Genomic DNA, 111549 nt, shown 5'->3' with positions numbered 1-111549 from the left:
TGGTGACCCGCAAGGGCGGTGAGGTGCTGCTCGTGCACCGGCCGAAGTACGACGACTGGTCGTTCCCCAAGGGCAAGCTCGACCCGGGCGAGCACGTGGTCGCCGCTGCGGTGCGCGAGGTCGCGGAGGAGACCGGGCTCGACGTCCGGCTCGGGCCCGCCCTGGCGCCCCAGCGCTACCGCCTGTCGGGCGGTCGCTGGAAGCACGTCGACTACTGGGTCGCGCGGGTCGTCGGCAGCGACGACGTCAGCCGCTACCGGCCCAACGACGAGATCGATCGGGTCGAGTGGGTGGAGTGGAAGGCCGCGATGCGCCGCCTCACCTACCCCCACGACCGCGAGACCCTCCTCGAGGCCGAGCCGCTGCGGCGCAAGACGCGCGCACTCGTCGTGCTGCGCCACGGCAAGGCGCGTGCCCGGGGCGGCTGGAAGAAGGACGACCGGCAGCGCCCGCTCGTCCAGCTCGGGGAGGCGCAGGCCCAGCGGCTCGTGCCGCTGCTCGCCGCCTTCGACGTGACCGCCGCCCACACCTCCTCCAGCCTGCGCTGCGTGCAGACGGTGACGCCCTACGTCGACACGACCGGGTGGCCGGTGAAGACGTACGACGACCTGACCGAGGAGGACGCGTCCGCCGAGGGGATCCTCGACCTGGTCGACGCGCTGATGGACTCCGGCTCCAGCTCGGTCCTGTGCACGCACCGCCCCGTGCTGCCGACCGTCCTCGACGCCCTCCGGGTGCCCGACGTGAAGCTGGAGCCGGGTGCGATGCTGGTGGTGCACCACCGCAAGGGCCGGGTCGTGGCGACCGAGGTCCTGCACCCCTGAGCGGGGACGGTTCCTAGACCTCCTCCATCGCCGCCGTCAAGGCCTCTCGGGCGAGTTCACGTGATTGCCGTCTCACCTACGGGTGCCCGACGTCATCCGGCCTGATCGAGTTCATCGTGCGTTCACCGACGGCGCCGTGCTCGTTCTCCTGACGTGCCTACCTTCACTCGTGTCAGCACTCATCAGACTTCCCAGGAGCACTCGAAGTGAACCGCACTTCTTTCCGCAAGGCGCTCGCCCCCAGCGTGGCCGTCCTCGCCCTCTCGATCTCCCTCACCGCGTGTGGCGCGGGCAACGAGTCGGACTCCGGCTCCGACTCGAGCAGCGGCTCGAGCGACACCTCGGGCGGCCTGTCCGGTGACCTCAACGGCGCCGGCGCCTCCTCGCAGGAGAAGGCCCAGGGCGCCTGGGCCACCGGCTTCCAGGGCATGAACGACGGCAACGTGACCGTCAACTACGACCCGGTCGGCTCCGGCGACGGGCGCACGAACTTCATCAGCGGCGGCGTCAGCTTCGCTGGCTCCGACTCCTACCTCAACGACGACGAGGGCGAGCTCAGCGCCGCCAAGGAGCGGTGCGGCGGCAGCGACCCGATCGAGGTCCCGGCCTACGTCTCCCCGATCGCCGTGGCGTTCAACCTCGAGGGTGTCGACTCCCTCAACCTGGACGCCGACACGATCGCCCAGATCTTCGACAACAAGATCACGAAGTGGAACGACCCGGCGATCGCCGACCAGAACCCCGACGCCGACCTCCCGGACACGGCCATCACCCCCGTGCACCGCTCGGACGACTCGGGCACCACGAAGAACTTCACCGACTACCTCGGCAAGGCCAGCTCGTCGTGGTCCTACGAGGCCGAGGACGCCTTCCCGGTCAAGGGTGGCGAGGCCGCTGAGGGCACCTCCGGTGTCATCTCGGCCGTCTCCGGCGGCACCGGCACCATCGGCTACGCCGACGAGAGCCAGGTCGGCGACCTGTCCGTCGTCTCGGTCAAGGTCGGCGAGGAGTACGTCGCCCCGTCCGCCGAGGGCGCCGCGATCGTCGTGGAGACCTCCCCGGCCGCCGAGGGTCGCGCCGACGTCGACATGGCCGTCGACATCGACCGCACCTCGACCGAGGCGGGCGCCTACCCGGTCGTCCTGCTGAGCTACCTCATCGCCTGCCAGACCTACGAGGACCAGGCCGAGGCCGACCTGGTGAAGGGCTACCTGTCCTACATCGTGTCCGACGAGGGCCAGCAGGCCGCGTCCGACGAGGCCGGCTCCGCGCCGCTGTCCTCCTCGGTCGCCGAGCGTGCGCAGTCCATCGTGGACGCGATCACCGCGGGCTGATTCCATGGGTCGGAGCGCGCTCCGACCACCCAACGCCGAGTGCGGCGGGTCGGGCAACCGGCCCGCCGCACCGACGCATGAAACGACTGAGTGAGGTAGCGAGTGGCAACCACCGTTGTTGCTGAGGACACCGGCCAGGCCAAGGCCCGGGTCGGCGACAGGGTCTTCTCCGGCTTCGCGCTGGCCGCCGGGATCGCCATCCTGGTCGCGCTGGCAGGGGTCTTCATCTTCCTGGCCATCGAGGGCATCCCCGGCCTGGCCAAGCCCGCCGAGTTCTACGGCGACGCCACCAACTTCGCCGGCTACGTCGCGCCGCTGCTGTTCGGCACGGTGCTCGCTGCCGTCATCGCGCTCATCGTCGCCGTGCCCCTCGCCTGGGGCATCGCGCTGGTGGTCAGCCACTACGCGCCCAAGCGGGTCGCCACCCCGATCGCCTACGTGATCGACCTGCTGGCCGCCGTCCCGTCGGTCGTGTTCGGCCTGTGGGGCATCAGCGTGCTGGCACCGCAGCTCAAGCCGGTCTACGTCTGGCTCGACGAGAACATGGGCTGGCTGCCGTTCTTCGCCGGACCCGCCTCGGGCACCGGTCGTACGATCCTCACCGCCGGCCTCGTGCTGGCGATCATGATCATCCCGATCATCACCGCGATCTCGCGCGAGGTGTTCTCCCAGACGCCGCGCCTGCACGAGGAGGCGGCGCTCGCCCTTGGCGCGACCCGGTGGGAGATGGTGAAGATGGCCGTCTTCCCCTACGCGCGCTCCGGCATGGTGTCCGCCGTGATGCTCGGCCTGGGCCGCGCGCTCGGCGAGACGATGGCCGTCGCCATGGTGCTCTCCGCCGGCGGCGGCATCTCGTTCAACCTGATCTCGAGCAGCAACCCCGCGTCGATCGCGTCCAACATCGCCTCCAACTACAAGGAGGGCACCCCGGGCAAGATCCAGGTGCTGATCGCGACCGGCCTCGTGCTGTTCCTGGTGACCTTCCTGGTCAACTTCGCGGCCCGATGGATCGTCACCCGCAACGAGAGGAAGCTGGCTCGATGAACCACCCCACGAACTTCTCGGTCTCCCCCGCTTCGCTCCACCGCCCGACAACTTCGAGGGGACCCCGGTCATGAGCACCACGACTGCTCCCGTCCGGCCGCGCTCCGAGCCGGTCTCCTTCACCGCCGCGAGGCTGCCGCGGTTCGCGCCCTACCTGGTCGCCGTCGTGTCGGTCGCCGCCGCCGCCCTCCCCGTCCTCCTCCTCGGCTGGGGCGTCGTCGCCTGGGCGCTCCTCACCGGCCTCGTCTACCTGGTCGCGCTGCCCCTCTGGTCGCGCGTCGTGGAGGGACGCCGCGGTGCGGCCGACCGGGCCGTCACCGGACTCGTCTGGGCGGCCTGCCTGGTCGCGATCGTGCCGCTGGTCTCGCTCCTGTGGACCGTGGTCGACCGGGGGCTGCCGGCGATCAACTCGACCTTCCTGACCTTCTCGATGTACCGCACCAGCCTCGACCAGGAGGTGGGCATCTACCACGCGCTGATCGGCACGCTGCTGATCACGCTGTTCGCGGCCCTCATCTCGGTGCCGATCGGCATCATGGCGGCGATCTACCTGATCGAGTACGGCAAGGGCAAGCGCCTCGCGCGCTGGATCACCTTCCTCGTCGACGTCATGACCGGCATCCCCTCGATCGTCGCCGGCCTGTTCGCCTTCGCGCTCTTCATCCTCCTGTTCGGCCCGTCGACCCGTGTGGGCATCGGCGGCTCGGTGGCGCTGGCACTGCTGATGATCCCCATCGTGGTCCGCTCGACCGAGGAGATGCTGCGGCTCGTGCCCGGCGAGCTGCGGGAGGCGGCGTACGCCCTGGGCGTGCCGAAGTGGCGCACGATCGTCAAGGTGGTGCTGCCGACCGCCCTGGGTGGCATCGTCACCGGCGTGACACTGTCGATCGCCCGCGTGGTCGGCGAGACCGCGCCGCTGCTGCTGATCGCCGGCCTGACGACCCGCACCAACTTCAACGTGTTCGACGGCCGCATGACCACGCTCCCGGTGCTCATCTACACGCAGAACGCGAACCCCGGCATCGCCGAGACGCCCGGCGGCACGCCGCCCGGCATCGAGATCGCGTGGGGCGGTGCACTCGTGCTGATCGTGATCGTGATGGTGCTCAACCTCGCCGCACGCATCATCGGCAGGATCTTCGCCCCCAAGACCGGCCACTGAGCCCGCCCGAACTCCGGAAAGACAAGAGAGACTCACTCCCATGGCCAAGAGCATCACCGTCGACGACCTCGACATCTACTACGGCGACTTCCTCGCCGTGCAGGGCGTCAGCATGACCATCAAGGCGCGCTCGGTCACCGCCTTCATCGGCCCGTCGGGCTGTGGCAAGTCGACGTTCCTCCGCTCCCTCAACCGGATGCACGAGGTCATCCCCGGTGCCCGCGTGGAGGGCAAGGTGATGGTCGACGGCCAGTCGCTCTACGACTCCGCGGTCGACCCGGTCGCCGTACGCCGCCAGATCGGCATGGTCTTCCAGCGCCCGAACCCGTTCCCGACGATGTCGATCTACGACAACATTTTGGCCGGCAACCGGCTCAACTCGAAGAAGATGAAGAAGGCGGAGGCCGACGAGATCGTCGAGCGCTCGCTCAAGGGCGCCAACCTCTGGAACGAGGTCAAGGACCGCCTCGGCAAGCCCGGCATGGGCCTCTCCGGCGGCCAGCAGCAGCGCCTGTGCATCGCGCGCGCGATCGCGGTCCAGCCCGAGGTCCTGCTGATGGACGAGCCGTGCTCCGCGCTCGACCCGATCTCGACGTCGGCCATCGAGGACCTCATCCACGAGCTGAAGTCCGAGTACACGATCGTCATCGTCACCCACAACATGCAGCAGGCGGCCCGCGTCTCCGACGAGACCGGCTTCTTCAACCTCAAGGCCGCCGGCCAGCCCGGCCACCTGGTGGAGTTCAACTCGACCCAGAAGATGTTCGCCAACCCGGACAACGAGGCCACTGAGGCCTACATCTCCGGCCGCTTCGGCTGAGCAGCACCCCTTCGTCGTCGGCCGGGCAGCATGGGGTTGCCCGGCCGTTCGTCGTCCTGCGCCGCCGCCGCTCCGACGGGTCCGTCATCCGAACCCGAAGCCATCGGGTCGCCTCTGGATGACGGATCGCCCGGTGCCCGGATCCGTCATCCGTTCTCGTATCGATGACGTCGGGAAAGGATGACGGATCGGCCGGTGCCCGGATCCGTCATCCGTTCTCGCATCGATGGCGTCGGGAAAGGATGACGGATCGGCCTCGACCAGCGGGCCACGAAGTGTCCACAGGGCCGTGCCCGGGCTGGTCATCCACACCGACGAACCGGGCCGCGTGCGACGTGGTCGACCCGAGGTCAGTCTGCTCGGATGAGCGCTCGACCTAAGCCCCGCACCGCGTCCGCCCGCGACGCACGTCGCCGCCGCGCGACGGACATCGGCGAGGGGCAGGCGAGTGCGGTGTCCCGCCGGCAGCTGTACGCCGCCGGGTTGACCAGGGCGGAGGTACGGGCCAACGTGCGGGCCGGGCGCTGGCAGACGGTCGGTCGCCACGTCATCGTCCTCCACACCGGACCGATTGACGCGCTGACCGCGCTGTGGGCCGCTCAGCTGTCCGGTGGCCCGCGCGCCAGGCTCGACGGGGCGTCGTCGCTCATCGCGGCCGGACTCGAGGGCTTCGACGTCGACCGGCACCGAGTCTCGGTCCCTCGCGGCGCCAGGGTGTTCCGGGACAGGCTGGTCGACGTCCGACAGACGCGCCGCTGGCGGGAGGACGACCTGTACGCCGGTCCAGGGCCGGCGCGGACTCGCACCGAGGTCGCCGCCGTTCGCGGGGCGCTCTGGGCGCGGAGCGATCGCCAGGCGGCGCTGCTGCTGACGATGGTGGTCCAGCAGGGCATCGTGCCGGCCGAGCGGGTCGGCCGGGCGCTCCTCCAGGTCAGGAAGGCCCCTCGGCTGGGTCTCGTGCGGGACGTGGTGACCGATCTCGTCGGCGGGGTGCGCAGCCTTGCTGAGCTCGACTTCGCAGGTCAGTGCCGGGCGCGGGGTCTGCCCGAGCCCTCTCGACAGGCGGTGCGGCGGGGTCCGCGCGGTCGCTACTACCTCGACGTGCTGTGGGAGCGATGGCGCGTCGTCGTCGAGGTCGACGGCATCCAGCACGCCTGGGCCGAGGAGATCGTCGGGGACGCCCTTCGCCACAACGACGTCACACTCGAGCACCTCACCGTGCTCAGGCTCCCCGTGCTCGGCCTGCGCGTCGCAGCCGACGAGTTCTTCGTCCAGATCGAGCGCGCCCTGACCGACGCGGGCTGGGCGCGGCGCGAGCCCGCCGCCGCCTGACCGGGGCCTGCGAGGGGCACCTCGCCGTCGTACTCGCCCGTCCGTCATGCAGACCGGTGGTCATCGGTGTCGCTTCGGATGACGGATCCGGCGTGGCCCGATCTGCCATGCAGACCTGTCGTCATCGGTGCCGCTTCGGATGACGGATCCGGCGTGGCCCGATCCGTCATCCAGACCGGTCGTCATCGGTATCGCTTCGGATGACAGATCCGGCGAAGCGGAGGTCAGGGGAGGAAGAGGCGGGCGACCGTGTAGCAGAGGGCGGCGGCCGCGGCGGCGGCCGGGAAGGTGAGCACCCAGGCGGTGAGGATCGACTTCGCGACGCCCCAGCGGACGGCGGAGAGGCGCTTGGTGGCGCCGACGCCCATGACCGCGGAGGTGATGGTGTGGGTGGTCGAGATCGGCGCCTCGAAGACGTAGGACGTCGTGTAGAGGACCGAGGCCGCGACCGACTCGGCGGCGAAGCCGCGGGCCGGGTCGAGGTGGATGATGCGGCGGCCGAGGGTGCGCATGATGCGCCAGCCGCCCGACCAGGTGCCGAGGGAGATCGCGGTCGCGGCGGCCAGGATCACCCAGAGCGGGAGGCCGTCGGACTCGGCGACGTAGCCCCCGGTGAGCAGGGCGAGGAAGATGACGCCCATCGTCTTCTGGGCGTCCTGCAGACCGTGACCGAGCGCCATCGCGGCGGCCGAGACGGTCTGGGCGACCTTGAAGCCGCGGTGGGCCTTGCTGGGGTTGGCCCGGCGGAAGATCCACATGATCGCGAGCATCAGCGCGAAGCCGAGGGTGAAGGCGACCACGGGCGAGAGGAACATCGGGATGACGACCTTCTCGATCACGAGCGCCCAGTTGGCCGTGGCTCCGGCCGCGACGGCGGCGCCGACGAGGCCGCCGATCAACGCGTGGGAGGACGACGAGGGCAGGCCGTAGTACCAGGTGATCAGGTTCCACGTGATGGCACCGAGGAGGCCGCACATCACGATCACCAGGCCGTGGCTGCCGGGACCCGGGTCGATCGTGTCGGAGACCGTGTGGGCGACCTTCTGGCCGAGGAACGCCCCGACGAAGTTCATGACCGCCGCCATCGCGAGCGCGACGCGCGGCTTGAGCGCGCCGGTCGAGACGGAGGTGGCGATCGCGTTGGCCGCGTCGTGGAAGCCGTTGGTGTAGTCGAACACGAGGGCGACGACGACGACGGCGATGATGATGCCGAGCTCCATGGAGTCAGGACTCCTTGACGGCGATCTGCTCCACGATGTTGGCGACCTTCTCGAACGCGTCGATCGCCCCCTCGAGCGACTCGACGATGTCCTTGAGCTTCATGACCTCGAGGGCCTTGTGGTCCCCGCTGAAGAGGTTGGCGAGGATCCGGCGGTAGGACTTGTCGCCGGTGTTCTCGAGCCGGTTGATCTCGATCCAGTACTCGTCCAGGGCGCCCATCGACTCGAGCTTCGGCATGGCGGCGGCGGTGAGCTCGGCGCAGCGCTGCAGCACCTCGACCTGCTCGGTCGTCTCGGAGGGGAGCCACGTGACCTCGTAGAGGAGGATCATGTCGACGGCCTCGTCCATCATGTCCATCACGTCGTCGAGCGCCGAGGCGAGGGAGTAGATGTCCTCGCGGTCGAACGGGGTCACGAAGGTGCTGTTGACCCGGCGGATGATCGAGTGGGTCGTCTCGTCGGCGGCGTGCTCGGCCTCGCGCATGCGCTGGGCGATGTCGGCGCGCGGGGCGCCGTCGGCCAGCATCTCGCTGAGAAGCTGGGCGCCGACGACCAGGTGGGCAGCGGCTTCGCTGAAGAGGTCGTAGAACGAGCTGTCGACAGGGCGGAACCTGAAACGCACGGTGAACTCCGAACGGGGGGCGGGTGAACCGGGAAATAGAGTAGGGGGTCGCTCGCCCGGACGTGCAAGTCGCGGCTCGCAGGTGCTCCGGGACCCCTCGGAACGGGTTCACCGCTCGGCGTGTCGCCCGGCGTGTCGCACGGAACACGCGCCGCACGCACGCCTGGGACGCGCCTCAGGTGCGCGGAGGAGCGGTCAGCGGCGCCGGCCGCGCTGGCGCGCGATCAGCTCGTCGTGCAGGTTGCACTCGCCGCTGTGCAGCGTCCACTCCCCGTCGGCGCCGAGGTCCCACCCGGTCGTCGCGTCGTCGAGCGCGAGGTCGAGCAGCTCGCCGACCTGGGCCACCACCCGCGGGTCGCGCAGACGTACGAGCACCTCCACGCGACGGTCGAGGTTGCGGTGCATCATGTCGGCCGAGCCGATCCACGCGGCCGGGTCGCCGTCGTTCTCGAACCAGAAGACGCGGCTGTGCTCGAGGAAGCGACCCAGGATCGAGCGGACGCGGACGGTCTCGGAGAGGCCGGGTACGCCGGGTCGCAACGCGCAGATGCCGCGGATGACCAGCTCGACGCGCACGCCGGCCTGCGAGGCGAGGTAGAGCGCGTCGATCACCGCCTCGTCGACCACCGAGTTCGCCTTGATCCGGATGCCCGCCGTGCGGCCGGCCTGGTGGTGGGCGATCTCCTGGTGGATCTGCGCGACCAGGCCCTCGCGCACGCTGTGCGGGGCGACGAGCAGGTGGTCGTAGGTGCGATTGCGGCTGATCCCGGAGAGGTTGTTGAACAGGAGGGCGACGTCCTCGCCGATCTCCTGGTTCGCCGTCAGGAGGCCGAGGTCCTCGTAGACGCGCGCGGTCTTGGGGTTGTAGTTGCCGGTGCCGAGGTGGACGTAGCGGCGGATCCCCTCGGGCTCGTCGCGCACGACCATCGAGAGCTTGCAGTGGGTCTTCAGCCCGACGAGGCCGTAGACGACGTGGCAGCCGGCCTGCTCGAGCTTGCGCGCCCAGCGGATGTTGGCCTGCTCGTCGAAGCGGGCCTTGATCTCGACGACCACCAGCACCTGCTTGCCGGCCTCGGCGGCGTCGATCAGCGCCTCGATGATCGGGCTGTCCCCGGACGTGCGGTAGAGCGTCTGCTTGATCGCGAGAACGTGCGGGTCGGCCGCCGCCTGCTCCAGGAAGCGCTGCACCGACGTCGCGAACGAGTCGTAGGGGTGGTGCAGCAGCACGTCGTGGCGCGAGACGGAGTCGAAGACGTCGACGGGCGAGGACGACTCGACCTCGGCGAGGCTCGGGTGCGTCGAGGGCAGGAAGGCGGCGTACTTCAGGTCGTCGCGGGGCAGGTCGGCGATGGAGTGGAGGCCGGTGAGGTCGAGCGGGCCGGGGAGCGGCACCACCTCGTCCATGCCCACGCCCAGCTCGGAGACCAGCAGCTCGAGGACCTTGGGGTCGATCGACTGCTCGACCTCGAGGCGCACCGGCGGCCCGAAGCGACGCCGCTGGAGCTCCTTCTCGAGGGCCTTGAGCAGGTTCTCCGCGTCGTCCTCCTCGACCTCGAGGTCCTCGTTGCGGGTGACCCGGAAGGTGTGCGCGCCCAGCACGTCCATGCCGGGGAAGAGCTTCTTGAGGTGCTCGCCGATGACGTCCTCGATCGGCACGAAGCGCTGGTTGCCCAGCCCGACGAAGCGGCCGAACGTCGGCGGCACCTTCACGCGCGCGAAGTGCTCGGTGCCGGTCCCCGGGTGTCGTACGACGACCGCGAGGTTGAGCGACAGCCCGGAGATGTAGGGGAAGGGGTGGGCGGGGTCGACGGCGAGGGGGGTGAGGACCGGGAAGATCCGGTCCTTGAAGAGCTTCTTGCAGACCTTCTGCTCCTCACGGTCGAGCTCGTCCCACCTGACGATCTCGATGCCCTGGCTGCCGAGCTCGGGGAGCAGGTCGGTGAACGCCTTCGCGTGCCGCTCCATCAACGAGCGGCTGTCGGACCACAGCTGCTCGATCTGCTCGCGCGGCATGAGCCCGCTCGCTGCGCGGACGGCGACCCCGGCCGCGATGCGGCGCTTGAGGCCGGCCACCCGGACCATGAAGAACTCGTCGAGGTTGCTGGCGAAGATGGCGAGGAACCGCGCCCGCTCGAGCAGCGGCAGGTCGGGGTCCTCGGCCAGCTCGAGCACGCGCTGGTTGAAGCGGACCCAGGAGACCTCACGGTCGATGAAGCGGTCCTCGAACTTCTCCACGGCCTCGATCGCGGCGGCGTCGGGCGTGTAGGGCGGCTCGACGTCGAACGTCTCGCTCGGGTGCCCGGGGAAGGGCTGGTCGCCCGGTCCCTCCTCGACGGACGGGGAGGCGGCGCTGACGAGGGTGGTGGCCGGGTCGGACATGCCGTCAGTGTCGCACCGTCAGGTGAACGTCAGATGACGTCGGACGTCAGTAGACGAGCGCCTGCACGCCGTCGCCGAGCACCTGCTCGGCGAACACCGCCGCACCGGCGATCGTCACGCCGTCGCGGAGGTCGCCCTCGGTGATCCCGCGCCGCGCCGCGCACTGCGAGCAGACGGTGATCGTGCCGGAGGTCAGGACGGCCGCCATCAGCTGGTCGAGCGGCGTCGCGAGGTCGAGCGCGAACGACTCCGCACGTCCGGGCACCCCGAACCAGGCCGCCTCGCCGGTGAGCCAGAGCGACACCTCGGCGCCTGCCGCGGCCGCTGCCGCGGCCACCGTGAAGGCCTGGTTGCAGCGCTCGGCGTCGTCCGAGCCGCAGGTGACCTTGACGACCAGTGAACGAGCCATGGGCTCACCCTAGAATGGCGGGCATGCCCTTCGAGCTGCCGGACAACCTGCACCCCAACTGCGGCCCCGTCGCCTGGCTCCTCGGCACGTGGCGCGGCAACGGCCACGGCGACTACCCGACGATCGAGAAGTTCCAGTTCGGCCAGGAGCTGATCTTCACCCACGACGGCCGCCCGTTCTTCCACTACATGTCGCGCGCGTGGATCGTCGACGAGGAGGGCGAGTTCGTCCGCGACGCGGCGATGGAGTCGGGCTTCCTGCGCTGCCCCGAGCCCGGCAAGGTCGAGTTCCTCCTCGCGCACAACACCGGCTTCGCGGAGGTCTGGTACGGCGCTGCCGACGGCGGCAAGGTCGAGATGCACACCGCCGGCGTCTCCTTCACCGAGACCGCCAAGGAGGTCACGGCCGGGTCGCGGATGTACGGCAACGTGGACGGCGACCTGCTCTACGCCTACGACATGGCGGGTCAGGGCCAGGAGCTCCAGCCGCACACCTGGGCCCGCCTCCAACGGGCGTGACCCCGTGAGCGACGACCTCGCGTCCCGGCTGCGCGAGCAGGGCCTCCGGCTCACCCCGCAGCGCCAGCTGATCCTGCGCGCCGTGGAGGAGCTGCGGCACGCGACCCCCGACGAGGTGCTGTGCCACGTCCGTGAGCAGGTCAGCTCGGTCAACGCCTCCACCGTCTACCGCACGCTGGAGGTGCTCGAGGAGCTCGGGCTGGTGCGCCACACGCACCTCAGCGACCGCGCTCCGACGTACCACTCCACCCTCGAGCACGAGCACGTCCACGTGGTCTGCCGCCGCTGCCAGAAGGTGCGGTCCTACGGCCCCGAGCTCGTCGCGCCCCTGGTCGCGGCGCTGGCGGCCGACGGCTTCACCATGGACGTCGGCCACCTCGCTGTCTTCGGCGAGTGCACGGACTGCGCCCCGGACCCGCAGACGGACGCGACCTAGACTCGAGGGCATGGCAAGCCCCCTGATGTCCCTGCCGGGCGCCGTCGCCGGAGACGGCATCGACGCGCCCGTGGCCGCGCACTACGGCTCCTTCAACACCGAGCAGCGCAGCCTCGCCCGGGGCGAGGGGTTCGTCGACCTCTCCCACCGCGACGTCCTCCGCATCTCCGGTCCCGACCGGCTCTCGTGGCTGCACAACCTCACCACCCAGTACTTCGAGGGTCTCGCGCCCGGCACCTGGACGCAGGCCCTGGTGCTGAGCCCCCAGGGCCACGTCGAGCACGCCTTCGCCGGCGTCGACGACGGCGAGGCCTTCACCGCCCACACCGAGCCCGGCGCCGGCCCCGCCCTGGTCGAGTGGCTCGAGCGGATGAAGTTCATGACGCGCGTCGAGATCGAGCTCGTCGACGACCTCGCCGTGATGTGGCGTCCGGGCGACGGACCGGGTCGCTACGACCTGGTTCCGCGCGACAGGCTCGAGGCGTACGCCGACGCCGCCGGCCCGGCTGCCGGGCTGTGGGCCTTCGAGGCCCTCCGGATCGAGCGCGGCGAGCCGCGCCTCGGCCTCGACACCGACCACCGCACCATCCCCAACGAGGTCGGCTGGATCGGCGCGGCCGTGCACCTCGACAAGGGCTGCTACCGCGGCCAGGAGACCGTCGCGCGCGTCCACACGCTCGGCCGGCCGCCGCGCCGGCTGGTGCTGCTGCACCTCGACGGCTCGGAGAACCGTCTGCCCCCGGCCGGATCGCCCGTGTCCCACGACGGCCGCGACATCGGTTTCGTCGGCTCCAGCGCCCGCCACCACGAGCTCGGCCCGATCGCCCTCGCGGTGGTCAAGCGCAACGTGCCCGTCGACGCCGCCCTCACGGTCGACGAGATGCCGGCCGCCCAGGAGGTCGTCGTCGACCCCGAGGTGGGCCTCCACGTGCGCCCGCTGCGCTGATCAGGGCTGGGCGTACTGCACGTGCGTGTCGGCGGGAGCATGCGCGAAGCCGAGGCGTGAGTAGACCGCGACAGCCGGGGCGTTGTCGGCCTCGACGTAGAGCAGGACCTCCTCGACGCCGAGCCCGGCGAGGTGGTGGAGCCCGGCCAGGGTGAGCACCTTGCCGAGCCCGCGGCCCTGCGCGGCCGGCGCGACACCGACCACGTAGACCTCGCCGAGCCGGCCGTCGTGCGGCTTGGTCCAGTGGAAGCCGAGCATCCCGCTCGCGTCCTCGGCGACGAGCAGGCCGGCGGGGTCGAACCACGGCTCGGCCATCCGCCGAGCCAGGTTGGCCAGGTCCATCGACCCCTGCTCGGGGTGGTGGGCGAAGGCGGCCGCGTTGACCGCGACCACGTCCGCGGCGTCGCTGTCGCGGTAGGACCGCACGGTCACGCCGTCCGGCACGTCCAGGGGCGGCAGCGGGGTCGAGGCCGGCCGGCGCATCACCCACAGGTCGCGCACGCGCTCCCAGCCGTGGCTCGCGGCGAGCGCGGCGGCGGCGGGGTGGTTGCCGTGCGACCACGCCGTCAGCCCGGTGCCGTACGACGACGAGGCGCGCGCGAGCAGGGCTGACCCGAGGCCCCGGCCCCGGGCCGTCGGGCGCACGACGAGCGACAGGTCGCCGTCGTGGAGGAGCGCGAAGGCGTCGTCCTCCACCAGCGCGTCGGCCGTGCCGTCGGCGAGGGCCATGCGTGCCGCCTCGTCGAGCGGGTCGGCCCCGTCGGCGGCGGCCGCCTCGTCAGCGATCTCGATGACCCGGTCCACGCGACGACCCTAGCGACCCCCGTCCCATCGATTCCGCAGAAATGGCCCGCGCGGGCCGTTGCTCGGGGAGCATGGATGTGCTTGAAGAGGACGACAAGGGGACTCGGGATGCTGGCACGACTGCGCGCGACCGCCGCTGCGGCGCTGCTCGCCGGCCTCTTCGTGCTCGCAGCGCTGTTGCTCGGCGCCCTCGTGGCCGTCGTCGCGTGGGTGGCGCGCACGGGCAGCCCGCTCGGCGTGGTCGTCGGTGTCGTCGTCACGGTCGTCGTCGTCCCACTGGTCCTCGCGCTCGTGCGGATCCTGCGGTCGACCCCGGTGGCGCCCGACGGGATGCCCGTCCCGCTGATGGCCGAGCCCGAGCTCTGGGCGCTCGTGAGCAAGACGGCGGAGGGCGTCGGCACCCGCGCGCCCGACGAGATCCGCCTCGTCGTCGACGCCGTGGTGGGGGTGACCGAGGACTCCCGGTCGCTCGGCCTGGGGGCGGGCACCCGCACCCTCCACATCGGCGTACCCCTGCTCCAGACGCTCACGCGCGCCGAGCTCGTGTGGGTGCTGGGTCACGAGCTGGGTCACCACAGCCAGCGGCACGTCGCCCTGTCCGGGCTCAGCCGCCGCGGGCTGCTGGCCCTGGTCGAGGTGACCGACGGCCTCGGTCCGCGGCACGTGCTCGGCTGGCTGTTCCGCGCGCACCTCGCGGTCTACTCGCGCGTGGTCCGCGCGCTCTGGCGTGGCCAGGAGCTCGACGCCGACCGCTGGGCCGCGGAGCTCAGCGGACGACTGGCCGGCGTGTCCGCGCTCCGGGCCACCGCGGTCACCGCGGCGACCTGGGCCACCTTCGACCGCGACTACGGCTCCATCGGGACCGCAGCGGGGATGGTGCCGCGCGGGTTGTTCCCCGGCTACGCGTCCTTCCTGTCCGACCCGGAGGTCGAGCAGGTCGACGCCGGGCGCATCGTCGCCGACGAGCGGCCGTCCCCGCTCGACACGCACCCGCCGACCGCCACGCGGATCGCCCGCATCGAGCAGTTCACGGCCGACGTCGACACACCGGCGGGCGACGACCCGGCCCTGCTGCTGCTCGTCGACCCGTCCGCCGCGATCGGCCGGGTCGAGGCGCACCACGCCCGCGCCGGCGGGCTCGCACCGGTCACGTGGGAGAAGGCCGTGCTGTTCGGCAACCGGCGTCGCGACGAGGAGCGGGCGGTGGCGCTCCGGGCCGCGGCCGACGCGATCACGACGGGTGCCGTCGACCTCAGCGTCGTGCTCCGCCTCGTCGGCTCCGAGCGAGCACCCGAGCTCGCGGCAGCGCTGGGGGGCGAGGGCGAGGCCACCGAGGCCACGCTCGTCGAGGCCCTGGGCGCACTCGTGCGCACGGCCCTGGTCAGCGCGGGCCACACCACCCATGCGCTGCGCTGGAACCGCACGGACGTGATCGTCGACGAGACCGGCACCGAGGTCGACGTGGCCGAGCTGGTCCAGGGCGTGGTCGGCGTCCCGAGGCAGGCCGAGTGGCTGCTCAAGGTGCTGCGCGCCGAGGGCATCTCCGGCACCTGGAACCCCGTCGTCAGCAGCGTGGTCATCGGCCCGACCGGCCCGCAGGTGCTGTCCGTCCTCGTCGTGCGCCAGAAGCTGCGCTGGAGCCCCCGGGTCGTCCACGTCACCGAGGCGGGTCTCGTCGTGCGCCGGATCGGCCTGCGCGAGCTCGTCGCGATCCCCCCGCTCGGCCGCCGCACGGACCCGCAGCAGGTGCTGGCCCGTTCGGTGCGGACCAGCGGGCTCGCGCTCCTGAGCGACCCCGAGGCGACGGTCGTCCCCTGGGACGCGGTCGAGCACGTCGAGCACGTCGACGGCGACCCGGCACGGCTGGTGGTCCGCCGCGAGGGGCGGGCGACGTCGTACCGCGTCGAGGCGGTGGCCGGCGACGTGGTCGAGGCGCTCACGGCCCGGGACCGGGGCCAGGACTCCGGAGAGGTCCCCGACCAGGCGTCCGGCGAGTCCCGCGACCGGGAGTCGGAGCAGCAGGAGGTCGCCGACGACCGCGCAGGCCGGGAGCCCTCGCAGGTCGTGCACCGCGACGCCCGGACGCAGGCGGGCTGAGGATCAGGCCGAGGTGGAGTGCTCGGAGACGTCCTCGGAGTCCTTGTCGCGGCTGGGCACGACGAACCGGTAGCCGACGTTGCGGACCGTGCCGATGTGGTGCTCGTGCTCGGTCCCGAGCTTGGCGCGCAGGCGCCGCACGTGGACGTCGACGGTGCGGGTGCCGCCGAAGTAGTCGTAGCCCCAGACCTCCTGGAGCAGCTGCTCGCGGCTGAAGACGCGGCCCGGGTGCTGGGCGAGGTACTTCAGGAGCTCGAACTCCTTGTAGGTGAGGTCGAGCGCGCGGCCGCCGATGCGGGCGGTGTAGGTGGCGTCGTCGACGACGACCTCGCCGCGGTGGATCACGTGGGCGGACGGGTCCTCCGCGCTCGCGGCGCTGCTGCGCCCGATGGCGAGCCGGATCCGGGCGTCGAGCTCAGCGGGGCCGCAGGTGTGGAGCACCACGTCGTCCATGCCCCAGTCGTGCGCGACGACGGCGAGACCGCCCTCGGTGACCACGAGCAGGACGGGCGCGTCGGCGCCGGTCGTGCGGATCAGCCGGCACAGGTCGCGGGCGGCCGCGAGGTCCTGGCGGCCGTCGACCAGCACGAGGTCGGCCTCCGGAGCGTCGAGCAGCGCGCTTCCCTGCGCGGGCAGGATCTTCACGGTGTGCGCGAGGAGCGCGAGGCCGGGCAGCACCTCGGCGGACGGCTGGAGGGCGCCCGTGAGCAGCAAGAGCGAGCTCATGGCGAGGCCTCCTGTCTGCCGGTGGGGTGGTGCCCGGGGATGGTGAAGGATATCCCGCATGAGCACGCCTGCTGACCGGGATCACGGTGTTGGGACGATCACAGTCCGCTACTGGGCCGGCGCGCGGGCTGCCGCCGGTGTCCCGGACGACTCCTTCGAGGCGTCCGGCGGGCTCACCCTCGCCGCCCTGGTCGAGCAGGTGCTGGACCGCCATCCCGGCGACCGGATGGCCCGCACCGTGGCCGCCTGCTCGGTGCTCCTCGGCGACCAGCCCGTCGGGTCGCGCGACCCGGCAGCGGTCGTCGTACCTCCCGGGGCGGTGGTGGAGCTGCTCCCTCCCTTCGCTGGGGGCTGAGCACGACTCGTGGGGCCGATGAGGTTTGATCTCCTCACGTCAGGGGATCCCTGACCTGCCGGCTCATCGCGGGCCGGCATTCGTCACCACGGGGAGTCAGTACATGAGTTCATCCACCAGAGGCGCCGTCGCGCGCCTCGTCGCCGGCGGGGTCGCCGCCTCGGTGGCCGTCGCCGGGATGTCGGTCGGCCTGGTCGCACCCGCCCACGCCGCCGTCGTGGTCAGTGGCAGCGTGATCGACCCGAACGGCAACTACGCCACCGGCTACGTCACCGCCTACACCCTCGACGGCACGTACGTCACCAGCGACTCCTTCACCAACGGGGCCTTCGACCTGCCGCTGGCCGACGGGTCCTACAAGCTCGAGTTCGACTCCAGCGCCTACGCCGGCGAGTGGTACCGCGACAAGGCCACCGAGGAGACCGCCGACGTCGTCACGGTCGCCGGTGCCGGCCAGGTCCTCGCGCCCTGGACGGTGGACCGCAGCCCCAGCGTGACCGGTGTGGTCCGCACGGCCGACGGGCGCGGCGTCCCCGCCACCGTCGAGGTGTACGACGCCGCCACGGGGACCTCGCTCGGACAGGAGACGGCCGACCGCTCGGGTGCCTTCCGCGTCTCGGAGGACGTGCCGGTCAAGCTGTTCTTCAGGGGCTACGACAGCCGCACGCGCAAGAGCCTCGCCTCGGAGTGGTTCAACGACAAGATCTCGATCGACGCCGCCGACGTCGTCACCCCGACCGCAGCGGGCGCCGACCTCGGCGTCGTCACGCTGGCTCCGGGCGGCAGCATCTCCGGCCGCGTCACGACCGAGTTCGGCGCGCCGATCCACCGGGTCGAGGCGTGCACCAGCACCGGGGGTTGCGACTGGACCGACGGCAACGGCGTCTACCTCATCGAGGGCGCCCGGACCGGCACGCAGACGGTGACCTTCCGCGACCCGATCGGCGAGTTCATCGGTGAGTACTGGAACAACGCGTCGACCTTCAGCACCGCCACGCCCGTCGTGGTCGCGCCGGGACAGGCCGTCACCGGCATCGACGCCGCGCTGGCCGCTGCCCCGGTCGTCGCACCGACCGGCGTCGACGTGAGCGGCACGGTCCGCGACGAGCTCGGCGCCGTCGGCGTCGGCTACCCGGTCCGTCTCTACACCGCGACCGCGGACTTCCGCGACTCCGAGCTCGTGGCCTCGACCTACAGCAACCGGGCCGGTCAGTACTTCTTCACCGAGCTCGACCGGATCGGTGGCGCGACCCAGTTCAAGATCGAGGTAGACGGCACCGACGGCGACGGCGGTCCGGAGCAGCCGCGTGAGGAGGGCGACTTCTCGCGCCGCACCACGTGGTCGGGCAACAAGCTCGACTTCGCCACCGCGACGACCGTCACTGCGACGTCGGGCACCGTCGACTTCACGCTGCCGGTCGCCGGCGGCGTGAGCGGCAGCGTGACCAGCGACGCGGGTGGCGTGCCGGACGACACGTTCGTGACCTTCACCGACAGCGACAACCGGGCCGTCCGTTCGGCAGGTCCGGAGATCGACGGCAGCTACGACGAGCGCAACCTGTGGGCGGGTCAGTACACCGTCGCCTTCGGCGCCTACCTGCACGTCACCGAGTGGTGGAAGAACGCACTGCCGGAGGACGCGACGGCGATCACCGTGAAGCCGGGCCAGGTGGTCACCGGCATCTCCGCCTCGCTGTCGAAGGACGTCAAGGCGGTCGACCGACCCGAGATCCTCGGCGACGCCTGGGTCGGCAAGACGCTGCGGGTCGATGCCGGCCGCTGGAACACCCAGGCCGCGTCGCGCTTCACCTTCGAGTGGCTCGTGGGCGGCAAGGTCGTCGCCACCGGCACCTCGCTGAAGGTCACCAAGAAGCACCTCGGCAAGAAGATCACCGCGCGGGTGACCAACGACGCCGGCTTCGCACAGGGCCAGGCGCTCACCAGGGCGAGCGCGAAGGTGGGCCTCCAGCCCAGGCTGAAGGCGAAGGTCTCGGCCCGCTCGGCCGCGCTCACCCTCAAGGTGAAGTCGCTGAAGGCCAAGAAGGTCAAGGCCTCGGTCGTGGTCTACGACGTCGTCGGCACCAGGAAGAACGGTGACGACAAGCTCAAGAAGATCGGCAAGGCCACGATCAAGAACGGCACGGGCACCGTCCGCTTCTCCAAGCCGCTCGGCAAGGGCAAGCACACGCTCGTGTTCTCGCTGAAGGGCAAGGGCAAGGTCGGCTCCGGCGACCTGACGCAGAAGGTCAAGGTCAAGCGCTGACCTGACCGCAGCACCGCGAGGCCCCGGGACGAGCTCCCGGGGCCTCGTCGCGTCCCGTGGGGCCTGCGGCGCGGAACATCCGCTGACCGGTCGTCGTTGGGACCCACGTGAGCACCGGAGCCTGGATCGCCGTCGTCGCCGTCGTGCTCGCCGCGGGCTTCGGGCTGTGGCGTGCTGCGACCGACGGCCGCTTCCGCGGCACCCACGTCGTACGACGTCCCGGTGCCGACGACGGCCACGAGCAGGCGGACCCCACCCCCGCGCCGGCCGCCGACCTCGTCGCAGCCGTGGGCGCGACGCTGGGGGAGCGGGCGACGCTGCTGCAGTTCTCCAGCGCGTTCTGCGCTCCGTGCCGGGCGACCCGACGGGTGCTCGACGAGGTGACCGGTCTCGTCGACGGGGTCGCTCACGTCGAGGTCGACGCCGAGCACCACCTCGAGGCGACGCGCGCCTTCGGCATCCTGCGCACCCCGACCACCCTGGTGCTCGACGCGGGTGGTGCCGAGGTCACCCGGGCCACCGGTGCGCCCACCCGTGACCAGGTCCTGACCGCCCTGGCGCAGGTCTGATCTCACGATATGGATGGCAGGCTCACATCGTGAGACGAACCATGACGGCGATGTGGCGACCGCCTACTGTCGTCCCCATGTCCTCGACCATGCTCACGAAGCGACGCGCAGTCGACCACTGCCGCGTGCGCTCCGCGCTGTGTCGAATGTCGTAGCGGTCCCCCGCTGACCTGAGCAACAAAGTCCATCAATCAACTGGACTATGCTCGCGGGAAGGACCCGGCGCCGGGCGACGTCCCGGCGCGCCCGGCCACGTGCCGCGCCGACCGACCTCAGGAGAGACATGTCCACCACCACCAGCCACACCGCGTCCGGTGCCGTCAGCCCGCCGGCGGGTCGCATCGACCCGCGCGGCCCGCAGCTCGCCGCAGCGCTGACCGCCGTCGTGCTGGTCGCCGTGCTGCTCCTGCCGGCGCCGGCCAGCACCGCGGTGCTCGCCGTGCAGGCCGTCCTGTTCGCCATCGGTGCGGTGCGCGGCGTCCAGCACACGCCGCACGCCTGGCTCTTCCGGACCCTCGTCCGGCCGCGCCTCGCGCCGCCGACCGAGTGGGAGGACCCGCAGCCCCCGCGCTTCGCGCAGGGCGTCGGCCTCGCCTTCGCGCTCGTCGGGCTGGTCGCCCTCCTCGCCGGAGCCACCGTCGTGGGCCAGGTGGCCGTCGGGCTCGCGCTCGTCGCCGCCCTCCTCAACGCCGTCTTCGCCTTCTGCCTGGGATGCGAGGTCTACCTGCTTCTCCGACGCGTCACCGCCTGACGTCCCCACCTGACGTCCACACCTGTTCACCACCAGCAAGGAGCACACCAACCATGAGCCGCGAGACCTCTCTCGTCACCGCCCAGTGGGTCGAGGACAACCTCGACACCGACGGCATCGTCCTCGTCGAGGTCGACGAGGACACCACTGCCTACGACAAGGGCCACATCAAGGGCGCCATCAAGCTCGACTGGACGACCGACCTCCAGGACCAGGTCCGCCGCGACTTCGTCAACAAGGAGCAGTTCGAGGCGCTCCTCTCCGAGCGCGGCGTGTCCAACGACGACACCGTCGTCCTCTACGGCGGCAACAACAACTGGTTCGCCGCCTACGCCTACTGGTACTTCAAGCTCTACGGCCACCAGGACGTCAAGCTGCTCGACGGCGGCCGCAAGAAGTGGGAGCTCGACTCCCGCGAGCTCGTCTCCGAGCTGCCCACGCGTGCCGCGACGTCGTACACCGCCACCGAGCAGGACTCCTCGATCCGCGCGTTCCGCGACGAGGTCGTCGCCGCGATCGGCACCCAGAACCTGGTCGACGTGCGCAGCCCCGACGAGTACGCCGGTCGCCTCCTCGCCCCGGCCCACCTCCCGCAGGAGCAGGCCCAGCGCGCCGGCCACATCCCGACCGCCGCGAGCGTGCCGTGGAGCAAGGCCGCGAACGACGACGGCACCTTCAAGTCCGACGACGAGCTCAAGGCCATCTACACCGATGCCGGCGTCGACTGGAGCAAGGACACCATCGCCTACTGCCGCATCGGCGAGCGCTCCTCGCACACCTGGTTCGTGCTCAAGGAGCTCCTCGGCCAGGACAACGTGAAGAACTACGACGGCTCGTGGACCGAGTACGGCTCGCTCGTCGGCGTCCCGGTCGCCCTCGGCGACGAGGCTGGCGAGGCCTGATGTGCGGCGCGACTGAGGGCGGGCTCTCGCTCGACGGCGTCAACGTCGCCAAGGAGGCCGTGATCCAGGGCCAGGTCCTCCGGGGCCAGGAGCCGGTGCCGAACGCCTACGTCCGGCTGCTCGACCGCTCCGGCGAGTTCACCGCCGAGGTCCCGACCTCGGCGACCGGGCACTTCCGGTTCTTCGCCGGCGACGGTGAGTGGACGCTGCGCACGCTCGCGCCGAAGGCCGAGCCGGTCGACACGCGCGTCGTGGCCACCACCGGCTCCGTCGCCGAGGTGCAGGTGCTCGTCTCGGCCTGACGACCGGCCCGAGTCTCACAGGACCGTCAAGCAAACGCCTCCCGCGCCTCGTGCGCGGGAGGCGTTTGCCGCATTTTCCCCACGAATCCTCCCAAGGCGGGGCAGTGCCGTCGCGGTGGCTCGTACCGTTGGGTAGCGGCCGACGAGCGTGCCGAGGAGCGTAGGAGGTGTGCCGTGTCCGTGACGACGCGTGCGCTCCCCACGGACGACCTCTGGCGCCTGACGGTCGAGCACTCCCCGGTCGGGATGGCGATCGTGTCGCCCGACGGGCACTTCCAGTTCGCCAACGTCGCCCTGTGCGACATGCTCGGCTACGACCCCGACGTCATGGCCACCCTCAGCTTCCACGACATCACCCACTCCGACGACCTCGCGAGCGACCTGCGGCTCGTCGACCAGTGCCTGTCGGGCGAGATCGGCTCCTACCGGATCACCAAGCGCTACGTCTGCGCGGACGGCACGACCCTGATCGGCGACCTCTCGGTGGCGCTGCTCCGCGACCCCGACGGCACCCCGATCCACTTCATCTCCCAGATCGCCGACCTCACCGAGCGGCACGCCTTCGTCGAGCGCCTCGACGCCGCCGAGGAGGCGATCGAGTCCGAGCGCCGCAAGGCCGAGGCCGTCTTCGACTCGGTCGCGGTCGGCCTGCTCCTCCTCGACGCCGACGGCGCCTACCAGGGCTACAACCACCGGCACAGCGAGTTCATGGCGTTGGCCTTCCCCGACGGCCACCTCGGCCGGGTCGGCCAGCTCGGCTTCCTCTACGACGAGGAGCAGGCCCGCCTGCTGACGTCGGAGGAGATGCCGACCGTCCGAGCCGTCGCCGGGGAGGAGTTCGACGACCTCCTCCTCTGGGTCGGCGAGGACCCGCAGACGCGCCGTGCCGTCTCCGTCTCGGCCCGCTCCGTGCGCGACCGCTTCGGCGCCCACGCGGGTGCCGCGCTGGCCTACCAGGACGTCACCGACAAGATCCGGGCCGAGAAGGTCAAGGACGACTTCGTCTCGACCGTGTCCCACGAGCTCCGGACGCCGCTGACGTCGGCGCTGGCCTACCTCGAGCTGCTCGAGGAGTCCGACGACGTCTCCGAGGACGGCCGGCAGCAGGTCGTGGCGGTCCGCCGCAACGTCCTGCGGCTCTCCCACCTCGTCGCCGATCTGCTCCTCGCCACCCGGGCGACAGCCGGGTCGACGCTGGTCGATTTCTACCGGCTCGACCTCGCGACCACGATCACCGAGGCGGTCGAGTCGGCCGCGCCCGACGCCGAGCGCGCCGGCGTACGCCTCACGCTGGTGCAGCCCGAGTCGGTGCCCGTCGTGGCCGACGGCATGCGGATGCGCCACGTCGTCGACAACCTGCTCGCCAACGCCGTCCTCTACACCCCGCGCGACGGCGAGGTGACGGTGAGCGTCGCTGCGGAGGCCGACAAGGTCGTGGTGTCGGTCGCCGACACCGGCGACGGCATCGCCCCGGACGACCTGCCGCACGTCTTCGACCGCTTCTTCCGGGGCGCGAACGCGCTCCGCGACCAGGCTCCCGGCGCAGGTCTGGGTCTCGCCATCGTGCGGACCATCGTGGAGGCCCACGGGGGTGCGGTGAACCTCGAGAGCGCTCCCGCCGCGGGCACCACCGTCTCCGTCGTCCTGCCGCGCTGACCTGCGGTTCCTCCGCCTCGCCGACCGGCGTGGCGGGGCTCGAGCGCGCCCGCACACCGGGCTGGTCCACACGTGCGAGGACCCCCGCGGGGGGTGGCGGGGGGTCCGGGCGGCAACCGGGTGGGGACCGGTGCGTGTTCTCGCGAAGGGGGGTTCACGAGGTGGTGTGACCGCTGTCGACACAGGGAATTGACAACGGGACTTGCCCAAGTTTGCCAAACCGGAGAAGACTTCGCATCAGTTTTGACACTATTTATCGTGCAGGAACTCGGGAGCTTGCCAACCCATCCGGCACATCACCCCTTGGAGAACCCCATGAAGAGCAAGCCCGCCCGCCTCGTCCTCGCCTCGATCGCCCTCGTCAGCCTGGCCGGCCTCGCGGCTCCCGCCTCGGCCGCCCCGGTCGGCCCCACGACGCTGAAGACGGGCTGGTGCTGCTGACCGGCCCCTGCCCGGCCAGCGCTCCTGCACGTCCCAGCACGACCAGCACGACCCGATCCACCTGAGACACCCGCACGTCAGCGTCAGCACCCACCCACGAGACAACCCCTGGAGATTCCCATGAACAGCAAGCCCGCCCGCCTCGTCCTCGCCTCGATCGCCCTCGTCAGCCTGGCCGGCCTCGCGGCTCCCGCCTCGGCCGCACCGGTGGGCCCCACGACGCTCAAGACCGGCTGGTGCTGCTGACCCTCCGGTCCTCCCGCTGAGGGCTCACGTCGACCTCAGCTGCGGGCGAACGTGGTGGACGCCACGCGCGCCCGCAGCCCGGTCGACGCCGCGGCGCGCCGGTAGGCGTCGGACGCCGCTTCGGCCTGTCCGATGCCCTCGAGGAGCGCGGCCAGGTCGAACCACAGCTGTGCGGCGCCCTTGTCGGCGCCGATGCCCGAGAGGGTGAGCACCGCCTGGCGGAAGCACGAGCCCGCCTCGTCGGTGGCCCCCTCGGACACGTGCGTGCTGCCCAGCAGGGCCCACGCCTCTGCCTCGGCGAGGGGCAGGTGCCCGTTGGCGACGTCGTGCACCTGGGCGACCAGGTCGCGGCTCGCCGGCACGTCACCGGAGAGGAAGGCGGCACGCGCGAGACCGAGCAGCACCTGGGCCCGGTCGGAGGACGTGGACGGGCTCCACTCCATCTCGGCAGCGGCCTGCTCGAGGTTGCGCCGCGCGTCGTCGAGCGCGGGCGGGTCGAGCTCGAGCTGCAGGCGGCCGACCTCTCCACGGAGGAGGGCGAGGTTGCGGGCGTCCTGGCCCTCGCCGAGCAGCGCGAGGGCGCGCTCGGCGAGCGGGACCGCGGTTGCCACGTCACCGCGCCGGGCCTGCATCGCACTGGCGTTCCAGTAGGCGGAGGCGCGCGCCTTGGGCGTGCCGAGCGTCTCCGCGCGGGAGATGGCCTTGCGGCACATCCGCACCGCGTGGCCGGTGTCGCCGCGCTCGAAGTGGGCGGCGGCCAGGGTGACCGCGAGCTGCACGGCCTCGTCGGAGGAGTCCAGCCCGGCGTCCTCGACGTAGGCCATCACGCGCTCGCCGCACTCGATGGCCCGGCTCAGGTCGCCGGACTCGCGGTAGATGCGGCTGATCGCGATGCCGGCCTTGATCCGGGTGAGGCCGTCGGTCGTGTCGCCGTCGATCAGCTCCTCGAGCTCCAGGATGGCGTCGTCGACCTGGTCGAGCGCCTCGTGGGCGCGGGCGTGGAGCAGCCGTGCGCGGTCGCGCATGTCCTCGACCTTGGAGGTCGTCATCTGCGTGAGCGCTGCCTGCAGGTGGGTCGCCGCGTCCTCGGGCTGGCCCGACTCAAGCGAGAGCTCGGCGTAGTCGAGCGCCAGCCGGATCTCGTCGACCACGCGGCGGTCGGCGACGCCGAGGAGCGACTCGGCGGTGACGCCGAGGCGTTCGGCGAGCTCCTCCAGCGCCGGTGCGGTGGGGCGGCGGTGCCCGGTCTCGATGCGGGAGAGGTAGGCGATCGACATGACGTCGGCGGCCACCTCGCCCTGCGTCAGGCCACGGGCCTGGCGGGCGGAACGCAGACGACGGCCCAGTGCGACGCGGTCGGTCTGGGCGAGCATCTCGGCATGACGCGAGTCCATTCGGACATTCTGGGTCACATTTGCCAAGGACGTGTCATTTTCTGGCAAGTGAACCGCCACCGGTCGTCCACGGGCGGGCAACACGAAGGGCCCCGACCGCGTGCGGTGGGGCCCATCGGGGACGTTCTGCGCCGTGCCGGTCTGGACCGGCCCTGCGTCATGCGAGGCGTCAGCGGCGGCTCAGCTGCCGCTGTTGATCATGCCGGCGCCGACGGTGACGCCGGTCGCCTCGTCGATCAGGATGAACGAGCCGGTGGTGCGGTTCTTCGAGTACGGGTCGCACAGCAGCGGCACGGTGGTGCGCAGCTGGACGCGGCCGATCTCGTTGAGCCCGAGCTCGCCGGCCTCCTGGTCGCGGTGCAGCGAGTTCACGTCGAGGCGGTACTGGATGTCCTTGACCATCGCGCGCCCGGTCCGGGTGGTGTGCTTGATGGCGAGCTTCTGGCGTGGGCGCAGCGGCTCGTTGGTCATCCAGCAGACCATCGCGTCGATGTCCTGGCTGGGCTTCGGCGCGTTCTTGACGCGGGCGATCATGTCGCCGCGCGAGACGTCCACGTCGTCCTCGAGCCGGACCGTGACCGACATCGGCGGGAAGGCCTCGTCGACCTCGCGGTCGAACAGGTCGATGCCCGAGATCTTCGACGTCATGCCGGAGGGCAGCACGATGACCTCGTCGCCCTTCTTCAGCACGCCGCCCGCGACCTGGCCGGCGTAGCCGCGGTAGTCGTGGTGCTCGTCGGACTTGGGGCGTACGACGTACTGCACCGGGAAGCGGGTGTCGACGAGGTCGCGGTCGGAGGCCACGTGCACGTGCTCGAGGTGGTGCATGAGCGTCGGGCCGTGGTACCAGGGCGTGTTCTCCGAGCGGTCGACAACGTTGTCGCCGTTGAGCGCGGAGATCGGGATGACCTCGAGGTCGGGGATGTTGAGCTTGGTCGCGAACTGGGTGAACTCGCTGTGGATCCGCTCGTAGGTCTCCTGCGACCACTCGACCAGGTCCATCTTGTTGATGCAGAGGACCAGGTGCGGCACGCGCAGCAGCGAGAGCAGCACCGCGTGGCGGCGCGACTGCTCGGTGAGGCCGTGGCGGGCGTCGACCAGCACGAGGCCGAGGTCGGCGGTCGAGGCGCCGGTGACCATGTTGCGGGTGTACTGCACGTGGCCCGGGGTGTCGGCGATGATGAACTTGCGGTTGGGCGTCGCGAAGTAGCGGTAGGCGACGTCGATCGTGATGCCCTGCTCGCGCTCGGAGCGCAGGCCGTCGGTCAGCAGCGACAGGTCGACGTAGCCGTGGCCCTTGTCCGTGGAGGTCTTCTCCACGGCCTCGAGCTGGTCGGCGAAGATCGACTTGCTGTCGAAGAGCAGGCGGCCGATCAGGGTCGACTTGCCGTCGTCGACCGAACCCGCCGTCGCGAAGCGGAGCAGGTCCATCTGGCCATCGGTGGCGCCCATCAGAAGTAGCCTTCCTTCTTGCGGTCTTCCATGGCCGCCTCGCTGAACCGGTCGTCACCGCGGGTCGCGCCGCGCTCGGTGACCCGGGCAGCCGCGACCTCCTCGATGATCTCGTCGATCGTGCTGGCGGTGGACTCCACGCAGCCGGTCAGGGTGATGTCGCCGCAGGTGCGGAAGCGCACCGTGCGCTCCTCGGCGACCTCGCCCGCGCGCAGCGGGTTGAGCGGCGTCTCGGTCATCAGCATGCCGTCGCGCTCGAAGACGCGGCGCTGGTGGCTGAAGTAGATGTTGGGGATCTCGATGCCCTCGCGGCCGATGTAGTCCCAGATGTCGAGCTCGGTCCAGTTCGAGATCGGGAAGATCCGCATGTGCTCGCCGGCGTGCAGGCGGCCGTTGTAGAGGCTCCACAGCTCGGGGCGCTGCATCTTCGGGTCCCACTGGCCGAACTCGTCGCGGTGGGAGTAGACGCGCTCCTTGGCGCGGGCCTTCTCCTCGTCGCGGCGGCCACCACCGAAGGCGGCGGTGAAGCCGTTCTCCTCGATGGCGTGGAGCAGGGTGCCGGTCTGCATGCGGTTGCGGCTGGTCTTGCCGTCGTCGACCACGACCCCGTTGGCGATCGCGTCGTCGATCGAGGCCACGACCAGGCGCACGCCGAGGCGGTTGACCCAGTTGTCGCGGGTCTCCATGACCTCGGGGAAGTCCAGGCCCGTGTCCACCTGCAGGATCGGGAACGGGATCTTCGCCGGGTAGAACGCCTTCTCGGCGAGGCGGAGCATGACGATGGAGTCCTTGCCACCCGAGAACATCAGGACCGGCTTCTCGAACTCGGCGGCGACCTCACGGAAGATGTGGATCGACTCCGCCTCGAGCTGGTCCAGCTGGCTCAGCTGGTAGTCGACGTGGGTGTTGGTCATGATGCAGAGGTGGCCTCTCTCGGGGACAGCAGCGTTCATCGTAGCCACGACACACGGCTCGGTGAATTCGCGTGGCCGGGCGTGGTCGGCCAGACTCGGCCAGATGAGCCGTGCCCGCCGTGCCTCGTCCCGTCCCCACGCTGCCACGCGCCTGATCGCGGGGTTGCTCGCCGTGGGCATCGTCACGGCCGGCTGCTCGTCAGACGGGGACCCGCAGCCGCCGTCGTACACCGAGAGCGACGCGGTGGACGCACGCGTGCTGCCGCAGCTCGCCGCCAACGGCGAGGACACCGAGGCCGCCGACGACGCGGCCTGGGTCGTCGACGCCACGATCGCCGACGTCGATGAAGGCACGACCGTCACCCTCTACGGCAGGACCGGCGACGGCTGGGACGAGGTGGACGAGCAGGAGACCGACGCGGACGGGCAGGTCGCGCTGACCTCGACGACCGCCGGCGACCTGCACGTCGTCGTGGGTTCGGGCGACGACGCCATCGGCGCGGAGGTCTCGACGAGCGACGCACCCGCCGCGACGTTCACCGACGACTTCGACGAGAACTCGCTCGACCAGCCCGACGCCACCTGGCACACGCGGGCACAGGGCCACATCGGCGTACGGACGTGCTCGCGCGCCGGCGCCCAGGCCGCCCAGGTCGCCGACGGCGTCCTCCAGCTCAGCGTCATCGAGGACCCGGACATGAAGGGCGAGTGCCAGCTGCCCGGGCGCCGCAAGAAGTTCCCCTACCGGCTCAACGGGCACGTCGGCACCGAGGGGACGCTGTCGTTCACCTACGGCTACGCCGCCGCGCGGATCAAGACGCAGTCGGCGCGTGGCCAGCACGCGGCCTTCTGGATGCAGGCGGTCGGCGGCCAGCTCTCCGGCGGCCCGCAGAAGGGTGGCGCGGAGATCGACGTCATGGAGTACTTCGGTGACGACCACCCGCTCGGCGGCCTGACGCAGTTCACCTACTTCCTCGACGAGGCCGGCAAGAAGCAGACCGTGGGCGGCTGGGTGCCCGACGTCGAGCAGTACGGCGACGACTGGGCGTCGACGTACCACGTCTACTCGGTCGAGTGGACGCCCGAGGAGTACGTCTTCCGCATCGACGGGCAGGTCACCCAGCGCCTCGAGGGCCCCACGTCCGGCCGCCCGGAGTTCCTGATCCTGAGCCTGCTCTCGTCCGACTACGAGCTGCCGCGCTTCAACGGCGAGCTGCCCGAGCACATGGAGGTCGACTGGGCGCGGGTGTGGGAGACCGGCGCGCCCTAGCTGTGATGCCCAAGCAGGTTGTCCAACCTGGTGATGGGTGCCTGCTTCCCAATTGCTGAGTGGGGCCGGTGGTGGTTGTACTCGTGGACCCATCCTCGCAGTGCGGCCAGGCGGGCTGACTCGGAGTTGTAGAACTTCTTGAACGCCCAACCCTCGACCAGGGTGCGATGGAACCGCTCGATCTTGCCGTTGGTCTGGGGCCGATAGGGCCGAGTCCGCTTCGGGGTGATGCCGAGCTCGGCGCACGTGTCGCGCCACAGGTAGGACCGGTAGGCGCCACCGTTGTCGGACAGCACCCGCTGCACGGTCACGCCACGCTCGGCGAACCAGGCGACCGCGTTGCGCAGCACAGCTGCGGCGGTCTCCTTGGTCTCATCGTCGTGTGCCTCGACGTAGGCCACGCGGGAGTGATCGTCGATCACGGTGTGCAGGTAGCAGGTCCCCATCAGCGGCTGACCCCACTTGCTGCGAGGGCCACCGGTCTTGGCGGCGGTGACGTGCCGGTTCCGTTTGCCCTGCTGACGCCCCAGATAACGCCACCCGCCGCCGTCAGGCACCCTGCCGAGCTTCTTCACGTCGACGTGGATCAAGTCGCCGGGACGCTCGTGCTCGTACCGCCGGATCGGCTCTCCGGTCGCGCGGTCGATGTGGGTGAGGCGGTTGAGCCGGCACCGGCGAAGGACGGCGTACACGGTCGAGGACTGCATCCCGAGTCGATCGGCGATCTCGACGGGCCCGAGCCGCTGCTTCCAGCGCAGGTGCACGATCTTGCGGACAACCGGTGCTGGCGTGCGGTTGGGCAGGTGGTGCGGACGCGAGGACCGGTCAAACATCCCTGCTGGGCCCTCGGCTTCGTAGCGATCAGCCCACTTCTTCGCGGTCTTCCACGACACGTCGAATCGCTCAGCAGCGCGCGGAATCCCCCAGCCCTGATCGACGATGAGCCTGGCCAGCTTGAGCCGGGCACGCGGGGTCAGAGCGGCGTTGGCATGGGTAGCGTGGGCCATGAAGGCCTCCTTCGGTGGCGGAGCGGTTCCTAGATAGCTCCACTCCACACCGGGAGGCCTTCACCCATCTACACCTCAGATCGCGATGTCACACGATCTCGACCAACGTGCCTGGGCATCACACCTAGCCGGCGGAGTCCAGGACGAGGGTGATCGGGCCGTCGTTCACGCTCTCCACCCGCATGTCGGCACCGAACCGGCCTCGCTCCACGCGGGCGCCCAGGCGCACGAGCTCGGCGCACACCGCGTCGTAGAGCGGCTCGCTCACCGGTCCCGGAGCGGCTGCCTGCCACGTGGGCCGGCGGCCCTTGCGCGCGTCGCCGTAGAGGGTGAACTGGCTGACCACGAGCACCGGCGCCCCGACGTCGCTTGCGCTCTGCTCCTCGCGCAGCAGGCGGAGGTCCCAGATCTTGCGCGCGGTCCAGGCGACCTCGGTGGGTCCGTCGTCGTGCGTGACGCCGAGGTAGACGAGCAGGCCCGGCCCGTCGAGCTCGCCGACGACCTCGCCGTCGACCCGGACGCTGGCGGAGAGGACCCGCTGGATGACAGCACGCATGGTGCAAGGATGCCGCCATGTCTGACGTGTTGCTGATCACGGTCGCCCCCACCGGGGCCGAGACCGCCAAGGCCGACTGCCCGCAGCTCCCCACCACCCCGGAGGAGATCGCCCGCACGGCCGCCGAGTGCGAGGCGGCCGGGGCAGCGATGATCCACCTGCACGTGCGCGACACCACGCACGCGCCCACGCTCGACCAGGGGCTGCTGCGGGAGTGGGTCGCCGCCGTGCGGTCGTCGTCCTCGCTGGTCGTCCAGCTGTCCACAGGGGGCTCGGTCCACGACCCGCTCGACGAGCGGCTGAGGGTGCTCGACGCCGAGCCCGACTCGTGCAGCCTCACCATGGGCACCACGAACTTCGGCGACGACGTCTTCCTCAACCCGTGGCCCTTCGTGAAGGACCTCTACCAGCTCGCCCTCGCCCGCGGCGTCGCCCCGGAGTTCGAGCTCTTCGACCTCGGCCAGGTGCACGCGCTCGGTCGGCTGGTCCGGGAGCACGGCGTCCCCGCCGGCGGCAAGGTCCACGTCGACTTCGTGATGGGCGTCCCCGGCGGCATGCCGGGCACCGCTCCCGCCCTCGTCGCGGGCGTCGCGGCCCTCCCGCCCGAGGTCACCTCCTGGTCCGCCACGGGCATCGGCCGCTCGACCCTCGCCGTCGCCATGGCCTCGCTGTCGATGGGCGGGCACCTCCGCGTCGGGATGGAGGACGTGCTCACCATCAGCCGCGGCGTACCCGTCGAGTCCAACGCCCAGCTCGTCTCCCGCGCCGTCGACCTCGGCCGGATCGCGCAGCGGACGCCGATGACGCCCGCCCAGTGCCGGGAGCTGCTCGGCCTCGCGTGAGGCTGTCGAACCTCGGGCGGTGAGTGAGCCACATTCTCAAGACGAGGAACGTGGCTCACGCACCGCTCGACGGGCCCCTAGGAGTCGTCGACCTTCTTCATGCCGACGAGGCCGGGGCGGTACGACGGATCCTCGAGCTGGGCGATCGTGGGTTGGCCGAACATCGGCAGGCCTTGCGACTTGCGGATGAAGCCCCAGACGACGGGGAGGACGAGCAGGACGACGAGGCCCACGCCGGCGATCAGCATCGGGTGGGTCTCGTCCTCGCCGGCGCCGAGCGGGGCCCAGCCGGCCTTGTCGAGCAGCGCGACGCCGCTCATCGTCAGCACGACGACGATGCCGCGCCGGATGAACGACTGCGGGACGCGCGGGGCGATGGCCGAGCCGATCAGGGTGCCGGGCACGGAGCCGAGGACGAGCGGGACGAGGATCGCCCAGTCGAGGCCGTGGAGGGCGATGTTGGAGATCGCGGCGGCCAGCACGAGCGGGACGGCCTGGACGAGGTCGGTGCCGACGAGGCGGACGGCGGAGAGGCCGGGGTAGAGCATCAGCAGCGCGATCATGATGACCGAGCCCGAGCCGACGCTGGTGATGCCGACGAGCAGGCCGCCGAGGGCGCCGACCAGGAGGGTCGGGATCGGCCGGATGGCGGGGTTGTCGTCGGGGTGGTCGCCGCCGCGGACGCGGAGCAGGTTGAGGTAGAGGCGCAGGGCGTACGTCGCCGCCGCGAGCAGGAGCGCGAAGCCGATGCAGAGCTTGAGCGTGTCGTCGATGTCCTCGGGCGAGACCACCCACGAGACCAGGTGGGGCCCGAGCAGCGCCATCGGGATCGAGCCGATCATCAGCCACTTCGCCAGCTGCATGTTGGGCGAGCCCTCGCGCTTGTGCACGATCGCGCCGCCGGACTTGTAGATCGCCGCGGCGGTCAGGTCGGCAGTGACGACCGTCGCGGCCTCACCGACGCCGAGGAAGATGAGCGCGGGCGTCATCAGGGCGCCGCCGCCCATGCCGGTCAGGCCGACCACGATGCCGACGAAGAAGCCGGCGGCGAGGATCGAGAAGAACGTGACGGTGATCCAGTCCATCAGGACTCCTGAGCGGTGAGACGGGGGACAATGTCGCTCAACATGGCAGTGATTGTGCCCGTTGCCTTCTCGGAGGCCGCCCTGCCCCGCCGGTAGGGGTCGGCGATGTCGTGCGCCGGAGTGGTGGGCACGCGGCGGGCGCCGGCCGCCGCGACCAGCTCGGGCCCGGTCAGGTCGGGGAGCTGCGTGATCGTCTCGGTGAACTGGCCGAGGGTGAAGAGCTTGCGGTGGTGCTGGGGGAAGTCGTCGAGGACGAACTGCCGGTGCACGGCCGTCGCGGTGAGGACCAGGTCGGCCTCGCGGAGCAGGCCGGCCCCGAGGTGCTGGCTGCGGAACTCGCGGCTGTCGATGCCCGCCGGGAGGGTGGCGACCATGTCGGGGTTCATCGGCTCGCCGTCCCGGGCATGGGTGCCGGCACTGCCGAAGTAGATGCGTGCGTCACCGGCGAGGTCGCGCGCGAGCAGCTCCATCGTGGGCGAGCGGCAGATGTTGGCGGTGCAGACGAAGAGCACCGCGAGAGCGTCAGGCATGCTCGTCGGTCTGCTGGGCGGTCAGGTGGAGGTAGCCGGCCTCGTCGAGGGCGACCAGCACGTCGTCGAGGGCGTCCTCGATGGTCCGCCCGGTGGTGTCGACCCGCACGGAGGCGTCGTCGGGCTCCTCGTAGGGCGAGGAGATCCCGGTGAACTCGGGGATCTCGGCGGCGCGGGCCTTGGCGTAGAGGCCCTTGCGGTCGCGGCGCTCGCACTCCTCGAGCGGCGTCGCCACGTGGACCAGGAAGAACGCGCCGCCGGCCTGCTCGACCATCTCGCGCACCTGCGCGCGCGTCTCGGCGAACGGCGCGATCGGCGAGCACACGGCCACCCCGCCGTGGCGGGAGATCTCGGCGGCGACCCAGCCGATCCGGCGGATGTTGGTCTCCCGGTCGGCCTTGGAGAAGGTCAGGCCGGCCGACAGGTTGCGGCGTACGACGTCGCCGTCGAGGCTGGTGACCGAGCGGCCGCCCTGCTCCAGCAGGAGGTCCATCAGGGCCCGGGCCAGGGTGGACTTGCCGCTGCCGGAGAGTCCGGTGAAGAACAGCACGAGGCCCTGGTCGGCGGGCGCCGGCTGGTCCTCCGCCACGATCTCGGCGATCGCCGGGGGGAAGGCGTCGCTGGTCGACGACGGCGCCCCCGCGCCGGTGACGAGCCCGGTGTCGGCGAGTGCGTGGACCGGGTCGCCGGCGGCGTAGGTCTCGAGCACCTGCGCGCCCAGGGCGTGGTCGGCGTCGACGTCGCCGTGCGACGGGAGGGGTACGGCGACCACGTCGGCGCCGTCGAGCAGCGCGGCCGCGGCGAGGGTGGCGCGCACCAGCGCCACCGGGGAGAGCTCGGAGGTGCCGGTGCCCACCAGCGCGACGAGCACCACCCGACCGAGTCCGCGCAGCTCGTCGAGGTCGGCCTCGGTGAGCGCGTCGACGACCGGGACGAAGGTGGCACCTGCGTGCTGCTCCCGGGCCTGCGCCGGCGTGAGGTGCAGGCGGCGGAAGGGGCCGTACTGCGCATGCGTCAGCGGCTCCAACGTGCCGTCGGCCGCGACCCGCGCCAGCGGGAGGCCCTCGGGGTCGACGAGCTCGGCCTCGGCGGCGCCGTCGGGGAGGTCGAGGGTGACCACGCTCCCCGGTGCGTTGAAGCGGTCGAGGGGGGCGTAGGCACCGGAGACCAGGAGCTCCAGGTCGTCGAGCTCGGTCGGCGTGGGGCAGTGCTGGATCACCCGCGCATCCTCTCACTGTGCCGATGGGAAGGACGCGGCGCTGAGGGGAAGGACGTGGCCGATAGCCTGCCGCCCATGTCTGCTGGTCCGTCCGTCGCTGGTCTGCCCGTCCCTGGTCTCCCCGTCGTGGCGGAGATCGTCCGCTCCGGCTTCGTGGAGGGGCATCACTACGGCTCGATCGTCGCCCTGGCCCCCGACGGCTCGGTCGACTGGTCCGTGGGCGAGGTCGCCGCGCCGGTGCTGCCGCGCTCGAGCAACAAGCCGATCCAGGCGCTGGCGATGGTGGAGCTCGGCCTCGACCTGCCGGACGACCTGCTGGCGCTGGCCTGCGCCTCGCACTCCGGCGAGCCGTTCCACGTCGACGGCGTACGCCGGACGCTGGCGTCGGCCGGTCTCGACGAGTCCGCCCTCCGGACGCCGCCCGACTACCCGCTCGACGACACCGCGCGCGAGGCCGTGATCCGGGCCGGCGGGCAGAAGTCGCCGATCCTGATGAACTGCTCGGGCAAGCACGCCGCGATGCTCGCCACCTGCGTGGCCCGGGGCTGGGACACCGAGACCTACCTCGAGGTCGACCACCCGCTCCAGGTGGCCATCGTCGAGACCTTCGAGCGCCTGACCGGGGAGCCCGCCACGGTGGCGATCGACGGCTGCGGGGCGCCGCTCCTGTCGGCCTCCCTGACCGGGCTGGCCCGCGCGTTCTCCGCGCTCGCCACGGCCACCGGGGGTCCCGAGCAGCGGATCGCCGAGGCGATCCGCCGTCACCCGGAGTTCGTCAGCGGGACCACGCGCGACGAGCTCACCCTGCACCGGGCGGTCCCGGGCCTGATCGGGAAGGCCGGTGCCGAGTCGGTCTACGCCGTCGCGCTCCCGGACGGCCGCGCGTGGGCGCTCAAGACCGACGACGGCGCGCCCCGGGTGCGTCCCGTTCTGATGGCAGAGGCCCTGCGCCGCTCGGGCGTCCTGGCCGAGGACGGCGTCGACGCGGACGCCGTCGAGGGCACAGGACGACTCGAGCTGCTCGGTGGCGGGAAGCCCGTCGGCGAGATCCGTGCTGCCTTCTAGCTAGCGCCTTCCGGCCAGTTCCTGCTGGCTTCGTGACGACCGTCACCGTCCCATTGTTTGCAAATTGCTAACTCGTGTTAGCACACTGGAGGCATGGTCAAGGAGAAGATCGGCGAGCTCGGCGACTACCTCAAGGAGCAGCGGCTCGCTGCCCAGCTGTCGCTGCGCCAGCTCGCCGACCAGGTCGGGGTCAGCAACCCCTACCTGAGCCAGATCGAGCGTGGGCTCCGCAAGCCGTCGGCCGAGGTGCTCCAGCAGCTCGCCCGCGCCCTGCGGGTCTCCGCCGAGCAGCTCTACGTGCGCGCCGGCATCGTCCACCCGGACACCGCCGAGGCGGGAGGTGTCGAGCTCGCGATCCTCGCGGACGCCGCTCTCACCGAGCGGCAGAAGCACTCGCTGCTCGACGTCTACGCGTCCTTCCTTGCCCTCAACGAGCGCGACGCCCGACCCGCCGACCCTGCATGACCAGCACATCCGACCAGCAGCACCCAACCAAGGAGAACGACATGGCCACCGCCAAGTTCGACATCAAGACCGCTGACCTGAAGAACCAGGCACTCAAGCCCGTCCTCGCCGGTGTCGGCGTGACCGACCTCGCTGTCGGCGCCGTCCGTGAGGCCGTCGCCGACGTGCAGAAGCGCGTCGCGGCCGTGCAGAAGCGTGCCACGCGCACCGCTGCCGACCCGAAGGCCGTCGTCAACGCCCGGGTCGACGCCCTCGCCAAGGACGCCCAGGCGCGTCGCGCCGCCGTCGAGGCCCGCGTCGCCGAGCTCCAGACCTACCCCGGCAAGGTCTCCTCGCTGGTCGACGACAACGTCGCGGCCGCGAACGCTGCCTACGCCGACCTCGTCAAGCGCGGCGAGTCCCTCGTGGGCCGGATCCGTCGCCAGGAGTCGACCGCCGCCGCCCGGGAGTCCGCGAAGACCACGGTCACCAAGGCCAAGACCACCGCGACCCAGGCCAAGAAGGCCGCGGACGCCACCGCCACGGCCGCTGACCGGACCTCCGCCACGAAGGTCGCCCCGAAGCCCCGGCCGACCGCCAAGAAGGCGACCCAGAAGGCCGCCGGCAAGAAGGCCGCCGCCACGACCGCGCGCAAGAGCGCCGCGAAGAAGACCGCGACCGCCCAGAGCAGCGCCAAGGCCACCGCCACCGCCGCGAAGAAGACGGCGACCAACGCCGCCCAGGCCGTCGTCGACGCAGCCGTGAAGGTCGGCGACTGAAGAGCCGCCGAGGCTGACCCGGGTCAGCTCTCGTTGTTCTGAGGAGGAGGGCCTCCGTCCGGTGGACGGGGGCCCTTCGCATCTTCGCCTAGTCTGTCCCTGTGGAACCGTGGATCTTCCAGAGCTGGCTGATGCTCGCCGTGCTCGTCGTCGCACTCGCGATCAAGGGCTTCGCATTCGTCAACGCGATGACCTTCTCCGCGGAGGCCTACGAAGCGGCCGGCAAGCTCACCAAGCAGGCGTGGTGCGTGATCACCGGCCTCGGCTTCGCCGCCCAGCTCGTGCTGATCGGCTCGCCGATCGGGATCATCAACCTGGTCTTCCTCATCGCCGCCCTGGTCTACCTCGCCGACGTGCGGCCCGCGCTGCGCGAGGTCACCTCGCCGCGACGCTGAACCGCTGCCCCCGCACCAACGCCAGCGCGAGCTCGACGTCGCTCTCGCTAGGCTCCGGTTCGCCCAGCTCCACGAGCAGGCCGGTGACCAAGTCACGCTCACGTGCGAGGACGGGCGCCACGACGGATCGAATGGCGAGGTCCCATCGGCTCGCCTCGACGATGGTCAACCAGATGCCGTCGAAGGCGCGTTCCGCGCGATTTCGAGTCGCGAGCGCGCGTGCCACCTGAACGACTCGACACTCGTCGTCGGTGTCGATCGCCCGGAGCTGACGGCGGGCAGCTGCCCCGCGCTCGCGGATCCACCGCTTCCCGTACCGCTCAGCGATCGCCAGACGCATGCGACCGACCGACGGGAACCATGCGGCCACGGCCTGCGGGGTCGTGTTGGCGGCGCGAGCCATGGTGCGCAGCGTCAGCCCGGACCAGCCGCCCGCGTGCAGCACCGGGATCGCCAGATCGGTCGCCCGCTCCGATCGCGCTGGCCTCCCGGGGGCGAACATCGGGCCGAATCGCATGCCGAAGGGGTCACCGTGCTGGTCCGCGTCATCGAGGTCGTCGCCCACCACGACAGCACACCAGCTCGAGGCACCCTCTCGCCGATCTCCTCCACAGGGACACCGAATCGCGAACTTGATTGACATCAATCAAGTTCGCGATCGCGTCCGGTGAGATCGGCTCGGGTCGAGGCTGACCTGCCCGGTGGGACCGAGGCGTCAGCCCAGGTAGCGGTCGAGCGCGGCGATCGCGTCCTCGGGCTCGAACCCGGTGGCGCGGATCTTCTCCAGCGACATCGCCGAGCTGAGCGGGCGCGGGGCGAACAGGTTGCCCTGCGCCAGCACGCCCTCGGCGTAGGCCGCCGTGGTCGTGCCGGTGACGTCGTCGGCACTGCGGCCGGAGCGCTCGAAGACCGCCTGGGCGATCTCCTGCCACGACATGGCCGGGCCGCCGTTGGAGAGGTTGTAGGTGCCATAGGGGGCGCCGGTCGAGATCAGGTGGCTGATCCCGCGGACGAGCTCCTCGGTGAAGGTCAGCCGGCCGACCTGGTCGTCGACGACGCTGGGCGAGACGCCCTTCTCGGCGAGCGCCTGCATGGTGCGCACGAAGTTCTTGCCGTCGCCGATCACCCAGCTGGTGCGGATCAGGTAGTGGCGCGGGGCGAGCCCGACGGCGACGTCGCCGGCGGCCTTGGACTGGGCGTAGACCCCGAGCGGGGAGAGGGGCTCGTCCTCGGTGTGGCCGGGGTCGAGCGCGGCGGTGCCGTCGAAGACGTACTCCGACGAGACGTGCACGAGCGTGAACCCGTGCACGCGCGCGAGCCGCGCCAGCGTCGCGGGAGCGGAGGCGTTGGCGGCCCAGGCCGCCACCCGGCCCTCGGTGGTCTCCGCGGCGTCGACGGCGGTGTAGGCCGCTGCGTTGAGCACGAGGGCGTAGTCGTGCCACGGCCACGCGTCGACGGCGGCTGCGTCGGTCAGGTCGAGCGAGGTGACGCCGTCGCCTGCGAAGAGGTCGACGCGGTCGGCGTCGGGGTGCTCGGCGTGGAGCGCGCGGCCGAGCTGGCCGAGGGCGCCCACGACGAGCGTCTTCTTCGGCTTCATCGGCACGACGTCGGCCAGGCGCGGGTTGCGGTGGTCCTTCTCGGAGATCTCCGCCTCGTCGAGCGGGATCGGCCACGGGATCGCGGCGGTCTCGTCACCGAGGTGCAGCGCGGGGTAGGCCACGCCGGGACGCCAGTGGTCGTTGACGAGGTAGGTGTAGGCGGTGCCGTCCTCGAGCGCCTGGTAGGAGTTGCCCACGCCGCGCGGCACGAAGACGGCCACCGACGGGTCGACCTCGATCGAGAAGGTCGTGCCGAATGACTCGCCCTCGCGCATGTCGACCCACGCGCCGAAGATCCGGCCGGTCGCCAGCGAGACGAACTTGTCCCACGGCTCGGTGTGGATGCCGCGGGTCGCGCCCCTCGAGGCGTTGAACGAGATGTTGTTCTGCACGGGGCCGAAGTCGGGCAGGCCCAGGGCGACCATCTTCTCCCGCTGCCAGTTCTCCTTGAACCAGCCGCGGGCGTCCCCGTGCAGGGGCATCCGGACGACGAGCAGGCCCGGGATCGGGGTCTTCTCGACGGCGAGCTCGGCCATCACTGGCCCTTCTGCGCGTACTTCGCCTCGGTCGCGTCCTTGTGGGGGCGCCACCAGTCCTCGTGCTCCTGGTACCACGCGATGGTGTTGGCCAGGCCGGACTCGAAGTCCTGGAACTGCGGCTGCCAGCCGAGCTCCTGGCGCAGCTTGCCGGACTCGATGGCGTAGCGCAGGTCGTGGCCGGCGCGGTCGGTGACGTGGTCGAACTCGTCGGCGCCCTTGCCCATCAGCGTGAGGATCAGGCGGACGACCTCGAGGTTGTTCTTCTCGCCGTCGGCGCCGATCAGGTAGGTCTCGCCGATCTCGCCCTTGGTGAGGATCGTGAGCACGGCCGAGGAGTGGTCGTCGGCGTGGATCCAGTCGCGGACGTTCTCGCCGGAGCCGTAGAGCTTGGGGCGGATGCCGTCGATGACGTTGGTGATCTGGCGCGGGATGAACTTCTCGATGTGCTGCCAGGGTCCGTAGTTGTTCGAGCAGTTCGACACGGTCGCCCGCACGCCGAAGCTGCGGACCCACGCGCGCACGAGGTGGTCGGAGCCGGCCTTCGAGGCGGAGTAGGGCGAGGACGGGTTGTAGGGGGTGTCCTCGGTGAAGCGCTTCGGGTCGTCGAGCTCGAGGTCGCCGTAGACCTCGTCGGTCGACACGTGGTGGAGGCGCTTGTCGTGCTTCCGCACCGCCTCGAGGATCGTGTAGGTGCCGAGGATGTTCGTCCTGATGAACGGGCTCGGGTCGTTGAGCGAGTTGTCGTTGTGCGACTCCGCCGCGTAGTGGACGACCGCGTCGTGGGCCGCGACCAGCGGGTCGACGGTGTCCTCGTCGGCGATGTCGCCGACGACGAGCTGCACCCGGTCCTCGGGCAGCCCCGCGAGCGACTCCTTCGAGGCGGCGTAGGTCAGCTTGTCGAGGACGGTGACGTTGAGATCGGTGTGCTCGACGAGGTGGTGCACGAAGTTCGATCCGATGAACCCCGCGCCCCCGGTCACGAGAAGGCGTTCCATGGCCCGGAGTCTAGGGTGCGACCGCGCCCGCCGCCGATCCGGTGAGCGTGAAGCTCGGCTGCGTCACCAATCCAGGGGAGTCGTACGTCGCGAGCCCGGCGCCGCTGCGCGTCCAGCCCTCCGGCAGTGCGTCGACGTCGTACCCGTCGGGCCACTGGACGGTGACCTTCAGCGCCTCGGGGGTGACCATGCCCTGCGGCGTCGCGTCGAGCCGGTAGGTCAGCGTGCCGTCACCGGGGGCGTCGGCGGCGGCAGGGACGACGTAGTCCAGGACGGCCTCGCGGGTCGCCCGCGGCGGCAGCACCAGCCGGAACAGCTTGTAGGGGCGGCCGTAGTAGTCGAACGTGTCGGTGCCCTGCGCCCTGCCGGCGGCGGTGGCGCCGGTGATCCGGGCTCCGTCGGGCAGGAACACGCCGACGGTCATGCCGTTCCAGCGGGTGCGCGGGCTGCCGCGGCGGGGGTCGCCGTAGATCTGGTTCTCGCCGTAGGGCGGGGAGTCGTTGAAGACCGAGACGGTCATCCGCACCTTCGCCGAGCCGTCCTCGCCCAGCGTCACCCGGCTGTCGACCGTGCGCTTCTGCCAGTAGTCCGACTTGGAGCGGTTGGTGTTCTGGTTGAAGACCGCGATGTAGTCGTTGTCGGTGTCGGAGAGCTCGCCGGACAGGCCGATGTCGGCGATCGCCGACTGCACGCCGGGGTCGCGCATCCAGAGCGCGAAGTGGCGGCCCTGCGCCGAGTCGCGCAGGGACTCGATCTTCGCCACGCCGTTGCCGGGCTCGAAGAGGCGCTCGGCGAAGACCGGGACGATCGCCCGGTTGAGGTCGTGGCGGGCGTCGTTGTCGGGGAAGGCGTCGTAGTCGCCGACCATCTTCTGGGTGAAGTTGTCCGCGTTGAGCTCGCCGTAGGTCGGGGCCTCGACCGGCCCGGTGATGCGCAGCATCTCGGCGAGCGCGACCACGTCGACGGCGATCACGCCGTCGGCCTCCTGGCCGGTGCGCCGCGCCCAGCCGCGCAGCAGCTCCTCGCCGGAGACCGACCAGTCGGGGGCGTAGGTCGCGGTGGAGATGCGCAGCTTGCCGTTGTGGAACGGGTTGCCCTCGACCTTCTCCCACCGTCCGACCTTGTAGAGGCGGGGGTCGGAGGTGTCGCGCGCCTCGCCGAGCGTGAGCCTGCCGCCCGAGACCTCCATCGGCGCGATGGTGAGCGGCGCTCCGCCCGAGAAGCGCTCCTCGGCCGGGTTGAGGAGCGTGAGCAGGTAGGTCCGGTCCTCGTCGACGCCCATCAGCGCCGGCAGCGCGTCGACCAGCGACGCGGCACGGCGGGCGCCCGACGCCAGCGGGGCGACGACGTCGCTGGCCTCGTCGCGTGCGTCGGCCAGCTGGGTGCCGATGCCGATCGCGGAGTCGCTCACCTGCGAGAGCTCGAGCTGGGCGTCGTCGAGCCTGGTGCTGGCGTCGCCGACCGCCTGCACGAGGCTGTCGAGGGCGTCGACGTCGACGGAGCGGTCGCCGAAGAGCGTGGCGTCCTTGCCGTGGATCGTCGGCCAGGCCCCGATCGCGATCTCGGCGGTGGCGGTCAGCTCGTCGAGCGCGTTGCCCAGGTGGCGTACGTCGGACACGGGCCCACCCAGGACCGGCACGAGGCTCCAGACGTCACCGCCGATGCCCTGCATCGCGCCCTGCACCTCGTCGGCGTGGCGGCGGGCGCTCTCGACGCTCGTGGTCGCGGCGCCGATGTCGCCGGCGCTGAGCGAGGCCTGCGCTGCCTCGAGGTCGGCCTTCGCGGCCTCGGCGTTGCCCGGCGCCTTGAGGAACGGGATGGCCAGCAGGCCCAGGACGACGACGAGGAGGAAGAGCGCACCGATGACGGTGGCCGGCCGGATCACCCGTCGCTTCGACGTGCGACGGGAGGACGGCATGCCCACATGGTGCCAAACAGTCGCCAGCGGCGTACGCCATAGTGTGCATCCATGCGCGGAATCATCCTGGCCGGTGGCACCGGCTCCCGACTGCACCCGATCACGCAGGGCATCAGCAAGCAGCTGGTCCCGGTCTACGACAAGCCGATGATCTACTACCCGCTCTCGACGCTGATGCTCGCGGGGATCCGCGACGTCCTGATCATCACCACGCCCCACGAGGCCGAGGGCTTCCACCGGCTGCTCGGCGACGGCTCGCAGTTCGGCATCAACCTGACCTTCGCGGTGCAGCCCAGCCCCGACGGCCTCGCACAGGCCTTCGTCATCGGCGCCGACCACATCGGCTCCGAGCGCTCGGCGCTGGTGCTCGGCGACAACATCTTCTACGGCTCGGGCCTCGGCTCGCAGCTGCTGCGGTTCAAGGACCTCGACGGTGCCGCCGTCTTCGGCTACCACGTCGCCGACCCGCGGGCCTACGGCGTCGTCGAGTTCGACGACCAGGGCCGCGCGCTGTCGCTGGAGGAGAAGCCGGAGCACCCGAAGAGCGACTTCGCGGTCCCGGGGCTCTACTTCTACGACAACGACGTGGTGCAGTACGCCGCCGAGCTGGAGCCGTCGGCGCGTGGCGAGCTGGAGATCACCGACCTCAACCGCCGCTACCTCGAGGAGGGCCGCCTCCACGTCGAGGTGCTGCCGCGCGGCACCGCCTGGCTCGACACCGGCACGTTCGACTCGCTCAACGACGCCTCCAACTTCGTGCGCACCATCGAGGGCCGGCAGGGCTTCAAGGTCGGCGCCCCCGAAGAGGTGTCGTGGCGCAACGGCTGGATGAGCGACGACGAGCTCGTGGCGCGCGCCGAGCCGCTGCGCAAGAGCGGCTACGGGGAGTACCTCCTCGGCCTGCTGAAGCACGGCTGACGCCGCCTCGGCACGCGATCTTCCCCAACCTGCGCCCGGCACGTTTCGACCCGGCGCGGGCGGGGGAGGTAGGGGTCACAGGACGACGCTCGCCACAGGAGGTCCCGGGTGCCCCAGTCAAGTGACCTGGAGTTCGTGCAGGGAGGCGCCGCCGAGCGCGCGGTCGCCGACGATCCCTTCTGGTCGACCGTGCTGCGCCGGCACGGCGACATCGACGTCGTCGTGCTCCCCCAGGAGCCGGCCGTCGAGCAGGTGGTGCCGGCCGACGAGCCCGAGGTCGACCCCGACCAGGCCCGGGCCGCGCTGCGCGGCCAGGCGGCTGCGTTCTGGAGTGAGCTCGGTCTCGACGCCGAGCCGACGCACGTCGACGACGTGTGGTTCGCCGGGGTCGCGCCCGGCACCCTGCGCTGGCAGGGCACCGCGACCTTCGAGCAGGTCGACCCGCTCCTGGCCTCCGCCGCCCTCGAGCGTGCGGAGCGCATCCTCGCCGCCGACGACGGCTGGCACACGCTCGTCCCCACCGACGGCCTGCCGCGGGTGATCGCCGGCCGGGCCGCGCAGCCCGGGCGCGAGGAGGTCCACGTCGTCCTCGCCTCGTCGACGCGCCTCGTGGTGCGGATGCGCTCGGCCCTGGTCCACGTCGGCGCCGTAGCGGCCGCCGCCTCCCTGGGGGGTGACGTCCGATGACGGAGCAGCTGGTCTGGGACCTGCAGGTCCTCCAGAAGGGCACGACCGGGTGGGAGTCGCAGGAGCGGCTGATGGACGCGACCGCCAAGGACTTCGGCGCCGCGTCGTCGGCGTCGCTGCCGCCGAGCGTGCAGGGCGCCGCGACGACGTTCCTGACCACGTGGGCAGGCCTCGCCGGTGAGAGCACCGCGATCGCGCAGGGCTTCGTCGGCGCGCTGAAGGCCACCGGCAACGACTACTCCACGACGGACGACGCCACCGATCGCCAGTTCAGCGACCTCGACGGACGGCTGGGGCCTGCGCGATGACGACCATCGAGGTCCCGGCGTCGGTGCCGGCACAGATCAAGAAGCCCGAGGGCGACCCGGGCGGCGTGGACGCCCTCGCCACCACGCTCTACACGGCGGCCGGACGCTACGAGGAGTTCGCCGACCGCTCGAAGGAGCTGCAGACCCTCGGCAGCTGGACCGGCAGCGCCTACGACGCCTACAAGGTGGCGTCCGGGAAGGCGTCCGGCGAGCACGCCGCCATGGGCACGACCGTGCGGCGCGTCGGGCGCGGCGTCACCTCGTTCGCCGACACCCTGCGCGACCTGCTCCGCGAGCACGAGGACCTCGTCGAGCGCAAGCGCACCCTGGACGACCGGCGCAACGCCCTCATCGCCGAGATCAACGCGGCCGCGGGCGCCACCGAGGCCGACATCGCGGCGTTCCGCCAGCGGGCCGCCGAGCTGCGCAGCGGGTACGCCGAGCTCGTCCGCGCCGACGACGACCTGCAGCGCCGCGTGCGCGACAACGAGACCCTGCTGCGCCAGGTCTTCCAGGCCGCCGACACGCTGGCCGAGTCGACCTCGGCCGACGGTGGCATCCCGCCGCTCGCCGAGGCGGCGATCAACCGTCCGGGCGCGCCCGGGAGCGGTGCCACGCCGGAGCAGACCAAGGCGTGGTGGGACGGCCTCACCGAGGCCGAGCGGGAGGCCGTGATCGCGGCCTACTCCGACCGCATCGGCCAGGGCAACGGCCTGCCGGCCGACGCCCGCGACCAGGCCAACCGGGTGCTGCTCGACGACGACCTCGCCCGCCTCGCCTCCAAGCAGGCCGACGGCACGATCTCAGAGGCCGAGCAGAAGGTGCTCGCCAACGCCGTGCAGGCGCGCGACTCCCTCGGCAACGCCGATGCCTACACCGATCCGCTCGACCCGAGCATCCGCCCGGGCGGCCAGCTCTGGCTCTACGACCCGGGGGCCTACGACGGCGACGGCCGCGTCGCGATCGCGGTGGGCGACCTCGACACCGCGCAGGACGTCGCCGTGTTCACCCCGGGCATCAACACGGACATGTCGGGCACCACCGGCTACACCGACAAGATGATGAACCTCTACGAGTCGACCCGCTACAACGGTGACGGCTCCAGCGTCGCCGCGATGTACTGGCTCGGCTACGACGCGCCGCACGGGCCGACCGACCTGGCCACCTTCACCGAGGGTCGCGCCGAGGACGGCGGGCGCCAGCTCTCCGAGGCGATCGACGGGCTGCGGGCCTCGCGCCCGGACGACCCCGCCCACCTCACGGCGATCGGCCACAGCTACGGCTCGACCACGACGGCGTACGCCACGCACAACAACGGCTCCGTCGACGACGTGGTGCTCATCGGCAGCCCGGGTGCGGGCCCGGCCGACACGGCCTCCGAGCTGGGACAGGGCAACGTCTACGTCGGTCGCGACAGCCGTGACTTCGTGGCGGTGCTCGGCGACGAGGGATGGATCGGGAAGTTCGGCCTCGGGCTCGGCACCGACCCGTCGTCGAAGGACTTCGAGGCGACCCGGTTCGCCGCCGAGGACGTCGACCGCAGCTGGATCCGCAACACCGGCGACGCCCACAGCTCCTACCTCGACAACGACTCCGAGTCGCTCTACAACATCGGCCGGGTCGTCGACGGCCACGGCGGCGACGTCAACGTCGTCGACCAGAGCTACGACCCGTGGTGGGGTCCGCCGCAGGACCCCGAGTGGGATCGCGAGCCGACGGCTGACCAGCCCGGGCGCTCGGACACGACCGCACGCCGGTGATGATGGAGGGCATGACCCGTCTCCCGCTGCGGCTGCTGCTCGTGCTCACCCTCGGGCTCGCCCTCGCGGCGTGCGGGGGCGGGCCGTCCTCCGAGGAGTCGGCCGACGCCCTGGCGTCGATGAAGAGCTCGGTCGACGACGAGCTGCGTGCGATGGCCGGCGTGCTCGACGCGTCCGGCCTGTCCGTCGAGCAGGCGACCGGGCGCGTCGACGACAAGGGCATGTCGACTCGTCGGGCCCAGGACTACCTCGCCCGGGCCGTGCTCGTCGGCTCCGGCGACGAGGCCGGCCAGGTCGAGCAGGCCGCCACCGCCCTCGAGGACGCCGGCTGGACCCGCAAGGCCGCCGGGCTCGACGCCGGCGAGGCCAACCCGTGGGTGCAGCTCGAGCGCGACGACTTCCGCACGACGATCGGCTGGACCAAGGTCGGTCCCCGCGAGCTCGCCCTCAGGCTCGACCAGGCCGGCGACGTCGAGGTCCCCGACGACACCCCGGTCGTCGACCGGGACAACTCCGAGGACATCCCGCTCGACTGACGCCGCCTACGAGAGGTCGGCGGTGACCATCCGTGCCACGAGCTCCTCGAAGCGGACCGTGGGCGCCCAGCCGAGCTCCTCACGGGCGCGGCTCGTGTCGCCGACGAGCTCGGTGGGGTCGGCGGGGCGGAAGAAGGCCTCGTCCTGGCGGACGAGCCCCTCCCAGTCGGTGATGCCGGCAGCGGCGAAGGCGGCGGCGACGAAGTCGCGCACGGAGTGGGCGCGGCCGGTCGCGACGACGTAGTCGGACGGCTGGTCGGCCCGCGCGGCCCGGACCATCGCGTCGACGTAGTCGGGCGCCCATCCCCAGTCGCGCCGTGCCTCGAGGTTGCCGAGCACGAGCTCGTCGGCCTCACCCCTCGCGATGGCAGCCACCGTCGAGGTGATCTTGCGGGTCACGAAGCGCTGGTGGCGCCGCGGCGACTCGTGGTTGTAGAGGATCGCGCTGGAGACGTGGAGGTCGCGCTGCCGGAAGACCCGCGCCGACAGGTGGGCGAACGCCTTGGCGGCGCCGTAGGGGTTCACCGGGGCGACCGGGGTGTCCTCGTCCTGGGGAGACTCGGCCGGTTCGCCGAAGATCTCGGCGCTGGAGGCCTGCACGAGGCGTACGTCGCCGAGCCGGTGCGCGGTCTCCATCAGCCCGACGGCGGCGTGGCCGTTGACCAGCGCCGTGGCGTCCGGCTCGTCCCACGACTGGGCGACCGAGCTGATCGCGGCGAGGTTGTAGATCTCGGTCGGCGCGAGGTCGAGCACGAGGCGCCGGGTCGACTCCACGTCGGTGAGGTCGCCGCGGTGCAGCACGACCGCCTCGGGGCAGTGGTCCGGGTGGCCGTCGGAGGTGAGGACGAGCGCGTGGACGTCGTACCCCTCGGCGACGAGGCGCTCCGCGAGGTAGGTGCCGTCCTGGCCGCCGATGCCGGTGATGAAGGCCCGGGCGGTCACCAGCCGGCCTTGAAGGCGGCGATGTCGCTGTCGACCATCATCGCGACGAGCTCGGCGAACGACACGGTGGGCGTCCAGCCGAGCTTGTCCTTCGCCTTGGAGGCGTCGCCGATGAGCAGCTCGACCTCGGCCGGGCGCATGAACCGCGGGTCCTGCTTGACCAGGTGCGCCCAGTCGTCGACGCCGATGTGCTGGAAGGCGAGGTCGAGGTAGTCGCGGATCGACCAGGTCTCGCCGGTGGCGATGACGTAGTCGTCGGCCTCGTCCTGCTGGAGCATCCGCCACATCGCCTCGACGTAGTCGCCGGCGAAGCCCCAGTCGCGACGCGCGTCGAGGTTGCCGAGGGTGATGTCGTCCTGCAGCCCGAGGTGGATCCGGGCGACGGCCTGGCTGATCTTGCGGGTCACGAACTCCGGCCCGCGGCGCGGGGACTCGTGGTTGAAGAGGATCCCCGACGAGGCGTGCATGCCGTAGGACTCGCGGTAGTTGATCGTCATGTAGTGGCCGTAGACCTTGCTCACGCCGTAGGGCGAGCGCGGCCAGAGCAGGGTGCTCTCCGACTGGGGCACCTCCTGCACCTTGCCGAACATCTCCGAGCTCGAGGCCTGGTAGAAGTGGATCCGCGACGGGTCGTCGCCGGCGTGGAGGCGGACGGCCTCCAGCATGTTGAGCACGCCCATCCCGGTGACGTCGCTGGTGACGAAGGCGTTCTCCCAGGAGTAGGCGACGAAGGAGATCGCGCCGAGGTTGTAGACCTCGGTCGGGTCGGCGTCGCGCATCGCGCGCATCAGGCTCGAGAGGTCGGTCAGGTCGCCGTTGTGGAGCTTGACGTCGGGGACCAGGCTCTCGACGAGCTCGCGCCGCGGGTTGTTCTGGCCGCGGATCAGCCCGTGGACGTCGTACCCCTTCCCGAGCAGCAGCTCGGCGAGGTAGAGGCCGTCCTGGCCGGTGATTCCGGTGATGAGTGCGCTGGGCATGTGGGCAGTCTGTCAGGCATCTAGGGTGACGGCATGAAGATCCTCGTCAGTGGCGGTGCCGGCTACATCGGCTCGCACACCGTCATCCAGCTCATCGCCGCCGGCCACGACGTGGTGATCGTCGACAACTTCGCCAACTCCCACCCGACGGTGCTGGGCAGGCTGGAGGCGCTCACCGGGACGCGCATCGTGGCGCACTCCTTCGACCTCACCGACCACGACAAGACCGAGCACCTCTTCGCCACCGAGGACTTCGACGGGGTCATCCACTTCGCCGGCCACAAGGCCGTCGGCGAGAGCGTGGAGAAGCCGCTCGACTACTACGAGAACAACCTCGGCTCGACCTTCTCCCTCGTTCGCGCGATGCAGCGCTACGACGTCGACAAGCTGGTCTTCTCGTCCAGTGCCACGGTCTACGGCGAGGACCAGGCCGCCGCGACCGAGGACCGCCGGACCTACGCCACCAACCCCTACGGCTGGACCAAGGTGATGCAGGAGCAGATCCTGCGCGACGTCGCCGTGGCCGCGCCGCAGATGCGCTTCGCGCTGTTGCGCTACTTCAACCCGGTCGGCGCGCACCCCTCCGGCACGATCGGCGAGGACCCGTCCGGCATCCCGAACAACCTGGTGCCCTTCATCGCCCAGGTCGCGGTCGGCAAGCGCGACCGGCTGATGGTCTTCGGTGACGACTACGACACCGTCGACGGCACCGGCGTGCGCGACTACATCCACGTCGAGGACCTCGCCGCCGGGCACATCGCCGCCCTCGAGGCGCTGTCGACGTCGGACGTCGCCGTGCACACCTGGAACCTCGGCTCCGGGAAGGGCACCTCGGTGCTCGAGATGCTCCGGGCCTTCGAGAAGGTCGTGGGTCGCGAGCTCCCCTACGAGGTCGTCGCCCGCCGCCCCGGCGACATCGCGACGTCCTACGCCGACCCGTCCAAGGCCAACGCCGAGCTCGGCTGGAGCACGAAGAAGACGATCGACGACATGTGCGAGGACGTCTGGCGCTGGCAGTCCCAGAACCCCCAGGGCTTCTCGGGCTGATGCGCCGCCTCGTCGCGGTCGTCCTCGGGGTCGTGCTCCCGCTGGCGGCGGGCGCCGTCCCCGGCGCTGCTCGGGCGGACCACGGGCCGCCCGAGCGACGGCATGCCGGTGCCCCGGCGTCCACGAGGGTGTCCGAGTCCGTCCCGGTCGGTGCCCGGCCGCTCGAGGGGAAGGTGATCGTGATCGACCCCGGCCACCAGCTCGGCAACCAGCACTTCCCCGAGCAGATCAACCGGCAGGTGCCGGCCGGCGGCTTCACGAAGCCGTGCAACACGATGGGCACGGCGACCGACGGCGGCTACCCGGAGGCCACCTTCACCTGGCAGGTCTCCCGCGTCCTCGCCGAGCGGCTGCGCAAGCAGGGCGCCACCGTCAGGCTCACCCGCCACAGCAACCGCCAGGACCGCTGGGGCCCGTGCGTCGACGTCCGCGGGCGGGCCGGCAACGCCATCGGCGCCGACCTGAAGCTGTCGATCCACGGTGACGGCTCCTACGCCGCAGGCGCCCGCGGGTTCCACGTCATCGCCCCGGCCGACCGCGCGCCGTGGACCGACGACATCTTCGCGACCTCGCAGCGCCTCGCCCGGGCGGTGAAGGCAGGCCTGCTGGGGCGTGACTTCGTCGTCGCCACTTACGTCGCCGGCGGCGACGGCCTCGACGTCCGCTCGGACCTCGGCACCCTCAACCTCAGCGACGTACCCACCGTGATGGTCGAGCTCGGCAACATGCGCAATCCCGCCGAGGCCCGCGTGATGACGTCGGCGCGGGGACGCGAGCGTTACGCCCGCGGCCTCGTCGCCGGGGTGCGGGAGTTCCTCGACTGAGCACCATGCAGGCAGTTCGGCTCGGAAGCTATTCGGTCGAACGTGGCAGGTGAGGCGGTAACCGCGAACTGCCTTCGTGGTGCCTGTGGATGACGCCTGCAGGCGGGCTTCGTCGCTGAAAGCCTGTGGGCATGGACCCTGTCGAGGCGCTGCGCGAGCTCGGCGGCGTCGCGACCTTCGGTGAGCTGATCGCCTGCACCACGCGCTCGGAGCTCGACCGGGCAGTCCACCAGAGCCGCATCCTCAAGCCGCGGCACAACAGGTACTGCCTCTCCACCGCTGATGCGACGAGGCGAGCGGTCGCCGCGACGGGCGGCACCGCGTCACACCTGAGCGCTGCCCAGGAGTTCGGCTGGAAGCTCAAGCACGATCCGGTGAAGCCGTGCATCACCTTGCCTCGCAGCGCCCGCAAGCCGTCCGGCAGCTACGAGCTCCACTGGGCAGACCTCTCCGACCGGGAGCGGCGCCGGAACGTCACGTCCAGGACGCGCACCGTCATCGACTGCGCGAGGTCGTACGACTTCGACGTCGCGCTGTCGGTCGCTGATTCGGCACTCCGGGAGGGCATCCTCGACCAGGACGACCTGCTCGTCGCCGCTGCCAGGAGCCCACGCACCGGCAGGGCACGTGCCCAGCGAGTCGCGCAGCACGCCTCGCGGCTGCGCGCCAACCCGTTCGAGTCGTGCCTCTACGCGATCGCGATCACCGTCCTCGGACTGTCGGTGAAGCCGCAGGGTCACGTGCCCGGGTTGGGGTTCGTCGACCTGCTCGACCGTGTGCTCGGCATCGTGATCGAGGCCGAGTCGCTCGAGCACCACTGGACCAGGGCTGGTCTCCAACGTGACGTCGATCGATACACGACGGCTGCCCGACTCGGGCTGGTCGTGGTCCGCTTCACGTGGGCCGACGTGATGCACCACCCGGACGACGTTGCGACCGCCCTGGCGGACGTCGTCGAGTGGCGCACCATGCAGGCAGTTGGACGGCACGGCCTCGCGGCGTGAGCGTGATGGCGAAGCTGGGCTCACCAACTGCCTTCCTGGTGCTCGGTCAGCGGACCTCGAGCATCTCCAGGCCGCGGAGGACCACTCGGAGGTGGGAGACCTCGTGGATGCGCAGGAGGTGGGTGCCGCCGAGGGCGGCGAACATGGCGTAGAAGCCCTCGGCCTTGCGGAACTCGTCACCGAAGATCTCGTAGGTGTGGGGGACCACGTTGCAGACGGGCACGCCGAGGGGGCGGAGGCGGAACGTCTGGGTGAGGACCCGCGTCTGGTGGCGCGAGCGCGTCATCGGGTCCATCAGGTTGCCGTAGACGAAGCCCATGCCGGGGTCCACGACGACCTTGTCGACGCCGAGCTCGCGGGCTCGGGCCAGGCGCGGGGTGAAGTGGTCGACGAGGACCGGCATCGGGTCGGCGTCGGGCGGGACGTCGGCGACCTCGCGGACGTTGGCGGTCTCGCCGAAGCACATGACGACGGCGGCGTCGTACTCCGCGGCGAGGGTGAGCATCTCCTCCTCGTGCTGGCGCCCGGTCATGTTGAGGACCCGCGCGCCGGCGTCGAGGCAGGCGCGGACGACGGCCGGCTCGTAGGTCTCGACCGAGACGACCGCGTCCTGGACGAGGCCCTTCACGGCGGGCACGAGCATGGCGATCTGGTCCTCGGGCGAGACCCGGAGGGTGCCGGAGTTGCTCGACTCCGCGCCGAGGTCGATGATCTGCGCCCCCTGGGCCGCCTGGATCCGGCCCATCCGGACGGCGTCGTCCGGGCTGGTCGCGACGCTCTCCTTGTAGCTCGAGTCGCGGGAGAGGTTGACGCAGCCCATCAGCGTCACCGCGCCGTCACCGATCGTGACCGACCCGTGCGGTCCGTCGATGACCACCGGGGCGACGGGGCTGGCCCAGTCGTCGCCGTGGGCGTTCTGGAGCGCGGCCAGGTCCGCAAGGGTGATCACGCTGGTCAGGGTAGGCGGCAGGATGAAGCCCGTGACCGGACACCTCGAGATCCAGCGCCTGGCCGACCTGTCCGACGACGAGCTCGTCGCGGCCTACGCCCCGCGCAGCGGGCCCTGGCTGCGGGTGAACTTCGTCAGCACCGTGGACGGTGCGGCCACCGGCTCCGACGGGCTCAGCAAGAGCATCAACGACGACGCGGACGGCCGGGTCTTCGACGCCCTGCGGTCGCGTGCGGACTGCCTCGTGGTCGCGGCCGGCACGCTCCGTGACGAGGGGTACGACGTCCCGCGGCTGCCGCTCGTCGTCGTGACCCGCTCGGGTGACGTCCCGCCCAAGCTCCGGGACGCGCCGCCCGGTCGCATCCTGATGGCGACGGTGGCGACGGCCGACGGGTTGGCCGAGGCAAGGCACGTCCTCGGCGAGGGCAACGTCATGGTCCTGGGCGAGGAGGAGATCGACCTGGCCGCCCTCAAGGCGCAGCTCGCCGACCGCGGCTGGGACGAGCAGCTGTGCGAGGGCGGGCCTTCGCTGTTCGCGGACCTGCTGGCGGCCGGGGTCGTCGACGAGCTGTGCTGGACGGTCGTGCCGCGGCTGCTCGGGGGCGACGGTCCGCGGATCGCCACCGGTGCCGATGTCGACGTCGCCCTGCGCCCCGTCCTGCTGCTCGAGCAGGACGGGACGCTCCTGGGTCGCTGGCTGGTGGAGTAGTCAGCCCACTGCCGGGTAGTCGACGACGAAGCTCGGCGTGCCGGAGCGGGTGCTGTCGACGCGGTCGCCGACCCCGTTGACGACGTGCTCGATGCTGCCGGCGTCGAGGTTGACCGTCATCACGTGGTGCAGGCGTACGCCGTCGCGCTCGGGCACCTCGAAGCCGTTCTCGGTGGTGATCGAGGGGTCGTTGCGGTTGAAGACGTAGACCCCGCCGCCGAAGAGCTGGTGGCGCGTGACCCGGTCGGTCACCCGGTAGCCGGGCCAGCCGAGCGTGCCGTCGGGCTGGGTCCAGTCCGCCTGCGAGGGCGGGTCGTAGGGCAGCTCGTTCTGGTAGAGCACGACGTGGCCGTCCTCGCCGTTCCAGACGGTGTTGTCCTGCTGGAAGTGCTCGACGAAGAGCCCGGTCGCCCTCACCCGGTCGCCGTCGACGACCACGCCGACGCGCCCGGTGTTGGTGTTCCATCGGTCGGTGTCGCCGGCGACGCCGGCGGTGAAGCCCTCGACGCCGTGGTCGGCGCGCCACACCCAGATGTGGTCGATGAGGACGTCGTCGGCGTCGACGACCAGTGCCGTGTCGACCTTGCCGACGTGGGGACCGCCGACGCGGAAGTAGACATCGTTGAGCGTGGTGCTCGGGGTCGTGGTGCGGCCCTTCCGCCAGTGGCCGTGCCCGTGGCCCCGCCCGCCCTCGATGCGCATGAGGTTGCGCGAGAGGCCGGTGCCGGCGTCGATGGTGACCCCGGCGACGACGACGCCGCGGGCGTGGGAGTCCACGACGACCGGGGTCGCTCCGCGCGTGGCGGTGAGGGTCGCGTGGCCGAGGCCGAGCACCACCGTGTCGCTGCGCCGGATCACCAGGCTGCGGTCGACGTCGTACACGCCGGGGGTGAGCAGCAGGTTCTTGCCGCGGGCGAGCGCCTTCGCGATCTCCTTCGCCGACTGCTCGGGCGAGGCGACGTGGAACGCCGACAGCGGGAGGTCGCGGCCGGCGGCCCGGCCGGTCGTCCAGTCCGGGCCGACGGAGTCCGTGCGGGCGTCCGGCACCCGGACGCGCCACGCGCCCGCCTGGTCGACGTACAGGAACGGCTTCTCCCGGCTCAGCGGCGTGCGGTCGAGTGTCGTGTAGGTCTCGGTCGGGAAGCTCGCCTCGGACGGGGCGCCGGTCGTGCCGGCGAAGACCTGGTTCCACACGCCGTTGGACCACGCGCCGACCTCGCTGTTGCGGGTCAGCCACTGCTGCTGCGAGCCGTTGATGACGGTGCCCGCACGCGAGTCGGCGAGGTAGCCGCCCGAGGCGAACTGCGGCCCAGCGGTGCAGTAGTCCATCAGCGAGAGGTCGCCGCCGCGGATGTCGACCCGGCGCAGCGACGCGGCCTGGGACGTGGCCCAGAAGTTCGCCGTCGTGCGGCAGCCGTCCTGGCCGGCGCCGTTGACCTGGATGGTGAGGTTGGACAGCGAGCGCCAGAAGTTGTTGAGCGCGACGCAGTAGGGCGTGGTCGGCCCGTCGGTGAGGCAGCGGTTGTAGACCTCGACCTTGCCGTTGACCACGGTGTCGGACGGCGACGCGCCGAGCCCGGCGACCTCGGTGTAGTAGCCGACCTTGATCTGGAGCGGCTCGGCGTCGGTGCCGTAGGTGCCGGGCCGGAACAGCAGCGCCCACCGCTCGGACGACATCTCCGCGTCGACCTGCTGGGCGTAGATCTCGTCGGCCTTCGCCTGGATCTCGGCGACCGGCATCGAGTCGTCGAAGACGATCGTGCGGGGGCCGAGGTCGACCGGGCCCTGCGACGGCGGGTGAGCCGGCGGGTGGTGGTCGCGACCGGCGACGGCGCTGGGGGCCGAGGCGATCGGCGCGAGGCCGACCACCCCGAGGACCAGGGCCGTGACGACGGCTCGCAGGGGAGTACGGCGACGTGGCTGGCGTGGCATGGGGGACGACCCTTCCCGAGTGTGAGAGCGCTTCCACCCGGAGTCTCGCACGCATGTGTGACGAGCGCCACACCTACGACGTCGCCGTGTGCGGGCGTGGCTCAGTCTGTCGGCAGCGCCGCCAGTAGGGCGTGGTTGAACGCGGGGATGTCGTCCGGGTTGCGGCTGGTGATGAGGTTGCCGTCGACGACGACCTCCTCGTCGACCCACTCGCCGCCGGCGTTGCGGATGTCGGTCTGCAGGCTCGGCCAGCTGGCGAGCCTCTTGCCCCGGACCCGGTCGGCCTCCACGAGGGTCCACGGTGCGTGGCAGATCGCCGCGACGGGCTTGCCGGAGTCGACGAAGTCGCGGATGAACGCCACCGCCTCCTCGTCGCCCCGCAGGGCGTCGGGGTTGGCGACGCCGCCGGGCAGGACGAGGGCGTCGTAGTCGCCGATCGAGACGTCGCTGACGCGGCGGTCGATGCGCTGGGTGCTGGACTTGTCGAGGTGCTCGAAGAGCTGGACCTCGCCCTCGTCGAGCGACACGAGCTCGGCGGTGTGGCCGGCGTCGACCACGGCCTGCCACGGCTTGGTCAGCTCGACCTCCTCGACGCCCTCGGATGCGGTCAGGAATGCGATGCGCTTGGCCATGCCCCCACGCTCGCTCGCCCGGTCGAGCGCGACAACACACGTCGGGGTGAGGCCTCTGCGACGAGGGCGCTAGCGTCGGCGGCGTGAGCGACACCGACCAGGCCCCCGCGCTGTCCGACCTGACCATCGCCGTCCTCGGCGGCACCGGGCCCCAGGGCCGCGGGCTCGCACGGCGCTTCGCCGGCGCCGGCCTCGACGTCGTGCTCGGGTCGCGCGACGCCTCCCGCGCCGCCGAGACGGCGCAGACGCTGTCCGCGGTCGGGAAGGTGCGCGGGGCGAGCAACGCCGAGGCGGCAGCGGCCGGAGACATCGTGCTGGTCGTGGTGCCGTGGGACGGCCACGCGGAGCTGCTCGCGTCGCTGGTCGACGTGCTGGCCGGCAAGGTCGTCGTCGACTGCGTCAACCCGCTCGGCTTCGACAAGCAGGGCGCCTACGCGCTCCCCGTCGAGGAGGGCTCAGCGACCCAGCAGGCCGCCGCGATCCTGACGGAGTCGCGGGTGGTCGGCGCCTTCCACAACGTCAGCGCGGTGCTGCTCGAGGATCCCGAGGTCGAGCGGATCGACACCGACGTGCTGGTGCTCGGCGACGACCGCGAGGCGACCGACCTCGTGCAGTCGCTCGCGGACGTGGTGCCCGGGATGCGCGGGATGTACGGCGGCCGGCTCCGCAACGCGCACCAGGTCGAGGCGCTGACCGCCAACCTGATCGCGATCAACCGCCGCTACAAGGCGCACGCCGGGGTGCGCGTCACCGACGTCTGATCAGCCGATCAGGCCGCTGTTGTCCTTCGCCAGCGAGCGGGAGATGACCATCCGCTGGATCTGGTTGGTGCCCTCGAAGATCTGCATCACCTTCGCCTCGCGCATGTAGCGCTCGACGGGGAAGTCGCGCGTGTAGCCGTAGCCGCCGAGCACCTGGACGGCGTCCGTGGTGACCTTCATGGCGTTGTCGGTGGCGACGAGCTTGGCGATCGACGCCTCGCGGGAGAACGGCAGCCCGGCGTCGCGGAGGCGGGCGGCGTGGAGCATGGTCGCGCGGGCGGACACGATCGCGGCCTCCATGTCGGCGAGCACGAAGGCCAGGCCCTGGTGGTCGATGATCTTCGTCCCGAAGGTCTCCCGCTCACGGGCGTACGCCGTCGCCGCGTCGAGGGCGCCCTGGGCGAGGCCGGTCGCGACCGCGGCGATGCCGAGGCGGCCGGAGTCGAGGCCGGCGAGCGCGATCTTCAGGCCCTCGCCCTCGGCGCCGAGCCGGCGCTCGACGGGCACCCGGACCTGGTCGAAGCGCATCGTCGCCGTGGCCGAGCCGGTGAGCCCCATCTTGCGCTCGGGCGGGTCGGCGGACAGGCCCTCGGCGTCGGCCGGGACCAGGAAGCAGGAGATGCCCGCCCCTCGAGAGGCGCCGGCGTCGTCCGACGTCCGGGCCATCACCTTGTAGAAGTCGGCGTGTCCACCGTGGGTGGTCCAGGCCTTGGCGCCGTTGATGACGTACTCGTCCCCGTCGAGCTTCGCGATGGTTCGCATCGCGGCCGGGTCGGAGCCCGCGTGCGGCTCGGAGAGGCAGTAGGCGCCGAGCAGGTCGCCGGAGAGCATGTCGGGCAGCCACTCGGCGCGCTGCTCGTCGGTGCCGTAGTAGGCGAGGCCGAAGCAGGACAGCGCGTGCACCGAGACCCCGACGCCGACCGAGGCCCACACCGCCCCGATCTCCTCCAGCACCTGGAGGTAGACCTCGTAGGGCTGCTCGCCGCCGCCGTGCTCCTCGGGATAGGGCAGGGACAGCAGGCCTGCCTGGCCGAGCATCCGGAAGACGTCGCGCGGGAAGGTCTCGGTCGCCTCCGCCTCCGCCGAGCGGGGCGCGAGCTCCTTCGTCGCGATCTCGCGGGTCAGGGCGAGCAGGTCGCGGGCCTCGTCGGTGGGCAGCTGGCGGCGGGCGGTCATGTGGCGGACGTTACCTCCGGTGCCGGCGCCGGGCGCGATCGAGGAGGCCGAGCTGTGGCCACGAGGGCAGCCGTGGCCGCACTGGGTGTTCAGCCACACGTGTACGGGTCGGTCGGGATCTGATCAGTACACGTGCGGCGGAACACCCAGCGCGCGGACACCTGCCCTCGTCCGGCAGCGTGGCGGCCCAGAGAGGGGGCGGGTCCGCCTGTGGAGAACGCCCCACGGTCGATCGGGCGGACCTAGGTTCTCGCGCATGGAGCTCTGGACCGAACGGCAGGCGACGAGGCACCTCGCGGTCCCCGGGGTCGGTCGCGACGGCGCCCGCAGTGCGTTGAAGGCGGGTGTCGCTGGACGCCCGCTCGAGGTGAGCAACGCGCTCCTCTACGACGCGGATGCCGTGCGTGGCGCGCTGGGCAGGATGGACCCGCCGTGCGAGCTGCGGCTGCGGACGCGCCGGCCGATCTTCGTCGCACGCGTGTGCCCGCGCATCGCGGACGTCGAGTCGGGCTGGCGGTCGTGGCGTGGAGCAGATGTGCTCGCACCGCGTCCCGAACAGCTCGACGCTGCGCGCGGCTGGTGGCACCTGGGCGAGCGGACGAGGAGGCTGGTCAGGATCCTCGGGCCGGAGCGTGGCGTGCCTTTCGTCGTCACCTGCGGCGGGATCGTCGTGCTCGGCGCCGAGATCACCGGCATCGACCACGACCTGGTGGCCGAGGGCACGGCCATGAGCGAGGGCCGGCGCTCGTCGTCGCGTCAGGGCGGCGGCTACAGCCGCCTCGCGCGAGCCTTCGTGCTGGACGACCCCGGCGCCTGGTTCGACGGTCAGCTCGGTCGGCGGTTCACGCTCGGCCCGGGAGGGCCGTTCCGGGTGGTCTTCAGCCGGGGACCGGCCGGGACGTAGAGCTGGGTCACGCCGGGGGACGCACCATGCCGGCCTCGGCCATGACCGCGAGGGCGTCGGCGACGAGCGCCGGCGCCTCCGGGTGGGCGCCCCAGAGGGCCTCCGCCTCGGCGACGAGGTCGTCGACCGACTGCGGCGACGCGAGGGCCAGCCAGACCACGACGCCGAGGCCGGCCAGCACGTGGACCCGGTCGTCGACCATCAGGACCAGCTCGTCGTCGTACTCCACCGCGTCGCGCCACGCGGCGCGGGTCCATGCGCCGACGACGGGTTCGCCCACCTCGGCGGAGGGGTGGTGCAGCCGGGCCGGCGGCGGCTGGCCCTCGAGGTCGAGCAGGTCGACGAGGTCGTCGATCCAGCTCTCGAACTCGGTGTAGCTCAGGCCCCACACGCCTCCGCAGGCGTCGATCGTGTCGGCGAGGCGCAGGATCGGGTGGTCGAGCCGGGCGAGCGAGGACGTCTGCTCGACGATCTCGGCGATCGCGTGCGCCTGGTCGAGCGGCACCAGGCCGTCGTCGTCGGTGCCCCGGTGCAGGAGCACGATGCGGTGGAGCCAGGCCTCGTCGGGCGGTAGGACGAGGCCGAGGTCGTCGGGGGAGAGCGACTCCTTGTGCAGCGGCACGAGCGGGTCGGTGATCACGGACAGCGGCTTCGGGTGGGCGTGCACGCCGAGCCGGTCGTCGATCGAGGTGGTCTCGTCGGAGAGGTAGCCCAGCCGCGCGGCCAGGAGGCGGATCGCGGTCGTCTTGCCCGATCCCGACGGCCCGATGACGGTGAGCGTGCGGCCCTCGTCGTCGGCGACGGCGCCGGCATGCAGGTTGATCCGCCGGCCCGCGGTGGCATCGAGCGCCGCGAGCGTCACGCGGGTGGTGACCGCGTAGTCATGGGCCACCTCGTCGTCCGAGGCGATCTCCGAGGCCTCGATCGAGGTGACCGCCGGCTGGTCGGTGAGGGCGCGGCTCCACTGCCGTCGCAGGCGTGCGGCGGTGTCACCGGTGGCGGGGATCCCCACCGGGACGCCGAGGGCGTCCACGACGACCTCGTCCGGCTGGCCCACGTCAGTCACGTGGCAAGCCTAGGGTGTCCGCGTGGGCTGGATGCGCGACCGTCGGGTGCTGGCCGGACTCGCAGCGGCGTACGTCGTCGCGCTGGCCGTGCTGGTCGGTGGCCCGTGGGGCTGGGCGCTCAACCGGCTGACGGTGCGGTTGTACGTCCTCTTCCGCTACGACGTGCCGATCGCACCCGGTGGGGCGCTGCCGGAGCACTACGGCGTGCTGCTCAACGTCGTGCTGTTCGTGCCAGTGGGTGCACTGATCGTGGTGGTGCTCGGGCGCCGGTGGTGGTGGGCCACCGTCGCCGCGGCAGCGCTGTCGGGTGCGATCGAGCTGGTGCAGCTGGCGTTCCTGGCCCGCGAGGCCAGCTGGGGCGACGTCGTCGCCAACACCGCCGGTGCCCTGGTCGGGGCGCTCGTCAGCGATCTTCTTCGTCGGCGAGCCGGATGATCACGAGCTGGTCGACCAGGTCGAACACGTCGTCCCTGATGTCCGCGGCGTCGGTCTCCGACAGCTCGGCCGCGCGCTCGGTGATCTCGTCGATCGTCCCGCCCTCCGCGAGCGCGAGCCACACGATGCACCCCGAGCCCTCGAGCAGGATCGGCGGGCCGCCGGGCACGCGGGTCATGTATGCCACCGGCAGGTCGCCGCCGTCGAGGTCGTCCTGGCTGACCCACGCGACGTCGTCGGCGATCCGGTAGTGCAAGGTCACCGTTTCCTCACCCGCGCCTCCCACTGCGAGCGCGCCCGCGAACGGACCTCGTCCCTCGCCTTCTGCAGGCGCTCGCGCTGCTTGGCACGGATCTCCTCCTTGGTCGGAGGCCGTCCGAGCTCCATCCTCAGGTGGTCCTGGTTCACCCGCATCGCGGCGGTCAGCAGGTGCGACTTGGCGCGGACGCCCCGGGCGGCCGCCCACCGTGCCCGCCACTCGCCGATCCGGGTGCCGCCCTCGAGGAAGTGGCGCCAGAGGAGGTACGTCGGGTCGTCGCGGTGCTGCTCGAGCTCGCCGATGCCGGCGGCGAGCGCGACCTCGGCGCCGAGCTCGGCGGCCAGGGACCGGACGTCCGCCTGCTGCTCGGCATCGGCGGCCTCCCAGGCGTACTGGACGTCCGTGGTGCCTCCGGAGCGGGCGGAGTGCAGCACGAGGATCAACCGCTGGGCGGCGGTTCCGGGCACCGGGCACGGCCGGTGGGCGATGGGGTGATGGATCAGGTCGCGGGCGAAGATGTCGAAGGCGTGCTCGGCGTCGACGGTCACGCCGGGCCAGTGCAGGTGCACGTCGACCCAGCCCCAGTCGTCGTGCCACCAGTTGGCGGCGTGGGCGAAGACCGAGCCTGCGGCGAAGGTCGTGCGCTGCTCCCAGCCGCTCGACTCGAGCGCCGTCACCAGCGCGGGCAGGTGGCGCGGCCGGACCAGCACGTCGACGTCGCTGGAGTGGCGACCCGGCTCGCGCAGGCCCGGCAGCACGGCCGGTCCCTTGAGGTGGAGCAGGTCGACACCGTGCAGGTCGGCGAGCGCCTGGACGACGGTGTGGGACAGGTGGACGCGTGCTGCGATGGGGATCGCGCCGAGAGCGTCGTCAGTGGGCTCGTCGCCCGTCGGGTCGTGCTCGTCCACGCCTCACCTCCCGCCTGCCTACCGCCGTCCGGCCTCTGTCCAGGTCGACCTCGCTGCTCCCATCGTGCCAGCACGCGTGTCGCCGTTTCGCCCGGTCCGCACTGGCGGACGCCCTAGACTCGCGACCATGACGTTCGGGGATTTCGTCCGGCTGAGCCGCGCCTACGTCTGGCTGCTGATCGGCTGCACCATCCTCGGCGCCCTCCTGATGGTCGCCAAGACGACGCAGGACCCGGTGCTCTACGCCGCCAACGCGTCGGGCTTCGTCAAGGTCGGCAACGCCACCACGGCGGGCGAGGAGCAGAACAACGCCCAGCTCGCCGAGGACAAGGCCAACCTCTACGCGTTCCTCGTCTCCAAGCTGCCGGTCGCCCAGCTCGTCGTGGACGACCTCGGGCTCGACGTCCCGCCGGAGGCGATCGCCGGCAACTTCTCGGCCTCGGTCGACACCACGGTCAACGCCCTGACGGTCACCGCGACCGCCAGCACCCCGCAGGACGCGCAGGACCTCGCCAACGCGGTCATCAAGGCGGTCGTCGTCTACGCAGCGCAGGTCGACAACGGCGGCACCACGCCCAAGGGCGACTCGCTCGCGACGATCGTGCCCCTCGAGGAGGCGCAGCTCCCCGGCGCGCCCTTCACGCCGAACTACCAGAAGGCCGCGATGTACGGCGCGGCCGGCGGCCTCGGCCTCTGCTACGCCTTCCTGGTGGGTCGCCGGCTCATCGACCGCCGGATCCGCTCGGCGAAGCACGTCGAGGAGGCGACCGGTGCCTCGGTGCTCGGCATCATCCCCAAGGAGGACGCGCTCGGACGCGGCCACCGTGGTGTGCGGGGCGACCTCGGCCGAGCCGCGGAGTCCTTCCGCCAGCTGCGCACCAACCTGCGCTTCGTCGACGTGGACAATGAGCCACGTCGCATCGTCGTGACCTCCGCGCTCGCCGGTGAGGGCAAGTCGACCGTGTCGTCCAACATCGGTCGCCTCGTCGCCCAGGCCGGCACGCCCGTGCTGCTGATCGACGCCGACCTGCGGCGTCCGCAGATCGCCTCGACGTTCGAGATCGACGGCGCAGTCGGCCTCACGCAGGCGCTCGCCGGCGACGTCGACATCCGCGACGTCATCGTCGACTCCGGGCTGACCAACCTCAGCGTGCTCCCGGCCGGGCGCATCCCGCCCAACCCCAGCGAGCTGCTCGGCTCGCTGCGCATGAAGCAGTTCATCGAGGACCTCTCCCACGACTACTTCGTGATCCTCGACGCCCCGCCCCTGCTGCCCGTCACCGACGCCGGCCTGCTGTCCGCCTTCTGCGACGGCGCGCTGCTCGTCCAGGCCGCCGGCAAGACGCAGATCGAGCAGAGCCAGCACTGCCGCCGCATCCTGGACCAGGTCGGCGGCCGGCTCCTCGGCGTCGTGCTCAACAAGGCGCCGATCAAGGGCGCTGCGGCCATCGCCTACGGCGGTGGGTACGGCGGCTACGGGGGCTACGGCGGCTACAAGTCCGAGTACGCCTCGCGGGAGGCGTACTCCACCGCGGGCAAGGGCCGGCGCAAGCTGTTGAAGGTCGGCAAGAAGGACTGATCAGTACGCGCCACGGCTGCCGACCACGGCCGTGACGGTGCGCGCCAGGATCAGCAGGTCCTGGACCATCGACCAGTTGTCGACGTAGTAGAGGTCGAGGCGGACGGTGTCCTCCCACGACAGGTCGGAGCGCCCGGAGACCTGCCAGAGTCCGGTCATGCCGGGGAGCACGTTGAGCCGGCGCAGCATGTCGTCCTCGTACTGCTCGACCTCGCTCGCGAGCGGCGGGCGGGGGCCGACCAGGCTCATCTCGCCGCGCACGACGTTCCAGAGCTGCGGCAGCTCGTCGAGGGAGAACCGACGGATGAATCGGCCCGGCCTCGTGATGCGGGGGTCGGCGGCGTCCTTGAAGAGGACGTGGTCGCGCGCCTCCATCTCGGCCAGCATCGCCTCGGCGTCGACGTGCATCGACCGCAGCTTGAGGCAGGTGAACTCGACGCCCTCGCGGCCCACGCGGGTCTGCCGGAAGAGGGCCGGACCACCGTCGGTGCGCTTGATCCAGAGCATCAGGCCGAGCAGGACGGGCCAGACGAGCGCGAGGATCAGGAGGGCGCCGACGAGGTCGAAGGCACGCTTGGCGTCGTTGGTGGCCAGCTGCGAGCGCGAGCGGCCCAGGTGCATCAGGGGGAGGCCGGCCACCGGCCGGATCCGGACGCGCTCGCTGGAGACGTCGGTGACGTTGGGCGCGACGATGATCTGGACGTGCTGGTGGTCCTCGAGGTCCCAGGCGAGGCGACGGAGCTGGGTCGAGGAGCTCACTGCGCCAGCGGTGAAGAAGACGATGTCGGGACCGACGTCGTCGACGACCGCCCGCACCTCGTCGATGAGCCCCAGCACGGGGATGCCGGCCGAGGTGCGCTCGAGCCCGGCGTAGTCGCTGGGCACGAGGCAGCCGATGACCTTGTAGCCGAGCCAGCCCTCGCGAGCCAGGACCGTGCTGATCTCGCCGATGTAGCCGGGGGTCCCGACCAGCAGCACCTTCTCGTTGAAGTGCCCCGCGCGGCGCAGCCGCTGGATGATCCGGCGCGAGACCAGGCGTCCCACGAGCAGCAGCAGCACGCCGATCGGGAAGTAGAGGACGAAGAAGCCGCGGGAGAGCGGGTACTGCATGAGGTAGGCCATCGTCGCGACGAGTGCGCCGGTGAAGAACGAGGCGTTGACGACGAGCTTGAACTCCTCGGTGCCGGCGCCGAAGACGTGGCGCTCGTAGGTGCCGAAGAAGACGAGCATCACGAGCCACGTGGCGCCGAAGAAGACGCTCGCCAGCGCCGTGTTGTCGAGGACGTCGCCCACGGTGTCGAAGACCTGCAGCGTGAGGCGGAACTGGATCGCGAGGACGGTCGCGACCGCGACCATGACGAGGTCGATGGCGGCGATCAGCCACGGCAGCAGGCGGATGCCTTCCGGGCGCACCTCAGACCCCCGTCCCTTCCTCGAGCGCGATCGTGCGGATCCTGTCGATGAAGCGGGCCTCGCCGAACTCCTCGGCCCGCGCCAGCAGTCTCGCAGCGTCCCAGTCCTGCTTGTCGGAAATGGCGAGACCGGTCGCGATCTGGTCGGGCTCGGGGCTGTCGAAGAAGACGCCGGTCTCGCCCTCGAGGACGGTCTCGAGGAAGCCGCCGCCCCGCAGCGCGACGACGGGCACGGCGAACGCCGCCGCCTCCAGGGGCGTCAGCCCGAAGTCCTCGTGGCTGGCGGCCACGAGCACGCCGGCATCGGCGTACACCGCTCGCAGCTGTGCGTCGCTCAGTCCACCCAGGAGGCGGACGTTGTCGGGCAGGGTCGCCCGCAGCCGCGCCTCCTCGGGACCGCGGCCCACGACGACCAGGCGACGATCGGTGCCGCGCACGGCCTCGATCACCGCGTCGACGTTCTTGTAGGGGAGCAGGCGCGACACGACGAGCGCGTAGCCGGGCTCCCAGTCGGCGAGCTCAGGCAACTGCTCACGCGGCGCGCCGGCGTCCATGCCGTGCGGCGGTGGAAGCAGTTCGGCGTCGCGGCCATAGGTCGAGCGGATCCGCTGCTGCACGACACGGCTGTTCGCGAGGTAGACGTCGACCTTGTCGGCGCGGCTGCGGTCCCACTTCTTCAGGAACGGGCGCAGGGCCATCAGCGGCGGGCCGATCGGCGAGCGCCACGCGGTGCCGCCGAGGTACTCGTCGGTCTGGTAGAGCCAGCGCGCCGGGTTGTGGCAGTAGACGACGGTGCGCGCCTCGGTGTCGAAGCCGTGCGCCCAGCCGCTGCTCGAGGCGACCACGACGTCGGCGTCGATCCGCAGCCGCGAGGAGGCCGGCGCGAGGAGGGGCAGCGCGAGGCGGTGGTCGCGGCGCAGCGGCCCGATCCGGTTGAGCGGCGAGGTGCGGACATCGGCGCTGGCGAACTCCGGGTAGGTGCCGTCGGGGTCGTAGAGCGTCGTGTGCACCGGCGCCTCGGGGAACGCCTTCATGAGCGTCAGGACGACGCGCTCGGCACCGCCGCGCTGGGTGAGGTAGTCGTGGGCGATCGCCACGCGGCCGTGCGCCTTCACCTGGTGCCCAGCTCTGCCAGCAGGGTGCGCACCCGCTCGCGACCTGCCTCGGGGGAGTACATCTCCTCCCAACGCGCGCGGGCGCGGTCGGTCACGGCGCGTACGTCGTCCGCCGGGGTCGCGAGCGCCTCACCGATCGCACGGGCGAGGTCGTCGGCGTCCCCGCTCCGGGCGACCCACGGGTGCTCGGGTCCGGCGACCTCGGGAAGTGCCCCGGCGTCGCTGATCACGAACGGCATGCCTGCCCCCATCGCCTCGGCGACGACGAGGCCGAAGGACTCCGGCGCCCTGCTCGGGAAGACGGCGATGTCGGCCTGGGCGAAGAAGTCCGCCGGCGTCACACGACCCAGGCGTCGAACCCGGTCGCCGATCGCCTCCAGCGACTCGGCGACGGGCAGGCGCTGCTCGTCCGGGACCCATCGGTCGTCCCCGGCGACCACGAGCTCGAGGTCGGACGGCAGCACCGCTGACGTCATGGCTCGCGCCACCAGGTCCACCCCCTTGTCGGTCGCCAGACGACCCATGAAGCCGACGCGTCGCAGCCCGTCGGGGCGCTGGCGGCGCTCGACCTGCTCGGTCCAGTTCGCGCAGACCCGGGCGCCGCGGATGCGGGAGGTGAGGAAGGAGGACGGCGCCAGGACGTGGTCGGCCCCGATCCGGGCAGCTGCCAGTGCGGCCCACTGGGCGCGGCTCCGCGGCAGCTGGTGCAGGTGGACGATCCGCCGCCGGTGACCGGTGGTCGCGAAGGCGGGCACCAGCCCGTGGCACCACAGCGGTCCGTCACCGCGCGTCCGGTCCCACGCCCGCAGCCGCGGGAGGTACTCGCGGCGCCCATCGGCCCGGATCGCCACGACGTCCGCGCCGACCGCTGCGGCCGCATCGAGCACGTCGGTCGGCGCATCCGGCGCCACCACCGTCACCGGGCGTCCGAGCGACACGAGTGCGGCGGCGGTCCGCACCATCATCTCCTCGCCGCCTCCGAGGTCGGGGTTGTTGGCGGCGAGGTACACGCGCTCAGCCATCCGGGCCGTCCTCGACGACGGACGCGCGGGTGGCCTGGGCCAGGGCGAACCCGACGGCGATTGCCATGGGAGTGTCGAGCAGCACCTCACCGAGCGTGATGCCCATGACGGCGACGGCGATGATCGCCGCTTGGGCGCCGGCGGCGTACAGGTCGCCGCGACGCGACTGGCGTGACAGCCTCAAGAAGGCGAAGGCCATGAGCCCCAGCACGAGCACGAGGGCACCCCAGCCGCCTTCCTGGCGGGTCGCGAGATAGCTGTTGTGGAAGAAGAAGTCGAGGTCCTGGATGCGGACCTTGGCGGTGCCCGGCCCGTGCCCGTACCAAGGTGCGTCGGCGATCTGGACCCGCTCCTGCGCGATGATGCGCTCGCGCAGGGCGTCGCTGCCCGAACGGTTGGAGAACGGTCCGAAGGTGGTGATGCTGTCGGGGATGTTTCCCACCAGCCACACCAGGCCGAAGGCGAACACCCCGCCGCCCGCGACGCCGAGGCGCCGGCCGAGCAGGACCCACACGGCCGCGAAGGCGCCCGCGAGCAGCCCGGTGCGGGAGTAGGTCAGGGTCAGCCCGGCGAGGATGGGCAGGGCGACGACCAGTCGCACCTTCCACCGCGGGTCGCTGTAGAAGACCGCGAGGACGCCGAGCACGGCGACGAAGTACGCCCCTGCGTTCGGGTCGCCGAGGTAGCCGGTCAACCGGCCGGCGTACGAGCTCGTGGCCATCCCGACCACGCCCAAGCCGATGACCGCGATCAACCCTGTGGCGATCCCCAGGCCGGCCGACCGCAACGAGACCCGCCCGGTCGCGAGGCTCCAGATCACGCCGCTGATGATCACGAGGTGTCCGACCCGACGCGTCCAGTCGATCTGGTTGGCCATCCCGGAGTAGAGCATGAGGGCGAGCAGCCCGCCGATCAGCACGACCGCCATGGCGGGGAGTCGAGCACCTCCCCGCGCGGGACGGACCAGGCACAGGCCCACCAGTGCCGCCATCGCTAGCTCGTTGACCGGGAACCCCGAGACCTCCGTCGTGCGGAACGGAAGGGCGGCCATCAGCGCGAAGTCGGTGACCCGGATGTCCCGGTCGACCTCGTCCGCCCGGGTGACGGTCTTGTCCTCGAGGTTCCACGGGGAGTCGATGCGCCTGCTCACGTCCGGCTCCCGAAGGGGACGTAGACCTCGGCGATCCGCTCGCACATGTCGGCGACCGAGAGCCAGTCGGCGAGCCCCGGCCGCGCGGCGAGGTCGAGCCCCTGCGTCTCCAGGAGGGTCGCCACGGCCTCCCGGTCCTCCGCGTCGACCAGCGCGTGCGGAGGCAGGACCTCGGGGTTGCCGCCGACGTCGCTGGCGACGACGCCCATCCCGCGTGCAGCCGCGTCGAGGAGGGCGTAGGAGCAGTTCTCCCAGACCGACATCATCGCGAGCACGTCGTGGCTCGCCATGGCGGGCTCCGGGTCGACGAAACCGGGCAGGTCAACGACGTCGCCCAGCCCGAGCCGGTCGACCTGCCCCCGGAGGGTCTTCTCCTCCTCGCCGGTACCGGCGAGGGTGAGCCGCGCCTCGGGGTGGATGCGGCGCAGCTCCGCGAAGCCGTCGACGAGGGCGGGCAGGCGCTTCTCCGGCGACAGCCGGGCCAGCGACAGGATCCGCAGCCCGGTTGTGGGCGACGCTCCCGGCACCACGTCGACCCCGTTGTGGATGACCGTGACCGGCTTGGCTGGGTGCCACTTCGCGACCATGGCGTCGGCCGTCGCCCGGCTCACCGCGACGGCGGCGTCGAAGCGCCGCAGCCTCGCGGTGTGGACGGCGGCCATGACCCGTGTCTTCGCGCCCGAGCGGTGGTAGACCACGTCGTCGCGCGCGATGCCGTGCTCGGTCGTGACGAGCGCCGGGCCCCGTCCGACGGCCAGCGCCGCGGCGATGTCGGCGTACGCGAGGTGCGCGTGCACGACGGCGGGACGCTCGCGTCGTACGACCTCACGCACGCTGCGCACCGACGGCCCGAGCCCGTGGTCGGGTCCGAACGGTGCCTCGTGGACGACGGCCCCGAGCTCGCGCAGCCGCTCCGGGAGGTCGCCCGGTGGGGTGAGGAACACGAGCCGCCAGCCGGGGATCCCGCTGGCGGCGACGTCGAGGACGTGCCTGGCCACCCCGGCGATGTTGCTGACCGGGACCACCCACAGGGCAGTCGGTGCGGTCAGAACCATTGCTCCAACCGCTCCAGGGCGATCCAGAAGCCCTCGCCGTCGTTGACGTGGCCCTGCCAGATCTCCGGGATGAAGCTCACCCCCGGTGACATGGCGTCGAGCTGCTGGGCGAGCACGGCCCAGTCGATCTCACCGTCGCCCACCTGCACGCCCTCGCCGTCGACGCCGGTCGCGTCGACGAGGTGGAGGTGCTCGGTGTGCGGGGCGAGGAGGTCGGTGGCGTCGGCGAACGACATGCCGAGGTAGTTGGCCGAGAGCTTCGAGTGCGACACGTCGAAGCACAGCCGGCGGTCGTAGCGCGCTGCGAAATCGGCCGTGTCGCGCGGGTCGACGAACAGGTTGCAGTAGAGCTGGCCGCCCATGTACCAGGGGTACGGCGGCAGGGTCTGCGCGCACAGCCGCACACCGGAGTCGTCCACCCGGGCGAGGCCCTCGGCGACGCGGGCGTACATCGCCTCGCGCTCGGCCGGCGCGACGAAGGCGTCGGTGGTGAAGCCGCCGAGGCTCGCGACGATCACGGGGCCCTCGGTCTCGCCCTTCGCGTCGGCACTGCGGGTGAAGTGCTGCTGCATCTCGCGCGTGGTGTCGACCACCCGCTGGAGCTCGCGGATCGACCGCTCCCAGTGCGCGTCGTCGGTCGAGGCGAGGTTGAGCAAGAAGTCGCCGGCGAAGAGGTCGGGGGAGTGGGTGGTGAAGCCCATCGGCAGACCGCCGTCGTACTTCGCGAACACCTCCTCGACGGGGAGGTCGAGGTCCTTGTAGGAGAAGTGGAACTCCAGGAAGTCCGGGGTCGTGTCCTTCGTCATCGCGTCGATGTCGTGGTAGCGGACGGCCAGGCCCCACGGGCGGCGGAAGTCGTAGGCGCGACCCTTGGGCGCCGCGTCGCCGAGGTCGGTGGCGTAGAAGAAGTCGCCGGCGTCGAGCGCGCGCGTCGTCGTGCGGCCCACGAGCTTGTCGTACGCATTGGGCTGGAGGCCGCGACCGGGGCTCTTGATGTCGATGTCGGCGTCGGTGAGCACCTCGCCCACCTCGATCCGGCGGGCCGCGACGAGCGACTTGGCGAGGTTGACGCGGTTCATCATCTCGCCCGTCGACACGGCGCGGGGTGCGTTGGTGCCGAGCGCCTCCTCGACCTCGCGGATGCGCTGCACCATCTCCTTGAACTCACCCGGCAGCAGGCTGACCTTGTGGTCGTTGCCCTCGAGGTCGCGGTCGACGGTGAAGTGCTTCTCGATGATGCGAGCGCCGAGCGCCACGGCGGCGACCGGCACGTGGAAGCCACGCTCGTGACCGGAGTAGCCGACCGGTGCCTGGGTGAGCTCGGCGAGCCGGGTCAGGTAGGCGAGGTTGATGTCCTTGAAGGGCGCCGGGTAGGTCGACTGGCAGTGCAGGAAGGCGTGCGCCACCCCTGTGCTGCGGACGACGTCGACGGTCTCGCGGATCTCGCCCTCGGTGGACATGCCGGTCGAGATCACCATGGGCGTGCCGCTCGCGGCCATGTGGCGCAGCAGCGCGTGGTTGGTCATGTCGGCGGAGGCGACCTTGAGCGAGGTGATGCCGTAGTCGACGAGCCGGTCGACGCTGACCGGGTCCCAGGCGGTGCACATGACCTCGATGCCGACGTCCTTGCAGTGGTCGAAGACCTCGAAGAGGCCGTCCGCGTCGAGGTTGTACTTCGCGAGCAGGTCGAGGGTGTACTGCGGACCGAGGTCCTCGCCGCCGGAGCCCGCGGAGCCCTGGCGGTAGAGCGACTCCATGTCGCGCAGCTGGAACTTCACGATGTCGGCGCCGGCCTCGACGGACAGGTCGACCAGCTGCTTGGCCAGCGACACGTCGCCCTGGTGGTTGATGCCGATCTCGGAGATCAGCAGCGCCGGTGCGTCGGGGGCGATGACGTGCGTGCCGATGCGGAGCTCGTCGGCCCGGTTGATCGCGATCGCGACCAGGTGGCCGCGGTCGTCCACGAGGGCGACGTGGTCGATGCCGGAGCCGAAGGCGTGGGCGATCTCGGCGGGGCTGCTGCCGATCGGCAGGCTGCGCGGCGCCGTGTTGGCAGCCTCGAGGGCGGGTACGTCGGTCGTCAGGCTCTCGGCGCTGCTGACCCACCGCCGGAAGTCGCCGTCGGACAGCACGCCGTCGAGGTGGCCGTGGGAGTCCACGAGGAAGATGACGCGCGCCTTGTTGGCGGTGATCTTCTCCAGGGCGCGCAGGACCGGGTCGCCCGAGTAGACGACGTAGGGCGTGAGGTCACGCTCGATGATCAACGCCGGAACCTTCCATCAAGGAAACGTATGGGACCACCGTAGCCAGCCATGCGGTTTCTCGTGGCGACTCAGCTCGATGAGCGGCCCATGAGGCGCAGCGCGAGCGCCACGTCCAGCTCGGTGTCGATGTCGATGCCCTCGTCCTCGTGCATCACGAACATGCCGATCCGGCCGCCCAGCCGGTTGTCGTGCTGCTCGTAGATCCCGGTCCGGGTGACGTAGAGCGAGCCGGTCTCGCGGTAGCGCCTCGCCTCGGGGGTGAGGTCCTGCCGCCGCGGCCGCGCTGCGACGTCGTACGCCGCGGTGGGCGGGTCGCCGGCCTGCCAGATGAAGGGCGGCTGCTCGACCACGCCGACCATCGAGTCGACGCCGGTCTCGGCGAACTCGGCCAGCGCGCGGGCCAGCGTGTCGTCGTGGCGCACGGGTGACGTCGCCTGGAGCAGCATCACGGCCTCGGGCCGGCCGCGCTCGGCGGTCACCTGCTCGATCGCGTGGCGCACGACGGGCTCGGTCGGGGTGGTGTCCCGGGCGAGCTCCTCGGGCCGCAGCCACGGCACGCGCGCCCCGGCGGCTCGGGCGACGTCGGCGATCTCCTCGTCGTCGGTCGAGACGACCACGTCGAGCCCGGGGACGGCGAGCGCGTGCTCGATCGTCCACACGATCAGCGGCTTGCCACCCACGTCGAGGAGGTTCTTGCGGGGCACGCCCTTCGAGCCGCCGCGAGCAGGGATGACGCAGAGGGTCACGAGACGGCCTCGGTGAGGATCTCGGCGATCCGACGGGCCGGCTCGAGGTCCGTCCGGTCCGGCGCGGGCGTGGGGGTGTCTGCGAGGCGGTGCATGCCGTAACGCTCCCAGAACTCGCCCAGCCACGCTGGCGGACGGGGGAAGTCGACCCACGCGTCGCGACCCCGGGCAGCAGCCTCGAGCACGCCGGTGGAGAAGACGCTGACGATCGGAGCCTCGAGGTCGATCAGGGGCACACCGCTGGTGTCGACAGTGATCCCGGCACGGGCGTACGCCGCCAGCACCGCACGCGACACGGCGTCCCGCTCCGACGGGTGGGGTCGGTAGACCGCATGGTGCTCCCGGCACGTGGCAAGCGCGGCACGGGCGAGGCGCGCGCGGGAGATCTCGGCCGCGTGTCCCTGGCCGAGGTAGACCAGTGAGGTCGCTGGTCGAGCAGGGCGCCCAGCGCCCGTGTCGACACCAAGACCCGCCCGCCACAGCAGCTGGCTCCCGGCAACGGTCACCTCGACGTCCTGCCGGCCCGAGGTCCAGAACTCCCCGTCCCGCTGGCTCCACGCGAGCAGGTGTGCCGCCCGTGGCAGCGGCGGAGCGAACGGCGTCAGCGCCCCGTGCTGCGAGACGAAGTAGCCGAGGTCGTGCTCCTCCGCGAGGGCGAAGGCGGCGGCGCCGATCTCGGTGTAGTGGCCCGCGGCGAGGACGGCCCGGTGCCCGACCAGCCCGGTCAGCTCACCGAGCCCGATCGTGCGCCGCGCGTGGGCGGCGTACGCCTCCGGGGGCTGCCAGCCGGCCGGCGCGACGATCGTGGTGCGGGCCGGATCGAGGTGGGCGAGCGGCGCGACGACGGCGTTGGACACGCTGGCATGGGTCGCCTCGACGGCGACGAGGAGGTCGGCGTCCGGCCCGGGGGTGAGGAGCTCGGCGGTCCCGGGTGCAGGGGGGCGCAGCCGCGACCTGACTGCTCGCGCCGCGCCGCGCACGGGATGGCGCGACTCGTGCCAGCGTCGCCAGGCGACCAGGTCGGCGGGGTGCCTCACGCCGTGTCCCATGCGCCCTCCAGGACGGCGACTCGATGGTCGAAGGTGTGCTCGGCCAGTGTCCGCGCACGCCCCGCACGTCGGATCCCGTCGGCCCACGAGGCGTCCGCGACCGCCCGCCGGCACAGCTCGACCAGCTCCTCAGGTGTGTTCCACGTCAGGACCTCGGTGCCGGCCTCGTAGAGGCCTTCGGTGTCGTCCCGGTCCAGCAGCTCCACGCCGCCGACACCGGCTGCCTCGAAGGTGCGCATGGTGAAGCCGTCCTGGTCGCCGTGGAGGTTGAGGGTGGCCGCCGACGCCGCCATGACGTCGTAGGCCGCCGACCGGGCGAGGTCGCGACCCGCCGGCAGGTCGGGCGTGCCGATGCGCCACGTCCTGAGCCGGTCCACCGGGTGGCTCGACCAGTCCCGCCCGTAGGCGCGCACCGGGACGTCCGCGTCGCGGAGCAGGGCGAGGGTGTGCTCGCGTGAGGGGTAGCGGGCGCCGATGAAGGTGATGTCGGCCGAGCGGCGCGACGTGGGCCCGGGCACGAGTCGGTGGTCGAAGGCGAGCGGCAGGTGGCGGGTGTCCAGCTCCGCCGCGTCGAAGTCGACGTCGTCGAGGGCGGAGTACGTCGCGATCGGGCCGATGCCGGCGAGCCGCTCGGTCGTCCAGCGCGTGCGCCGGACCTCGTCGTAGAGCCACGTGACGCGGGGCAGGCCCGCGATCGCCGTCCAGAACTCGTCGCCGAGGGTGTCCCCCTTGACGACGACGACCGCCTCGGGACGGGCACGCGCGACCGCCGTGACCGCGCGCTCGGTGGCCTCGCGCTCCAGGCCCCGGTGCCGGCCAGCGCCCAGCTTGTGCGGCAGCTGGTGGCGCAGCTGGTGCCACACGCGGCCGGCCGGGCCGCCGTTGTCGTCGTAGACGTGGGTCGCGACCTGGTGGTCGCGGGCGGTGAGCGCAGCGGCGATGGAGGCGTGGTAGCCGTGGAACCCCGGGCTCACCAGCAGCACCCTCATGACCTCATCCTCCGACGGGCCTCGCCGGGATGCCCACGACCGTCTGGCCGGGGGCGACGTCGCGGGTGACGACCGCGTGAGCGCCGACCGTCGCACCGTCGCCGATCGTGACGCCTCCGAGCACCACGGAGCGCTGTCCGAGGAACACCCGGTCGCCGATCGTGATGGGCCCGGTGCCGTGGACCTGGTGGCGGTCGTCGCGGTCGTGGTCCGAAGACCCGACGAACACGCCGTCAGCCAGCACACACCCCGAACCGATGGTCACGGGGTCGAGCGCATGCAGGTGGACACCATGGCCGAGGTAGGTGTCGTCACCGATCCGCAGCTCGCCACCGCCCGGCTCGCTCGCCAGCCAGGCGCTTTCGAACACCGAGCAGCCCGAGCCGATGTGGATGCGCTCGACGCCCTGCAGCTTGAGCGGCCTGACGATCACGGTGCCCTCACCGATGCTGCCGAAGGCCTGGCGCAGGAGCAGCCGGGTGCTGATCTCACCCACACGCCATCGCAGGCCAGACCTCGCACGGGTCAGTCGCCGCTGGAGGGTCACAGGGACACCCTAGGACCAGCTCTACCTGCCGGCTCGCTGACGGCCGGCGCGGGCCGAGGCCTGGAGCGTGAGCGCGACGAGCTTGTGAGCCACGTAGTGCGGCAGCACGGGGATGGTGCGGTCGAGGGCACGTCCTGCGTAGGAGACCGTTCGGACATTCGCTGCGCGCGACGTCGCCACGACGAGACGGTCCCAGGTCGAGGTGGCCGGGCCGGGCGCCGGCCACGCGTTGCCGTGCTTCGAGACGAACTTCTCGAAGGCGGCGCCCGATGCGTAGGCGCGCTCAAGACGTTCGACGGTGCTCGTGACGGGACCGTGGTGCAGCGTGGTGAATCCCGGGGCGATGAGGATCTCGCGCTCGAGGAGGTGCAGGCGGTAGCCCCACTCGATGTCTTCCCAGCCATATGCCCGGAAGTCCTCGTCATAGCCCCCGACCCGGCGGAAGTCGTCCGCCGTCGTGGACACGTTCCCCGACCACCACTGCCATGTCCGGTCCGGCGGTGTCGCGAAGGCGGCAGACCGGATGTCCTCGTCGGCCTCGATCCCGTAGGCCCTGGCGTACGGCGTGTCGGGGAAGACGTCCTTGCACATCGCGATGACCCCGCGAGAACTCTCGGCGTGGAGACGGACGTGGTGCTCGACGAAGTCGCTCTCCAGCTCGAGGTCGTCGTCTGCCCGGATCAACACATCGCCGGTGGCGTCGAAGAAGCCGGCGTTGAGCGCCGCGGCCCGTCCGCGGTTCTCGGGGAACACGATCGAACGGACCGGAGCATCCGCACCGAGCCGGCGTACGACGGTCTCGGAGTCGTCGATGTCGCCGTCGAGGACGACGATCATCTCGACGTCCTGGACGGTCTGTGCCCGCAGCGACGCGACGAGGACCGGGAGTCGGGCTGCCCCGCCACGGGAGGGTACGACGATCGACGCGCGCATCATGGGAAACCTTACTTGCTCCCAATGACGCGCGGGCCCGTTTTGCGCTTCGCCCGACTGTCGAGGTGGCAGCCTCGATTGACCGCGTGCTGCACGTTGGCTGTATGCCCAGCCTTCGCGAGTAGTGGCCCCGACAGTGCTGCTGGACGTCGGGTCGACCGTGTTCGAGACGCTCTATGTCGGTTACGCGCCGAACAGTGAGGCGCTGATCGCTTTTCCTGGTGTGCCGAGGCCATCAGGCGTCTGCCTGCATACCATCCTCCGGCATGGGGATGGCTCGACAACTTCTAGGTGAGTACCGAGTTCGGGTTCGCGCCGAGCAGGAACGCAGGGCGCTCTCCCTCCGCACCGGAGTCCGCATTGGTGGTCAGGCGAGCCTTGTCGCCGAGTACGGCGAGGGCGTCAGGGTGTCGAGTACGACCATCGTGGACGACGATGTTTCGATCGGCGACTATTCGTACGTCGGGTATGGCTCGTCGTTGGAGAATTGCAGGATCGGACGCTACTGCTCGATCTCAGCCGGCGTTCATGTCTGTCCAGGCGAGCACGTCCTGTCATACGCGACGACACATCCAGTAGCGCTCAATGGCGAGGAGCCAAAGCGTGCCATGGTGACGATCGGGCACGACGTTCTGATCAGTTTGAACGTCGTGGTGCTCGCTGGGGTCACTATCGGCCACGGCGAAGTGCTCGGAGCTGGAGCCGTTGTGGCCAAGGATGTGGCGCCTTACGAGATCGTAGGCGGGGTCCCAGCGCGTCGGATCGACATGCGATTCGACGCTGACACTGTTGCAAAGCTGCTCGACATCTCGTGGTGGGACTGGTCTCGTGATCGCGTTTTCCGCAACCAGGAATTCTTGCGCAATCCGTCGGAACCGACGGCCTAGCCGGGCGCCTCGGGACAGCGGTGTTCAACAGATTTGAATCTGCATCGCATTCAGTTGGCCCGGGCAGCAAGACCTGACAAGCCAGCCCATTCAAAGCGTTCCGAGTTCCACCAATCGTGCGAACTCCTGGTTGGTTGCGCGCAGTTCGTCAAAGGTGCCTGTCGCCGCGACACGGCCCGACGACAGCAGCGCGATCTGGTCACAGTGGCGGACCGTCGACAGTCGGTGGGCGACGATCACGAGCGTGGTGTCTCCGTGAAGACCGCGCACAGTGTCGCTGATGCGGTGTTCGGTGGCATTGTCGAGGGCTGACGTCGCCTCGTCCAGCACCAAAAGCTGAGGGTCGCGATAGAGCGCACGCGCGATTCCGACGCGCTGACGCTGCCCGCCCGAGAGTCGGGTGCCGCGTTCGCCGACGTGCGTCTCGAGTCCCTCCGGGAGCTCGGCCACTAGATCAGCCAATTGGGCGCTGGCGACAACCTCCTCCATAAGTTTGTCGTCGGACGCCTGCCCGTCAGGTGAGAACGTGATGTTGTCTCGAAGGGACCCGTCTAGGAGAAAGACGTCCTGCGGCACCACCGCAAGCCCTGCCTGCCAGCCGGTGCGACCCGCCACGGTGTCCTCCCCATCCGCTGTGATGGCGCCTGACGCAGGTGTCTGCAATCCGAGAATGAGATCAACCAACGTCGACTTGCCGGCGCCGCTACCACCAACAAGTGCAAGTGAAGATCCGGCAGGCACATTGAGGCTGCATTCGGTAAGCACGTCGGTGGTGGAGTCGTCGTAGCGGAAGCTTACCGACTCGAGCCGGAGCTCCTTCCGAAGCGGCATCGGGTCGCGTGCGACCACCCGCGCGGGCGGGGTTGCTCGCATGGCGCGGATGTCGTCCTCGATCAGATCGAGCGCCGGCCCGCCAGACCTGATCGTGTTGAGCGAGGCAACGATCCTTACGCTGCCGGGCATGACGCGGAATCCGGCAACCGCGAACAGCGCGAGAACGGCAAGTGCGTGTCCCGAAGACTGCTGAGCAAACAGCACTGAAGTCATCGCCCCAATGCCAATCACGAAGAGTGTCTCAGTCGCGTATTTGGGAAAGTCCGACAGGAACGTGATGATGCGGCCCTGCATCGCCGAGGCCATCTTGGCGTCGGCGAAGCCGTCTACAAAGATCTCCTGCTCGTTCCGAAGTTTGATCTCTTTGATCCCGCCGAAGCTCTGCAACGCGTACCGCATGGAGATCAGGTTTGCGTCCGTGATGGCCCAGCTCGCGTGCATCACCCGACGCTTCGAGTATCGCTGGAGAAGGTAGCCGCCCAGACCGAAGATCAAGACTGCGACGAGGGTTGGGAGCGGTGCGGCGACGAGTAGTGCGACAGTCATGCCTGCCACCGTCACGGCGTCGGTGACGACTCCAACGGCGGGGACGAGAACCATCCCGAAGACATTGTTCACAGAGTCGTTGACCCGGCGCAGTAGGTCTGCTGAGCCCCGCTGGACGTGCATGCTGTAGGGAGCGTGGAGGTAGTAGCGCATCAGCTCGGCGGACAGATCAACCATGCGTCGGCTGACGAATCCGATGGTCCACCACCGGATGGCGAGCGAGAGGACACTTCGGCCGATGAAGCCGATCCCGACGGCAGCAGCCAGGACGATGGCAAGAGTGTCGTCCGCCGGATCGCCGAGTACGTGACGGATCTTGTCAAGGACGCCTGATTCGGTCTGCGTGATGAGCTGCATGAGTGGGATCACCATCAGCGTCGCGAGCACCTCGACCAGAGAGATGACGATCGAACCCGCCAGAGCCAGCGAGAAGCGCCGGGTCGTCAGACGGTCAAACAACCGTAGAGCTCGTCGCACGAGGTCAAGCACGTGGTTACCTTCGCGGGTGGCGGTCAGTATCGACAAGTCTAGGAGAATCGTCGTATGAGGTCCGACCCTTTGCCAACCCGGCTGCGGTCACTCAAGCACACGGCATGGCTGGCGAGGCGACGAGCGTGGGCAGGCGTCGAGCCCTACCTCGCGCCCGGCATCGACACGGCGCTGCGTCGCTACACGCAGCTCAGACCACCCGGAGGCGATGCGGTCGGTCCGATTTCGGCTCGTGCCGCCCCGCGTCGGATCTTTTGCCTCTGGACTGGGGACAATCCGATGTCGAGTAACCGAGTGCGCGCCGTGACCGAGATCAGAAGGCTGAACGAACCCGATGTCGAAGTGATCGTGGTCAAGCCAACTGACATCGAGCAATGGATCGTGCCGGGACATCCACTCCACGAAGCCTACGAGGGTCTCGCCCTGATCCACCGCGCCGACTATTTGCGGACGTACCTGATGCACCACCATGGTGGCGGTTACTCGGACGTCAAGGCGGCCAAGAACAGCTGGGGGCCGACCTTCGAAGCGCTCAATGCAGACGACAGTTCCTGGATCGTGGGGTATCCCGAGGTGAGCTACCGCATGGTGGCCCCGGCGCCACAGCCGCTCCGGCGACACTTGCGGGTTCACTACGCCCGGCTTCTGGGGAACTGCGCGTATGTGGTCAAACCCGGCACACCCTTCACCGCGAGGTGGCTGGCCGAAGCTGACCGTCGACTCGACGTCTGGAAGGACGACATCCTGACCTGGCCGGGACAAGTTGCGTCCGGGCCTCCGGGATATCCACTCCCTTTCTACGGTCTGCTCGGCGAGATATTTCATCCCTTGTGCCTCGAGTTCAACGAACGGCTGCGCTACGACACACGGCTCATCCCGCAGCTCCACGACTACAAGTGAACTTGAGGGTCAACCTCGGCGTGCCATGCTGACGATGCGTGTTCTCAGACGCTCAGAGCGCCGTTCTCGAACGGCCTGCAACTGGTTGAGATGAGCCGCCAACAGTGTCGTGGCCTCAACCGGGTAGGAGTTCACGATTGGTAGTCCGGCCCTGAGGACGTTCCCCCGGGTGTTCTCTTGGATGTCCCACGGAACATGCGATGTCACCTGGTCGGGTCTTTGTCGATAGTGGAGTCCGATCATTGGGAGCACCGTCACCCCCCTGCCGAGCGCAACGAGCTTCACCCAGAAGTACCAGTCCTCACCCCACCTCAGGTCGAGCGGATAGCCGCCGCAAGCACGCCAGTCAGATCGTCGGAACAGAGCCGTCACTGGAAGTTGGTTGGAAACGAGCCAATCAGTGGGATGGGGCGTCCGCGGGTGCACAACGGCGTTGCTGGACCCGAACAGCTCAGTCCCGCACCCAACGACGCCGATGCTGACGTCGCTGTCGAGCACCCGCCCTGCCGCGCTTGCGAAATCGGGGGCCAGTCGGTCGTCCGCATCCAGGGGGAGGATGTAGTCGCCGGTGGCTGCCTCTATCGCCGCATTGCGGGCCGCTGATACGCCCGCGTGCGCACCCCTCATGACCTTGACTCCGAGGTCAGGGAGCGCGTCCAGTGCTCTCAGGGTTTGAGTGTCCGACGACCCGTCGTCGGACACGATTACCTCGATGTCTTCGTGGTCCTGTTTGAGCGCGCTCTCGATCGCTTCGTGCAGGTATGTCCCGTCGTTGTAACACGGGACGACGACAGTGATTCGCGTCATCGCGACACGCTGCGGACCAGCGGCAACACACGGGCGAGCAGATCGTTCGCTCGTCCGTAGCGCCGGCGGAAACTGTCGAGCACCATGGTCTTGCTCTCGAGATAGTCCGTCACGACGTCCATGTGAGCCGCATACAGGTCGGGCTGGTCCCGCATCGCTTGAATGACTGCCGTGGACGCTGTACGGCTGTCCATCGACCGAGTCATCTGACCCGGTCGCTGCCGATAAAACCAGACCACTTCCTCTAGTAGGTGCACCGAACGTCCGAGTCCCAGAATCCTTAGCCAGTAGATCCAGTCCTCTGCGAACCTGGCCCCTTCCGGATAGCCACCCACAGTTGCCCAGTCTGCGCGGCGGGTCACCGAGCAGGTGTATAGGCAATTCTCGAACAGCATTCCTTCAATGCCGTTGTACGTCGGGTTGACGCGTCCCTCTCGCATCCCGAAGAACTCGATCTGACCACCCACGATGCCGACGTCCGGGTCGCCATCTAGGACCCCGGCAGCCATCTCTGCGTAGTGCGGGCCAATGCGGTCGTCGGAGTCCAGCGGGAGTATGTAGTCCCCCGAAGCCTGACGAATTCCTGCGTTGCGCGCCGCAGGCAGGCCCAAGTTCTCCTGGCGGTGGACAACGACGCCGTCGCGCTCCACGGACTTCAGAGCAATTAGAGTGGCCGGATCAGTCGATCCGTCGTCAACGACGATGATGTCGGCCAACGCATGGGTCTGCGCCAACGCACTGTCCACGGCCTCGTGCACGAACGCGCCGTCGTTGTAGCACGGGATCACCACGGACACTCGTCCAGGTGAAGCGCTCGATGTCATGTCACCACCCTAGATGTGATGGACCCATGGCTCACGTCAGGTGAGGTGGCCGACGACGTTGTCGACTACTTGACGGTCGGTCGATGACACAAACTTGCGTGCGAACATCCGATCGGAGCTCATGAGCTCGTCGAAGTCGGCTCCGGTAAAGACGTGGGGTCCGCCACGATCCCAGTCAATCAGGCGCGCACTCCCACGGAACTCATCGGTCTCGTCGTAAAGCCTTTCACGGAACTCGGAGTTCCACACGAGTGTCTGCATGTAGACCTCGGTGGGAACGTGCCCGAAGCGCAGCAGCCTTCGCACGACCCCCTCGTTGTCCAGGAGGTGCAATGCCAGCGAATGGGTGATTGAGAACCAGTCGCTCCCCTTCCGCAGCTCAAGGCCGAACTTTCGCGAATGGTCGTAGCCCAGCCGCCGCTGCAGTCGGATGATGTTTGCGGTGCCCCGATTGCGGACGATGTACTGGACGCGGTTCGCGGGTCTCATGAAGCGGTTGAAGAAGTGCAGCTCAGTCACCCAGGTTCGATCGAACGGTGTTGCCGCGTATCCGACAAACTCTCGTCCCTCGTGAATTGTGAAGAACTCGTGGATTGCGTCCTGCGACTTGATGGGGAGGTCCGAACCAGACAGCAGGTGGTAGTAGTTGAAGCGCCCTGGGGTGGCCGCCTTGAACAGCCGAAAGACGGCGGCAACCTGTGAGTAGTCTCCCCAGTGCACCTTCGTCCGGTCTACAAAGGTCACTCGGCAGCGACAGAGGCTGCGTAGTCGAGCGGGATCGGCCGCCACGAACCGACGGTCCAAGTGAACAAAGATTTCATTGCGCTCGTCGTCGATCAGTCGCAACAGATTCTCGAGAACGTAGAGGTCGTTGTAGGCGGTGATGAGGTATGCGTGTCGGGACATCGGGTGGCCTAGCGGTAGTCGACGAGAGAGGGCCGGAGTCGCTCGTCGAGGATGACGTGCTCCAGATACTTGAAACACGAGGGCTGGAATGTGGCACCCTGCAACGCACCCCATGGCACTGGGTACCCGACGTTGTCGCCGAGAATGTTGCCCGGCGATTTCGCGAGTCGCGGCGCATAGGCCTCTAGACGTAGGGATACCTCGGCATACCACTCTGTGGTCAGAGGAGTCGCAGGCCGAGCAATGAACGCTCCGTTCGCGGGCAAGCGACGGTGGTGCAACTGCAGACTCTTGTAGATCGTGCCGGGTTCGTCCGAGACATCCCGCGCGCTGCGTTCGGGATACCCCAAAAGCCACATCTCGGGTTGCTGCCCCAGCCGGTCGAAACACGGTGTCAGATCGCCATAGTCACGCTTGATATCTGCATATGCGCCGCCATGATGATGCATGAGATAGCAGCGCAGAAAGTCGGACCGGTGCACCAAGGAGAGGTCCCAGTACGCCGCCGGCAACGGACTGTCCTCGACGACCCAGTCGGACAGGGTGCCCGGTGTGACAAGCACGACGTTGAGCGTCGGGTTCTCCTCGCGCAGTTGGTGCAGCGCGTCCGCACGATTGGGGGTGAGCGGGTTGTCGCCGGTCCAGAGGCAGAAAATCCTGCGCTCCAATCGGCCCGGCGCCACCTCGATCGTCCCTTTCGGGACGCGGTCGACGAACGAGTCGGGGAAGTCGCCGACGCCGAACGACGGAGGCGTCAACCGGCTCCGGGTAGAAAGGACCTTGTCGCGGCCTGCCCCAACGATGCTGTCGATTGTCCTCAGTCCACGCTTCTTGCCGAGCCAGGCGGTGTGCTTGATCTCCCTCGCGCGCGCCGACAGATCCATGTCGCCATGATAGTTAGACCTGCGGGCGAGTGGGTTCAATCGCCCTACCTGGACTCGAAGAGTCGGTGAAGGGCGGCAAGAGTGGGAGTAGGTGAACAGATGAGCGTTTCGATCGTGATTCCGCACTACGGGGCGGACGGACCGACGAGGGCACTAGTGGCGCAGCTCGCGCCGCAGGTAGTCGAGAAGGATGGCCAGATCATCGTCGTGGACGACGCCTCGCCGGAGCCTCTGGAGGACATCCCGGGCGCCCGGGTGATCCGCCGCGAGGTCAACTCCGGCTTTGGCGCCACCGTCAACGCGGGCGTCGCCGAGGTGACCACCGAGCTCGTCGCGATCCTCAACAGCGACCTCCAGGTCGCCGACGACTTCATCGAGACCTACGTGGCCGCTGCGCGCCCGTGGCTCCCTGCGGTCGTCGCACCACGCGTCGTGACCCACGGCCACGACGGAGCCACGTCGTTCCGCTTCCCGACCGCCCGGACCGTCCTCGCGCAACGGATCGGCCTGCTCGCCAACCGGCGTGATCGCCGGTGGGCGTCGGACCTCATCGGCGAGGACAAGCCGCCGAGCCCGGAGGACGAGCACGTCGTGGACTGGGTGTCAGGCGCAGCGATGCTCCTCCCGACAGCCGACCTGCGCGCCGTCGGCGGCTTCGACGACCGCTTCCACATGTACCTCGAGGAGGTCGACCTCCAGCGCCGGCTGCGCGAGCGCGGGCTGAAGTCCGTGTACCTCGGCCACGTCGTCGTGCACCACCTGGGCTTCGGGTCCTCCGATCCCGGCAAGCGTGAACGGTGGCAGACCGAGTCGTGGGTCAAGTACGCCGACAAGTGGGGCTGGCGCAGGCGCCTGTGGCTCGCCATGGAGGGCGCCTCGGCTGCCAACCTGTTGGTCGACTCGGCGAGGCGGGCACTGGGGCGGGACACCACGCCCGTCCGGGACTGGAAGCAACGACGCGCGCTCACGCACGAGGTGTGGAGCGGTCAGGCGCGCCGCGAGTCGTAGTAGAGCCAGACCGACTTGGGCGACGTGCCCGTGAACTCGGTGCCCCACTGGTCGTAGACGCGGATGTCGGTGAAGCCGGCCTCCTCGAGCTGCTTCGTCTGTGCCTGGGGCGTGACGTAGTAGTGCAGCAGCGAGTAGTTGTGCGCCTCGTCGTTGACGAACGCGTAGTCGGGCGTCTCCACCTGCTCCTTGCGCAGCCGTCGCCAGTTCTTGTGGGAGATGATCGCGTGCGCGGACTTCTTGAGCATGACGCGGCCGGGCTTGAACGGCGGCTGCCACGGCAGGAGGCCCCGCCGGTAGTAGTCACGGTTGTGACTGGAGAACATCCAGTGCCCACCTGGCTTGAGCACGCGTCGCACCTCGGCCAGGACCTGGAGCCTGCCTTCGTGGTCGAGCGAGTCGAGACCGTTGAAGCTGAAGTTCACGAAGTCGAAGCTGGCGTCCTTGAAGTCCGACATGTCGCGCGCGTCGCACCAGAGGATCTCGGCGTCGGGATAGATCTGCTGCGCCGCCTTGACCAGACCGTGCGAGTAGTCGACCCCGACGTAGTGCCCGACCTTCGGGAAGAGGTACGCCGTGGTGCGGCCCGCTCCGATCCCGATGTCGAGGAGTCGCCCGGCCTTCAGCTCCGCGTTGAGCGGCTCGAACATATTGAGCTCGGCCTGTTGTGGGGGCGCCGCCGACTTGTAGATGTCGATGACGCCGGCATCCTCGTAGATCTGCTGGTTGTCGTCGCTGGGAGCCACGTCACGAGACTAGTTGCTGTCGGCGCCGCACGGGTCGGGAAGCGCGACGTTTCCTCGGTGTCGGACGAAGGTGGTCGCTAGAGTTCCGAAGGTCGCCGCCCCTCGAAAGGACCCTGATGCGCCGCCTGGTGATCGCTCCCCACATGGACGACGAGTCTCTGGGGTGCGGTGGCCTGCTGGCCAAGCATCCGGAGGACGCGACGGTCCTCGTCGTGACGCAGAGCGGCGACACGCGTCGCCAGGAGCACGCGAAGGCGATGGAGGTGCTCGGCATCTCGGACTTCCGTTGCCTCGACTTCGACGACGGCACGACGCAGCAGCACATGACCGACCTCGTGCAGCAGCTGGACCGGGTGATGTCCGACGTGCAGCCGGAGGAGATCTACCTCCCCTTCCCGTCGCTGCACCAGGACCACATCGGCGTCTACGAGGCGGGGATGCGTTCGTCGCGGCTGTCCATGTCCCCCAACCACTGGGTGCCCAACTCGGTGCTGGTCTACGACATCGCGGTCTACGACGTGAACCTCTACCCGTCCGACCTCCGCTGGAACGTGTTCGAGGCGCTGAGCGAGGAGCATGCCGACCTCAAGGCAGCTGCGTGCGCCGCCTACCTCTCGGAAAACCCCGGGGGCGCGCACCCGATGAACAGCATCAAGGAGATCGCCGCCACTGTCGGCCACATGCGCAAGGTCGAGTTCGCCGAGCAGTACGCGCTCGTGCGGCAGGTGCGACGGTGAAGGTCACCATCCACCAGCCGGACCTGCTGCCGTACTCGGGCTTCTGGTTCAAGATGGCGACCTGCGACGTGTTCGTCCTCTCCGTGCACGACCAGTTCCAGAAGCACGGCTACCAGCGCCGTGTCACGATGCGCGGCACCTGGTGCTCGCACCAGCTCGTCGGGAAGCCGTCCCTGGTGCCGATCAACACCGTCGAAGTGGCCGAAGGCTGGCAGCAGCGCATCGTCGACGTGATCCATGGCCGGTACGCAGGAGCGGCCTACTTCGAGTCGCGCGGTCGCGAGCTCACCGAGCGGATCCTGGCGAGTGAGGGCAGTCTCCTGCACGACGTCAACATCGCCATGATCGAAATCGTGAAGGACATGCTCGACATCACGACACCCCTGACCGTCACCGAGCCGCCGAACGAGGCCGGCACCGACCGCCTGATCGAGCAGGTGAAGATGGTCGGCGGGACGGCGTACCTCGCGGGCCAGGGCGGTCGAGCTTACATGGGCGACGATCCCGAGGGCCGGTTCGGGCAGGAGGGCCTCGAGCTCCTGTGGTCGCACCATCAGCACTCGACCGGTGACTCGATCGTCACTCTGCTGATGGACAAGCCCGACCCGATGGAGCTCGTGCTGAAACAGACCACATGACGTCGCCTGCACACATATCGTTCGGCCGTGCGCATTCCTGACCTCGGCCTCGATCGTGAGTCGGCCATCGGTCGAGTACCCGCGTGGGCGTGGGTACTCCTCATCACTGCTAGCGCCGTGTGGCTGCTCGGTCCGCGCGTCAGTGGCTGGCAGCTGGTGCACCTCCACAAGGAAGACGGAGCCATCTTCCTGCAGGAATGGGTGCGTGACGGGTGGAGCTCGATGTTCGCGCCCTACACCGGGTACCAGCACCTGGGTGCACGGGTGGCCACAGCAGCGTGTGCGTCGGGCCCCGTCTCGTGGTTCGCGCCCTGTGTGGGCGGTGTAGCCGCCCTCGTTCGGATCCTTTTGGCCATCGTCGTGTCCGCCGTTCTCGTCCCCTACACGCGTACTCGCGCGTGGGGCATTGCTGCCGGATTCCTCTTCGTTTTCGTCCCGGTGGGACAGCAGGAGGTGCTCGGCAACATCACCAACCTCAGGTGGTTCTTCGACGCCGGATGTCTGTTCGTCAGCGTGGGACTCTTCCGTGGTCGGATGTCAGTCCTTGCGTCCGTTCTCGGCTTCGTGGGTGCGATGTCGGATCCGCTCGTGCTCCTCCTTCTGCCCCTTGCCGCTTGGCGAATGCTCACCGCGCCGCAGCTCGGACGAGCGCTACCCGCCGCCGCGGTCGCGGCGGGAGCGGTCTGCCACTGGCTGCTCCTGGTGCCGTCCGCCCGACCGACAGACCTCGGGTGGTACGTCCGCGACCCGGGCGAGGCGTTGGTCCAGCTCCTCGCTCGTGGCCCCGCCGTCGCACAGTTCGGGCAGAACGGCGTCGAAGTGCTGATCCACGGATCCATCCTCCTCGCCGTGGCCGCCGGAGTTGTTCCGCTGTTCCTCGCGGCACTCAGTCGCCCGCGAGGCGGGCCGCGTGCGATGGTGGCCATCCTCATCCTTGCTGGCGTCGGCATCTTGGCCGCCACCCTCGTCTTCGCGCCCCACGACCAGCTCGAGCTCGACCCGGCGTGGCAGCTGGGGAACGGCTCCCGCTACTCCGTCGGTCCATCCCTCCTCCTCGGTGCAGCAGTTCTCGTCGCGGTTTCATATGCGCGGGGAAGGGCAGTGGGCGCCATGGCTGTGGCCCTCTTCGGTCTGGCGGCCGTGGGTGACCTGACAGGGGACTCGTGGAACTCGCACGGTCCGACGTGGGCGACGTCTGTGGACGATGCGGTTCGAGAGTGCCGGGGCGACAGCGACGTGGCCGAGGTGCAGCTCACGCCGACCGACGTGCCCACTGAATGGATCGCAGAGGTCTCGTGCAGCTGGTTGCTCAAGTGATGCCCTCCGGGAGGGGTGGCTAGGTCTCCGGCTGCTCGCGGAGCGCCTCGACGACCTCGGCGAAGAACTCGGTGACGTCCCGCTCGCCTGCCACCGGGCCGCCGGCCAGGAAGCCGTCCGCGCCGAGCAGCACCGCAGCAGGAGTCCCGACGGAGAAGCCACGGCGGATGTTGCCGTCCGGCTCGGACACGGCGAGGTCGCGCGCGTGCTCGGTGACCGAGGACGCGGCCGTCTCGTCCGGGTAGACCGCCAGTACCCCGACGGCGGGGGACAGCTGCGCCGCGAGGCCGTCCAGCTTCTCGGCCGTGCGGACGCACGGACCGCACCCGGGCTTCAGCACTACGAGCAGCCGAGCCTGCGTCGAGGTGAGGTCCCACAGGTTCGCCACCGAGCCGTCGGCCCGGCGCACGACGCCGTACGGGGTCCGGTCCCTCTCGTAGTCGAGCAGCTCGTCGGTCTCGGCCGCCCGCGGAGCCGAGCCGGTGCCGACGACGAGCGCGGCGACCGCGGCGGCTGCGATCGCAGCGACGATCGCCCACCAGCCAGCCGCGTCCAGGTCGCGCACGACGGACAGGACGGAGCCCCCGTCGACCGCGAACCACAGGGCGGCGCCGGCGAGCAGGGAGAGGAGGACGTTGCGCAGCAGCGTGGTCCGGTCGACGTCGTGGCGACTCAGGCTCCCGAAGCACGAGCACGTGACGGGCTCGTCGAAGGTGAGCGCCCTCCCGATGAGAGCGGTGTAGGCCAGCATCAGCACGAGCACCAGGGCCGTGACCGCGACGAGGGCGCGCGAGGGCGCAACCAGGAGCAGGGCGGCGAGCGCGAGCTCGGCCCACGGAAGCGCCGCCGAAGCTGGTCCGGCCGGTACGACGTCCGGAACCCGCAGCGCGGCGAACGCATCCCGGGTGGCCACCCGGTCTCGCAGCTTCGCCACGCCGCTCGTCGCCAGCACCGCAGCCAGTGTGAGCACCGCGACGAGTGCTGCGACAGGTGCCGAGGACATGGCCCAGATCGTACGGTTCGTCAGCTCCGCGGGTGCGCCCAGCGGTAGAGGGCGATCAGCCCAGGCAGGAACACCACCAGGAAGACGAGGCCGAAGATCCGGCTCCCCAGGTCGTCGCCGAAGAGCAGCAGCAGCGTGCCGATGAGGACGAAGGGCGAGGTGAACAGCCCGACCACCCAGAAGACGATCCTCGGGACGATGCCTCCCTCCGGGCGGCTCGCCCACAGGGTCCCAGCACCCGGTCCGGCGAGGCCGTCGAGCACGTCCTCGAGCTGCCCGTGCGTCCGCGAGGCGAGCGCGCGGGTCGTCCGCTCGTCGAGCTCGGCGGACGTCAGGCGTCCCTCCCCGAAGGCGGCTGACAGGAGGCTGCAGACCCGCTCACGGTCGGCGTCGGAGGCGAGGACGGCCTCTCGCTCGGCGTGAGAGCGACGGCGGGCGTCGAGCCACGTGCCGAGCGCCTCGTCGCCGGCACCTTGAGGCGCACCGCCTGAGGTCGTTATGGTCGACAGGCTAGGCGCTGACGCGGTCGATCCGCGCGTACTTGCCGCATCTGCGACTCCGCGACGTCCTGCTGTTCGGGCATGGGGGATCTTGATCGTTCGTTGATCTTCTTGAGAATATCTTAACCTTGTGGCGAAGGACTTCTCGCGGATCTTCAACCATGGGGGCAGGTCGCCATGACCGAGTTGGGCACCGAACGGGGCCAGGGCACCTCGCGGCGCACCTTGATGCGTGGCGCTGCGTGGTCCGTGCCCGTCGTTTACGTCGCCGCGCAGGCTCCGGCGTTCGCTGCATCGCCGTGCGACCCTCGGGCCTACAAGATCGACTGGGGTGTCAGCGCGTACACCCCACCGGGCAGCTTGACTGCGACGCCGAACGTCGGCACGGCAGTCGCAACGGGCAGTGCCAGCGGGAGCGCGATCACCGTGACGTTCGACAGCTCGCCCGCCGGGGGTGCCACGAGGTACGACGGCAACCTGACGGTGCCGGCCACCACCAACATCGGCGCCCTCGGAGCCGGCGAGCGAGGACTCGCGATCCGGTCGGGCAGCACGGCGCTCACCGCGTTGGTGAACCAGACGATCACCGTCAGGTTCTCCCGAGCGGTCAGCAACCTGTCCTTCTCCATCGTCGACCTGGACCGCGATGCGAACTTCTGGGACCGCGTCACCTGCAACCCGGTGCCGACGAGCTCGAACAACCGACCGACGACGGTGGCCGGCGTCGGCGACGCCGGACTCGAGATCCCCGGCAGCGGGCCGTTCCGCTACACCGGCGGGACGACGGGCATCGACGACACGAGCAACGCCGGCAACGTCCAGCTCGTCTATGCCGGCGGCGCGTCGTTCACCCAGCTGCAGCTCGTCTACTGGAACGCCGGCTCGCCCGGGCCTCAGGGCATCCTGCTCAGCGACTTCACGTTCACGGCGCGCGGCTGCTGAGATCATCACGTGATTCCCGAGCTCTCTCGGCCGGGGCAACGGGGACATCAGGACGTTGGTCCCCGAGGATTTCGCGTCAGATGACCCGAAATGACCACGAGCTCGTCCGTTCGGGCTACGTCTTCCGGTTGAACGATCCACTACTGGTCCAGACCGGTACTCGACTGTGCTGCGCTGTTACTGATCCGTTGACATGCTCCACCTAGTTTCGTTGTCAACAGGCGACCGTGGGGGTTCGCCGATGGGGTGGGAGTTCATTCGTCATGTCAAGCAAGTTGACGGTTCACGAGCCGATGCGTCCGACGCGGCGCACCATGGTCCGTAGCGCGGCGTGGTCCGTTCCCGTCGTTGCCGTCGCAGCAACTGCGCCGGCCTATGCCGCCTCCTGCGGCAACGCTGAGACCCTCAGTTGGAGCAACTACACGGACGGCACCGTGTTCTCCTCTGCGATGTTCGGATCGACGAAGCTCACGCTCAGTCAGTCCGGCAACCTTGGCTCCGACAGCGGCAAGGTGCTCTACCAGGACGAAGGTGGCGTCAACCCGGCGCTTCGGTTCTACCCCACGAACGGCGTTGACGGATCTTCCATTACGGTGACTCTCACCTTCAGTAGGGCAGTGAAGAATCTCTCTTTCACGATTCTCGACATCGACAACGCCAACAATGGCAACGGCTCCACTGCCTGGCGAGACCGTATCGCCGTTACTGGCACGCCTTCTTCAGTGTCGGTCGGGAGCCGTATCCAAGGCGCTGGGACCGAGAACAGTCCCTATCGCTCGAGCGGAACTACGCAGATCGACAACTCGGATCCGGATGGCAACGTGACGCTGACGTGGAATGGTCCTCTTACGAGCGTGACGTACCGCTACTTCCAGATTGGCGCTCCGACGGGTACGCCGCACACTGGATTGTCAAACATCTCGTTCACGACCATCTGCTGACGCCCGGGAACAAGCCCGGTCGACAACATGTTGTCCGTGGTCGATGACTGCCGCGGACACGACCAGCCAGCCCGTTGACGACTCCCGTCGCATCTCGGTCCTGCTCGGCCTGCTCTTCGGCCTCGGTGGACTGGGGTCGTCGAGCGCTGCGGTGACGCTGGCCCTCATGAGCGACGACTTCGGCATCAGCTCGGGCCTCGCGGCCTGGGCGATCAGCCTCTACGTCCTCATGCTCGCGGTCACGACCGCGCTCTACGGCCGCATCTCCGACCTCGTCGGCTTCCGCGCCCCGATGCTGGCGGGCCTGGTGCTCATGTCGACCGGCGCGCTCGTGGCAGCGGTCGCTCCCACCTTCCAGGTGCTGCTCGGCGCGCGGATGGTGCAGGGCGCCGGTGCGGCCGCACTGCCGACGCTGGGTGTCGCGGTGCTGTCGTCGAGGTACGCCGGTGAGGTCCGCGGCGTCGCCTTCGGCCGGTTGGCCGGGGTCTCGGCCGCGGTGGGCTGCCTGGGGCCGCTCGCCGGTGGCGTCGTCGAGGCCGCGTTCGGATGGCGTGCCGTGATGGCGCTGCCGATCCTCGGTGCACTGGTGCTGCCGTTCATCTGGCGCGCACTGCCGACCGGAGGCAGCGGCGCCAAGCTCGACGTCGTCGGCGCCATCCTCGTCTGCCTGACCGCCGCCGGGATGGTCCTGCTGGTGCAGTCGCCGTCGGCCGGCCTGCTCGTCGCGGCCGTGGGCGCCGTGATGCTGTTCGCCGGCGTCCCTGCCGTCCACGCGACGGTCCGCCGCCGCCCCGACGGCTTCCTGCCGGTCGAGGTCATCCGCAACTCCACCGTCGTACGCACCGCGGTGTCGGCGTCGTCCATCCCGGCGTCGTGGTTCGCCCTGCTCATCGCCACACCCGCGGTCCTCCTCGCCGAGGGCTGGGAGGCGTGGCAGGTCGGCGTCGCCATGGTGCCGAGCGCGGCGATCGCCCTCACCGTCCCGCGACTGGTCGGGCCGATGCTCCGACGCATCGGGCCCGGGCGGAGCGTCGGGGCCGCCGCCCTCGTGGCCTCCGGGGCGATCCTGCTGGCCGCGCTCGGGGCGCACTTCGCGAGCGCCACGATCCTGGTGGTCGGGATCGTCTTCGTCACCGTCGCCTTCGGGCTCGGCCAGCCGGCGCTCAGCGCCGTAGTCGGTGACGCCGTCCACGAGAACGTGCGCGGAGTCGCGCTCGGCGTCTCCACGCTGCTCTTCCTCATCGGCGGCAGCATCGGATCCGCCGTGATCGCCGGTCTCAGCGGGCCCCTCGGGATGACGGGTGCCCTGCTGCTGCTCGCCGCCCTGCCCGTGCTCGGGCTGCTCGTGCTGGCCCCGACGCTTCGGAGCGTGGACGTCGAAGCGGAGGCCGAGGCGGCCTGACGGCTGCCGTCAGCGAGAGGCCCGTGCGCGCTCGCCGAGGGCGACCGCCGCGCGCTGCACGACGGGGAGCTCCTCGGGGTCGCGTGCGACCTCGTGGGGCACGTCGCCGCCGAGCAGGGCCGCCGGGGTCGTCAGCCAGATCCACGCACGCCACGGGTCGACCGACGCCGCGAGGAGCGTCTCGAGGATCGTGAGCAGCTCCTCACGGACCTGACCGGTCCCGTCGAGCTGGAACGACGGCACCAGGGTTGCGCCCTCCTGCTGGACGAGCAGGACCGAGCGCCGGTCGGAGGCCTTGTGCAAGGCGAATCGGGCCGCGTTCTCCGACACCCCGCGCAGGGCGGCGACGCCGGCGTAGTCGAGCCACCCGCCGTCGAGCAGCTCGGCGCGGACGCGGGCCTCGCGACGGAGCCGGACGAGGGCGACGGGGATGCCGTGCGCGGGGTCGTCGCCCTGTGAGCGCAGCTGCCGGTCGAGCTCGACCAGCCGGTCGGGCGGGAGCGGCTCGACCGTGCCGGGCTCACGCCAGCGCACCTCGTCGTGCGCGCGGTCGTAGGTGGGCAGCCCGGCGGCCGCCAGCTGGTCAGCGAGGCCGAGGTCCTCGAGCCAGGTGGCCAGCCGCTCGCCCAGCCCGTCGTCGTACCCGCCCTCAGGGGGATCGACGCGGGCCGGGGAGCAGGAGGACACCAAGTCCTACTTGCTGGCCTTGCGGGCCCGCGACGCGGTCTTGGCGCGCGCGTTGGCGTCGAGGACGACCTTGCGGATGCGCACCATGTCGGGCGTCACCTCGACGCACTCGTCCTCGCGGCAGAACTCCAGGCACTGCTCGAGCGAGAGGCGCTTCGGCGGGATCAGCTTCTCGAAGTTGTCGGAGGTGGCGGACCGGATGTTGGTCTGCTGCTTCTCCTTGGTGATGTTGACGTCCATGTCGTCGGCGCGGGAGTTCTCGCCGACGATCATGCCCTCGTAGACCTCGGTGGTCGGCTCGACGAAGAGCACGCCGCGCTCCTGCAGCGACGTCATGGCGTACGCCGTCGCCGCACCGGCGCGGTCGGCCACCAGCGAGCCGTTGTTGCGCGAGCGGATCTCGCCGGCCCAGGGGTGGTAGCCCTCGGAGATGTGGTGGGCGATGCCGGTGCCGCGGGTCTCGGTGAGGAACTCGGTGCGGAAGCCGATCAGGCCGCGCGAGGGGACGACGAAGTCCATGCGCACCCAGCCGGTGCCGTGGTTGGTCATGCCCTCCATGCGGCCCTTGCGGGTGGCGAGGAGCTCGGTGATGGTGCCGAGGTATTCCTCCGGCGCGTCGATCGTGAGGCGCTCGAAGGGCTCGTGGACCTTGCCGTCGACCTCGCGGGTGACGACCTGCGGCTTGCCGACGGTCAGCTCGAAGCCCTCGCGACGCATCTGCTCGACGAGGATCGCCAGCGCGAGCTCGCCGCGGCCCTGGACCTCCCATGCGTCGGGACGCTCGGTCGGCAGGACGCGCAGCGACACGTTGCCGATGAGCTCGGAGTCGAGGCGGTCCTTGACCAGGCGCGCGGTCACCTTGGCGCCCTTGACCTTGCCGACCAGCGGCGAGGTGTTGGTGCCGATCGTCATCGAGATGGCCGGGTCGTCGACGTGGATGAGCGGCAGCGCGATCGGGTTCTCCGCGTCGGCGAGGGTCTCGCCGATGGTGATCTCGGGGATGCCGGCGATGGCGACGATGTCGCCGGGGCCGGCGGACTCGCCGGGGACGCGCTCGAGGCCCTCGGTGATGAGGAGCTCGGTGATCCGGACGTTCTTGACCGTGCCGTCGCGCTTGATCCACGCGACGGTCTGGCCCTTCTTGAGGTTGCCCTGGTGGATGCGCAGCAGCGCGAGGCGACCCAGAAACGGCGACGAGTCGAGGTTGGTCACGTGGGCCTGGAGCGGCGCGCCCTCGTCGTACTGCGGGGCGGGGATGGTCTCGAGGATCGTCTTGAAGAGCGGCTCGAGGTCGGTGCCCTCGGGCATCGTGCCGTTCTCGGGCTGCGTGAGGGAGGCGATGCCGGCCTTGCCCGAGGCGTAGACGACCGGGAAGTCGAGCGCGTCCTGGCTGTGCGACTCGTCGAGGAGGTCCATGAAGAGCTCGTAGGACTCGTCGACGACCTCGGTGATGCGGGCGTCGCCGCGGTCGGTCTTGTTGACGACCAGGATCACCGGCATGTCGGCGTTGAGCGCCTTGCGCAGCACGAAGCGGGTCTGGGGGAGCGGGCCCTCGGACGCGTCGACCAGCAGCACGATGCCGTCGACCATCGACAGGCCGCGCTCGACCTCGCCGCCGAAGTCGGCGTGGCCGGGGGTGTCGATGATGTTGATGACCATCGGCTGGCCGCCGCCGGCCGGGCCGGCGTAGTGGACCGCGGTGTTCTTCGCGAGGATCGTGATGCCCTTCTCGCGCTCGAGGTCGCCGGAGTCCATGACCCGGTCGGCGACGCTCTCGGCCTGGTGCGCGGTGAAGGCGCCGGCCTGGCGGAGCATCGCGTCGACCAGCGTGGTCTTGCCGTGGTCGACGTGGGCGACGATCGCGACGTTGCGCAGGTCGGAGCGGGACTGGGTGGGCATGCAGGGGCCTTCCGGGTGGAGACGAGGGGCTGGAGCCGGGCGCGGCCCACACGGCCGCAGCGCGGCAAGTCTAGTGCGGGAGGGCTCGGATCGAGACTTCGGCGACGCTCGGGCGGCCCGCGACGGGCGGCTCTGTGACCGGGACCACAACACGTTCGGGCACGATCGGAAACGTTCCCAATCTGATCCTTTACTTTGACCACGAGTTACTGATTCGTGGAATGTCAACCCCTACTTTGGAGTAGTCCCGGATCCCACCGCGGATCCATCCCACCCGAGGTAGCTGACATGAAGTACGGCATCGCGAACCTGAACGAGGCCCGGCCGTCTCGCCGCGCCGTCGTCCGCACGGCCGCCTGGAGCGTCCCCGTGATCTCGGTAGCCGCGACTGCGCCGGCGTTCGCTGCCTCCCCCTGCGATGCCCGTACCGACCAGGCGCTCAGCTGGAACGGCGGCAACGTCACCTTCACCCGGACGAGCGACACGGTTGCCTCCGCGACCCTCGTGCCAGCCACGAACGTCCCGGCACTCACGCTCGACGTCAAGGCGTCGTACACGGGCCTGATGAAGGCCGGGTACGAGAACCCCGGAACGAACACGGTCAACCCCAGCCTCCGCCGGTCCGCCAATGTCGGCAACCTGAACAAGTCCGGGATCAGCCTCTGGCAGGCCACGACACGTGACACGCCGTCCCCGACGCAGGACACGGGCACTTACGTGTTCACCTTCTCGCGGCCCGTCACGAACCTGCGCTTCACCATCACCGACATCGACTCGGCCACCGGTGACTTCCGTGACGCGTTGACCCTCACCAGCGGCTACACGGCGTCGTACCCCGCCACCATCACCAAGACGACGGCCGCCGGCGTCGGGGAGTACTTCATCGCGACCGGTGAGAACACGCCGACGGACAACAGCACCGGCAACGCCGGCAACCTGACGATCACCTACCCCGGCACCATCAGCTCGTTCACGATCCAGTACTCCAACTCGGCGTCGAGCTTCAACAACACGCTCGACCAGGACCAGACGATCTACGTCAGTGACCTGACGTTCAACTACAAGCCCTGCTGAGGGCTTGACCCAGACTCAGGCCTGCCCCGCTGTCCCCCGTGCGGGGCAGGCCTGGACCCAGACTCGCTGCGCCCGTCTCGCTCGTCCCACCCAGTGGGTGGGAGCGGACCCCCACCGTCGAGCGTGACGAGGTGCTGCGGGACCAGCGTGGTGCCGCCGCCCGCCCCCCACGGGCGGCGGCGCCCGGGGCCTGCCGACCCCTTCCGGCTGTCGGTGCCGAGGGGTAGACCTGACCCATGGCTACTCGGAACGCCCACGCGCACTGCACCTTCATCCCCCCGTGGCTCGTCGAGCGGGTCGACGGCCCCGAGGCCGCCGCGCGCGACGAGGCCCTGCGCTCCGGCCGGGGCACCGTCCCCCAGCCGCCGCGGGCGACGGCGATGCCCGGAGCCGACGCGGAGCCGGACTGGACCGTCCACGACGCGGGGTCGACCACGGACCTCCCCGGCACCCCGGTCCGCTCGGCCGGCGAGCCCGAGACCGGTGACGTGGCCGTCGACGAGGCGGCTGCCGGGATCACGGCCACGCTCGAGATGTATGCCGACGACCTGGGTCGCGCCTCCCACGACGACGCCGGTGCCCCGGTCAGCCTGACCGTCCACTACGGCTCGAGCTACGACAACGCCTTCTGGGACGGCACCCAGCTCGTCTTCGGTGACGGCGACGGTCGCGTCTTCGAGCGCTTCACGAAGCCGGTCGACGTCCTCGCACACGAGTTCACCCACGCCGTGGTCGAGCACACCGCCGACCTCGTCTACCGGGACCAGTCCGGTGCCCTCAACGAGTCGGTGGCCGACGTCTTCGCCTCCTGCCTCAAGCAGCGGCTCCTCGGCCAGCAGGCCGCCGAGGGCGACTGGCTGATCGGCCAGGGGATCTTCAAGCCGACCGTGCTCGCCCGCGCGTTGCGCGACATGGCCGCGCCCGGCACGGCCTACGACGATCCCGAGCTCGGCAAGGACCCCCAGGTCGGGCACATGGACGACTACATCGACACCGCGGACGACAACGGCGGGGTCCACCTCAACTCCGGCATCCCCAACAAGGCCTTCCATCTCGCCGCCGTCGCGGTCGGCGGCACGTCGATCGCCGGCGCCGGCCGGATCTGGTACGACGCCCTCGTCGGTGGCGACGTGCCCGCGGACGCCGACTTCGCGACCTTCGCCGCAGCCACGGTCGCCGCGGCAGGCGAGCACGCCGACGCGGTGCGTGAGGCGTGGCGGCAGGTCGGGGTCGAGCCCGGGGCGAGCGCGACGCCATCCGCGGGGAGCACCGACCGGCCGGCGGGAAGGCTGCGCGTCGAGCGCTCCGGCGGCTTCGCCGGTCGCACCGAGTCGGCCGAGGTGGACCTCGACGGCGAGGACGACGACGTCCGCGGGCTCGTCAGCCGGGCCGTCCTCGGCTCGAGCACGAAGGCGACGCCGCCCAAGCCGGACATGTTCGTCTACACGTTCACCCTCGACGGGCACGACCCGGTCCGGGTGCCCGAGCAGCTGCTCTCCGAGAGCCAGGCGCAGCTGGCCCGCCGGTTCCTGCGGCCGGGCTCCTGAGGCGTGGGACGAACCCTCCCTGTGGGTGTTCGGCACGCGGGACGACCCCACTAGGTTCGGACGCATGCCTCGTCTCCGGCGTACGTCCCCCGACCAGCCTGGCTGGAGCCGGCGGCGGGCGGGCAAGGGCTTCACCTACCTCGACGAGGACGGGCTCCGGCTCGAGCCGGAGGACGTGCAGCGCTGCAAGGAGCTCGTGATCCCGCCGGCCTGGCAGGACGTGTGGATCACACCGCACGCCAACGGGCACCTGCAGGCCGTCGGCATCGACGACGCCGGCAGGAAGCAGTACCTCTACCACCCGCAGTGGCGCACCAGCCGGGACGCAGCGAAGTTCGACCGGATCCTCGGCTTCGGCAAGGCGCTGTCGAAGGCGCGCGAGCGGGTGCTCGTCGACATCGGCGCCGAGGGGATGTCGCGCGAGCGGGCTTGCGCCGTCGCGGTGCGGCTGCTGGACCTGGGCTACTTCCGGATCGGCAACGACGTCTACACCGACACCAACGGCTCGTTCGGGCTGACCACGCTCCGCAAGGACCACGTCTCCCGCCACGCCAACGGGCTGCGCTTCTGCTTCGTCGGCAAGTCGGGTGTCGAGCACTGCATCGACATCGACGACCCCTCGGCCGTCGAGGCGCTCGACGTGATGCGGCGCCGGCGCGGGGGCGGCGACGAGCTGCTCGCGTGGAAGGACGGCCGGCACTGGAAGGACATCGACGCCGGGCACGTCAACGACTACATCCGCACCTGCTTCGGCATCGACGCCACCGCCAAGGACTTCCGCACGTGGCACGCGACGGTGATCGCGGCCGCCGCCCTGGCGGACACCGACGAGCCGGGCCAGACCAAGGCGTCGCGCAAGCGGGCGGTCTCGAGCGCGATGAAGCAGGTCTCGGAGTTCCTCGGGAACACCCCCACCCTCGCGCGGTCGTCCTACGTCGACCCGCGGGTCGTCGACGCCTACGAGCGCGGGCGCACGATCCGGGTGAGGACGACGTACGACTCGAACGACGCGCGCCAGGCTGCCCTGGAGCGCGCCGTCCTCAAGCTGCTGCGTGCCTAGTCGTCAGGCGTTGGCGACCACGTAGTCGATCGCCGCGGTGAGCTTCTCGACGTCGGCCGGGTCGATCGCGGGATACATCGCGATGCGGAGCTGGTTGCGGCCGAGCTTGCGGTAGGGCTCGGTGTCGACGATGCCGTTGGCGCGCAGGGTCGCGGCGATCGCGGCGGCGTCGATGCTGTCGTCGAAGTCGATCGTGCCGATGACGAGCGAGCGGTCGGCCGGGTCGGTGACGTAGGGGGTGGTGTACGCCGTCCGCTCGGCCCAGCCGTAGAGCGCGTCGGACGACGCGGTGGTCCGCTCGACCATGCCCGTGAGCCCACCCTGGCCGTTCATCCAGTCGAGCTGCTCGGCCATCAGGAAGAGCGTGGCGACCGACGGGGTGTTGTAGGTCTGGTTCTTCGAGGAGTTGTCGATCGCGGTCGGCAGGTCGAAGAACGGCGGGACGTAGCGGTCGGTCGCGGCGATCTCCTCGACGCGGGCCAGGGCGCGCGGCGACATGATCGCCACCCAGAGGCCGCCGTCGGAGGCGAAGCACTTCTGCGGGGCGAAGTAGTAGGCGTCGACCTGGTCGAGGTCGACCGGCAGGCCGCCGGCGCCAGAGGTCGCGTCGACCAGCACGAGCGCGTCGTCGGCCACGCCCGCAGGACGGCGTACGGGCGCCATCACCGCGGTCGACGTCTCGTTGTGCGCCCAGGCGTAGGCGTCGACGCCGTCCTCGGCGACCGCCTCGGGACGCGAGCCCGGGTCGCTCGAGATGACCGTCGGGTCGGCGAGCCACGGCGCCTTCCTGGCCGAGGTGGCGAACTTCGAGGAGAACTCGCCGAACGCCAGGTGCTGGCTCTTCTCGCGGATCAGGCCGAAGCAGGCGATGTCCCAGAAGGCGGTCGCGCCGCCGTTGCCGAGCACGACCTCGTAGCCCTCCGGCACGTCGAAGAGGGCGGTGAGCCCCTCGCGGACGCGGCCGACGGTCTTCTTCACCGGAGCCTGGCGGTGGGACGTGCCCATCAGCTCGGAGCCGGTCGCGGCGAGCGCGTCGAGGTGGCTCGTCTGGATCTTCGACGGGCCGGCGCCGAAGCGGCCGTCGGCCGGGATGAGCTCGGCGGGGATCTGCAGTGCGTCGGTCATGGGTGCCTCACGTCGATACGGAACGGGTTGCCCTGACCACGCTGTCAGACGTGACTATTGTGGCACCCCGCCCGAGGACGTCTCACGATGGGGGAACGACGATGAGCGACCACCACGTCCCACCGCCCGGCCTGCTGGGCCAGGCTCGCGTGCGCACGACGGCACGCGTCGTCGCCGGCGTCCTGCTCGTCACGGGCGCGGTCCTCCTCGTGCGCGGAGTCAGCGAGTTCGCCTCCGAGTTCGGCGATCCCACGATGGACGCCCGACCGGGCCCGATCCTCATGGCTGCCGGCGGCGGCTTCTGCATCGTCCTCGGGCTCGTCGCAGCCCAGATCGGCTGGATGCGTGCCCACGTGAGGTACCTCGCCGGCGAGACGATGCCGGTCGTGAAGGACTCGGCGACCTACCTCAGTGACGGCCAGGGGATCGCCCACATCGGCCGCACGGCTGCGGCGTCGACCGCCACCGGCCCCTACTGCCGCCAGTGCGGCACCCGCAACGACGCCGACGCGACGTTCTGCGACGGCTGCGGTCAGTCGCTCGGCTGAAGCACCGCGACCCCGGGAGCCGATGACGGAGCCCCCTCCGGGCGTACGTCGTCGCCCATCCGCGTGCGCAGCCGCTTGAGGCCGCGGTGGCGGCTGACCCGCACCGCGACGGCCGTCATGCCGAGGGCCTGCGCGGTGGCGGCGGCGTCGAGGCCGACGACCTCCATGCACGCCAGCACGTCGCGCTCGCGCTTGGGCAGCCGGGCGAGCTGGTCGCGCACCCAGTCGAGGCCCACGACCTCGTCGTGCGGGGTGACCACCGGGTGGTCGTCGTCGCCGTCGTGGTCGAGCAGGGTCGCGGTGCTGCGCAGCGCCCCGCGCCGGGCCTGGTTGGCGCTCACCTTGCGCCCGATGCCGAAGAGCCAGCCGGCGAAGTCGTCGCGCGTGCCGCTGAAGTGCCGGATCCGTCGGGCGGCGACCAGCCACGCCTCCGACGCGACGTCCTCCGCGGTGACCGCCGAGTCCGCGACCTGGCGCGCCCTGAGCCACAGCAGCAGCCGACCGGCGTACGCCAGGTAGAGCTCGTTCCAGGCGTCCGGGTCGCCGGCCTTCGCGGCCGTGACGGTGGCGTCGTCGCTCACGGCTGGGTCGGTCCGTCCCAGCCGTCGGAGGAGCCCGACCCGCCCTGGTCGCCCTGGTCGCCCCGGTCGTCATCCCGGTCGTCATCCCGGCCGTTGTCATGACCACCGTGGTCGAGGTCCTCGTCGCCTCCACGGTCGTCCCCGCGGTCGCGGTCACCGTGCTGGCCCTTGCCCTGGCCCTGGCTCCGGCCACCGTTGCGGTCGCCGTGCCGATCTCCGTGCCGCCAGCCGTCACGGACGCCGTCACGCCAGCCGTCACGGTCCTCGTCGTGGTCCCGGCCGCCGGCGCGCCCGCCCGACCGGGTGCCGGTGCCGTCGTCACGCCCGGCCGGGTCGGTGCCGCGGGCGTCTCCCGACGTGTCAGCGGTGTCCCCGGCGGTCGTGTCGTCGGACTGCGTCTCGCCATCCCGGTCACCCCCGCCCGCGGCGGCCCCGGGACCGGCTGGCGGGACCGACAGGCCCGGGCCGCGCGTCGGTCCGGGCGACGGGTCGGGGATCGCCGGGACCGTCGGCGCCGGCCTCGCCGGCGCGATCGACTCGTCGCCGATGCGGGACGCGATCGTCGTACCTCCAGCGACCACGGCCGCCGCGGCCGCCGCGGCGACGACGGGCCGCCACGAGGCGAGGAGGGGTTCGAGCGCGGAGTCGGCCCACGTGGGGGTGGGGGACTGGGCCGACTCCGCGCACAGCCGCATGAGGAACGCCCGGTCGGGGACCAGCACGGGCGCGTCGAGGCGCAGTGCCGGGATCCGGGGCTCCGAGGTGGTCATGCGGCGGTCTTCGTGGGTCGCCCGGTCAGCGACCGCATCCGCCGGCGGTGGCGAACACGTCGCCCGCCTCGAACGCGTCGGCGCCGACCACGGCGCCCAGCACGACGGCGGACTCCTCGGTCAGCTGGTACTCGAGGGACAGGTCGTGCGAGCCGCCCCGGCGCGCCCGGCCGCGGTCGTCGTCGTCATCGTCGGCCTTCACGATGGTGAGGACCGGGACGTCCTCGACACCGTCGACCTCGGCGGTGACGACGCCGTCGCGGACGTCGACGTCGAAGTCGGTCCACTCGGAGGTCACCGTGGTGCCGGTGAAGGTCACGACGGCGTTCGAGCCGTCGCCGCCCCTCGATCCGTCCTTGCCGCGGCGGTCGTCCCGCTCGTCGTCGTCATCGTCGGAGTCGTCGTTCCAGTGGCCGCGGTGGCGCCCTCCGACGCTGATCACGAGGAGGTCGTCGTCGTCGCGGCCGACGCGTGCGCCGTTCGAGCCCTCGACCTCGACGGAGGCGGCGTCGAGGATCGCGGTGACCTCCTCGGTCACCGTCATCCCGGTGCCGCGGGAGTGGCCGTGGCCGTGGCCCCAGCCGTGTCCTCCGCCGTGTCCGTGCTGGCTGTGGCGGGGTCCGTCGCCGCGGTCCCCGCCGCGATCGCCGGCGTGCGCGGGGGCGGCGACGGCCGAAAGGGCGAGCACGGACAACAGGGCGGTGACGGCGCGGAAGCGTCGCTGCTTCATGCCTTCTCCTCGGGGTTGGGGGGTCTGTCACCAGGTACTTGTCGTCGCGACCCGGCTGCGTTACGCCGATCCGAAAGATTCCTGCGAGGCAGCGGACCTGTGCAACCGCTGTGGGGCGGGTGACGACGGGTGGGGTTGTGGAGGTCGCGCGCCGGCGCGGGCATAGGGTCTGGGACGTGGACGACGACCTGCGGATCGAGCGGGTCTCGATCACCCACCCCGACGCCGCCTTCCTCGTCGAGGCCGTCCAGGAGGAGTACGTCGCCCGCTACGGCGGTCGTGATGACTCACCCATCGACCGACGCGACTTCGACGACCCGCTCGGCACCTTCTTCGTCGGCTACCTCGACGGCCGACCCGTCGCCACCGGGGCGTGGCGCCGCAGCTCGGTGAAGGCGCTCGGTGCGCAGGTCACCGCCGAGGTGAAGCGGATGTACGTCGTGCCTGCCGCACAGCGCCGCGGCCTCGCGCGGCGGATGCTCGCCCACCTCGAGACCACCGCCGCCGCGGAGGGGATCGAGGCGCTCGTGCTCGAGACCGGGATGAAGCAGCCGGAGGCGATCGAGCTCTACCTCTCCTCGGGCTACGAGCCGATCCCGGGCTTCGGCTACTACGCCGACAGCGACCTCAGCCGCTGCTTCGGACGGCTGCTGAGAACTACAGATCTGTAGTTCCCACGAACCGCTGACGGGCTTTGCGCGGGCCACCTACGGTCCTCGGGTCACGAGTGATCACTGGGGAAGGTGGTGCGAGGCGATGCGCATGCGTGCGATGGTCCCGACGACCGTCCTCCTCGTCCTCGGACTGCTGCTCGGCCACGCCGCCGCGGCCTCCGCGGAGTCGTCGTACCACCCCTCCTCGGCGCGCCGGGGGATCGGGGTCGTGACGTCGTCCGCGCCCTACGTGATGCCGATCGAGCCCTACGCCGGCTACCAGCCGCAGACGAAGTGCCGGCAGAAGCCGAAGCCCGGCATCCTGCTGCTCGCCGACTGGCTCGTCGCGCGCGGCGGTGGCTACGGACCGATCAGCCGCTCGTGCGAGGGCACCAGCACCAGCGAGCACAAGGAGTCGCGGGCCTTCGACTGGCTGCTCGACGCGAGCAAGCCGGAGGACGCCGCGCTCGCCCAGGCCATGCTCGACGAGATCTTCGCCCCCGACGACACCGGCGAGCCGGCCGCGCTGGCCCGCCGGATGGGGATCATGTACGTCATCTGGAACGACAGGATGTACGCCCCCTACCGGGGCTTCGCGCCCGAGCGCTACCTCAGCTCGAGCTGCCGCACGAAGAGGTCGTGCTCGCCCACGCTGCGCCACCGCGACCACGTCCACATCTCGCTGACCCGGCAGGGCGCGAAGGGCCTGACGTCCTGGTACTACGCGCAGCAGCAGCCACCCACCGGGTGAGTCAGCCCCAGGCCTGGTCCCAGCCGTCGACCTCGCTGGCCGGGCGGGTGCTCGGTCCGGCGTAGACCGCGGACGGCCGGATCAGGCGACCCGTGGTCTTCTGCTCGAGGATGTGGGCGGACCAGCCGCCGGTGCGCGCGCACGTGAACATCGAGGTGAACATGTGGGCCGGCACCTCGGCGAAGTCGAGGACGATCGCGGCCCAGAACTCGACGTTGGTCTCGAGCACGCGGTCGGGACGGCGCTCGCGCAGCTCGGCGAGGGCGGCCTTCTCGAGTGCCTCGGCGACCTCGTAGCGCGGGGCGTCGAGCTCCTTGGCCGTGCGACGCAGCACGCGGGCGCGCGGGTCCTCGGCGCGGTAGACGCGGTGGCCGAAGCCCATCAGCCGCTCGCCGCTGTCGAGCAGCTCCTTGACGTAGGTCGCCGCGTCGCCGTCGCGCTTCTCGACCTCCTCGATCATGCCGAGCACGCGCGACGGCGCGCCGCCGTGGAGCGGGCCGGACATCGCGCCGATGGCGCCGGAGAAGGCGGCGGCCACGTCGGCGCCGGTCGAGGTGATGACGCGGGCGGTGAAGGTGGAGGCGTTCATGCCGTGCTCGGCGGCCGAGGACCAGTAGGCGTCGATGGCGTGCGCGTGCTTCGGGTCGGCCTCGCCGCGCCAGCGGATCAGGAACCGCTCGGCGAGGGTCCTGCCCTGGTCGACCTCGGCCTGGGTGACGACCGGTTTGCCGAGGCCGCGGGCGGACTGGGCGGCGTACGACAGCACCATGACGGCGACGCGGGACAGGTCGAGGCGCGCCTGCTCGTCGGAGATGTCGTAGGTCTGGCCCATGCCGAGCATCGGGGCGAGCATCGCGACCGCAGCCTGCACGTCGGCGCGGACGTCGCCGGTGTGGATCGAGATGTTGTAGGGCTCGGCCGGCGGGAGGCCGGGGGAGTAGGAGCCGTCGACCAGGAGGCCCCAGACGTTCTCGAACGGCACCCGGCCGACGAGCTCCTCGATGTCGACCCCGCGGTAGCGGAGCGCGGAGCCCTCCTTGTCGGGCTCGGCGATCTGCGTCTCGAACGCGACGACGCCTTCGAGGCCGTGGTGGATCTCGGTCATGGTGCTCCTCCTGGTGTCGGCTCATTCTGCACCCGGTTCGTTAGTGTCCAGACATGGACTTGTCCGCGCTGCGTGAGGAGTACGGCCGCGGGGGCCTCGACGTCCCCGACCTGGCCGCCGACCCGATCGAGATGTTCGAGCGCTGGCTCCAGCAGTCCATCGACGCGGGCGTGCACGAGCCCAACGCCATGGTGCTCGCGACCTCGACCCCCGACGGCCGGCCGTCGAGCCGGATGGTGCTGCTCAAGGGCGTCTCGCCCGACGGGTTCGTCTTCTTCACCAACCAGGCCTCCCGCAAGGGTGACGAGCTCGCGGCCGACCCGCAGTGCGCCCTGCTCTTCCCGTGGCACCCGCTCGAGCGACAGGTCCGCGTCGAGGGCAGCGCCTCGGTGCTGGACGACGCCGACGTCGAGACCTACTTCCACTCCCGTCCCCGAGGTGCGCAGCTCGGGGCGTGGGCGTCCGCCCAGTCCCGCCCGGTCGCCTCGCGGGCCGAGCTGTCGGCGTCCTACGCCGAGGTCGAGGAGCGCTTCGGCGCCGATCCGACGGACGCCGAGGTCCCCGTCCCGCCGCACTGGGGTGGCTACCGCGTCGTCCCCGAGGTCGTCGAGTTCTGGCAGGGCCGCCGCAGCCGGATGCACGACCGGCTCGTCTACCGCCGCTCCGGCTCGGGCTGGGTCACGGAGCGGCTTGCTCCCTAGCGGCGCTGCAAGATCCGGTGCACGGGGTCGACGTGGCCCTCGCCTCTGCGCGAAAGCTTTCGCTCAGCCGGGAGGTGCGGCGTCGCCACGTGCATCACGAATTTCATCACCGCGACGAGGTCCTCGTGGGGACGGCGGCTGGTCGACGCATCGGCAGGCCGAGCGCCGCCGCGACCAGCAGGAGCACACCCGCCGCGCCGAGCACGAAGGACGGCAACGCGGTCGGGATGCCGAGGAAGGTCGTGATCCCCAGGATCCGCGCCATGCCCCAGGGCAGCAGCGCCATCTGGTCGTTCCAGACGGTGAGGGCGTCCTCGAGGCCGACGAGCTGGAGCAGCGACCCGACGCCGAGCAGCGTCAGCGCCACCGTGTGCAGGACGGCGGCCGTCGCCCGGCGCCTGCCGACGTGCGCCGCCAGCGCCCAGAGCAGGGCGGCGAGGACCCACCCCGCGAGCACGAACGACACGACGACGTACGCCGACCGCGTCGCCGGCTCGGTCCAGAAGGCGAACCAGTAACCGCCCGGTCCGCGCCACGCCAGCACGGCCAGCAGGAGCAGCGACCGGATCGTCACCGCGCCGCCGACGGCCACCGCCACGTGCCACGAGCGGGTCCACAGCAGCGAGGCACCGACGACGAGTGCGAGGACGGCCCACCCGATGCCGACGAGCAGCAGGTGGCTGGGCGCGAGGAACCACGTCAGCACGAGTCGGCTCCACGCCACGGCGACGAGGGGGATCGCGACGACGAGCCACCGGTTGGTCGGACCCGGCTCGCGCCACGGCGTCACCGCGGTCCGCACCATCGTCCGGCCGGTGCGCGTGAGTCCGAGCGCCAGCAGCAGCGCGACCAGCCCGCCACGGGCGAGCCACGCCATCGGCAGGTCGCGGGCGGCGCGCTCCTCGCCGATCCTGGCGGCGGTCAGGTTGTAGGCCGGCAGCGCCAGGTCGTCGCCGTACCGGCTCTCGTGCTCGGTCGCCGCCGCGTCGAAGCGCTCCCGCGCGGACTCCCAGACCTCGCGACCCTCGCCGGTGTCGAGCCACAGCGCGTGCCGCAGGGTCATCTCGCGGTAGGCGCCGAGGAGCGCGTGGAGGTCGACCTGGTAGTCGAGGGAGGAGAGCAGCTGCTCGCGCATCACGGGGTCGGAGTAGGTGGTCGCGTCGGTCCCGGCGACGAGGTCGCGCATCGTGGCGGCGAGGTCGACGGCGTGCTGGCCGTCGTCGATCGCGGCCGTGACGCCGTCGAGCCCGTCGGTGCCGCCGTGGTCGCGCGCGATCGCGTAGAGGACGTCGAGCACGGCGCTGTCGCCGGTGAGGATGTCCCACTCGAAGAGCAGCATCTGCGGCGGCGGCTCGAGACCGAGCGCGAAGGCGCGCACCTGCGCGAACTGCGGGACGTACTGCCCGTGCGTCACCGCCTCGCGGGAGTACGACATCGCCTGCGTGATCGCGGCCACCGTGTCGGGGTCGGTGGAGAACCAGCGGCGCACCCAGTCGGCGGTGAGCTCGGCGGGGTCGGCGTCGGGGTCGCGCGCCAGCCGCGCGGCGGTCTCGGAGTTGAGGTCGTAGAGCTGCCAGAAGCCGGTCGTCAGCAGCAGCGACCTCGGGCCGGCCCGCCAGGGGCCGCCGTCCTGGGTCCAGGTCCAGATGCCCTCGACGTGGGGGTTGGCGGCGATGAAGTGCTGCAGGGCCATCTGGTGCAGCACGCCGAGGTCGTCGGGCACGGCGCCGAACGACTCGAACTCGCGCCGGCTCTGCAGCTCGACGATCCGGCGCTGGTCGCCCTGCTCGAGGGTGTCGTTGAGCGGGAGCCAGGAGTAGAAGTCGCCGAGGCTGTACTTCGTCGACACCACGAGCCGCGGGGAGTCGATGCCCGCCAGGATCTCGTCATAGGACTCGGGGTTGGTGTGCATGTCGCCGACCGCGCCGACGCCGACGCTCCACGTGCGGAAGACGACGTCCTTGTCCGCGCGCTCGGCCTGGTCGGTGAAGGCGCCGAGCATCGCCTGCACCGCCTTCGGCGTGGTCACCGAGATCTCGGAGTAGTAGTCGATGCCGGGCGAGTTGTAGATGCCGCCGCCCTCGCCGATGCGCAGCACGACCCCGGACAGCTGGGGCAGCTCCGCGTAGATCTCGTCGAGCGCTGCCTCGTAGACCTTCCAGAGCCCGGGGTCCTCGGTGTCGAGGTCGAACTCGTCGGTGAGGTAGCGCTCCAGCGGCTCGCTGAGGATGAGCATGTCGGTGCGGAGGTAGACGTCGAGGCCGAGGTCGTCGAGCTCGGCGTAGATCGGTCCGAAGGCGTCGCGCACCGCCCGGGCGCGAGCGGCGTACGCAGGGTCGTCGGCGTAGATCTCCGGGATCGCGTCGAAGGTGACGAGGTCGAGGAAGCCCGGGACGGCGACGGCGTTGTAGCCCTGCGCGAGCACGTGATGGGCGTAGGCGAGGACGCTCTCGCGGGCCTCGGCGAGCGCGGCCCGGTCGATGTAGGGAGCCTCGTCGAGGAAGACGTCCTCGAACGCGCGCGAGTAGTGGGAGTAGTCGGTGCCGCCGCGCCACTGCTCCGGATCGGGGTCGACGCCGGCCGCGCCGAGGTCGACCATCCGGAACGGCAGGGCCGACGTGACGAGCCCGCGTCCCTCCGCTAGCGGCCGCTGGGCGCGGGCCTTCTGCGCGAGGTCGTAGACGCCGCGGACGGCACCGGCCTCGCTGCCGGCGGTGATGCGGATCCGCTCGTCCGTGCCGGACAGCCGGTAGGAGTCGTCGCCCTGTCCGTCGCCCTGTCCGTCGCCCGGCAGCGCCTCGTCGTCGTACGACACCCGCAGGGTCGCGGTGCCGTCCGTCTCCCCGGAGGTCGCCTCGCCGAGCTCGGCGAGCGCCGCGTCCATGCGTACGCCGTCGGGTGCGACGACGTCGATCAGGCGCGGGGGAGCGACCGCGTCGCGCGGCGGCGCCGCGACCAGCTCCTCGATCGGCACCTGCTTGGGCTCGACCCGGATGCCCAGCGCGCTCGAGATGCCGAGCGCGATGCCGGCGCCGAGTGCGGCGAGGACGAGCAGGACGACGCCGACCTGGAGCCCCCGCCTCGCGCGCACGGCGGCAGTCTACGAACGCGCCCCGTCGGTCAGGCGTGGCTCAGACGGCGGCCTTGATCTTCTCTGCGAGCTTCTGCGCCATCTTCTTGTTCTTCTTGCCGTCCATCAGGGCCTTCGGTCGACCGGGCATGTTCTCCATGAAGACCTGGACGTGCGAGCCCTGCGGGGACGGCGTGATGACGATCCCGGTCGCGTTCTCCCAGCTCATCAGCGTCTTCTTCGTGATCACCGCGATGCCGAGCTGGTCGTCGCTCATCCCCGCCAGGGTGTGTCCTTCGTCGGCGACGAGCTTCTGGACCGCGGCGCTCACAGCGAGCGGCTCACGGGGCACGTCGAGCTCTGCGCCGGCTGCGGTGTTGACGAAGTCGAACGACGGCGCCAGCGCGGCGCCGTACTGGTCGACGAGCTTCGAGTTGAGGAACCTGTCCATGGCAGTCATGGGTCGAGCGCACCACGAACCGGGTGCGAGCGGCATCCCCGGAATCGGAGAAGGAGTTGTGAGTGAGTGCTCACTCACTTAGTCTGGAGCGCGTGCCACCTCGCGCCAAGCCCCTCTCGCCCGACGACCGCCGGGCCGCCCTCGTCACGGCGACCGTCCCGCTGCTCGTGGAGCACGGTCGCACCGTGACCACGAAGCAGATCGCCGACGCCGCCGGGATCGCGGAGGGCACGATCTTCCGCGTCTTCGACTCCAAGGACGACCTCGTCGCCGCAGCGCTCGACGAGGCGCTCGACCTCGAGCCGTTCATCTCCCAGCTCCTGGAGGTCGACCCCGACCAACCGCTCGGTGCCCTCCTGCTCGAGGTGGTGGAGCTCTTCCAGCACCGCTTCGAGCGCGTCTTCACCCTCATGTCGCGGATGGGGATGCTCGGTCCGCCGAAGGCGCGGCGTCACATGGAGGCCGAGCGCGAGCGGGTCGCGACCATCCTGCAGGCCCTCGCCGAGCCGCACCGCGACCTGCTGCGCGTCCCGCCGGCCCAGCTGATGCACATGGTCCGGCTGCTGACCTTCTCCGGCACCCACCCCCACATCTCCGACGGCCACCCGCTCACGGCGGCCGACATCGTGGACACCGTCCTCAACGGCGTCCTCAAGACCCCCACGACCACCCAGGACACGTGATGCTGCTCCGACTCGTCCGCACCTACCTGAAGCCGTACGCCGCCCCGCTGGCCGCGGTCGTCGCCCTGCAGTTCGTCGGCACCATGGCCGCGCTCTACCTGCCGAGCCTCAACGCCGACATCATCGACAAGGGCGTCGTCACCGGCGACACCGGCTTCATCCTGCGCCACGGCGGCTACATGCTCGCGGTCTCGCTCGTGCAGATCGTCTGCTCGATCGCCGCGGTGTGGTTCTCCGCGCGCAACGCGATGGGCTTCGGCCGCGACCTGCGCGCGGCGATCTTCCACCGGGTCGGGTCGTTCTCCGCCCGCGAGGTGCAGCACTTCGGCGCACCGTCGCTGATCACCCGCGAGACCAACGACGTCCAGCAGGTGCAGATGCTCGTGCTGATGGGCGGCACGCTCATGGTGTCGGCGCCGATCATGATGGTCGGCGGCATCATCATGGCCGCCCGCGAGGACATCGGGTTGTCGTGGCTGGTGCTGGCCGTGGTGCCCGTGCTCGGCGGTGCGATCGGCCTGATCGTCCGCAAGATGGTGCCGAGCTTCCGGCTCATGCAGGAGCGCATCGACGAGGTGAACCGGCTGCTGCGCGAGCAGATCACCGGCGTCCGGGTGGTGCGCGCGTTCGTCCGCGAGGAGCACGAGACCGAGCGGTTCGGCGACGCCAACCAGCAGCTCACCGACGTCGCGATCCGCACCGGCCGGTGGCAGGCCGCGATGTTCCCGACGGTCATGGTCGTCTCCAACGTCGCCATGGTCGCCGTGCTCTGGTTCGGCGGGCACCGCGTGGAGGACGGCCACATGGAGGTCGGTGCGCTGACCGCCTACATCTCCTACCTGATGCAGATCGTGATGTCGGTGATGATGGCGATGTTCATGCTGATGATGGTCCCGCGTGCCTCGGTCTGCGCGGAGCGCATCACCGAGGTCCTCGAGACCGGCTCGTCGGTGGTCCCGCCGGCCGACGCGGTCACCGAGCTCCCCGGGCGGCTCGCGCTCGAGCTCGACGACGTCACCTTCGCCTACCCCGGTGCCGACGAGCCGGTCCTGCGGTCCGTGGCGATCACGGCCAGCCCGGGCGAGACCGTGGCGATCGTCGGCTCGACCGGTGCCGGCAAGTCGACCCTGGTCAACCTGGTCCCGCGCCTGTTCGACGCGACCGGAGGTGCGGTGCGCGTCGGGGGAGTCGACGTACGCGACATCGAGCCGGAGCTCCTCTGGTCGCGGCTCGGCCTGGTGCCGCAGAAGGCATTCCTCTTCCGCGGGTCCGTCGCGGACAACCTGCGCTACGGCAAGCCCGACGCCACCGAGGAGGAGATGTGGGCGGCGCTCGAGATCGCCCAGGCGAAGGACTTCGTCGAGGCGATGCCCGACCGGCTCGACGCCGAGATCGCCCAGGGCGGCACCAGCCTCAGCGGCGGCCAGCGCCAGCGGATGGCGATCGCGCGGGCGGTGATCCGGCGCCCCGACATCTACCTCTTCGACGACTCCTTCTCCGCGCTCGACCTCACCACCGACGCCCGGCTGCGGGCCGCGCTCAGACCGGTGACCCGTGAGTCGACGGTGGTGATCGTGGCGCAACGCGTCGCGACCATCCGCCACGCCGACCGGATCGTGGTGATGGAGGACGGCGCCGTCGTCGGCACCGGCACCCACGACGAGCTGCTCGAGACGTGCTCGACCTACCAGGAGATCGTCCAGTCCCAGATGACCGCCGAGGAGGTGGCATGAGCACCGAGTCGCAGGCCCCCGCCAAGGGTGGCCAGCTGAAGGAGACCGAGCGCATCCAGCAGGGCCCGGGCGGTCCCGGCCGCGGCCCGATGGGCGGCGGGATGATCGGCCAGAAGGCCGACACGTTCTGGCCCTCGCTCAAGCGGCTGCTCGCGCGGCTGCGCCCCGAGCGCCACAAGGCGTACGCCGTCGTCGCCCTGACGCTGGTCAGCGTGGTCGCCACCGCGGTCGGGCCGAAGATCCTGGGCCGGGCGACCGACCTGATCTTCGCCGGCCTGATCGGCAAGGACGTGCTGGGCTCGGGTGCGACGCAGGAGCAGGCCATCGAGGCGCTCCGCGCGCAGGGTGAGAACGACCGTGCCGACATGCTCGCGTCGATGAAGCTCACCGACGGCGTCGACTTCTCGGCCGTCGCCGACGTGCTGCTCCTCGTGCTGGCGGTCTACGTCGCCGCGTCGCTGCTGGCGTGGCTGGGCGGCTACCTGCTCAACGACGTCGTGCAGGGGACCATCCTGCGGATGCGGTCCGAGGTCGAGGACAAGGTCAACCGGCTGCCGCTGGGCTACTTCGACAAGCAGCCGCGCGGCGAGCTGCTGAGCCGGGTCACCAACGACATCGACAACATCAGCCAGACCCTCCAGCAGACGATGAGCCAGATGCTCACCTCGCTGCTCACGGTCTTCGCGGTGATCGGGATGATGTTCTACATCTCGCCGCTGCTGGCGCTGGTCGCGCTCGTCTCGGTGCCGATCTCGATGTTCGTCACGGCGGCGGTGATGAAGCGCTCGCAGGGCATGTTCATCCAGCAGTGGCGCCGCACCGGGACCCTCAACGCCCACATCGAGGAGACGTTCTCCGGGCACGCGATCGTCAAGGTCTTCGGTCGCCAGGCCGACTCCGAGCGGAAGTTCGCCGAGCAGAACGACGAGCTCTACCAGGCGTCGTACTCCGCCCAGTTCGTGAGCGGGCTCATCATGCCGATCATGATGTTCGTCGGGAACCTCAACTACGTCGTCATCGCCGTCCTCGGTGGCCTCCGGGTCGCCAGCGGCACGATGTCGCTCGGCGACGTGCAGGCCTTCATCCAGTACACCCGCCAGTTCACCCAACCGCTCACGCAGGTCGCCTCGATGCTCAACCTGCTGCAGTCCGGCGTCGCCTCGGCCGAGCGGGTCTTCGAGCTGCTCGACGCCGACGAGGAGACGCCCGACGCCTCGGGCCGGCCCGCCGCGGAGGCCGACGCGCGCGGCGAGGTGCGCTTCGAGGACGTGTCGTTCTCCTACGACCCCGAGCGCCCGCTCATCT

The 111549-nt window shown here is 70.6% G+C and carries 112 protein-coding genes (2 of these 112 only partly in view); 57 read left to right on the top strand and 55 right to left on the bottom strand.

Going from position 1 to position 111549, the window contains the following annotated elements; translation table 11 throughout:
* The 6 genes from BLV76_RS04435 to BLV76_RS04410 form a co-directional block, all read left to right on the top strand.
* Positions 1–824, top strand: partial view of an NUDIX hydrolase gene (locus tag BLV76_RS04435; RefSeq protein ID WP_090968053.1) — the 3' portion only. The gene continues 34 nt to the left of window position 1, outside the view; only the last 824 of its 858 coding nucleotides appear in the window; its start codon lies off the left edge, out of view; its stop codon occupies positions 822–824.
* Positions 825–1030: 206 nt separating this feature from the next.
* A complete protein-coding gene (pstS, locus tag BLV76_RS04430) occupies positions 1031–2158 on the top strand; it encodes a phosphate ABC transporter substrate-binding protein PstS (RefSeq protein WP_090968052.1) in 1128 nt (375 codons plus the stop codon).
* 102 nt (positions 2159–2260) lie between these two features.
* Positions 2261–3202, top strand: coding sequence for a phosphate ABC transporter permease subunit PstC (gene pstC / locus BLV76_RS04425; RefSeq protein WP_090968051.1), 942 nt, complete (start codon positions 2261–2263; stop codon positions 3200–3202).
* A gap of 70 nt (positions 3203–3272) precedes the next feature.
* Positions 3273–4364, top strand: coding sequence for a phosphate ABC transporter permease PstA (gene pstA, locus BLV76_RS04420; RefSeq protein ID WP_090968050.1), 1092 nt, complete (start codon positions 3273–3275; stop codon positions 4362–4364).
* A gap of 40 nt (positions 4365–4404) precedes the next feature.
* Entirely contained in the window at positions 4405–5184 is a 780-nt protein-coding gene (gene pstB / locus BLV76_RS04415; RefSeq protein WP_090968049.1) for a phosphate ABC transporter ATP-binding protein PstB, read from the top strand.
* 363 nt (positions 5185–5547) lie between these two features.
* Positions 5548–6516 (top strand): DUF559 domain-containing protein, encoded by a 969-nt coding sequence (locus BLV76_RS04410; RefSeq protein WP_139306480.1) that lies wholly within the window; start codon positions 5548–5550, stop codon positions 6514–6516.
* Positions 6517–6740: 224 nt separating this feature from the next.
* Here BLV76_RS04410 and BLV76_RS04405 read toward each other — a convergent pair whose 3' ends face one another.
* The 4 genes from BLV76_RS04405 to BLV76_RS04390 all read right to left on the bottom strand — a co-directional run bounded on the left by BLV76_RS04405 (position 6741) and on the right by BLV76_RS04390 (position 11146).
* The gene (locus tag BLV76_RS04405; protein WP_090968047.1) at positions 6741–7736 is read right to left on the bottom strand and encodes an inorganic phosphate transporter; all 996 of its coding nucleotides are present in this window, start codon (positions 7734–7736) and stop codon (positions 6741–6743) included.
* Positions 7737–7740: 4 nt separating this feature from the next.
* A complete protein-coding gene (locus BLV76_RS04400) occupies positions 7741–8358 on the bottom strand; it encodes a DUF47 domain-containing protein (protein ID WP_090968046.1) in 618 nt (205 codons plus the stop codon).
* 195 nt (positions 8359–8553) lie between these two features.
* Positions 8554–10737: an RNA degradosome polyphosphate kinase gene (locus tag BLV76_RS04395; RefSeq protein ID WP_090968045.1), complete on the bottom strand. Its 2184-nt coding sequence runs from the start codon at positions 10735–10737 to the stop codon at positions 8554–8556.
* 46 nt (positions 10738–10783) lie between these two features.
* Positions 10784–11146, bottom strand: a complete 363-nt coding sequence (locus BLV76_RS04390) for a DsrE family protein (protein WP_090968044.1) — start codon at positions 11144–11146, stop codon at positions 10784–10786.
* A 23-nt stretch (positions 11147–11169) separates the two neighbouring features.
* Here BLV76_RS04390 and BLV76_RS04385 point away from each other — a divergent pair, with 23 nt between their 5' ends.
* From BLV76_RS04385 to ygfZ, 3 genes are read left to right on the top strand one after another with little or no spacing between them, the layout of a single operon-like run.
* Positions 11170–11664 (top strand): heme-binding beta-barrel domain-containing protein, encoded by a 495-nt coding sequence (locus BLV76_RS04385; protein WP_090972306.1) that lies wholly within the window; start codon positions 11170–11172, stop codon positions 11662–11664.
* A 4-nt stretch (positions 11665–11668) separates the two neighbouring features.
* A complete protein-coding gene (locus tag BLV76_RS04380) occupies positions 11669–12100 on the top strand; it encodes a Fur family transcriptional regulator (protein ID WP_090968043.1) in 432 nt (143 codons plus the stop codon).
* Between the two features lie 10 nt (positions 12101–12110).
* Positions 12111–13046 carry a CAF17-like 4Fe-4S cluster assembly/insertion protein YgfZ gene (ygfZ, locus tag BLV76_RS04375; RefSeq protein WP_090968042.1) on the top strand — a complete coding sequence of 312 codons (936 nt, stop codon included), beginning with the start codon at positions 12111–12113 and terminating at the stop codon, positions 13044–13046.
* Here ygfZ and mshD read toward each other — a convergent pair whose 3' ends face one another.
* Positions 13047–13850, bottom strand: a complete 804-nt coding sequence (gene mshD / locus BLV76_RS04370) for a mycothiol synthase (RefSeq protein WP_090968041.1) — start codon at positions 13848–13850, stop codon at positions 13047–13049.
* Positions 13851–13958: 108 nt separating this feature from the next.
* Between mshD and BLV76_RS04365 the strand changes: the two genes are divergently transcribed.
* Positions 13959–15947, top strand: coding sequence for a M48 family metallopeptidase (locus BLV76_RS04365; protein ID WP_139306479.1), 1989 nt, complete (start codon positions 13959–13961; stop codon positions 15945–15947).
* A 3-nt stretch (positions 15948–15950) separates the two neighbouring features.
* Here BLV76_RS04365 and BLV76_RS04360 read toward each other — a convergent pair whose 3' ends face one another.
* Complete coding sequence (locus BLV76_RS04360; RefSeq protein WP_090968039.1) at positions 15951–16673, bottom strand: winged helix-turn-helix transcriptional regulator; 723 nt, start codon at positions 16671–16673, stop codon at positions 15951–15953.
* A gap of 58 nt (positions 16674–16731) precedes the next feature.
* Here BLV76_RS04360 and BLV76_RS04355 point away from each other — a divergent pair, with 58 nt between their 5' ends.
* The 9 genes from BLV76_RS04355 (at position 16732) to BLV76_RS23275 (ending at position 24158) form a co-directional block, all read left to right on the top strand.
* Positions 16732–17028: a MoaD/ThiS family protein gene (locus BLV76_RS04355; RefSeq protein WP_090968038.1), complete on the top strand. Its 297-nt coding sequence runs from the start codon at positions 16732–16734 to the stop codon at positions 17026–17028.
* A gap of 103 nt (positions 17029–17131) precedes the next feature.
* Complete coding sequence (locus tag BLV76_RS04350) at positions 17132–19291, top strand: hypothetical protein (RefSeq protein ID WP_090968037.1); 2160 nt, start codon at positions 17132–17134, stop codon at positions 19289–19291.
* Between the two features lie 107 nt (positions 19292–19398).
* Positions 19399–19860, top strand: a complete 462-nt coding sequence (locus BLV76_RS04345) for a TlpA family protein disulfide reductase (RefSeq protein ID WP_090968036.1) — start codon at positions 19399–19401, stop codon at positions 19858–19860.
* Between the two features lie 283 nt (positions 19861–20143).
* The gene (locus BLV76_RS04340; RefSeq protein ID WP_090968035.1) at positions 20144–20611 is read left to right on the top strand and encodes a DUF4395 domain-containing protein; all 468 of its coding nucleotides are present in this window, start codon (positions 20144–20146) and stop codon (positions 20609–20611) included.
* A 53-nt stretch (positions 20612–20664) separates the two neighbouring features.
* Positions 20665–21513: a sulfurtransferase gene (locus BLV76_RS04335; protein WP_090968034.1), complete on the top strand. Its 849-nt coding sequence runs from the start codon at positions 20665–20667 to the stop codon at positions 21511–21513.
* Positions 21513–21815 carry a DUF1416 domain-containing protein gene (locus tag BLV76_RS04330; protein ID WP_090968033.1) on the top strand — a complete coding sequence of 101 codons (303 nt, stop codon included), beginning with the start codon at positions 21513–21515 and terminating at the stop codon, positions 21813–21815. The genes BLV76_RS04335 and BLV76_RS04330 overlap by 1 nt, the downstream gene beginning before the upstream one ends.
* Before the next feature lie 174 nt (positions 21816–21989).
* The gene (locus tag BLV76_RS04325; RefSeq protein ID WP_090968032.1) at positions 21990–23471 is read left to right on the top strand and encodes a sensor histidine kinase; all 1482 of its coding nucleotides are present in this window, start codon (positions 21990–21992) and stop codon (positions 23469–23471) included.
* 315 nt (positions 23472–23786) lie between these two features.
* Positions 23787–23912 carry a hypothetical protein gene (locus BLV76_RS23280; RefSeq protein ID WP_281246151.1) on the top strand — a complete coding sequence of 42 codons (126 nt, stop codon included), beginning with the start codon at positions 23787–23789 and terminating at the stop codon, positions 23910–23912.
* A 120-nt stretch (positions 23913–24032) separates the two neighbouring features.
* Positions 24033–24158 carry a hypothetical protein gene (locus tag BLV76_RS23275; RefSeq protein WP_281246150.1) on the top strand — a complete coding sequence of 42 codons (126 nt, stop codon included), beginning with the start codon at positions 24033–24035 and terminating at the stop codon, positions 24156–24158.
* A 35-nt stretch (positions 24159–24193) separates the two neighbouring features.
* Here the strand turns inward: BLV76_RS23275 and BLV76_RS04320 are convergent, their stop codons facing one another.
* From BLV76_RS04320 to cysD, 3 genes are all read right to left on the bottom strand, one after another.
* Positions 24194–25552: a helix-turn-helix domain-containing protein gene (locus BLV76_RS04320; protein ID WP_090968031.1), complete on the bottom strand. Its 1359-nt coding sequence runs from the start codon at positions 25550–25552 to the stop codon at positions 24194–24196.
* A 180-nt stretch (positions 25553–25732) separates the two neighbouring features.
* Positions 25733–27004 (bottom strand): sulfate adenylyltransferase subunit 1, encoded by a 1272-nt coding sequence (locus BLV76_RS04315; RefSeq protein WP_245734531.1) that lies wholly within the window; start codon positions 27002–27004, stop codon positions 25733–25735.
* Positions 27004–27918, bottom strand: a complete 915-nt coding sequence (gene cysD / locus BLV76_RS04310; protein ID WP_090968030.1) for a sulfate adenylyltransferase subunit CysD — start codon at positions 27916–27918, stop codon at positions 27004–27006. The genes BLV76_RS04315 and cysD overlap by 1 nt, the downstream gene beginning before the upstream one ends.
* Positions 27919–28021: 103 nt before the next feature.
* On the opposite strand from cysD, the gene BLV76_RS04305 reads away from it, so the two are divergent.
* Positions 28022–29188 carry a glycoside hydrolase family 16 protein gene (locus BLV76_RS04305; RefSeq protein WP_139306477.1) on the top strand — a complete coding sequence of 389 codons (1167 nt, stop codon included), beginning with the start codon at positions 28022–28024 and terminating at the stop codon, positions 29186–29188.
* Here BLV76_RS04305 and BLV76_RS04300 read toward each other — a convergent pair.
* Both BLV76_RS04300 and dtd read right to left on the bottom strand, forming a co-directional pair.
* Positions 29185–30195 (bottom strand): IS481 family transposase, encoded by a 1011-nt coding sequence (locus BLV76_RS04300; protein WP_139306476.1) that lies wholly within the window; start codon positions 30193–30195, stop codon positions 29185–29187. The two genes, BLV76_RS04305 and BLV76_RS04300, sit on opposite strands and share 4 nt — an antisense overlap.
* Before the next feature lie 124 nt (positions 30196–30319).
* Positions 30320–30751 carry a D-aminoacyl-tRNA deacylase gene (gene dtd, locus BLV76_RS04295; protein ID WP_090968028.1) on the bottom strand — a complete coding sequence of 144 codons (432 nt, stop codon included), beginning with the start codon at positions 30749–30751 and terminating at the stop codon, positions 30320–30322.
* Between the two features lie 17 nt (positions 30752–30768).
* On the opposite strand from dtd, the gene BLV76_RS04290 reads away from it, so the two are divergent.
* Positions 30769–31593, top strand: coding sequence for a beta-keto acid cleavage family enzyme (locus BLV76_RS04290; protein ID WP_090968027.1), 825 nt, complete (start codon positions 30769–30771; stop codon positions 31591–31593).
* Between the two features lie 77 nt (positions 31594–31670).
* On the opposite strand, the gene BLV76_RS04285 is transcribed toward BLV76_RS04290, so the two are convergent.
* Genes BLV76_RS04285 through cysC form a run of 3 tightly spaced genes read right to left on the bottom strand, consistent with a single transcriptional unit; the run spans position 31671 to position 34427 of the window.
* Entirely contained in the window at positions 31671–32678 is a 1008-nt protein-coding gene (locus BLV76_RS04285) for a sulfite exporter TauE/SafE family protein (RefSeq protein ID WP_175539569.1), read from the bottom strand.
* Positions 32678–33208 carry an arsenate reductase/protein-tyrosine-phosphatase family protein gene (locus tag BLV76_RS23010; protein ID WP_090968025.1) on the bottom strand — a complete coding sequence of 177 codons (531 nt, stop codon included), beginning with the start codon at positions 33206–33208 and terminating at the stop codon, positions 32678–32680. The genes BLV76_RS04285 and BLV76_RS23010 overlap by 1 nt, the downstream gene beginning before the upstream one ends.
* A complete protein-coding gene (cysC, locus tag BLV76_RS22785) occupies positions 33201–34427 on the bottom strand; it encodes an adenylyl-sulfate kinase (RefSeq protein ID WP_245734530.1) in 1227 nt (408 codons plus the stop codon). The genes BLV76_RS23010 and cysC overlap by 8 nt, the downstream gene beginning before the upstream one ends.
* A gap of 75 nt (positions 34428–34502) precedes the next feature.
* Here cysC and BLV76_RS04270 point away from each other — a divergent pair, with 75 nt between their 5' ends.
* The 4 genes from BLV76_RS04270 (at position 34503) to BLV76_RS04255 (ending at position 37110) form a co-directional block, all read left to right on the top strand.
* Entirely contained in the window at positions 34503–35492 is a 990-nt protein-coding gene (locus BLV76_RS04270; RefSeq protein WP_090968024.1) for an asparaginase, read from the top strand.
* Between the two features lie 93 nt (positions 35493–35585).
* Complete coding sequence (locus BLV76_RS04265) at positions 35586–35957, top strand: helix-turn-helix domain-containing protein (RefSeq protein ID WP_090968023.1); 372 nt, start codon at positions 35586–35588, stop codon at positions 35955–35957.
* 41 nt (positions 35958–35998) lie between these two features.
* A complete protein-coding gene (locus tag BLV76_RS04260) occupies positions 35999–36715 on the top strand; it encodes a hypothetical protein (RefSeq protein WP_139306475.1) in 717 nt (238 codons plus the stop codon).
* A 101-nt stretch (positions 36716–36816) separates the two neighbouring features.
* Positions 36817–37110: a DUF2516 family protein gene (locus tag BLV76_RS04255; RefSeq protein ID WP_217630259.1), complete on the top strand. Its 294-nt coding sequence runs from the start codon at positions 36817–36819 to the stop codon at positions 37108–37110.
* Here BLV76_RS04255 and BLV76_RS04250 read toward each other — a convergent pair.
* The 4 genes from BLV76_RS04250 to BLV76_RS04235 all read right to left on the bottom strand — a co-directional run bounded on the left by BLV76_RS04250 (position 37091) and on the right by BLV76_RS04235 (position 42160).
* Positions 37091–37675 carry a TetR/AcrR family transcriptional regulator gene (locus tag BLV76_RS04250; RefSeq protein ID WP_139306474.1) on the bottom strand — a complete coding sequence of 195 codons (585 nt, stop codon included), beginning with the start codon at positions 37673–37675 and terminating at the stop codon, positions 37091–37093. The two genes, BLV76_RS04255 and BLV76_RS04250, sit on opposite strands and share 20 nt — an antisense overlap.
* 150 nt (positions 37676–37825) lie before the next feature.
* Positions 37826–39244, bottom strand: coding sequence for a sugar nucleotide-binding protein (locus BLV76_RS04245; protein WP_090972298.1), 1419 nt, complete (start codon positions 39242–39244; stop codon positions 37826–37828).
* Positions 39244–40242 carry a dTDP-glucose 4,6-dehydratase gene (rfbB, locus tag BLV76_RS04240; RefSeq protein WP_090968020.1) on the bottom strand — a complete coding sequence of 333 codons (999 nt, stop codon included), beginning with the start codon at positions 40240–40242 and terminating at the stop codon, positions 39244–39246. Before rfbB ends, BLV76_RS04245 begins: the two co-directional genes overlap by 1 nt.
* Before the next feature lie 10 nt (positions 40243–40252).
* The gene (locus BLV76_RS04235; protein ID WP_090968019.1) at positions 40253–42160 is read right to left on the bottom strand and encodes a DUF4012 domain-containing protein; all 1908 of its coding nucleotides are present in this window, start codon (positions 42158–42160) and stop codon (positions 40253–40255) included.
* A gap of 51 nt (positions 42161–42211) precedes the next feature.
* Between BLV76_RS04235 and rfbA the strand changes: the two genes are divergently transcribed.
* The 5 genes from rfbA to BLV76_RS04210 all read left to right on the top strand — a co-directional run bounded on the left by rfbA (position 42212) and on the right by BLV76_RS04210 (position 46369).
* Positions 42212–43078 carry a glucose-1-phosphate thymidylyltransferase RfbA gene (gene rfbA / locus BLV76_RS04230; RefSeq protein WP_090968018.1) on the top strand — a complete coding sequence of 289 codons (867 nt, stop codon included), beginning with the start codon at positions 42212–42214 and terminating at the stop codon, positions 43076–43078.
* A 108-nt stretch (positions 43079–43186) separates the two neighbouring features.
* The gene (locus tag BLV76_RS04225) at positions 43187–43765 is read left to right on the top strand and encodes a hypothetical protein (RefSeq protein WP_139306473.1); all 579 of its coding nucleotides are present in this window, start codon (positions 43187–43189) and stop codon (positions 43763–43765) included.
* Complete coding sequence (locus tag BLV76_RS04220; protein WP_090968016.1) at positions 43762–44073, top strand: hypothetical protein; 312 nt, start codon at positions 43762–43764, stop codon at positions 44071–44073. Before BLV76_RS04225 ends, BLV76_RS04220 begins: the two co-directional genes overlap by 4 nt.
* Positions 44070–45833: an alpha/beta hydrolase gene (locus tag BLV76_RS04215; protein ID WP_090968015.1), complete on the top strand. Its 1764-nt coding sequence runs from the start codon at positions 44070–44072 to the stop codon at positions 45831–45833. The genes BLV76_RS04220 and BLV76_RS04215 overlap by 4 nt, the downstream gene beginning before the upstream one ends.
* A gap of 11 nt (positions 45834–45844) precedes the next feature.
* Entirely contained in the window at positions 45845–46369 is a 525-nt protein-coding gene (locus BLV76_RS04210; protein WP_139306472.1) for a hypothetical protein, read from the top strand.
* Between the two features lie 6 nt (positions 46370–46375).
* On the opposite strand, the gene BLV76_RS04205 is transcribed toward BLV76_RS04210, so the two are convergent.
* Positions 46376–47311, bottom strand: a complete 936-nt coding sequence (locus BLV76_RS04205; protein WP_245734529.1) for a GDP-mannose 4,6-dehydratase — start codon at positions 47309–47311, stop codon at positions 46376–46378.
* On the bottom strand, positions 47308–48288 hold the full coding sequence (gene gmd / locus BLV76_RS04200) for a GDP-mannose 4,6-dehydratase (RefSeq protein ID WP_090968013.1): 981 nt from the start codon (positions 48286–48288) through the stop codon (positions 47308–47310). The genes BLV76_RS04205 and gmd overlap by 4 nt, the downstream gene beginning before the upstream one ends.
* Before the next feature lie 33 nt (positions 48289–48321).
* Between gmd and galE the strand changes: the two genes are divergently transcribed.
* The 3 genes from galE to BLV76_RS04185 all read left to right on the top strand — a co-directional run bounded on the left by galE (position 48322) and on the right by BLV76_RS04185 (position 51163).
* A complete protein-coding gene (galE, locus tag BLV76_RS04195) occupies positions 48322–49335 on the top strand; it encodes a UDP-glucose 4-epimerase GalE (protein WP_090968012.1) in 1014 nt (337 codons plus the stop codon).
* Positions 49335–50159, top strand: coding sequence for an N-acetylmuramoyl-L-alanine amidase family protein (locus tag BLV76_RS04190; RefSeq protein ID WP_090968011.1), 825 nt, complete (start codon positions 49335–49337; stop codon positions 50157–50159). The genes galE and BLV76_RS04190 overlap by 1 nt, the downstream gene beginning before the upstream one ends.
* Before the next feature lie 131 nt (positions 50160–50290).
* Positions 50291–51163 (top strand): hypothetical protein, encoded by an 873-nt coding sequence (locus tag BLV76_RS04185; protein ID WP_139306471.1) that lies wholly within the window; start codon positions 50291–50293, stop codon positions 51161–51163.
* Positions 51164–51209: 46 nt separating this feature from the next.
* Here BLV76_RS04185 and BLV76_RS04180 read toward each other — a convergent pair whose 3' ends face one another.
* A complete protein-coding gene (locus BLV76_RS04180; RefSeq protein WP_090968009.1) occupies positions 51210–52112 on the bottom strand; it encodes a dihydropteroate synthase in 903 nt (300 codons plus the stop codon).
* Positions 52113–52143: 31 nt separating this feature from the next.
* On the opposite strand from BLV76_RS04180, the gene BLV76_RS04175 reads away from it, so the two are divergent.
* Complete coding sequence (locus BLV76_RS04175; RefSeq protein WP_245734528.1) at positions 52144–52821, top strand: dihydrofolate reductase family protein; 678 nt, start codon at positions 52144–52146, stop codon at positions 52819–52821.
* On the opposite strand, the gene BLV76_RS04170 is transcribed toward BLV76_RS04175, so the two are convergent.
* On the bottom strand, positions 52822–54753 hold the full coding sequence (locus tag BLV76_RS04170; RefSeq protein ID WP_090968007.1) for an adenylyl cyclase: 1932 nt from the start codon (positions 54751–54753) through the stop codon (positions 52822–52824).
* A gap of 101 nt (positions 54754–54854) precedes the next feature.
* A complete protein-coding gene (locus BLV76_RS04165; protein WP_090968006.1) occupies positions 54855–55385 on the bottom strand; it encodes a type 1 glutamine amidotransferase domain-containing protein in 531 nt (176 codons plus the stop codon).
* A gap of 83 nt (positions 55386–55468) precedes the next feature.
* Here BLV76_RS04165 and npdG point away from each other — a divergent pair, with 83 nt between their 5' ends.
* Positions 55469–56146: an NADPH-dependent F420 reductase gene (npdG, locus tag BLV76_RS04160; RefSeq protein ID WP_090968005.1), complete on the top strand. Its 678-nt coding sequence runs from the start codon at positions 55469–55471 to the stop codon at positions 56144–56146.
* Here the strand turns inward: npdG and BLV76_RS04155 are convergent, their stop codons facing one another.
* Positions 56147–57322 carry an acyl-CoA dehydrogenase family protein gene (locus BLV76_RS04155; RefSeq protein WP_090968004.1) on the bottom strand — a complete coding sequence of 392 codons (1176 nt, stop codon included), beginning with the start codon at positions 57320–57322 and terminating at the stop codon, positions 56147–56149.
* A gap of 256 nt (positions 57323–57578) precedes the next feature.
* On the opposite strand from BLV76_RS04155, the gene BLV76_RS04150 reads away from it, so the two are divergent.
* Positions 57579–58226, top strand: a complete 648-nt coding sequence (locus BLV76_RS04150) for a hypothetical protein (protein WP_090968003.1) — start codon at positions 57579–57581, stop codon at positions 58224–58226.
* Positions 58227–58233: 7 nt separating this feature from the next.
* Here the strand turns inward: BLV76_RS04150 and BLV76_RS04145 are convergent, their stop codons facing one another.
* Positions 58234–59292, bottom strand: coding sequence for a hypothetical protein (locus BLV76_RS04145; RefSeq protein ID WP_139306470.1), 1059 nt, complete (start codon positions 59290–59292; stop codon positions 58234–58236).
* A 31-nt stretch (positions 59293–59323) separates the two neighbouring features.
* Here BLV76_RS04145 and BLV76_RS04140 point away from each other — a divergent pair, with 31 nt between their 5' ends.
* The gene (locus BLV76_RS04140) at positions 59324–59728 is read left to right on the top strand and encodes a VanZ family protein (RefSeq protein WP_245734872.1); all 405 of its coding nucleotides are present in this window, start codon (positions 59324–59326) and stop codon (positions 59726–59728) included.
* On the opposite strand, the gene BLV76_RS04135 is transcribed toward BLV76_RS04140, so the two are convergent.
* Both BLV76_RS04135 and BLV76_RS04130 read right to left on the bottom strand, forming a co-directional pair.
* Complete coding sequence (locus BLV76_RS04135; protein ID WP_090968000.1) at positions 59697–59990, bottom strand: PqqD family protein; 294 nt, start codon at positions 59988–59990, stop codon at positions 59697–59699. The two genes, BLV76_RS04140 and BLV76_RS04135, sit on opposite strands and share 32 nt — an antisense overlap.
* A complete protein-coding gene (locus BLV76_RS04130; RefSeq protein ID WP_090972294.1) occupies positions 59987–60895 on the bottom strand; it encodes a nucleotidyltransferase family protein in 909 nt (302 codons plus the stop codon). The genes BLV76_RS04135 and BLV76_RS04130 overlap by 4 nt, the downstream gene beginning before the upstream one ends.
* A 127-nt stretch (positions 60896–61022) precedes the next feature.
* Here BLV76_RS04130 and BLV76_RS04125 point away from each other — a divergent pair, with 127 nt between their 5' ends.
* Positions 61023–62474 (top strand): tyrosine-protein kinase domain-containing protein, encoded by a 1452-nt coding sequence (locus BLV76_RS04125; RefSeq protein ID WP_175539568.1) that lies wholly within the window; start codon positions 61023–61025, stop codon positions 62472–62474.
* Here BLV76_RS04125 and BLV76_RS04120 read toward each other — a convergent pair whose 3' ends face one another.
* From BLV76_RS04120 to BLV76_RS04075, 11 genes are all read right to left on the bottom strand, one after another.
* The gene (locus tag BLV76_RS04120) at positions 62475–63887 is read right to left on the bottom strand and encodes a sugar transferase (RefSeq protein ID WP_217630258.1); all 1413 of its coding nucleotides are present in this window, start codon (positions 63885–63887) and stop codon (positions 62475–62477) included. It abuts the gene before it with no gap.
* Position 63888: 1 nt separating this feature from the next.
* The gene (locus BLV76_RS04115) at positions 63889–65001 is read right to left on the bottom strand and encodes a glycosyltransferase (protein ID WP_217630257.1); all 1113 of its coding nucleotides are present in this window, start codon (positions 64999–65001) and stop codon (positions 63889–63891) included.
* Positions 64998–66023, bottom strand: a complete 1026-nt coding sequence (locus tag BLV76_RS04110) for a glycosyltransferase family 4 protein (RefSeq protein WP_090967996.1) — start codon at positions 66021–66023, stop codon at positions 64998–65000. Before BLV76_RS04110 ends, BLV76_RS04115 begins: the two co-directional genes overlap by 4 nt.
* Positions 66016–67173: an O-antigen ligase family protein gene (locus tag BLV76_RS04105; RefSeq protein ID WP_090967995.1), complete on the bottom strand. Its 1158-nt coding sequence runs from the start codon at positions 67171–67173 to the stop codon at positions 66016–66018. Before BLV76_RS04105 ends, BLV76_RS04110 begins: the two co-directional genes overlap by 8 nt.
* Positions 67170–68228, bottom strand: a complete 1059-nt coding sequence (locus BLV76_RS04100; protein ID WP_175539567.1) for a glycosyltransferase family 4 protein — start codon at positions 68226–68228, stop codon at positions 67170–67172. Before BLV76_RS04100 ends, BLV76_RS04105 begins: the two co-directional genes overlap by 4 nt.
* Positions 68219–70492 (bottom strand): N-acetylneuraminate synthase family protein, encoded by a 2274-nt coding sequence (locus tag BLV76_RS04095; RefSeq protein ID WP_090967994.1) that lies wholly within the window; start codon positions 70490–70492, stop codon positions 68219–68221. Before BLV76_RS04095 ends, BLV76_RS04100 begins: the two co-directional genes overlap by 10 nt.
* A 68-nt stretch (positions 70493–70560) precedes the next feature.
* Complete coding sequence (locus BLV76_RS04090; RefSeq protein ID WP_217630256.1) at positions 70561–71238, bottom strand: acylneuraminate cytidylyltransferase family protein; 678 nt, start codon at positions 71236–71238, stop codon at positions 70561–70563.
* Positions 71235–72275, bottom strand: coding sequence for an RNA-binding protein (locus BLV76_RS21995; protein ID WP_139306468.1), 1041 nt, complete (start codon positions 72273–72275; stop codon positions 71235–71237). The genes BLV76_RS04090 and BLV76_RS21995 overlap by 4 nt, the downstream gene beginning before the upstream one ends.
* Positions 72272–73276: a CgeB family protein gene (locus tag BLV76_RS04085; RefSeq protein WP_090967993.1), complete on the bottom strand. Its 1005-nt coding sequence runs from the start codon at positions 73274–73276 to the stop codon at positions 72272–72274. The genes BLV76_RS21995 and BLV76_RS04085 overlap by 4 nt, the downstream gene beginning before the upstream one ends.
* Positions 73277–73280: 4 nt before the next feature.
* Positions 73281–73772 (bottom strand): acyltransferase, encoded by a 492-nt coding sequence (locus BLV76_RS23005; protein WP_245734527.1) that lies wholly within the window; start codon positions 73770–73772, stop codon positions 73281–73283.
* A gap of 72 nt (positions 73773–73844) precedes the next feature.
* Positions 73845–74756, bottom strand: a complete 912-nt coding sequence (locus BLV76_RS04075; RefSeq protein WP_175539566.1) for a glycosyltransferase family 2 protein — start codon at positions 74754–74756, stop codon at positions 73845–73847.
* Positions 74757–75022: 266 nt separating this feature from the next.
* Between BLV76_RS04075 and BLV76_RS21990 the strand changes: the two genes are divergently transcribed.
* Complete coding sequence (locus BLV76_RS21990; protein ID WP_139306467.1) at positions 75023–75643, top strand: CatB-related O-acetyltransferase; 621 nt, start codon at positions 75023–75025, stop codon at positions 75641–75643.
* A gap of 90 nt (positions 75644–75733) precedes the next feature.
* On the opposite strand, the gene BLV76_RS04065 is transcribed toward BLV76_RS21990, so the two are convergent.
* Complete coding sequence (locus tag BLV76_RS04065; protein WP_139306466.1) at positions 75734–77512, bottom strand: ABC transporter ATP-binding protein; 1779 nt, start codon at positions 77510–77512, stop codon at positions 75734–75736.
* A 303-nt stretch (positions 77513–77815) separates the two neighbouring features.
* On the opposite strand from BLV76_RS04065, the gene BLV76_RS04060 reads away from it, so the two are divergent.
* The gene (locus BLV76_RS04060; protein ID WP_139306465.1) at positions 77816–78412 is read left to right on the top strand and encodes a glycosyltransferase family 32 protein; all 597 of its coding nucleotides are present in this window, start codon (positions 77816–77818) and stop codon (positions 78410–78412) included.
* A 9-nt stretch (positions 78413–78421) separates the two neighbouring features.
* Here the strand turns inward: BLV76_RS04060 and BLV76_RS04055 are convergent, their stop codons facing one another.
* The 4 genes from BLV76_RS04055 to BLV76_RS04040 are packed head-to-tail and all read right to left on the bottom strand — an operon-like array spanning position 78422 to position 81833.
* Positions 78422–79219 carry a glycosyltransferase family A protein gene (locus tag BLV76_RS04055; protein ID WP_090967987.1) on the bottom strand — a complete coding sequence of 266 codons (798 nt, stop codon included), beginning with the start codon at positions 79217–79219 and terminating at the stop codon, positions 78422–78424.
* The gene (locus BLV76_RS04050; protein ID WP_090967986.1) at positions 79216–80043 is read right to left on the bottom strand and encodes a glycosyltransferase family 2 protein; all 828 of its coding nucleotides are present in this window, start codon (positions 80041–80043) and stop codon (positions 79216–79218) included. Before BLV76_RS04050 ends, BLV76_RS04055 begins: the two co-directional genes overlap by 4 nt.
* Positions 80044–80079: 36 nt before the next feature.
* Positions 80080–80949 (bottom strand): beta-1,6-N-acetylglucosaminyltransferase, encoded by an 870-nt coding sequence (locus BLV76_RS04045; protein WP_175539564.1) that lies wholly within the window; start codon positions 80947–80949, stop codon positions 80080–80082.
* 8 nt (positions 80950–80957) lie between these two features.
* Positions 80958–81833 (bottom strand): glycosyltransferase family 32 protein, encoded by an 876-nt coding sequence (locus tag BLV76_RS04040; RefSeq protein ID WP_090967984.1) that lies wholly within the window; start codon positions 81831–81833, stop codon positions 80958–80960.
* A 99-nt stretch (positions 81834–81932) separates the two neighbouring features.
* Between BLV76_RS04040 and BLV76_RS04035 the strand changes: the two genes are divergently transcribed.
* Positions 81933–82841, top strand: a complete 909-nt coding sequence (locus BLV76_RS04035; RefSeq protein WP_090967983.1) for a glycosyltransferase family 2 protein — start codon at positions 81933–81935, stop codon at positions 82839–82841.
* On the opposite strand, the gene BLV76_RS04030 is transcribed toward BLV76_RS04035, so the two are convergent.
* Positions 82820–83587 (bottom strand): class I SAM-dependent methyltransferase, encoded by a 768-nt coding sequence (locus tag BLV76_RS04030; RefSeq protein ID WP_090967982.1) that lies wholly within the window; start codon positions 83585–83587, stop codon positions 82820–82822. The genes BLV76_RS04035 and BLV76_RS04030 overlap by 22 nt on opposite strands.
* 116 nt (positions 83588–83703) lie before the next feature.
* Here BLV76_RS04030 and BLV76_RS04025 point away from each other — a divergent pair, with 116 nt between their 5' ends.
* From BLV76_RS04025 to BLV76_RS04015, 3 genes are read left to right on the top strand one after another with little or no spacing between them, the layout of a single operon-like run.
* Positions 83704–84324, top strand: a complete 621-nt coding sequence (locus BLV76_RS04025) for a PIG-L deacetylase family protein (RefSeq protein ID WP_090967981.1) — start codon at positions 83704–83706, stop codon at positions 84322–84324.
* Positions 84321–84962, top strand: coding sequence for a WbqC family protein (locus BLV76_RS04020; protein ID WP_090967980.1), 642 nt, complete (start codon positions 84321–84323; stop codon positions 84960–84962). Before BLV76_RS04025 ends, BLV76_RS04020 begins: the two co-directional genes overlap by 4 nt.
* 27 nt (positions 84963–84989) lie before the next feature.
* Entirely contained in the window at positions 84990–86279 is a 1290-nt protein-coding gene (locus BLV76_RS04015; RefSeq protein ID WP_090967979.1) for a hypothetical protein, read from the top strand.
* Positions 86280–86298: 19 nt separating this feature from the next.
* Here BLV76_RS04015 and BLV76_RS04010 read toward each other — a convergent pair whose 3' ends face one another.
* Both BLV76_RS04010 and BLV76_RS22385 read right to left on the bottom strand, forming a co-directional pair.
* A complete protein-coding gene (locus BLV76_RS04010; protein ID WP_090967978.1) occupies positions 86299–87282 on the bottom strand; it encodes a MauE/DoxX family redox-associated membrane protein in 984 nt (327 codons plus the stop codon).
* A 20-nt stretch (positions 87283–87302) separates the two neighbouring features.
* Positions 87303–87941: a DUF1707 SHOCT-like domain-containing protein gene (locus BLV76_RS22385; protein WP_175539563.1), complete on the bottom strand. Its 639-nt coding sequence runs from the start codon at positions 87939–87941 to the stop codon at positions 87303–87305.
* Between the two features lie 267 nt (positions 87942–88208).
* Here BLV76_RS22385 and BLV76_RS22380 point away from each other — a divergent pair, with 267 nt between their 5' ends.
* The 3 genes from BLV76_RS22380 to BLV76_RS04000 all read left to right on the top strand — a co-directional run bounded on the left by BLV76_RS22380 (position 88209) and on the right by BLV76_RS04000 (position 91067).
* Positions 88209–88724: a hypothetical protein gene (locus BLV76_RS22380; RefSeq protein WP_175539562.1), complete on the top strand. Its 516-nt coding sequence runs from the start codon at positions 88209–88211 to the stop codon at positions 88722–88724.
* Positions 88725–88987: 263 nt separating this feature from the next.
* A complete protein-coding gene (locus tag BLV76_RS21985; protein WP_139306464.1) occupies positions 88988–89665 on the top strand; it encodes a hypothetical protein in 678 nt (225 codons plus the stop codon).
* 43 nt (positions 89666–89708) lie between these two features.
* A complete protein-coding gene (locus BLV76_RS04000; RefSeq protein WP_090967976.1) occupies positions 89709–91067 on the top strand; it encodes an MFS transporter in 1359 nt (452 codons plus the stop codon).
* 9 nt (positions 91068–91076) lie between these two features.
* Here BLV76_RS04000 and BLV76_RS03995 read toward each other — a convergent pair whose 3' ends face one another.
* Together BLV76_RS03995 and typA are read right to left on the bottom strand one after the other, a co-directional pair.
* Positions 91077–91754, bottom strand: coding sequence for a hypothetical protein (locus BLV76_RS03995; protein ID WP_090967975.1), 678 nt, complete (start codon positions 91752–91754; stop codon positions 91077–91079).
* A 6-nt stretch (positions 91755–91760) separates the two neighbouring features.
* A complete protein-coding gene (gene typA, locus BLV76_RS03990) occupies positions 91761–93653 on the bottom strand; it encodes a translational GTPase TypA (RefSeq protein ID WP_090967974.1) in 1893 nt (630 codons plus the stop codon).
* Between the two features lie 288 nt (positions 93654–93941).
* Between typA and BLV76_RS03985 the strand changes: the two genes are divergently transcribed.
* The 3 genes from BLV76_RS03985 (at position 93942) to BLV76_RS03975 (ending at position 97334) form a co-directional block, all read left to right on the top strand.
* Positions 93942–94727, top strand: coding sequence for a hypothetical protein (locus BLV76_RS03985; RefSeq protein ID WP_090967973.1), 786 nt, complete (start codon positions 93942–93944; stop codon positions 94725–94727).
* Between the two features lie 236 nt (positions 94728–94963).
* Positions 94964–96274 (top strand): protealysin inhibitor emfourin, encoded by a 1311-nt coding sequence (locus BLV76_RS03980; protein ID WP_090967972.1) that lies wholly within the window; start codon positions 94964–94966, stop codon positions 96272–96274.
* A gap of 64 nt (positions 96275–96338) precedes the next feature.
* A complete protein-coding gene (locus BLV76_RS03975) occupies positions 96339–97334 on the top strand; it encodes a DNA topoisomerase IB (RefSeq protein WP_090967971.1) in 996 nt (331 codons plus the stop codon).
* Positions 97335–97337: 3 nt separating this feature from the next.
* Here the strand turns inward: BLV76_RS03975 and serC are convergent, their stop codons facing one another.
* Complete coding sequence (serC, locus tag BLV76_RS03970) at positions 97338–98459, bottom strand: phosphoserine transaminase (RefSeq protein ID WP_090967970.1); 1122 nt, start codon at positions 98457–98459, stop codon at positions 97338–97340.
* A gap of 101 nt (positions 98460–98560) precedes the next feature.
* On the opposite strand from serC, the gene BLV76_RS03965 reads away from it, so the two are divergent.
* Complete coding sequence (locus tag BLV76_RS03965; RefSeq protein WP_090967969.1) at positions 98561–99007, top strand: zinc ribbon domain-containing protein; 447 nt, start codon at positions 98561–98563, stop codon at positions 99005–99007.
* Here BLV76_RS03965 and BLV76_RS03960 read toward each other — a convergent pair.
* From BLV76_RS03960 to BLV76_RS03950, 3 genes are read right to left on the bottom strand one after another with little or no spacing between them, the layout of a single operon-like run.
* Positions 98992–99588: an RNA polymerase sigma factor gene (locus BLV76_RS03960; protein ID WP_175539561.1), complete on the bottom strand. Its 597-nt coding sequence runs from the start codon at positions 99586–99588 to the stop codon at positions 98992–98994. The two genes, BLV76_RS03965 and BLV76_RS03960, sit on opposite strands and share 16 nt — an antisense overlap.
* On the bottom strand, positions 99585–100358 hold the full coding sequence (locus BLV76_RS03955; RefSeq protein WP_090967967.1) for a hypothetical protein: 774 nt from the start codon (positions 100356–100358) through the stop codon (positions 99585–99587). The genes BLV76_RS03960 and BLV76_RS03955 overlap by 4 nt, the downstream gene beginning before the upstream one ends.
* A 25-nt stretch (positions 100359–100383) precedes the next feature.
* The gene (locus BLV76_RS03950) at positions 100384–101088 is read right to left on the bottom strand and encodes a hypothetical protein (RefSeq protein ID WP_090967966.1); all 705 of its coding nucleotides are present in this window, start codon (positions 101086–101088) and stop codon (positions 100384–100386) included.
* 176 nt (positions 101089–101264) lie between these two features.
* On the opposite strand from BLV76_RS03950, the gene BLV76_RS03945 reads away from it, so the two are divergent.
* Together BLV76_RS03945 and BLV76_RS03940 are read left to right on the top strand one after the other, a co-directional pair.
* On the top strand, positions 101265–101759 hold the full coding sequence (locus BLV76_RS03945; RefSeq protein ID WP_217630255.1) for a GNAT family N-acetyltransferase: 495 nt from the start codon (positions 101265–101267) through the stop codon (positions 101757–101759).
* Positions 101760–101850: 91 nt separating this feature from the next.
* Complete coding sequence (locus BLV76_RS03940) at positions 101851–102492, top strand: VldE C-terminal domain-containing protein (protein WP_139306463.1); 642 nt, start codon at positions 101851–101853, stop codon at positions 102490–102492.
* Position 102493: 1 nt separating this feature from the next.
* Here BLV76_RS03940 and BLV76_RS03935 read toward each other — a convergent pair whose 3' ends face one another.
* Positions 102494–103597 carry a citrate synthase 2 gene (locus tag BLV76_RS03935; RefSeq protein ID WP_090967964.1) on the bottom strand — a complete coding sequence of 368 codons (1104 nt, stop codon included), beginning with the start codon at positions 103595–103597 and terminating at the stop codon, positions 102494–102496.
* Between the two features lie 53 nt (positions 103598–103650).
* On the opposite strand from BLV76_RS03935, the gene pdxH reads away from it, so the two are divergent.
* Entirely contained in the window at positions 103651–104298 is a 648-nt protein-coding gene (gene pdxH / locus BLV76_RS03930; protein WP_090967963.1) for a pyridoxamine 5'-phosphate oxidase, read from the top strand.
* 106 nt (positions 104299–104404) lie between these two features.
* On the opposite strand, the gene BLV76_RS03925 is transcribed toward pdxH, so the two are convergent.
* Together BLV76_RS03925 and BLV76_RS03920 are read right to left on the bottom strand one after the other, a co-directional pair.
* A complete protein-coding gene (locus tag BLV76_RS03925; protein WP_090967962.1) occupies positions 104405–107389 on the bottom strand; it encodes a hypothetical protein in 2985 nt (994 codons plus the stop codon).
* 40 nt (positions 107390–107429) lie between these two features.
* Positions 107430–107828, bottom strand: a complete 399-nt coding sequence (locus BLV76_RS03920; protein ID WP_139306462.1) for a hypothetical protein — start codon at positions 107826–107828, stop codon at positions 107430–107432.
* Between the two features lie 92 nt (positions 107829–107920).
* Here BLV76_RS03920 and BLV76_RS03915 point away from each other — a divergent pair, with 92 nt between their 5' ends.
* The 3 genes in view from BLV76_RS03915 to BLV76_RS03905 are tightly spaced (each overlapping or abutting the next) and all read left to right on the top strand, a layout consistent with a single transcriptional unit that may run on beyond the window.
* The gene (locus BLV76_RS03915) at positions 107921–108511 is read left to right on the top strand and encodes a TetR/AcrR family transcriptional regulator (protein ID WP_175539560.1); all 591 of its coding nucleotides are present in this window, start codon (positions 107921–107923) and stop codon (positions 108509–108511) included.
* Complete coding sequence (locus tag BLV76_RS03910) at positions 108511–110244, top strand: ABC transporter ATP-binding protein (RefSeq protein ID WP_090967959.1); 1734 nt, start codon at positions 108511–108513, stop codon at positions 110242–110244. Before BLV76_RS03915 ends, BLV76_RS03910 begins: the two co-directional genes overlap by 1 nt.
* Positions 110241–111549, top strand: the 5' portion of a protein-coding gene (locus BLV76_RS03905) for an ABC transporter ATP-binding protein (RefSeq protein ID WP_090967958.1). 692 nt of this gene lie beyond the right edge of the window; the window shows 1309 of its 2001 coding nt (coding positions 1–1309); it begins with the start codon at positions 110241–110243; the stop codon falls past the right edge of the window. Before BLV76_RS03910 ends, BLV76_RS03905 begins: the two co-directional genes overlap by 4 nt.

It is taken from the genome of Nocardioides exalbidus (assembly GCF_900105585.1).
GTDB classification, from domain to species: domain Bacteria; phylum Actinomycetota; class Actinomycetes; order Propionibacteriales; family Nocardioidaceae; genus Nocardioides; species Nocardioides exalbidus.
The sequence above is the reverse complement of the archived record's forward strand: the minus strand, read 5'-3'. Positions and strand labels throughout refer to the sequence as shown.

Excerpts from the sequence above, each read along its gene's own strand:
- pstA (WP_090968050.1), top strand. The coding sequence starts at position 3,273 with ATGAGCACCACGACTGCTCCCGTCCGGCCGCGCTCCGAGCCGGTCTCC.
- pstB (WP_090968049.1), top strand. The coding sequence starts at position 4,405 with ATGGCCAAGAGCATCACCGTCGACGACCTCGACATCTACTACGGCGAC.
- BLV76_RS04410 (WP_139306480.1), top strand. The coding sequence starts at position 5,548 with ATGAGCGCTCGACCTAAGCCCCGCACCGCGTCCGCCCGCGACGCACGT.
- BLV76_RS04405 (WP_090968047.1), bottom strand. The coding sequence starts at position 7,736 with ATGGAGCTCGGCATCATCATCGCCGTCGTCGTCGTCGCCCTCGTGTTC.
- BLV76_RS04395 (WP_090968045.1), bottom strand. The coding sequence starts at position 10,737 with ATGTCCGACCCGGCCACCACCCTCGTCAGCGCCGCCTCCCCGTCCGTC.
- BLV76_RS04390 (WP_090968044.1), bottom strand. The coding sequence starts at position 11,146 with ATGGCTCGTTCACTGGTCGTCAAGGTCACCTGCGGCTCGGACGACGCC.
- BLV76_RS04385 (WP_090972306.1), top strand. The coding sequence starts at position 11,170 with ATGCCCTTCGAGCTGCCGGACAACCTGCACCCCAACTGCGGCCCCGTC.
- ygfZ (WP_090968042.1), top strand. The coding sequence starts at position 12,111 with ATGGCAAGCCCCCTGATGTCCCTGCCGGGCGCCGTCGCCGGAGACGGC.
- BLV76_RS04365 (WP_139306479.1), top strand. The coding sequence starts at position 13,959 with ATGCTGGCACGACTGCGCGCGACCGCCGCTGCGGCGCTGCTCGCCGGC.
- BLV76_RS04360 (WP_090968039.1), bottom strand. The coding sequence starts at position 16,673 with ATGAGCTCGCTCTTGCTGCTCACGGGCGCCCTCCAGCCGTCCGCCGAG.
- BLV76_RS04355 (WP_090968038.1), top strand. The coding sequence starts at position 16,732 with ATGAGCACGCCTGCTGACCGGGATCACGGTGTTGGGACGATCACAGTC.
- BLV76_RS04350 (WP_090968037.1), top strand. The coding sequence starts at position 17,132 with ATGAGTTCATCCACCAGAGGCGCCGTCGCGCGCCTCGTCGCCGGCGGG.
- BLV76_RS04340 (WP_090968035.1), top strand. The coding sequence starts at position 20,144 with ATGTCCACCACCACCAGCCACACCGCGTCCGGTGCCGTCAGCCCGCCG.
- BLV76_RS04335 (WP_090968034.1), top strand. The coding sequence starts at position 20,665 with ATGAGCCGCGAGACCTCTCTCGTCACCGCCCAGTGGGTCGAGGACAAC.
- BLV76_RS04330 (WP_090968033.1), top strand. The coding sequence starts at position 21,513 with ATGTGCGGCGCGACTGAGGGCGGGCTCTCGCTCGACGGCGTCAACGTC.
- BLV76_RS23280 (WP_281246151.1), top strand. The coding sequence starts at position 23,787 with ATGAAGAGCAAGCCCGCCCGCCTCGTCCTCGCCTCGATCGCCCTCGTC.
- BLV76_RS23275 (WP_281246150.1), top strand. The coding sequence starts at position 24,033 with ATGAACAGCAAGCCCGCCCGCCTCGTCCTCGCCTCGATCGCCCTCGTC.
- BLV76_RS04320 (WP_090968031.1), bottom strand. The coding sequence starts at position 25,552 with ATGGACTCGCGTCATGCCGAGATGCTCGCCCAGACCGACCGCGTCGCA.
- BLV76_RS04315 (WP_245734531.1), bottom strand. The coding sequence starts at position 27,004 with ATGGGCGCCACCGATGGCCAGATGGACCTGCTCCGCTTCGCGACGGCG.
- cysD (WP_090968030.1), bottom strand. The coding sequence starts at position 27,918 with ATGACCAACACCCACGTCGACTACCAGCTGAGCCAGCTGGACCAGCTC.
- BLV76_RS04305 (WP_139306477.1), top strand. The coding sequence starts at position 28,022 with ATGAGCCGTGCCCGCCGTGCCTCGTCCCGTCCCCACGCTGCCACGCGC.
- BLV76_RS04300 (WP_139306476.1), bottom strand. The coding sequence starts at position 30,195 with ATGGCCCACGCTACCCATGCCAACGCCGCTCTGACCCCGCGTGCCCGG.
- dtd (WP_090968028.1), bottom strand. The coding sequence starts at position 30,751 with ATGCGTGCTGTCATCCAGCGGGTCCTCTCCGCCAGCGTCCGGGTCGAC.
- BLV76_RS04290 (WP_090968027.1), top strand. The coding sequence starts at position 30,769 with ATGTCTGACGTGTTGCTGATCACGGTCGCCCCCACCGGGGCCGAGACC.
- BLV76_RS04285 (WP_175539569.1), bottom strand. The coding sequence starts at position 32,678 with ATGGACTGGATCACCGTCACGTTCTTCTCGATCCTCGCCGCCGGCTTC.
- BLV76_RS23010 (WP_090968025.1), bottom strand. The coding sequence starts at position 33,208 with ATGCCTGACGCTCTCGCGGTGCTCTTCGTCTGCACCGCCAACATCTGC.
- BLV76_RS04270 (WP_090968024.1), top strand. The coding sequence starts at position 34,503 with ATGTCTGCTGGTCCGTCCGTCGCTGGTCTGCCCGTCCCTGGTCTCCCC.
- BLV76_RS04265 (WP_090968023.1), top strand. The coding sequence starts at position 35,586 with ATGGTCAAGGAGAAGATCGGCGAGCTCGGCGACTACCTCAAGGAGCAG.
- BLV76_RS04260 (WP_139306475.1), top strand. The coding sequence starts at position 35,999 with ATGGCCACCGCCAAGTTCGACATCAAGACCGCTGACCTGAAGAACCAG.
- BLV76_RS04245 (WP_090972298.1), bottom strand. The coding sequence starts at position 39,244 with ATGGCCGAGCTCGCCGTCGAGAAGACCCCGATCCCGGGCCTGCTCGTC.
- rfbB (WP_090968020.1), bottom strand. The coding sequence starts at position 40,242 with ATGGAACGCCTTCTCGTGACCGGGGGCGCGGGGTTCATCGGATCGAAC.
- BLV76_RS04235 (WP_090968019.1), bottom strand. The coding sequence starts at position 42,160 with ATGCCGTCCTCCCGTCGCACGTCGAAGCGACGGGTGATCCGGCCGGCC.
- rfbA (WP_090968018.1), top strand. The coding sequence starts at position 42,212 with ATGCGCGGAATCATCCTGGCCGGTGGCACCGGCTCCCGACTGCACCCG.
- BLV76_RS04220 (WP_090968016.1), top strand. The coding sequence starts at position 43,762 with ATGACGGAGCAGCTGGTCTGGGACCTGCAGGTCCTCCAGAAGGGCACG.
- BLV76_RS04215 (WP_090968015.1), top strand. The coding sequence starts at position 44,070 with ATGACGACCATCGAGGTCCCGGCGTCGGTGCCGGCACAGATCAAGAAG.
- BLV76_RS04210 (WP_139306472.1), top strand. The coding sequence starts at position 45,845 with ATGACCCGTCTCCCGCTGCGGCTGCTGCTCGTGCTCACCCTCGGGCTC.
- gmd (WP_090968013.1), bottom strand. The coding sequence starts at position 48,288 with ATGCCCAGCGCACTCATCACCGGAATCACCGGCCAGGACGGCCTCTAC.
- galE (WP_090968012.1), top strand. The coding sequence starts at position 48,322 with ATGAAGATCCTCGTCAGTGGCGGTGCCGGCTACATCGGCTCGCACACC.
- BLV76_RS04190 (WP_090968011.1), top strand. The coding sequence starts at position 49,335 with ATGCGCCGCCTCGTCGCGGTCGTCCTCGGGGTCGTGCTCCCGCTGGCG.
- BLV76_RS04185 (WP_139306471.1), top strand. The coding sequence starts at position 50,291 with ATGGACCCTGTCGAGGCGCTGCGCGAGCTCGGCGGCGTCGCGACCTTC.
- BLV76_RS04170 (WP_090968007.1), bottom strand. The coding sequence starts at position 54,753 with ATGCCACGCCAGCCACGTCGCCGTACTCCCCTGCGAGCCGTCGTCACG.
- BLV76_RS04165 (WP_090968006.1), bottom strand. The coding sequence starts at position 55,385 with ATGGCCAAGCGCATCGCATTCCTGACCGCATCCGAGGGCGTCGAGGAG.
- BLV76_RS04155 (WP_090968004.1), bottom strand. The coding sequence starts at position 57,322 with ATGACCGCCCGCCGCCAGCTGCCCACCGACGAGGCCCGCGACCTGCTC.
- BLV76_RS04150 (WP_090968003.1), top strand. The coding sequence starts at position 57,579 with ATGGAGCTCTGGACCGAACGGCAGGCGACGAGGCACCTCGCGGTCCCC.
- BLV76_RS04140 (WP_245734872.1), top strand. The coding sequence starts at position 59,324 with ATGCGCGACCGTCGGGTGCTGGCCGGACTCGCAGCGGCGTACGTCGTC.
- BLV76_RS04125 (WP_175539568.1), top strand. The coding sequence starts at position 61,023 with ATGACGTTCGGGGATTTCGTCCGGCTGAGCCGCGCCTACGTCTGGCTG.
- BLV76_RS04110 (WP_090967996.1), bottom strand. The coding sequence starts at position 66,023 with ATGGCTGAGCGCGTGTACCTCGCCGCCAACAACCCCGACCTCGGAGGC.
- BLV76_RS04100 (WP_175539567.1), bottom strand. The coding sequence starts at position 68,228 with ATGGTTCTGACCGCACCGACTGCCCTGTGGGTGGTCCCGGTCAGCAAC.
- BLV76_RS04085 (WP_090967993.1), bottom strand. The coding sequence starts at position 73,276 with ATGAGGGTGCTGCTGGTGAGCCCGGGGTTCCACGGCTACCACGCCTCC.
- BLV76_RS04075 (WP_175539566.1), bottom strand. The coding sequence starts at position 74,756 with ATGCGCGCGTCGATCGTCGTACCCTCCCGTGGCGGGGCAGCCCGACTC.
- BLV76_RS21990 (WP_139306467.1), top strand. The coding sequence starts at position 75,023 with ATGGGGATGGCTCGACAACTTCTAGGTGAGTACCGAGTTCGGGTTCGC.
- BLV76_RS04055 (WP_090967987.1), bottom strand. The coding sequence starts at position 79,219 with ATGACGCGAATCACTGTCGTCGTCCCGTGTTACAACGACGGGACATAC.
- BLV76_RS04050 (WP_090967986.1), bottom strand. The coding sequence starts at position 80,043 with ATGACATCGAGCGCTTCACCTGGACGAGTGTCCGTGGTGATCCCGTGC.
- BLV76_RS04045 (WP_175539564.1), bottom strand. The coding sequence starts at position 80,949 with ATGTCCCGACACGCATACCTCATCACCGCCTACAACGACCTCTACGTT.
- BLV76_RS04040 (WP_090967984.1), bottom strand. The coding sequence starts at position 81,833 with ATGGATCTGTCGGCGCGCGCGAGGGAGATCAAGCACACCGCCTGGCTC.
- BLV76_RS04035 (WP_090967983.1), top strand. The coding sequence starts at position 81,933 with ATGAGCGTTTCGATCGTGATTCCGCACTACGGGGCGGACGGACCGACG.
- BLV76_RS04025 (WP_090967981.1), top strand. The coding sequence starts at position 83,704 with ATGCGCCGCCTGGTGATCGCTCCCCACATGGACGACGAGTCTCTGGGG.
- BLV76_RS04010 (WP_090967978.1), bottom strand. The coding sequence starts at position 87,282 with ATGTCCTCGGCACCTGTCGCAGCACTCGTCGCGGTGCTCACACTGGCT.
- BLV76_RS21985 (WP_139306464.1), top strand. The coding sequence starts at position 88,988 with ATGTCAAGCAAGTTGACGGTTCACGAGCCGATGCGTCCGACGCGGCGC.
- BLV76_RS04000 (WP_090967976.1), top strand. The coding sequence starts at position 89,709 with ATGACTGCCGCGGACACGACCAGCCAGCCCGTTGACGACTCCCGTCGC.
- typA (WP_090967974.1), bottom strand. The coding sequence starts at position 93,653 with ATGCCCACCCAGTCCCGCTCCGACCTGCGCAACGTCGCGATCGTCGCC.
- BLV76_RS03985 (WP_090967973.1), top strand. The coding sequence starts at position 93,942 with ATGAAGTACGGCATCGCGAACCTGAACGAGGCCCGGCCGTCTCGCCGC.
- BLV76_RS03980 (WP_090967972.1), top strand. The coding sequence starts at position 94,964 with ATGGCTACTCGGAACGCCCACGCGCACTGCACCTTCATCCCCCCGTGG.
- BLV76_RS03975 (WP_090967971.1), top strand. The coding sequence starts at position 96,339 with ATGCCTCGTCTCCGGCGTACGTCCCCCGACCAGCCTGGCTGGAGCCGG.
- serC (WP_090967970.1), bottom strand. The coding sequence starts at position 98,459 with ATGACCGACGCACTGCAGATCCCCGCCGAGCTCATCCCGGCCGACGGC.
- BLV76_RS03965 (WP_090967969.1), top strand. The coding sequence starts at position 98,561 with ATGAGCGACCACCACGTCCCACCGCCCGGCCTGCTGGGCCAGGCTCGC.
- BLV76_RS03955 (WP_090967967.1), bottom strand. The coding sequence starts at position 100,358 with ATGACCACCTCGGAGCCCCGGATCCCGGCACTGCGCCTCGACGCGCCC.
- BLV76_RS03950 (WP_090967966.1), bottom strand. The coding sequence starts at position 101,088 with ATGAAGCAGCGACGCTTCCGCGCCGTCACCGCCCTGTTGTCCGTGCTC.
- BLV76_RS03940 (WP_139306463.1), top strand. The coding sequence starts at position 101,851 with ATGCGTGCGATGGTCCCGACGACCGTCCTCCTCGTCCTCGGACTGCTG.
- BLV76_RS03935 (WP_090967964.1), bottom strand. The coding sequence starts at position 103,597 with ATGACCGAGATCCACCACGGCCTCGAAGGCGTCGTCGCGTTCGAGACG.
- pdxH (WP_090967963.1), top strand. The coding sequence starts at position 103,651 with ATGGACTTGTCCGCGCTGCGTGAGGAGTACGGCCGCGGGGGCCTCGAC.
- BLV76_RS03920 (WP_139306462.1), bottom strand. The coding sequence starts at position 107,828 with ATGACTGCCATGGACAGGTTCCTCAACTCGAAGCTCGTCGACCAGTAC.
- BLV76_RS03910 (WP_090967959.1), top strand. The coding sequence starts at position 108,511 with ATGCTGCTCCGACTCGTCCGCACCTACCTGAAGCCGTACGCCGCCCCG.